Origin of the sequence: Streptomyces kanasensis (assembly GCF_043077165.1) — a bacterium.
GTDB lineage: Bacteria > Actinomycetota > Actinomycetes > Streptomycetales > Streptomycetaceae > Streptomyces > Streptomyces changanensis.
Window position 1 is genome coordinate 308,899 of sequence record NZ_JBIBSF010000009.1, and the last position, 102,658, is coordinate 411,556.

Consider the following 102,658-nt stretch of genomic DNA (forward strand, 5'->3'; position numbering starts at 1 on the left):
CAGCCGCGCGAGATTCCGGGCCGCGGCCTGCGCGAGCCGGAGCGACGCCGCCGCCGCGGCGTCCCCGGCGGCCGCGGGTGCGGGGGGTCGTCGCACGCGCCGCCCCCTCACCGGCCGCACTCCGCGCCGTGGGGCGGCGGACGGTCGGACGCCGGACCGCCGGGGTGCGGCGGTCCGGCGTCCGGGCCGCGCCCTGGCCGGAGCGCGGCGCGGCGCCGTCCGGGGCCGCTGCCGACGCCGTCCTCGGCCATCGTGACGACGGGTCCGGCGGGGCCGGCGGGGTTGCCCTGCCGGCGTGCTCGTTGCCTCATGGCGCCACGGGTACCCGGCCCGGCCCGGGACAGACCGCCGGGCCGCGTCAGCCGGTGTGGACCTCCAGGGCGGCGCGTACGGCCGACTCCAGGGCGCCCTCGATCCAGGCGGGCTTCACGGAGGTGTGGTCCCCGGCGAAGTGCAGGGGGCCCTCCGGCTCGGGGATGGCGGGGAGGAGCTCCGTGTGCTGGCCGGGCAGCAGGACGGACGCCTCGCCGTACGCGTACGGGTCGCGCAGCCAGCTCTGGGTGCGGCCGGCGCCGGTGTAGAACACCTCGACGCGCTGTCCGTAGACCTGCTGCAGTCCGCCGAGGGCGTGCGGGTAGCGGGCCTCGTCGGGCAGGGAGTCCCAGCGCAGGGCGTCGTCGGCCCAGCTGTACGAGGCCAGGACCACGCCGCCGTCACTGCCGGGAACGGGGTGGGAGGGATTGAACATGAACCGGTTGGCGTTGTCCGACACCGACCCGCCGCCGATCACCCCGGCCGCCTCGGGCTGGTCGCGGGCGGCGTGCCGGTTGGCGGCGTAGTGCACCCGCTGCGCCGGGGTGACGTACCCGCGGGGCACGGAGGGGTGGGCGCCGAGGAGGCTGCCGTCGGTGGCGGCGCCGCCCGTGCGGTACGCGTCGTACAGCCCGGGGTCGATGCGGTCGAGTTCGCGCTTCCAGTCGGTCTCGGTGAACTCCCACCAGCGGCGGCTGAACTCCAGCAGGACCTTGGTGGCGCAGTCGTAGTGGAGTTCGGCGACGGCGCGGCGCTTGGTGTACGACATCGGCGGCGCGACCTGCACGTGCCGCAGACCGGAGAAGGGGACCGTGACGACGGCCGCGTCGGCGGTGAACTGCCGTCGGGTCGGGGGCCCGTCGCGGCCCTCGGAGACCGTGTCCACCCACACGCGGGGGCCGCCGGGGCGGACGTGGTGGAGGTCGCCGGCGGGCCGGTCGGGGTGGAGGTACTCGATGCGCGTCACCCGGCGGTCGAAGCGCACGCTGTCGCGGACGAGCCGCAGCAGGGCGTCGGGCAGGACGGCGGTCCCGCCGGCCAGCTCCCAGAACGTGGTGTCGGGGCTGATGAGCGAGGAGCCGGTGAAGCTGTGGAGGAAGGAGAGCGGCAGCCGGGAGGTGAGGTTCTCCAGGGTCCCGATGAGGTCGACGGTGCGTTCGTCGAGGCCGGCGTGCTCGGTGAGGAAGCGGAACATGGACCAGTCGCCGAAGCGCTGGATGACCCGCGCCCATCCCTGCACCCGTTCCGGCAGCGGCTTGTCGACGCGCTTGCCGTCCGGGCCGACGGTGCTGAACTCGTCGCGCACCGGGTCGAGCACGCCGCGCAGGATGGCGCCCGCGGGCGTGTCCCAGTACGCCTGCGGCACGCCGAACGAGCGGTTGACGCGGCGGGGGGCGCGGGCGTAGTCGGCGCGGCGCACGCGGACGCCGTTGACGTGGATCCACGTGCGGTTGGCCGGGCGGCCGTCCCCGTCGACGTCCACGTAGTGGAACCGCCGCTTCGCCAGGTCCAGCCGGTCGATGAGGTCCATGACCAGCGGGTGGCTGCCGGGGATGCGCATGGCGCCCGCCTCGGCGTACTGACGGGGGTCGGCGAACGGCTGCTCCGCCCCCTCGTGACCGCCGGTGCGGAACGTCTTGATGCGCCCCCCGGCGCGGTTGCCGTTGGCCTCCAGGACCGTCACGTCGTGCCCGGCGCGCAGCAGCAGCCAGGCCGCGACGAGGCCGGCCGGACCGGCGCCGATGACGAGGACCTTCCGGCCCGTGCCGGAGCGGCTCCGGGGCAGGCCGTCGCGCAGGACGCGCTGGTAGTGGGGTACCAGGGGCCGGTCCTGTTCGTCCACGACGAGCAGTGCGCGGGCCACGGCCAGGCAGCGGTCGAAGTCCGCGCCGCGTGCGGCGGGGGGCCGGGCCGCGGGAGCGGGCGGCGCGGCCGGGCCGGCCGGGGCGAGCGCCGACGCGGGTCCGGCGGCGGTGGCGGCGAGGGGCGCCGCCGCGGCGACGGCCCCGGCCACCGTGGTGAACCGGCGCCGTGACAGGGAGGCGTCGGAGGAGCGCCCCTGGAGTTGATCTTCAGTCATGCGCCCTTCCTAGTGGTTCCGCGTGCCGGGACACGGAGCCATGCGTGGGCGTCGTCCTGATAGGGGAACGCCACGGCGCGAGGTTGACGCCCTGTCCGGGGGGGGGCGGGGGTCAGTCCGCGGCGAGCACGATGACCTCGTCGTGCGCGCTCCACCGCCGCACCGCCGTCTTGGCGGGGTTGACGCGCACCCCGTGGTCGTCGCCCGTCCGCCGGTCCGGGGCGCTGCGGTACCCGACGGCGCACTCGCCGCGCCGCCGGGCCGACTCGACGACCGTGGCGAAGGCGGTCTCGCACCCCGGGCGGACGTAGTGCCCGGCGGGCCGCAGGTGGAGGCCGTTGCCGTCCGGGGAGAACAACTCCTCGAACACACCGGCCAGGTGCCGGTTCTGCGAGATCTGCGACATCAACAGCCCGACCAGTTTCCCGCTCACGATGAAGTCGGAGCCGGCGCTGACGGGGGCGAGCACCCTGTTGCGGTCGTCGGTCAGCTCCGTCACCACGGGGATCTCCCGGCCCGACGCCTGCTCGATGGCGCGCAGGAGCAGCAGCGTGACGAGCGTGCGGTCGTCCGGTTCGTCGTGACCGGGCCGGGGGTCGGGGCCGAGCACGATGACGCTGTCGTAGGAGGCGGCGTCGACGCCGTGCAGCGTCTCGGGCCTCGTCGGGTCCCCCCGGCGGAGGACGACCGCGAGGGACGGGGCGGCCTCGGCCGCGGCCGACCGGACGGCCGCGCCGGTCGACTTCCCGCCGTCCGCGACGACGTCCAGGACGGAACCGGGCGGGGTGTAGCGGGCGAGCTGGGTGACGATGCGGGTGGCGCGGCGGTTCCACCCCAGGAGCAGGATCCGCTCGGGGCGGGCGGTGGCCGGGGGCCGGTCGACGATGGCCGCCGGGTCGACGGCCGCGGACGCGTCGGACAGGAGGGTGGTGTCGTCGTCCTCGGCGATGACGACGAGCCGGTCGCCGGGGCCGAGCACCGTGTCGGGCGGCGGGTTGAGCGCGAGGGCCCCGCCGTCCCGGACGAGGCCGACGACACAGGACGAGGCGTGCGCGAGCAGCGTCTCCCCGAACGAACGGCCGAGCAGGGCGGGTTCGGCGACCGTGTAGAACTCGACCCCCTCGAAGTCGAGCAGCTCCTGGTGCACCAGGGACAGGCCCGGCTGGCGCGCGGCCCGCGCGACGAGCCGGGCGGTGATGTCGTCGATCTCCAGCACCGCCGCGTCCGGCCCCGCCGCCAGTGTCGCGGCCAGCCGGTAGCGGTCGTCGCGGACCGCGGCGACGATGCGCACCCTGCTGTCGTCGCCCACCGCCGCGCGCAGCGCGAGCAGCGTCTTGACGACCTCCCCGTCCTCGGACGGCCTGTCACGCGGCAGCACGATCACGGAGTCTGCGGTCGCCGGGCCCACGCGGATCAGGTCGTCGGGGTCGGTGAGGCGACCGCTGCGGCAGATCAGCCGGGTCCGCCCGGTCGGGCCGACCTTGGCGTCGAGGGCCTCCTGCATCTCCGTCTTGCCGCGGTCGGCGAGGACCGCCACGGCGGCACGCCGCTGGTTGGCGTTGGCCCTGACCAGTTCGGAGACGACGGTGAACACCTGCTCCGACCAGCCCAGGACGACCGCGTGCCGCCGCTCCAGCACCGGGGAGCGCCCCCTGCGCAGGGCCAGCAGCCGCTCGCTGATCCCGGTCGTGATCAGGCTGACCAGGGTCGAGACGTACACCAGGGTGACGAGGGCCAGCAGCACCGACAGCGCGATGCGCGGCGCGGGTCCGACCTCGCCGCCCAGCCGGAGAGTCTGGCCGGTGCTCCGCCACACCTCCGCGAGCTTCCCCGACAGCGAGGCGGGTGCCCGGCCGTCCGTCCACACCAGCACGGCGCTCACCGGGAGGACCACGCTCAGGCAGGCGACGACGAGCCAGCCGACCAGGACGTGCGTCCCTCCGGCGAGCGTGTTGTCGAACCAGTAGACGGTGCGCTGCGCCCACGGCCACCGTCCCCCCCGTCCCGCCGGCGCTCCTCCGCCCTCCTCCACCGCGGCGCCGCGCGCACCGCCCTCGTGCCGGTGGCCCGCCACCGGTTCCGACCGACCACCGGATCCGTCACTCGTCTTCTGCACACCAGCAGCGTGGTGCCCGGCCCCGCCCGGTGATCGCCGGAAGACCGGGATTCATCCCTTCGAGACCGTGATCCCGCACCGCGCGGGCCCGGGAGGGCACCGCGGAGAACGGACGCATACGGCGGCGCGCGGCGGGCACGCGGAGTACTACCCGAAGGTCGGGCAAGCAACGTTAGGAGTCGTCGTGTCGTTCCTCTGGGCCATCATCGCGGGACTGATCATCGGTCTTCTGGCCAAGCTCGTCCTCCCCGGCCGTCAGCCCATCCCCCTGTGGATGACGGTGCTGCTCGGCATCGCCGGCGCCGTCGTGGGCAACGCGCTCGCCTCCGCCGTCGGCGTGCGCGACACCGGCGGCATCGACTGGATCCGTCACATCTTCCAGATCGGTGTGGCCGCCGTCCTCATCGGTGTCATCAGCCCGATGTGGGCGCGACGACACGCCTGACCCGGTACCGGGACACCCCGCGCGGGCACCCCGCGCCGGGACACGTGAGAAGCCCCGCGGCCTTCGGGCCGCCGGGGCTTCTCACGTGTCGACGCCCCTTCAGGAAGGGCCCGCGGCGCGACCGGTGGCGTCGGCGGGAACGGACAGGGCCAGCACGGCGACGACGTCCCCCGCCCCGTCGGGAAACGCCTCCGGCAGGGCGACCGTGTCCTCCACCAGGGAGGCGGCCCGCAGCGAACCGGTGCGCCTCTCCCCGGTGACGAGGGGGTTGCCCGCCACGACCGGGTCGAACAGGGTGTCGGGGATCACCAGGCACTCGTCACGCAGGACGGCCGAACCGCACAGGCCGGGGTCGCGGCCGACCTGCCTGACGCCGTCCAGGCCGTGGGCGGCCTGGCACCGGATGCGGTCGGTGTCGACGATCGTCACGGTCGCCACGGGCACGTCGAAGAGGCGGGCGGCGAGAGCGGCCACCCGGTCGAAGGCGCCGTCGGGCGGGGCGTCGGGGACGTGGTGGCGGCGTACGGCAGCGATGCGGCGCGCCTCCACCTCGGTGTCCGGGACCACCTGCGCGCGGGCCCCCGGGCCGGGTCCGGCCGTGGACGTCGGTCGGGCGGTCATCGCTGCTGCCTCCACGTCACGACGGGAGGGAGTGGACTTCGACTGCTCGTTCGGGCGGGGGTTCGGACGGCCTTACGGCACCGGTCGGCGCCGGCGGGTCCAGGCGACCTCACCGGCGGGCCGGTGGCGGCGCCTGGACCCGCCGGCCCGGACGGGGCGCGCCCGTCGCCCCGGTGGCGGACCCGCCGTCTCAGGAGACCGGGGAGGGACGCCCCGCCTGCCCCACCACGGTCCTCACTTCAGCCCCATGTGCAGGCGCAGGACGAGTCCCCGCGCGGCTGCCCGGATCTCGACCAGGTCGCACAGCTGGTGCATCATCCACACGCCGCGCCCGCCGGTCGCGGCGAGGGGGTCGGGCCGGCGGCGGCCCGTGAGCGGGTCGCCGAGCCGGCCCCGGTCGCTGATCTCCGCGACGAGTCCGCCGTCCGCGCGCCACATCCGCAGGGTCCCGCGGCCGCCGCCGTGCCGCACGGAGTTGCTGATCGCCTCGGCGACGGCGAGGAGCCAGTCCGTGCGGCGGTCCTGCGGCAGTCCTTCGGCCGCTGCCCAGCGGTCGGCCTCGTCCCGGGTCCGCGCCAGCTCCCACTCGCCGAAGGTGACGACGACCGCGTCCACCGGTTCCGGCAGCGGGACGTCGCAGTCGCGGCAGACCTCGTGCGGGTCGGTGTAGCGGTGGCTGGCGCGGTAGGCGCCGGGCTCGCCGACGACCGGGTGGGTGCGGTACGCGTGGGTCAGGACCTCGGCCGGCAGGGCCGTGTCGTAGGGGCAGAGGATGGCGGCCCGGCGGCCTTCGAACGCGAGGTTGATCAGCGCCTCGTGCCGGGTCGCCTCCCATGCCTCCGCGGGGGTGCGCCCGACCCAGATGGGCTCCCCCACGATCGACACGGGCGTGGTGTCCTCGTGGCGGTCGGCGAAGTCCTGCAGCATCGACAGGATCCGCCCCGGGTTGCGCCCGGCGTCGGTCATGTCCACCCATGTGACGCGGTGGTGGTCGGCGCCGACGGCGTCCCGCAGCAGTGCCAGTTGCCGGCCGGGGACGGCCACCAGGGCGGTGTGCCCGTCGTCGAGGGCGTCCCGGACGAAGGCCCCGACGCCGGCGCGGTACTCGTCGTCCGTGGAGTAGAAGAGCGCCGGGTGGTGGAAGCCGGCGATCCGGTCGGTCCCGTCTGCTGTTCGCGTGTGCGTCATCGGCCCACGACCTCCACGGCGGAGCCGAGTTCGGGGAAGAGTTCCAGGAGCCGCCGCAGGTGCGGCGGTGCCTGCCGGACGCGCAGGGGCACGCCGTCCGGCCGACCGGTGGCCGCGCCCGCCAGGGTGGCCAGCGAGGCGGCGTCGAGGTGGCGCAGGGCCGACAGGTCGAGCTCCACCCGGTGTGCCGGCGCGCTCCTGACGGCGGCGGCCGCGGCGGCGACGACGTCACGCGTGTCGTGGCCGGCGGAGCCCGACATCACCAGGCCGGGGCGGTCGGCGAGCGGGGCCACCCGCAGCGCGGGCCTGGCCGAGGGGTCGCCGCGGTGCGTCAGGTGGGCGCCCGCCAGCACGTCCACGTACGCGTCGGGGAGCAGGCGCTGGTCGTAGAAACACCAGGCGGTGACCGGCAGCCGGTCCACGACCTCGTGGTGGACGCGCAGCTCGTACTCGAGCAGCCGGTCGGCGCCGGCGACGCCGCGCGTGCCCCAGGACATCTCGCCGATCGCGCGCAGTCCCCGGTGCCCCCGTGCCGAGGCGGCCTCGAACGCGTCGTGCCAGAGCCCGACCATCGCATCCGGGTCGAAGCCGGTGTCGGCGAGGTACGTCCGCGCGGCGGTCGCCACGGACAACTGTCCACGGGTCACGGCGGCCGCGGCGTCGATGCCGGCGTCGGCGAGGGTGCGCAGCACCCGTTCGGGGTCCGTGGCATCGGCGAAGTACTCGATCCGCTCGTCCCGCTCCAGCCCGTCGCGGACGAACGCGCACAGGTGGTGCGCCCACGCCCGGTCGTCGGAGTAGACGACGCTGGAGTGGCGTCCCACGGCCGGCCCCCGCACGGGGGGTACGGCCACCTCAGGCACCATCGCCACGCTGCCCGCTCCTCGTCCCGTCCGGCCGTCCGGCCTGCCGGCTTGCCTGTCCATGGAAACACACCAGGCCGCGGCGCTCGCCGGCCTGCGCGACCAGCCTACTGCCACCCGGTCGGCGGTACCGCCGATCTCGGTGCCGTGCACGGCGACCCGGGCGTGGTCGGCCCCGAGCCGCCCGGCGAGGCGCCCCCTACGCCGGTCGGACGGTCGTGAGCTCGGTGAGTCCCGAGACGGCCAGTACCGGGGCGAGCAGCGGGCCGGTGACCAGTTCGAGCCGGTCGGCGCGGGAGAACGACACGTGGAGACCGGCGCTGTCCAGGTAGCCGACCTCCGTGAGGTCGAGGACGACCGGGGCGTGCGCGGTGTCCAGTGCCACCGCGAGGGGGTCGGCGTTGCTCGTGTCGACCTCGCCGACGGCCGTGAGCAGGGCGGTGCCGTAGGGCCGCCGGCCCGGGGCCGGAGTGAGCGGAGTGGTCATCACGCGATCCTCGTGTGCATCCGGACGGTGGTTCCGGAGGCGCCGGGGACGACGGTCACCTGCCGCATCATGGCCTTCATCAACGTCGGGCCGCGGCCGCGGTGGGCGCTGGCCTCGGGTCGGGGGGTCTTCCACTCGCCGCTGTCGGAGACGGTCAGCCACAGGTCGTCGACGCGGGCCGCGGCGCGCAGCACGACGGGCCCGCCCGGGTCGTGGCGGTGACCGTGCTCGATGGCGTCGGCGCATGCCTCGCCCGCCGCGACGAGGACGTCCTGCGCGGCCCGCCGGGGCAGCCCGCACCGTTCGAGCCAGGTGCGCGGGGCCGCGCGGACCTGCGCGAGCCGCGAGGACTCGGCGGGGAAGGTCATCGCCGGCGGGGCTCGACGGGGTCCCGCCGCCCGCCACCACGGGTCCGGTGATCGACCTGTCCGGGCTCACCTACTGAGACTCGACCGGCATCACGGTGCTCGTCGCCACCCACCACCGTGCCGGGGCCGTCGGCCGCCCCCCTCCCCCGCCCCCGTGCCTCGTGTCCCGGTCAGGCGCGCAGTGCCGGCACCGCGGCGTCGGTGGTGGGCACAGGACACGGGACCACCGTCGGGCCCCCGCCCTGAGGACGGGGGCCCTTGCCCGCGCCACGGGGTGGCGGGGTGCGGCACTGCAGGGCGGGCTCCGCACGGGGTCGCAGGGGTGGTGGGTGCGGAGGCGGGGACCGTGGCACGGTGAGCGGTGCCGGCCGTGGGGCCGGGGGTGTCAGGCGGTGTGGAGCCGCAGCCCGTAGCGCCCGAGGATCTCGTTGACCGGCTGGAACCAGGTCTCGCCGCCGCCGCGGCAGTCGCCCCAGCCTCCGGAGGTCACGCCCTGCGCCTGGTCGCCGCTGAGGAAGGAGCCGCCCGAGTCACCGCCTTCGGCGCACACGCTGGTCTTCGTCATCTGGTGGACGGCGCCCTGGCTGTAGTTGACGGTCTCGTTCTTCGCCAGGACGGTCCCGCAGTGCCAGCGCGTGGTGGAGCCGGACCGGCAGACGGAGGCCCCGACGGGCGCCACGGCCGAGCCGCGCACCAACTGGTCAGGGACCGTGCCCCAGCCGAGGACGACCGGGACCGTCCACCAGCCGCTGTGGACGCTCACGTACGCGTAGTCGTCCCCGGGGAACGACGAGCCCTGGAACGTGCCCATCGCCGATCCGTCCCACCCGCGCACGGCCGCCCCGGCGCGCCCGCAGTGGCCCGCGGTGACGAAGCCGCCGTGCACGGAGAAGCCGATGGAGCAGCGGACGTTGCCGGTGTAGTACGGGTCACCGCCGACGGTCCCGGCGGCGTACGGGGTGGGGGTTCCGGCGCGTTCGGCGACCGTGACCGGGCCGGCCGCGCGGGCCCGTGCGAGGAAGTCCCGCACGGCGGGTTCGTCGCGCGCGGCGCTCACCACGGTGACGACGACGCGGTTGAGGCGGGGGTCGACGTGCCAGCCGGCGATCCCGGCGGGTGCGGGCAGGGCGTCGACGCGCGCCTTGGCGCGGTCGAGGTGCGCGGCGCTGTGGCGCACGAGCCGGGTGTCGGCGCCCGTGGCCGCCACGGCGGAGACCTTGGCGCGGTTGGTCAGGGCGACGGTGAGACGGCCCCGGGCGGGGTCGAACCAGGAGCCCGCGTACTCCTGTCCGGCGGCCTCGCGGGCCGCCGGCTCCACGGCCGACGCGGTGCGTTCGGCGACGAGGCGCGCCTCGGCCTGGCCTCTCGTCAGACCGAGGTCGCGCTGCATGGCCTCGACCATCCCGGGGGACGCGGGCGCCCGCGACGGTGACGGCGTCGGGGCCGGTGCGGCGGACGCGGCGGACGGCGCGGTGCCGTGGAGGGCGCCGGCGAGGAGCAGCGCGGACAGGGCGGCCCGCAGGACGGTGAGGCGGGGGGCCCGGGTTCGGGGGGCCCGGGCGCGCGGGGCGGGGGGCGGCGGTACGACGCACGGCGGAGACCTTTCGTCGGTCCGGCCGGGCCGGTGCCGGTCAGGGCACCGCGACAGGGGGAAGACCCCGGTGCGGTGACCCTCCACGGGTGGCCCGGATGGTGGCCGAGAGCCGTTTGAGAGCGCTCTCAACCAGCCCAGCGTAGCGATCGGTGATTGTCAGGTCCATACCAAAGTCAGCCCCGCGGCGAGGCCTGCCCGCGCGCGCCGGCGCCGGGACGTGGACGCACACGGCCGCCGGGGACGGCACCCGCGGCGCCCCGGCCGCCGCCGCGCGCCCCGGCGACTGCCACCCCGCGCGGTCGGGCGCGGGCCGGGTCGCGTGCGGTCATGACCAAGCGTGCGTGGACTCCCGATGGCGGCCCGGAAGGGGTCGACGCACGGCCGGAGCGCCTCGGGCCGGGTCGGTGCGGCGGCCGGAGCGCGACCCGGAACCGCCTCGGCTTGCTTCAGGGCATGACGTGAAGCCCGAGCGAAGGGCGCGTCAAGGCTCCGCCCCGGTAGGTTGCGGAGAGGGACACGAGGCGAGGGGGCAGGGTGAAGGTGCGCGGCGGTCGTACGGTGCGTGACCTGCGGCGGGAGAACCGCAGCACGGTATTGCAACGGTTGTACTTCGACGGGCCGCTGAGCCGCTTCTCGCTCGGTCCGGCGACCGGTCTGAGCTCCGGCTCGGTCAGCAACGTCGTGTCCGAGCTGGTCGCCGAGGGCCTGGTGGAGGAGGCCGGGAGCGTCGACTCGGCCGGCGGCCGCCCCCGCACGCTCCTGCGGATCAGCGCGGACAGCGGCTACATGATCGGCGTCGACATCGGTGAGACGCGCGTCCGGATCGAGCTCTTCGACCTGACCCTCACCGAACTCGCCCGGGTCGAGAGGCCCCTGGCGGACGCCGGCCCCCGCCGCGTCGACCGGTACGACGTGGGCGTCGTCGTCGACCACCTGCGCGAGGGCATCCCGGAGGTGCTGGACCGGGCCGGCATCGCGGCGGAGCGGCTGCTCGGCGTCGGGGTCGGCGTGCCCGGGATCGTCGCCAGGACCGCCGAGGACGGTGCCGTCGTGCACGGGCAGACCATCGGCTGGGACGCGGTCCCCCTGGAGCGGTTGCTGCGCGAGTCGCGGCTCCTGCCCGACACGGTGCCGTACTCCATCGACAACGGCGCCAAGACGCTCGGCCAGGCGGAGATGTGGTTCGGCGCCGGGCGGGGCGCGCAGACCGCGGCGGTGGTGCTCTTCGGCTCCGGCGTGGGTGCCTGCGTCGTCACCGACGACATGCGCCCCGGCCGGGCCGTGGAGTGGGGGCACCTGACCGTGCGGGTGCGCGGCCGCCGCTGCCGCTGCGGCGCCCAGGGCTGCCTGGAGGCGTACGCGGGGGCGGAGGCGCTGCTGGAGCGCTGGGCGGAGGCGGGCGGCCGCCCGCCCGCCGGGGCCGACGAGGAGACCGCGCTCAGCGCGATGACCGACGCCGCCTACCCGGCCGCCTCCCCCGACGGCACGGTCCCGGCGGCCGACGCCACGGCGCTGGCCGTCCTGGAGGAGACCGCCGAGTACCTGGGGGCGGGTTTCTCCGACCTGATCAACCTCTTCCAGCCGGAGCGCATCCTCGTCGGCGGCTGGGCGGGACTCCGGCTCGGCCGGCGCTTCCTCGACGAGGTACGGGCCCACGCCGCCGCGTACTCGCTCGCCTACCCGGCCGCCCGCGTCCGGATCGACCTCGGGACCCTCGGCCCGGACGCCGTCACCGTCGGCGCCGCGATCCTGCCGCTCGCCGACTTCTTCGCCCGCGGCGGCCGGCGGGAGGACGCGGAGACGGAAAGGCCCGACCCGGCCTGGCGCACGAGCCTGCGCGGCCGCGCGGCGCGGTGAGAGGCCCGACAGCGAGCATGAGGCGGCGACGGGCCCGTGCGCATCCGCGACTGTGCCGCCGGGCTGCCGGCGCCGGGCCGGCGGCCCCGACCACCGGGACCCGGCCGTGCTCCCCGACGACTCGGGCCCGGGCGTGCCCCACGTCGGGGAGGGCCGGCCCGCCCTTCCCGTCCGGGTGCGCGTGCGGGACCCCCAGCGCCCCGCAGGGCTCGTCAGGTCGTGGCCGGAAGCGGGGCGTGACAGCGCCGGGGGCGGTCTGACCCCGCCCTCCCCCACCCCCCACCCGTCCGCGCTGACGCGAAAGGCACCTGCCTCGCGGCGCCCGCCGAAGAGGGGCCCCCGCCGGACCCGGTCCGGCGGGGACCGGCCCACGCGCCGCGGACGAGCGGAGTGCTCGCGCCCGCCCGCCGGACGGCCGGGACCGGGACGGTCCATGGCGGTGCGGCGGGGCGGCAAGCCCGCCGGCCGGGCGACGAACCCGGGGCCCGGGCGGCCTCGGTGCCGGAGAGGACCTCGTCTACTCGAAGAACTTCAGGCCCCACCCGGTGTCGGTCCCGGCGCCGGGGACGCCGGACCGGCTGTAGGTGGTGTCACCCCACCAGCAGAACGTGCCGGTGTACCAGTAACGGTTGTCCCACGTGTACGGCTGCCCCTTGGGCACCGCGTGGTACATCAACGGGAACGTCGGACCGGCGGGAGGGCTCGTGGCGATGTCGCCGTCGAGGAGCACGAAGGTGTGGTGACCGGGCCCGTTGACGTGCAGGGTCGGGTCCCAACCGCGCATCATCGACGCACGGTTGGAGCCGAAGAGGCAGCCGTTCGACTTGTACCAGTCCCACACGTGCGTCGGGTCGCCCCCGGCCCGCAGTCGCAGGTCGGCCAGGCAGTACTGGTCGCTCCAGCTGCCGTTGGCGGAGTAGACGATGTGCAGCTGCCCGTTCGGGTCCTTGATCGGTTCGGGCCCCTCGTTGACGAACGGGTGGCCGACGATCCGCTCCCAGCTCTCGCGCGGCTGCGAGATCACGTACCGGGGGCCGGTGGTCGTGCTGGGGCTGCTCATCCGGGCGATGTAGAGGTTCTGTTCGCCGTCGGTGTCACCGGCCCAGCCCGACCAGACGAACCAGCGCCGCCCCTCGAAGGTGAACATCGTGCCGTCGATGGCCCACTTGTCGTCCGGCAGGGCCATCCGCGTCGCGGCGCCGTAACCGCTGTCCGGGCCGGCGGAGCTGATGACGTACATCCGGTGGGCCGCCTTCCGGCCGGCCGTGAAGTAGATGTGGTACCGGCCGCCGTCCCGCACGATCTGCGGGGCCCAGACCTCGCCGAGGTCGTGGGTGTCCGTCCAGACCTGCCGGGCGGGTGCGGAGGCGAGGGCGGCCGGCGACGACGCCTGCCGCACGACGATGCCCGTACCGACGGACTGCACCGCGACATAGGTGCCGCCGACCCGGAGCACGCTCGGGTCGGCGGCACGGAGGCTGGTCTGGCCCGCGCGGGCGGAGTCGGTGGACGACAGGGACATCGCGGTGGCGAGGAGGCCGGCCAGCACGAGGGCGGCGGCGCCGGACAGGCGGCGAGGAAGCTTCATGGTCCCTTCCCTGATCGGTCCTCCGCCACGGCGCCGGGCGACGTGGGCACCACCGACGGGAGGGCGGCGTACGGTCGGGGCGGCGGCGCGGAGGCTGCGGCGGGACCCGGACGGCACGCACCGCGGCTCCCACCGGCGACCGCATCGGCGGAACGCACCCGACAGCCTGCTGACGCCCGCCGGAGCCTGTCAACGCACCACGCGCACCGGCCACATGACGCCAGGAGCCGGTCGGAAACCGCCGACGGGCGCACCGGAACGAGCAGCCATGGACAGTACGTGACCAGGGCGGAGTCACCGGTGATCACGGCGCACCGCTCGGCTGGAGACGGCGCGGCGGAGCGCGGCGGCAGGTCACCGGGCACACGTCCACGGCGGTCCCGATGCGCCGGGGCCGCCGTGGTCACGCGTACGCCAGTCGCGGACCCGGCCGGCCCCTCCTCGCGGTGGGAGCCGAGGAGCGGCCGGACCTGCCGGCCGCCGCGGGGGACGCGCCGGGGGACGCGCCTCTCAGCGCCTCCCGATGAGGCGGCGACGCGGTGGAGCGCCGGGCCGCCGGGCCACCGGGCCTCGTGCGGCCGGCGCCTGCCGCGGGGGCTGGATCAGCGGGTGGCCGTCCACTTCTGGTGGGCCGCGCCGGTGCAGGTCCAGATCTGGAGGCGGGTGCCGTTGGCGGATGCGCCGCCGGTGGCGTCGAGGCACTTGTCCGCGCGGGGGTTGACGACGTCCCGGGCGGCGGGGAGGGCCCACTGCTGGGCGGCGGTGCCGTTGCACTCCCACAGTTGCACGGGGGTCCCGTCCGCCGTGCCGCCCGACGCCACGTCGAGGCACTTGCCGAGCGCGCGGACCGTCCCGTCGGAACCGACGGTCCAGCGCTGCGCGGCGGTGCCGTTGCAGTCGTGGAGCTGTACGGGGGTGCCGTTGGCGGTGTCGGCCCCCGCCACGTCCACGCACTTGCCGCCGATGCCCGTGATGGGGCCGCCGGCCGGCTGGGCGCCGCCGCCGGTGACGCGGACGTAGTCGACCAGGAGCTGCTGGGGGAAGACGGTGCTGCCGTCGGGGTCCCCGGGCCAGTAGCCGCCGACCGCGAGGTTGAGGATGAGGAAGAAGGGCTTGTCGAAGACCCACTGCCGGCCGCCGAGGTCGGCCGGGGTGCGCCGCTGGTAGACCGTGCCGTCGACGGACCAGGTGACGGCGCCCGGGCTCCAGTCGACGGCGAAGGTGTGGAAGGCGTCGGCGAACGCCTGGCCGCCGGGCAGGGTGTACCCGGCACCGATGCCCCCGGAGCCGGAGTAGCCGGGGCCGTGGAGGGTGCCGTGGACGGTGGACGGCTCGAAGCCGACGTTCTCCATGACGTCGATCTCGCCGGAGGCGGGCCAGCCGACCTGGCCGATGTCGTTGCCGAGCATCCAGAAGGCGGGCCACATGCCCTGCCCGCGCGGGACCTTCATCCGGGCCTCGACCCGGCCGTACGTGGTGGTGAACCGTCCGGCCGTGTTGAGCCGCGCCGAGGTGTACTCGCACCGCCCGTACCAGCACTGGTGGTTGCCGGGGTTCTCGCGGCGGGCGGTGATGACCAGGTTGCCCCGGCCGTCCAGGGCGGCGTTGCGGTTGCCCGCGGTGTAGTACTGCCGCTCGTGGTTGTCGACGTTGTCACCCGTCTCGATCTGCCACTTGGCGCCGTCGACGGCGGAGCCCGCGGCTCCGTCGAAGTCGTCGGAGAAGGTGACGGCGGCGGGGGCCGGGGCGGACGCGGTACGGGGGACGGGGGCCGCCGCGGGTGGGGACGCCAGGGCCGGTCCGGTGGCCAGGGTGGCGAGGGCGAGGACCGGGACGAGCGGGAGCAGCAGGCGCCGGAGTGAGCGCGGGGAGTCCATGACTCTCCCTTCGTGGGGCACGTCGGGACGGGGGGAGGGACTGCCTGGGCGTAATGACATGCGCATGACATTGGACGGCGCGGACGGAGCCGGCCGGCCGCTTCGCCGACAGGTGGGGGCGCCGGGAACGGGGCCGGGGGGCCGCTTAGTTCACTACGTGATTCAAGGAGTGACATATCACCGTGTCAAGGGCGCGGCAGGAAGCGGGACCGGGACACGGCGCGTTTCCGGCACCGCCACCGCGGCGCTCTCCCCGGTCGGGGCCCCCGCCGTTCGCGCTCCTCCCCCGGGTGCGGTCGGGGTCAGCGGCCCCGGCGGACGCGGGCCGCCGCACGGGCCTCCGCGGCCTTGCGGGCCTCGGCGGTCTTGCGGGACTCCTTCGCGGGGCGGCCGGTACGGGTGCCGAGGCCGCGGAAGGGGGCGTTGCCGGCGGCCGGCTTCGCCGCGGTCGGCGGGCGCTTCGCGCCGGTGATGGCGGTCAACTGCTGCTCGCCGGAGCGCACCTGGGTGACCGTCGGCCGGATCCGGGCGTCGGACATCAGCCGGTTCACGTCGCGCCGCTCGCCGGGCGTGACCAGGGTGACCACGCTCCCCGACTCCCCCGCGCGCGCCGTGCGGCCGCCGCGGTGCAGGTAGTCCTTGGCGTCGGCCGGCGGGTCGACGTTGACGACGAGGTCGAGCGCGTCGACGTGGATGCCCCGCGCCGCGACGTCGGTGGCCACGAGGACCGTGACCGCGCCCTCCTTGAACTGGGCGAGGGTGTGCGTGCGCTGCGGCTGCGACTTGCCGCTGTGCAGGGCGGCGGCCCGTACCCCGGCGGCGCGCAGGTGGCGGGTGAACCGGTCCACGCCGGCCTTGGTGTCCAGGAACAACAGCACCCGGCCGTCCCGCGCGGCGATCTCCGTCGCGACCGCGTACTTGTCGGCGGGGTGGACGTTGAGGACGTGGTGCTCCATCGTGCCCACCGGGCCGGGCGCCCCGTCGACGGACACGCGCACCGGATCGTGGAGGTACTGCCGCACCAGCTGGTCGACGTCCCCGTCGAGCGTGGCCGAGAACAGCAGCCGCTGCCCACCGGGGCGGACCCGGTCCAGGACGTCCGTCACCTGCGGCAGGAACCCGAGGTCGCACATGCGGTCCGCCTCGTCGAGCACGGTCGTGCGCACCTGGTCGAGGTGGCAGTCGCGCCGCGACACGAGGTCGGCCAGCCGTCCCGGGGTCGCGACGACGACGTCGGTCCCGGCCCGCAGCTGCGCCTGCTGCCGGTTGATCGACAGACCGCCCACGACGGTCGCCATGCGCACGCCCAGCACCCGCGCGTACGGCTCCAGCGCCTCGCCCACCTGCTGGGCGAGTTCGCGGGTCGGTACGAGGACCAGGCCGAGCGGTCGCTTCGCGTCCGCGCGCAGGCCCGCCGTCCGGACGAGCAGCGGCAGCCCGAAGGCGAGCGTCTTGCCGCTGCCGGTCCGGGCGCGACCGAGGACGTCCCGGCCGGCCAGCGCGTCGGGGAGGGTCGCCGCCTGGACGGGGAAGGGCTCCGACACCCCGAGGCCGGTCATCGCCCGGAGCAGTTCGGGCGGCAGCCCGAACCCGTCGAAGGACGCGGCGGGCGCCGGGGGCGGAGTCGGGTCCACGGCCTCCGGGACGGGGGCCTCGCCACGCGGCGCGGTCGCCCGCCGCGGCTCGTCCGCGCGGGAGGGGTCGGGAGTCGGGGGCTTCGCGTTCATGGGGGACCTTCCTCGGTGGGGCGCCCGGAACGCGCCGGGGCCCGTACCCCTCGGTACGGGCCCCGGCGGTGCGAAGCGTGGCCCCATTTTACCAGCGGGCCCCGGGCGGCCGGGCGGGCTCACGGCCGACGTACCGGCCCGCAGCGGGGCCGGGTCCGCAACACGGCCCGGCGCAGCGGCGCCCGGGACACCGGGAGCCGGGACACCAGCGGGGCGCGGGAACCAGCGGGGCGCGGTTGTCGGCGGGACCCGGTTGTCGGCGCGATGAGGACGAGGGGCAAAGACAAAGGCAAGGAGGTCACCGACTCCTTGCCACTCTCAACGTATAGCGCACCGGGGGCCTTGCGGCAAGGCCCCCGTCGTCCCGCAGAATGACGGACCTCAGCCGGAACCAGCCGAAATGACCGAGCCGCGAGGTATGCGGCTTCCCGTCGGCAAGGGGGGCCGGCCGCATCGGCGGCCGGGCGACATGGCGTCTCGTCTCATGGGGGTCCTGATGATCGATGTGATCGTGGTCGGCGGCGGGCCGACCGGGTTGATGCTCGCCTGTGAACTGCGGCTCGCCGGGATGCGCGTGGTGGTGCTGGAGCGGCTGACCGAGCCGACCACGCAGTCCCGGGGACGCGGTCTGCACGCGCGCAGCGTCGAGCTGATGGACCAGCGCGGCCTGCTGGAGCGCTTCCTCGCGGTCAGTGAGAAGTTCCGGGTCGGCGGCCTCTTCGGCGGCATCCTCACACCGTGGCCGGACCGGTTGGACACGGCCCACCCGTACGGCCTCGCCACCCCGCAGGCGGTCACCGAGCGGCTGCTCGGCGAGCGGGCCCGCGAGCTCGGCGCCGAGCTCCGCCGCGGTCACGACGTGGTCGGGCTGGCGCAGGACGGGGACGGGGTGACCGTGGTCCTGGCGGACGGCACCCGTCTGCGCGCGCGCTACCTCGTCGGGTGCGACGGCGGCCGCAGCACGGTGCGCAGGCTGCTGGGCGTCGGGTTCCCCGGTGAGCCCGCCACGGTGGAGACGCTGCTGGGCGACATGGAACTCGCCGAGGACCCGGCGAGGGTCGCGGCGGTCGTCGAGGACGTCCGCAGGACGCAGCTGCGGTTCGGGGCCGTTCCCGACGTGGACGGCCAGGCGGGGGTGTACCGCGTCGTGGTGCCCGCCGAGGGGGTGGCGGAGGACCGTACGGCCGCGCCGACCCTGGAGGAGTTCCGGCAACGGCTGCGGGCCGTCGCCGGGACGGACTTCGGCGCGCACTCGCCGCGCTGGCTGTCCCGGTTCGGCGACGCCACCCGGCAGGCAGAGCGCTACCGGGTCGGCCGGGTGCTGCTGGCGGGCGACGCGGCGCACATCCACCCGCCGACCGGCGGGCAGGGGCTGAACCTCGGCATCCAGGACGCGTTCAACCTCGGCTGGAAGCTGGCCGCCGAGGTGAGCGGCCGGGCCCCGGAGGGCCTGCTGGACAGCTACCACGCCGAACGGCACCCGGTGGGCGCGGGCGTGCTCGCCAACACCCGCGCCCAGATGACGCTGCTGGGGGACGGTCCCGGCGCGACCGCCCTGCGGGAGCTGTTCGCGCGGCTGATGGACGTCGAGGAGGTGAACCGGTACGTGACCGGGATGATCACCGCGGTCGACGTGCGCTACGACCTCGGCGGGGGCCACGAGCTCCTCGGCCGGCGGCTGCGGGACGTGCGGCTGGCGCGGGGCCGCCTGTACGAGCTGATGCACGACGGCCGCGGACTCCTGCTGGACCGGACCGGCGGGCGGCTCTCGGTGGAGGGTTGGGAGGACCGGGTCCACCACGTCGTCGACGCCGGCGGGGAACCGGACGTGCCGGCGGTGCTGCTGCGGCCGGACGGCCACGTGGCGTGGGTCGGCGACGACCCGCGGGACCTGCTCGACGGGCTGTCCCGGTGGTTCGGCGCCGCGGGCGACCCGGACGGGCCCTCCCGCCCCCGCGCCCACCGGGACGACGGCGAGGGCCGCCAGTCCTGAGGGCGGTCAGCCGAGGCTGCGGGACCGCTGCCCGCCGGTCCTGAGGGCGGTCAGCCGAGGCTGCGGGACCGCTGCCCGCCGGCACGGCGGACCTCGTCTCCGGCGTGCGGGATCCGGTCGCGTACGCCTCCTCCGTCATGACGCCGCACCCCGGTGACACGCCGCATCCCAGTGGCGCGATCGCGACGGGGACGCCGGCCGGCGTGGGGCCGCTCGGACACGGGGACCGCGTGGTGGTGGGGATCGAACGGGTCGGCCGGCTCGAAGTCGGCGTCGACGCCTTCCGCGCCACCCCCCACGCGCGGCGCCCTGGGCGTCGGCGGGGCTGACGGCACGGGCCGCGCGACGGGCCGCGGGGCGCGGCCGAGCGGCGGTGCCGTGACGCCCCCCGGAGTACGGCGAGGGACGCGCTCGGGCACGGCGACCGGCCGTCCGGGGGCCGCTCCGGGCAGGGCGACCACCGGGGTCGGCTCCGTCGGAGGCCGCTCCGTCGGGGCCGTCGGGGCCGTCGGGGCCGCTCCGGCCGCGGCGTGGGGCGCGCCGAGGGGCGGGGGTCAGCGGCCGAGGCTGGACCGGCGCACCACGAGCTCCGGCTGGAGGACGATCCGGCGGTGCCGGTGGTCCTCCGGCGCGGCCCCGCTCTCCTCCAGCAGCAGCTCCGTCGCCAGGCGGCCCATCTCCGCGGCGGGCTGCCGGACGGAGGTGAGCGGGATCAGGGACGCCTCGGCGAACTCGATGTCGTCGTACCCGACGACCGCGAGCTCCTCGGGGACCCGGACCCCCGCCGCGTGGACCGTCTGGAGGAGGCCGAGCGCCAGGAGGTCGTTGGCGCAGAAGACGGCGGTGGGCCGGGGCGCGAGTCCGAGGAGCCGCGCGCCCGCGTCCCGGCCGGCGCCGACGTCGAGACGGTCGACGTCCAGCTCGACGAGGTCGTCCGCGGTGCCGCCCGCCTCCTCCAGGGCGCGGAGGAGGCCCGTGCGCCGGTCCCGCACCTGCTGCAGTCGGTCGGGGCCGCGGACGTACGCGACCCGCCGGTGCCCGGCGTCGAGGAGGTGCCGCCCGGCGAGGAGGCCGCCCGCCACGTCGTCCACCGCCACGGAGCACGCCTCGGCCTCGTCGACCACGCGGTCCACCAGGACGAACGGGATGCCCTGCCGGCCGAGCAGGCGCCAGGGGGTTCCGGCCGGGTCGGTGGTGGCGAGCAGGGCGCCCCTGACCCGTTGTTCCGCGAAGAGGGACACGTAGGACTCCTCGGCGGAGACGTCCTCCGCGCTGTTGCACACCATGACCCCGAGGTCCGCCCGTCGCGCCACGTCCTCGGCTCCGCGCGCCAGCGCCGCGAAGAACGGGTTGGCGGTGTCCATGACGAGCAGGCCCAGCATGCGGCTCCGGCCGGCCCGGAGCTGGCGGGCCGACTCGCTGCGCACGTACCCGAGGCTCCGGATCGCGGCGTGCACGCGTGCCCTGACCTCGTCGGACACGCGGTCCGGCCGGTTGATCACGTTCGACACCGTGCCCACGGAGACCCCGGCCTCCCGTGCCACGTCCTTGATGCCCGCCGCCATGTCCGTCCCGTCCGCTCCGGTGTCCGCGGCCGTCATCCTAAGCGGCCGCCCGCCACCGGCCTGCCTGAATCCTTTCAGCAGACGGCCGGTGCGACCTCTTGACGCTCGACGAGACCCGACCCTACGGTCAGTGAAACGATTCATACAGCCGTGGTCGCGGCGCGCCCCGAGGTGGCTCATGACTGATGTGCGGGAGGCCGTGAAGGCCGCCCTGAAGGCCCAGACCGTCGAGACGCCCTCCTGGGCCTACGGCGACTCCGGCACCCGGTTCAAGGTGTTCACCCAGCCCGGCGTCCCCCGGACGCCCCGGGAGAAGCTGGACGACGCGGCGAAGGTGCAGGAGTTCACCGGCGTCGCGCCCACGGTGGCCCTGCACATCCCGTGGGACCGGGTGGAGGACTACGCGGCCCTCGCCGCGTACGCCCGGGAGCGCGGCCTGCGCCTCGGCACCGTCAACTCCAACACGTTCCAGGACGACGACTACCGGCTCGGCAGCGTCTGCCACCCCGACGCGAAGGTCCGCCGCAAGGCTGTGGACCACCTCCTGGCCTGCGTCGACGTCATGGACGAGACGGGCTCCCGGGACCTGAAGCTGTGGTTCGCGGACGGCACCAACTACCCCGGCCAGGACGACGTCCGCGCGCGCCAGGACCGGCTCGCCGACGCGCTGCGGGAGGTGTACGACCGGCTGGGCGGGGAGCAGCGGATGCTCCTGGAGTACAAGTTCTTCGAGCCCGCCTTCTACGCCACGGACGTCCCCGACTGGGGCACCGCCTACGCCCACTGCCTGAAACTGGGCCCGCGGGCCCGGGTCGTGGTGGACACCGGGCACCACGCGCCCGGTACGAACATCGAGTTCATCGTCGCCGCGCTGCTGCGCGAGGGGAGGCTCGGCGGCTTCGACTTCAACTCGCGCTTCTACGCCGACGACGACCTGATGGCGGGCGCGGCGGATCCCTTCCAGCTGTTCCGGATCATGTACGAGGTGGTCCGGGGCGGGGGTCTGGAGCCGGCGGCCGGCGTGGCCTTCATGCTCGACCAGTGCCACAACGTGGAGGCGAAGATCCCCGCGGTCATCCGCTCCGTGATGAACGTCCAGGAGGCCACCGCGAAGGCGCTGCTGGTGGACCGCGGGGCACTCGCCGCCGCCCAGCGGGACGGCGACGTCCTGGGGGCCAACGCCGTGCTGATGGACGCCTACGCCACGGACGTGCGCCCGCTGCTCGCCGAGGCCCGCGAGGAGTGCGGCCTCGACCCCGACCCCCTCGCCGCCTACGCCCGCTCGGGCTGGGCCCGCAGGATCGCCGAGGAGCGGGTCGGCGGCACACCGGCGGGCTGGGGCGCCTGACCGCGCTCCACGCCGTCCCCCGGACCCTCCGCGCGCGGCCCCCTCCCGCACGGCGGCGTCCCGCCCCGACTCCCTCCCGTCCCGGAGCCGCCCCGCCCACGGCCCCGCGCCACCCACGGCCGCGCCCCGCCCACGGCCGCGCCCCGCCTCCACCCCGCTCGCGACGGCTCGCCTCCCTCCCTCTCTCCCCCTCCCCCGCGTTCGCCACGTCTCGAAGGACGATGCATGTCTTCCGCCCTCCCCCCGCCTCCCGCGCCGGACGCCCTCCTGGCCCGTTCGCACCGCCTGGGCGCGGATCCGCGCAACACCAACCACGCCGGCGGCAACACCTCGGCGAAGGGCACCGGCACGGACCCCGTGACCGGTACGGACGTCGACCTGCTGTGGGTGAAGGGATCGGGCGGTGACCTCGCCACGCTCACCGCGTCCGGCCTCGCGGTGCTGCGGCTCGACCGACTGCGGTCGCTGCGGGACACCTACCCGGGGGCCGAGCGGGAGGACGAGATGGTCGCCGCCTTCGACCACTGCCTCCACGGCAGGGGCGGCGCCGCCCCGTCGATCGACACCGCGATGCACGGCCTGGTCGAGGCGGCGCACGTCGACCACCTGCACCCCGATTCCGGCATCGCCCTGGCCTGCGCGGCCGACGGGGAGGAGCTGACCGCCGCGTGCTTCGGCGACCGCGTCGTGTGGGTGCCGTGGCGCCGGCCCGGCTTCCAGCTCGGCCTGGACATCGCCGCGGTCAAGGAGGCCCACCCGCAGGCCGTCGGATGCGTGCTCGGCGGGCACGGCATCACGGCCTGGGGTGACACCTCGGAGGAGTGCGAGGCGAACTCCCTGTACATCATCCGCACCGCCGAGGCCTTCCTCGCCGAGCGCGGCCGCCCCGAGCCGTTCGGCCCGGTCCTCCAGGGGTACGGGGCGCTCCCGCCGGCCGAGCGGCGGGCGCGGGCCGCCGCGCTCGCCCCGTACGTCCGGGCGCTCGCCTCCCACGACCGGCCCCAGGTCGGCCACTTCACCGACACGGACGTCGTGCTGGACTTCCTCTCCCGGGCCGGGCACCCGCGCCTGGCGGCGCTCGGCACCTCCTGCCCCGACCACTTCCTGCGGACCAAGGTGCGGCCCCTGGTCCTGGACCTCCCCGCCACGGCGCCCCTGGAGGCCGCGGTCGGCCGGCTGGCGGAACTGCACGCCGCGTACCGCGACGAGTACACGGCCTACTACACCCGGCACGCCGCCCCCGGCTCCCCCGCGATGCGCGGCGCCGACCCGGCGATCGTCCTCGTCCCCGGCGTCGGCATGTTCTCCTTCGGCCGGGACAAGCAGACGGCGCGGGTGGCGGGCGAGTTCTACGTGAACGCGATCAACGTGATGCGCGGCGCCGAGGCGGTGTCGACGTACGCGCCGATCGAGGAGGCGGAGAAGTTCCGCATCGAGTACTGGGAGTTGGAGGAGGCCAAGCTCCGGCGCATGCCGGAGCCCAAGCCCCTCGCGACGCGGGTCGCCCTGGTGACGGGCGCCGGCAGCGGCATCGGCAGGGCCGTCGCCCACCGGCTGGCCGCCGAGGGCGCGTGCGTGGTCGTCGCCGACGTCGACGCCCGCAGCGCCGCGGCCGTCGCCGAGGAGCTCGGCGGCCCCGACACCGCCGTGCCGGTCACGGTCGACGTCACCGACGAGGAGGCGGTCGGCGCGGCGTTCGAGAGCGCGGTGCTCGCCTTCGGCGGCGTGGACCTCGTCGTCAACAACGCCGGCATCTCGATCTCCAAGCCGCTCCTGGAGACGACGGCGCGGGACTGGGACGTCCAGCACGCCGTCATGGCCCGGGGCTCCTTCCTCGTCTCGCGGGAGGCCGCGCGGATCATGACCGCGCAGGGCCTGGGGGGCGACATCGTCTACGTCGTCTCCAAGAACGCCGTCGTCGCCGGCCCGGACAACATCGCCTACTCCGCCACCAAGGCCGACCAGGCGCACCAGGTCCGGCTGCTCGCCGCCGAGCTGGGCGAGCACGGCATCCGCGTCAACGGCGTCAACCCCGACGGGGTCGTGCGCGGATCCGGCATCTTCGCCGGCGGCTGGGGCGCCCGGCGCGCCGCGACGTACGGCATCGCGGAGGAGGATCTCGGCGCGTTCTACGCCCGGCGCACCCTCCTGAAGCGCGAGGTGCTGCCCGAGCACGTGGCGAACGCGGTGTTCGCCCTGACCGGCGGCGACCTGACCCACACCACCGGGCTGCACGTGCCCGTCGACGCCGGCGTCGCCGCCGCGTTCCTGCGGTGAGCGGGGCTGCGACGGCGTTCGCGGCGGTCGACCTCGGAGCGAGCAGCGGACGCGTCATGGTCGGCAGCGTCACACCCGACGACCTGGGCCTCACCGAGGTTGCGCGGTTCGTCAACCGGCCGGCCCGGCTGCCCGAGGGGCTGCGGTGGGACGTCCTCGCCCTGTACGCGGGCGTCCTGGACGGGCTGCGCGCCGCCGGTCCGGTCAAGTCCGTCGGCATCGACGGCTGGGCCGTCGACTACGGCCTGCTCGACGCCGACGGGCACCTCCTCGGCCCCCCGGCGCACTACCGGGACGCCCGTACCGAGGGCGTGGCGGCGCGGGCCCGGCGGACGGTCCCGGCGGAGCGGCTGTACGCCCGGACCGGCGTCCAGGACGCCCCGTTCAACACCCTGCACCAGCTGCTGGCCGCCCGGGACGGCGCCCAGTTCGCCGCCGCGCGGCGTCTGCTGCTGGTGCCCGACCTGATCACGTACTGGCTGACGGGCGAGGCGGGCACAGAGGTGACCAACGCGTCGACGACCCAGCTGCTCGACCCGCGCACGGGCCGCTGGGCGGCCGACGTGGCGGAGGCGTTCGACATCGACCTCGGTCTGTTCGCGCCGCTCCGGCACCCCGGCGATCCGGCCGGGACGCTCCTGCCGCACGTGCGGGAGCACCTCGGCCGGGCGGACCCCGTACCGGTCACGACCGTGGCGTCGCACGACACCGCATCCGCCGTGGTCGCCGTACCGGCCCGCGACGGCGAACGCTTCGCCTACATCTGCACGGGCACCTGGTCGCTGGTCGGGCTGGAACTCGACGCGCCGGTCCTGACGGCGGCGAGCAGGGCCGCGAACTTCACCAACGAACTCGGGCTCGACGGCACCGTCCGCTACCTGCGCAACATCACGGGCCTGTGGCTGCTCCAGGAGTGCATGCGCGCCTGGGACGAGGACGACGTCGGCGCCCTGCTGCGGGAGGCGGCCGCGGTGCCGGGCCTGCGGTCGGTGGTGGACGCGTCGGACCCCGCGTTCCTCCCGCCGGGCCGGATGCCGGAGCGGATCGCCGACGCGTGCCGGTCCACGGGCCAGCCGGTCCCCTCGACGCGCGGGGAGACGACCCGCTGCCTCCTCGACTCGCTCGCGCTGGCCCACCGCCGGGCGGTCGAGGAGGCGCAGCGGCTCGCCGACCACCCGGTCGACGTGGTGTACGTGGTCGGCGGCGCCGCCCGCAACGCCCTGCTGTGCCGGCTCACGGCCGACGCGTGCGGACTGCCCGTCGTCGCGGGCCCGGCCGAAGCGGCCGCGCTCGGCAACGTCCTCGTCCAGGCGCGCGCGCACGGCCTCGTCGGCGACCGGGTCGCGATGCGCGGGCTCGTCGCCCGCACGCAGCCGCTGCGCCGGTACGAGCCCTCGGGCGAGGGGGCCGCGTGGGACGCGGCGGCCCGACGGGTCGCCGGGCGGACCCGGCCGTGATACCTCCGGGTGGGTACGAGTCCTGACAGCGTGCCCACCCCGGAGCCCCACCGATCGAGACCGAAGGAGCCGCGATGCGTGTCGCCCTCTTCCTCACCTGTGTCAACGACGCGCTCCATCCGGGCACGGGCCGTGCCGTGGTGGGGCTCCTGTCCCGGCTGGGCGTCGACGTCGACTTCCCCGCGGCGCAGACGTGTTGCGGGCAGCCGCAGTACAACACCGGGTACCGGCGCCAGGCGGAGCCGCTCGCCCGCCGGTTCGCCGAGGTGTTCGGCGGCCACGACGCGGTGGTCACCCCGTCGGGCTCCTGCGCGGCGATGGTGCGCGAGCTGTACCCGCGCATGGGCGAGCGGGCACGGGCGGAGGGCCGCGGGGACGGGCTCGCCCTCGCCGTCGCGCCCGTCGTCCCGAAGACGTACGAACTGACGGAGTTCCTCGTGGACGTCCTGGGCGTCACGGACGTGGGCGCGTACTACCCGCACACCGTGACCTACCATCCGACGTGCCACGGGTTGCGCGGTCTCGGCCTGGCGGACCGGCCGTACCGGCTGCTGCGGGCCGTGCGGGGGCTGCGGCTCGTGGAACTGCCCGGTGCCGAGGAGTGCTGCGGCTTCGGCGGCACGTTCGCCGTGAAGAACGCCGACGTCTCCGCGGCGATGGGCGCGGACAAGGTGCGCCACGCCGCCTCCACCGGTGCGGACGCCCTGTGCGCGGCCGACAACTCCTGCCTGCTGCACCTCGGCGGCATGATCCGCCGCATGGGGGCCGGGGTCCGGCCGGTGCACATCGCCGAGATCCTCGCGAGCACCGCACAGGAGGCCCGCGCATGAGCGGTACGCACCTCGGCATGCCGTCGTTCCCGCAGGCGGCCCGGCAGGCGGTGCGCGACGGGACCCTGCGCGCGAACCTGCGGCACGCCACCCGCACCATCCGCGACAAGCGCGCCGCCGCCGTCGCCGAACTCGACGACTGGGCCGAACTCCGCGAGGCCGGCAGGCAGATCAAGGACCGCACCCTGCGCCACCTCGACCACTACCTGGTGCGGCTGGAGCGGGCCGTCACCGCGGCGGGCGGGACGGTGCACTGGGCGGCCGACGCCGCCGCGGCGAACCGCATCGTCACCGACCTGGTGAGGGCGACCGGCGAGACCGAGGTCGTCAAGGTCAAGTCGATGGTCACGCAGGAGATCGGCCTCAACGAAGCCCTCGCCGCGGCGGGCATCCGCTCCTACGAGACCGACCTCGCCGAACTCATCGTGCAGCTCGGCGAGGACCGCCCGTCCCACATCCTCGTCCCCGCCATCCACCGCAACCGCACCGAGATCCGCGACATCTTCACCCGGCACATGGCCGACTGGGGCCGTCCCGCGCCCGACGACCTCACCGACGCCCCCGCCGACCTCGCCGAAGCGGCCCGCCTCCACCTGCGCGAGAAGTTCCTCCGTGCCAAGGTCGCCGTCTCGGGCGCCAACTTCATGGTCGCCGAGACCGGCACCCTCGTCGTCGTCGAGTCCGAGGGCAACGGCCGCATGTGCCTGACCCTCCCCGAGACCCTCATCTCCGTCGTGGGCATCGAGAAGACCGTCCCCACCTGGCAGGACCTGGAGGTCTTCCTCCAGCTCCTCCCCCGCTCCTCCACCGCCGAGCGCATGAACCCCTACACCAGCACCTGGACCGGCACCACCGACGGCGACGGCCCCCGCGCCTTCCACCTCGTCCTCCTCGACAACGGCCGCACCGACGCCCTCGCCGACACCGTCGGCCGCCAGGCCCTGCGCTGCATCCGCTGCTCCGCCTGCCTCAACGTTTGCCCCGTCTACGAACGCGCCGGCGGCCACGCCTACGGCTCGACCTACCCGGGCCCCATCGGCGCGATCCTCACTCCGCAACTCCGCGGCACGACCACGCCGCTCGACGCCTCCCTCCCCTACGCCTCCACCCTCTGCGGCGCCTGCTACGACGTCTGCCCCGTCGCCATCGACATCCCCGAAGTCCTCGTGCACCTGCGTGAACGGGTCGTCGAGGGCGGCGAGGCGACACGGCGCGGCGTACGGGTCACCCTGCGGCCGGCGAAGGGCCACGCGGCGGAACGGGCCGCGATGCGCGCCGCGCGCTGGGTGTTCGACCACCCGGCGGCCCTGCGTGCCGGGCAGCGCCTGGCCGCCCGCACCCGCCGGTGGCACCCCCGGCGGCTGCCGGGCCCCGGGCGGGCGTGGACGGACAGCCGCGCGCTGCCGGACGTGCCGGCGGAGTCGTTCCGGGACTGGTGGCAGCGGACGCGGGGAGGCGCGCGATGAGCGGCGACAGGGAACGGGTCCTGGCCCGGGTGCGCCGCGCCCTGGCCGACGTGCCGCGCGGCGAGCGGCCGCAGGACGTGCCGGTGGAGCGCGCGTACGCGCGGGTGCACGGCGAGCTGAGCGACGGGGAGAGGGTCGACCTGCTGGCCCACAACCTCGCCGAGTACCGGGCGGTCGTGCACCGCGTCGCGCGGGAGGGCCTGCCGGAGCTGCTGGCGCGGCTCCTCGCGGCCCGGGGCGCGGCGTCGGTGCTGGTGCCGCCGGCGCTGCCGACCTCCTGGCTGGCGGCGGTGGACGCGACCCGGGTGCACGACCGGGAGGAGTCGACGGCGCGGGAGACGGACGCCGTGGACAGCGTGGTCACCGGGTGCGCGCTGGCCGTCGCGGAGACGGGCACGATCGTCCTCGACGGCGGGCCCGACCAGGGCAGGCGGCGCATCACGCTCGTCCCCGACCACCACGTCTGCGTGGTCCGCGTCCCCGACCAGGTCGTCTCCTCCGTGTCGCAGGCCCTCGCCCGCCTCGATCCGACGCGTCCGCTGACCTGGATCTCCGGGCCGTCGGCCACCAGCGACATCGAGCTCGACCGCGTCGAGGGCGTCCACGGCCCGCGCCGTCTCGACGTCGTCCTGGTCACGGGGGACCGGGACGGCTGACCGGTCCGGCGGCCGGACCCCACGGGCCGGTCGGCCCCGGCGGGCCCGCGGGGCCTCGCCGTGGTGGGCAGCGGGGCCGGTCCCGTCGGCTGCGGCAGCCGGGCCGGCCTCGCCGAGTCGTCCGTCGGGCCGGCCCCGCCGGCCGGTGCGTGGGCGTCGCCCCCCCGTACCGGTCGCGACCGGCCTTGCCCGCGGGCGCCGCGGTCAGTCGTGCGGCACGACCGCGACGGGGGCCGGACTGTGGTGGAGGACGGCGTGGGTGACGGCCCCGATGTGGCCGCCGACCCGCGTGCGCCGGTTCTTGCGGCCCACCACGACCAGCCGGGCGTCCCGCGCGGCCTCCGCGAGGTCCTGCGCCGGCCGGCCCCGGCGGCACGCGCGGACGACGGGCACGCCGGGGTACTTGTCCGTCCACGGCGCCAGCGCCTCGTCGAGCGCCCGGCGCGCGTCCCGGTCGACCTCCGTCAGCAGCATCGGCAGGGCCCCCGTCACGTCGGGCCCGTAGAGCGTCGGCACGGCCCAGCTGTGCAGCACCCGCACCCCGCAGCCGTACCGGTCGGCCGCGGCGAAGCCGAAGGCGAGCACCTCGTCGCCCGGACGGGACGCGTCCAGGCCGATGACGACGTCCCCGGCCGGGCCGGGCACGGGCGCCGCACCGCCCTCGCCCGCCGCCGGGCGGTCGTGCGGGCGGACCAGGACGACGGGGCGCCGGGTGCGGGCGAGCACGGCCAGCGAGACGGACCCGGCGAGGAAGCCCGAAAGGGCGCCCAGCCCCCGGGAGCCCAGCACCAGCAGCTCGGCCTCGTCGCCGGCGGCGCACAGCGCCTCGACCGGGTCGCCGGAGGTCCACTCCGTCTCGACGTCGAGACCGGCGTGGCGCCGGCGCAGCCGCCTCTCGGCCGCACCGAGCGTGCGCTCGCCCCAGCCGCGGGCCGTCGCCGGGTCGACCAGGCGGGTGCGCGGGTCGTCGTCGTCGCCCCACGCCTGGAGCAGGCGCAGCGGCACCGCCCGGCACAGTGCCTCCGCGGCGGCCCAGTCCACGGCGGCGAGGCTTTCCCGGGACCCGTCGAGGCCGACGGTGACGGTGTGGGACATGGCGGGGCTCCTCGGGAGGACGGGACGGGGACGGGACTGCACGTCCCACAGTGCTCGGTCCGGGCCGCCGGCACAGGGGGCCACAGGTCCCTGCCGGGGGACGGTGGTCCCCACCCGCACGGGGCCGGGGAGGCCCCCGCGTGGTGGCCCGACCGGCCGTCCGCCGAGGGCCGGTCGGCCCTCGGCGGACGGCCCCGCCCGGGGGGATGCTGGAGGCACCGAGAGCCCGGCCGGAGCGGCCGCGCCCGTCGAACCGTATGGAGGCACCCCCATGACCCGCGCCATCGCCGTAGGAGTGGACGGATCCGAGGAGAGCCTGGCCGCGGCCGACTGGGCGGCGCACGAGGCCGCGCTGCGCGGGGTGCCGCTGCGCGTCGTCCACGCCTGGCTCTGGCAGCCGCTGGACGTGCCCCTGGTGCAGGACAGGGAGACGCAGGCCGAGTCGGCCGAGGCAGTGCTGCGGGCGGCGCGGACGCGGGTCACCGGCCTGTACCCGGACCTCGCCGTCTCCGCCGAGGTCGTGCACGACACGGCCGTCGCCGCGCTGCTGCGGGAGGCCGCGGCGGCCGATGTGCTGGCGCTCGGTTCCCGGGGGTACGGGGCGCTCGTCGGCTTCCTCCTCGGCTCGTACGGGCAGCAGGTGATCGCCGCCGCCGAGCGGCCCGTGGTGTCCGTGCGGGCCGGGGACCGGGACGCGCAGGCGCTCCGGTCGACGGGGGGCGAGGTCGTCGTGGGCCAGCAGGGCACGGCGGAGGACAGCGCCGCGGTCCTCGGCTTCGCCTTCGAGGCCGCGGCCGCGCGCGGCGCGACCGTACGGGCGGTCCGGGCCTGGAGCCTGCCGTCGATCTACGCCTACAGCCCCGGCTCCACGCGCCTCGCGGACGAGGCCGGCGGGCTGGAGCCGTTCGAGGAGAAGGCGCTGGCGGAGGCGCTCGCCCCGTGGCGGGAGCGGTACCCGGACGTCCCGGTCACCGAGCACGTCGAGCTCGGCAGCGCCGGGCAGGTGCTCCTGTCGGCCCTGTCGGACGCGCAGTTGCTCGTCGTCGGCCGCAGGGCGCGCCGCGGCCCCGTCGGGACCCGCATCGGGTCGGTCGCCCACGCCGCGCTGCACCACGCCCCCTGCCCCGTCGCGGTCGTACCGCACGACTGACGGGCCCGGGCCCGCCGGGCGAGGGTTCGAGGCCCTGCCCGACGGGCCCGTCCGCGACCGTCGTACTCCCGGGTCGCCGTACTCCGCGGCCGCCGTACCGGTCGGGGTCGCCGTCCCGCCGAGCGCTCAGCGGTGCGGGAGGCCCCCGCGTCCCGTCGCCTGGCCGCCCTGGCCGCCTCGGCCGCCCCGGTCGTCGGGGGCGGCCAGGGCCTGGGTGGCGATGACGGCGGCCTGCACGCGGCGTTCGACGCCCAGCTTGGCGAGCAGCCGGGAGATGTTGTTCTTGACCGTCTTCTCCGCCAGGTAGAGCCGCTTGCCGATCTCACGGTTGGTCAGCCCCTCCCCCACCAGGGCGAGGATCTCCCGCTCACGATCCGTCAGGCCCGACAGCCCCTGCGGCTCCTCCTGCTGCCGGGGGGCGCCGCCCCGCAGCCGGGCCATCACCCGCGCCGTGGCGCCGGGGTCCAGCATCGACTGCCCCGAGGCGACCGTGCGCACGGCGGTGACCAGGTCGGTGCCGGTGATCTGCTTCAGCACGTACCCCGACGCACCCGCCATGATCGCGTCGAGCAACGCCTCCTCGTCGTCGAACGACGTCAACATCAGGCACGCCAGGTCGGGCATGCGGGAACGCAGCTCCCGGCAGACGCTCACCCCGTCCCCGTCCGGCAGACGCACGTCCAGGACCGCCACCTGCGGACGCAGCGCCGGCACCCGCGCGAGCGCCTGCTCGGCCGTGCCGGCCTCCCCCACCACGGTCAGGTCGGGCTCCGCGTCCAGCAGATCGTGCACACCCCGGCGCACCACCTCGTGGTCGTCCAGGAGGAAGACCCTGACCGGATCCTTCTCCCTCGGGCCGTCGCCGCTCTCCGTCATCGCACTCTCCGTGTTCGCCGTGTCCTCCGCCGCGGGCGGATCCCCCCGCATCCTCCCCCGCACGCCGGAGCCGGGACCAGGGCCGTACGTCCCGGTTCGACCGTACGCCGCCCTCCGCCGGCCCCGCGCGGCGGGGAGGGACCTTCGGCCCCCGCGGCAGGGACCCGACGGGCCTGTCGCGCCCGGCGGGCCGCCTGGTGGACTGCGTACACCGGCGCGGCCGGGGCGAACAGGCTCCCGGGCGCGGCCCGTACGGAGAGAGGGTGCCGCCATGACGACTCCGATCAGCCTGACCACGACGCCGACGGGCCCCAGCACGGTGGCCGTGGCCCTGGCCGGGGAACTGGACCTGTACACCGCCGCGTGCATCGAGCCGACGCTGGCCCGGCTCACGGGGGACGGGGAGCGCGAACTGCTCCTCGACCTCGCGGGCGTCACCTTCTGCGACAGCTCCGGCGCCGCGCTCCTGCTCCGCACGCACCGGCGCTGCACGGCGGCGGGTGTGCGCCTGCGCCTCTGCCGCGTCCAGCGGCTTCCCGCGCGGGTCCTGCGCGCCCTGGGCGTGGACCGCGCGATGTCCTGCTCCTTCGCCTGACGGCACCGGCGGGCAGGTGCCGGCGGGCAGGTGCCGGCGGGACGAACGGGAGGTCGGGCGCGAGCCGTCGGGACCAACGGGAATCCGGCCACCGCGCACGGGACCGTTCGGCCCTGGTGCGCCGCCGGGGGCGCGCAGGACGCTGGCGTGGGGCACCCGGGTGCCCGAGACGAGCACGGAGCTGAAGGTGGGCATCATGAACGACCAGGCCACGCACCCGACGGTGGACGTACGCCACGAGGCGGTCGCGCCCCGGCGCGTGGCCCGGCTGGACCGCGCCGAGGCCCTGCGGCTGCTCGGCACCGTCACCCTCGGGCGCATCGTCTTCACGCAGCACGCCCTGCCGGCCGTCCGCCCGGTCAACCACCTCATGGACGGCGAGGACGTCATCGTGCGGCTGCACGACGGTGCGACGCTCGCCTCCCTGGTGGCGCCCCCGGATGCCCCCGGCATCGTGGTGGCCTACGAGGCGGACGTCATCGACCCCGACACGCACGTCGGCTGGAGCGTGGTGGTCACCGGGTACGCCCACCGGGTCACCGACGACGCCGACCTCGCGCGCTTCGCCGCCCGTCTGCGCCCGTGGGCACACCACCCCGCCATGAACGCCGCGCTGCGCATCCGGCCGGACCTGGTGACGGGCCTGCGGCTCACCCCGTAGCGGACCCGGTGCGGCCGGCGGTGATCGGCGCTCGCCACACGAGTCGGCTGCCGCCGTCGTCGGGGCGCTCGATCGTCAGCGTGCCGCCCACGCCGCGGGCCCGCTCGTCGAGGTTGCCCAGGCCGCTGCGCCGGCCGTCGGCGGGGATCCCCCGGCCGTCGTCCGCCACGGTGAGGACCACCTCGTCGGCGGTGGCCCGCACCGCGATCTCCACGCGGGTGCCGTGCGCGTGGCGGGCGGCGTTGCTCAACAGCTCGGTCAGGGCCGCCACGACGTGATCGGCCACCAGGGGCGACACGTCCGTGTCCAACAGCCCCTCCATGCTCAGCCGGGGCGGGAACCCCAGCGTCGTCGCCGCGTCCCCCACCGCCCGGGCCACCCGCGCGCGCAGACTCGGCCCCGCGTCCTCCTCACGGGCCCGCAGACCGAAGATCGTCGAGCGGATGATCTTGATGGTCTCGTCCAGGTCCCCCACCGCCCGCGAGACCCGCTCCGCCGCACCCTCGTGCTGCACCAGCCGCGCCGCGCTCTGCAGCGTCATCCCCGTCGCGAACAACCGCTGGATGGCCAGGTCGTGCAGATCGCGGGCGATGCGGTCCCGGTCCTCCAACAACGCCAACTGCTCGGCGTCACTGCGCCGTTCGGCCAGTTCCAAGGCGAGCGCCGCCTGCCCCGCGAAGGCGAGCAACGGCTCCCTCTCCCCTTCGCTGAAGACGGGCTCTCCCTGCTGCCGGGCCAGCAGCAACACACCCCGCATGCCCTTGGCGCCCGACCTCAGGGGAACGGCGACCGCCGGCCCCAGGCCGTCGAAGCGGCGCGGCCCCGCCGCGTACCGGTCGTCCGCCGCGAGACCAGTCGTGGCCACGGGCGCGCCGGCCCGGTAGGCGGCACCGGACAAGGTGCCCTCCACCGGGACCACCAGGCCGCGCCGCGTCTCGCCGCCCGCGCCGATGGCCAGCTCGACCACCAGGTCGTCCGTCCCCGTCACGGGCACGGACACGTCCGCGAGCGCCGCCCCCGTGATCTCCTGGGCCCTGCGGGCGATCAGCTCCAGCACCGCCAGGCGCGGGCTGCCGGAGAGCAGACTGTGGGTGATCTCCGCGTTCGCCTCCAGCCACCGCTGCTGGCGCTGCGACGCCTCGTACAGCCGCGCGTTGTCGATCGCCACACCCGCGGCCACCGACAGCGTGGAGATCACCGACTCGTCCTCGGCGTCGAACTCCACACCGCCGTGCTTGTCCGTCAGGTAGAGGTTGCCGAACACCTCGTCCCGCACCCGGATCGGCACGCCCAGGAAGGTCCGCATCGGCGGGTGGTGAGCGGGGAAGCCGTACGACGCGTGGTGGGCGCCGAGGTCCCCCAGACGCAACGGCTCCGGGTTGCGGATCAGCTCGCCCAGGATGCCGTGCCCCGCCGGCAGGGGACCGATCCTGGCGATGTCCGCGTCCGTCAACCCGACCGTGAGGAACTGCGAGAGCCTCCGCCCGTCCGGCCCGATCACCCCCAACGCGCCGTACTGCGCGTCGACCAGCAGCGCGGCGGCCTCCACGATGCGCCGCAGCACCTGCGAGAGGTCCAGCTCCCGGCCCACCGAGACGACGGCCTCCAGCAGGCTGTGCACCCGGTCCCGAGTGCCCCGGGCCGCGTTGATGCGCGCCTGGAGCTCCTCCAGCAACTCGTCGAGCCGCATCTGGGGCATCCGCGACAGCGGCTCCTCCACGCTCACGGTCACCCTCCTGACCTCGGCCTTCCGCTCCACACCGTCAGCCTATCGGCCGCACGCGCGGTGCGACGGTGCCCCGTGCGCGACCCCCCGCGCCCCCGGCAGCCGGGGCGGAGGGCCGTGGCGAGCCCGGGGGTGCGGGGGGGGCGGACGCGGGACGCGAGGGACGCAGGGGACGCAGGGATGCCGGGGATGCCGGGGGTGCGGGGGGTGCGGGGAACGCAGGAGGCGCAGGGCCGTCGGGCCCGCGGCCGGGAGGGCTCAGCCGGCCCACGTCCAGTCGGCGACCTCGGGCATGTCCGTGCCGTGTTCCCGGATCCAGGCGTGGTGGCGGCCGCGCGCGTCGACCATGGCCTGCCGGACCCCGGCGGCGCGTACGCCGAGGCCGGGGACGCGGTCGATGACGTCCATCACGAGCCGGTACCGGTCGAGGTCGTTGCGGACGACCATGTCGAAGGGGGTCGTGGTGGTGCCCACCTCCTTGTACCCGCGCACGTGCAGGTGCGGGTGGCCGGTGCGGCGGTAGGCCAGGCGGTGCACCAGCCAGGGGTAGCCGTGGTAGGCGAAGATCACCGGCTTGTCCGGGGTGAACAGGGCGTCGTACTCGGCGTCGGACATCCCGTGCGGGTGCTCCTCCCGCGGCATGAGCCGGGTCATGTCGACCACGTTCACCACCCGGACCACGAGCCCGGGCAGGTGGCGCCGCAGCAGGGTGACCGCCGCCAGGACCTCCTCGGTGGGTACGTCGCCGGCGCAGGCGAGGACCACGTCGGGCTCGCGCGTGCCGTCCTCGCTGCCCGCCCAGGCCCACACCCCGGCGCCGCGGGCGCAGTGGGCGCGGGCGTCGTCCAGGGAGAGGAGGTCCAGGCAGGGCTGCTTGCCGGCGACGATCACGTTGACGTGGTCGCGGCTGCGCAGCGCGTGGTCGGCGACGGACAGCAGGGTGTTGGCGTCCGGCGGCAGGTAGACGCGGACGACCTCGGGGCTCTTGTTGAGGACGTGGTCGACGAAGCCGGGGTCCTGGTGGGAGAAGCCGTTGTGGTCCTGGCGCCAGACGTGGGAGGTCAGGAGGTAGTTGAGGGAGGCGACCGGGGCGCGCCAGTGCAGGGCGCGGGAGGTCCTGAGCCACTTGATGTGCTGGTTGACCATGGAGTCGACGATGTGGACGAACGCCTCGTAGCAGGAGAACAGCCCGTGGCGGCCGGTGAGCAGGTACCCCTCCAGCCAGCCCTGGCAGGTGTGTTCGGAGAGGATCTCCATGACGCGGCCGTGCCGGTCGAGGTGCTCGTCGGTGTCGAGGACGGACTCCTGCCACGCCTTGCCGCTCGCCCCGTACACCGCCTGGAGGCGGTTGGAGGCGGTCTCGTCGGGTCCGACGAGCCGGAAGTCGCGGCGGTCGGCGGTGGCCGCCATCACGGCCTCCAACAGGTCCCCGAGGACCCGGGTCGGCTCGTGCCGCGTCCGGCCCGGCCGGTCCACCGCCACGGCGAAGCGGTCGAGGGGCGGGACGGGCAGGTCACGGACGAGCAGGCCGCCGTTGGCGTGGCGCGTCGCGCCCAGCCGCCGTTCGCCGTCCGGGACGCAGTCGAGCACCCGCGGCCGGGGCCGGCCGTCCTCGTCGAAGAGTTCCTCGGGGCGGTAGGAGCGCAGCCACGCCTCCAGCTGCTCGCGGTGCGCCGGATCGTCGCGGACGCCGGGCAGGGGCACCTGGTGCGCGCGCCAGGTGCCTTCGACGGGCAGGCCGTCCACCTCGACGGGGCCCGTCCAGCCCTTGGGGGTGCGCAGGACGATCACGGGCCACCGGGGGCGCCCGCCCCCTCCGCCGTCGCGGGCCTCCCGCTGGACCCGCCGGATGCGGTCGACCGCCGTGTCCATCGCGGCCGCCATGGCCCGGTGCACCTGGTGCGGGTCGTCGCCGGCGACGTACAGGGGGTCGTGTCCGTACCCGCGCAGCAACTCGTCGAGCTCCGCCTCCGGGAGCCGGGCGAGCACGGTCGGGTTGGCGATCTTGTAGCCGTTGAGGTGGAGGACGGGCAGGACGGCTCCGTCCCGGACCGGGTCGAGGAACTTGTTGGAGTGCCAGGAGGCGGCGAGCGGCCCGGTCTCCGCCTCGCCGTCGCCGATGACGCACGCGACGAGGAGGTCGGGGTTGTCGAGCGCGGCACCGTACGCGTGGGAGAGCGCGTAGCCGAGTTCGCCGCCCTCGTGGATGGAGCCGGGGGTCTCCGGCGCGACGTGGCTCGGCACCCCGCCGGGGAAGGAGAACTGGCGGAACAGCCGCGCCATGCCGGCCTCGTCCCGGCTCACGTCGGGGTACGTCTCGGTGTAACTGCCTTCGAGCCAGGAGTTGGCGAGCACCGCCGGACCGCCGTGTCCGGGGCCCCAGACGCACAGGGCGTCGAGACCGCGAAGCCGGATCACCCGGTTGAGGTGGGTGTACACGAGGTTGAGACCCGGGGACGTGCCCCAGTGGCCCAGCAGCCGCGGCTTGATGTGCGCCGGTTCCAGCGGCTTCCTCAGCAGCGGGTTGTCCATGAGGTAGATCTGCCCGACCGACAGGTAGTTGGCCGCCCTCCAGTGGGCGTCGACCGCGGCGAGTTCCTCGTCGGTCAGCGGGGCGCCGTCCGGACGCTCGTCCTTGCGCATGCTTCCTCCGTCTCGTGAGGGGGCGGCCGGCGAACCGGCCCTGCGGGGGCGTCCCGTTCCGGGGGCGCGTGTCGTGGCGCCGTCGTAGAGCGCGTCCCCGCACGGCGCGGACGCGCCGGGCCGCGGTCCTCCGCGCGGCCCGGCCCCGGGGGCCCATGGTCGTCCGTGTACCGCGCGCAGGCACCGTGACACGGGCCGCGCGGCGGTGAGAAGGGCCGGATGGGCCATCCGTGGCCCCCCCGGCGGACCGGGGGACCACCGCGGACGGACGACCCGCGGACGGCGGGTCCACCGCGGGGCCCGGCTCACCCGGCCCACCCCGCACGCCCCCGCGCCGGGGACCTTCGGCCCCCGGCGGGGACCCGCTCGGCCCCTGCCCGTGGCCGCGCCGGGTGGCGACGCTGGGAGCGTGACCCGGAAGGGCGTCCCTCCGGGCGGGCCGGGGTCCCCGTGCGGGTCCGGTCGCCCGGACCGCCGTCCCCGACCTGACCGCGCTCCTCGGAGGTGGCTCCGATGCCGACCCGTACACCCGACACGACGTCCGTGGCCTCCTGGGTCACCGACGCCACCCTGGCGCCGTCCATGCACAACGTCCAGCCCTGGCAGTTCCGGTACGGCGAGCGCGACGGGACGCTGTCGCTGCGCAGTGACCCCGCACGGACGCTGCCCCACACCGACCCGACGACGCGCGGGCTGCACGTCGGCTGCGGCGCGGCGCTGTTCAACCTGCGGGTCGCGGCGGCGCACGCCGGCTGGGAGGCGCGGGTCCGGCTGGTACCGGAGACCACCGACCCGGAGGTCCTGGCCCGGGTGACCTTCGTCCGGTCCGGTGGCGACGCCGGCCTCGCCGAGCTGTACCCGGCGATCGAGCGGCGCCACACGAGCAGGGAGCCGTTCCGCGACGAGGCCGTCCCCGCGGCCGTACTCGACGCGTTGCGCGCGGCCGCCCGGGCCGAGGGGGCGACCCTGGACGTGCCGGGTGACTGGCAGGTCCGGGCGGTTCTCGACCTGGTGGGGGACGCCGAGCGCGCGGAGGCCCTCTCCCCCGGCGTGCGGGAGGAGATCGCCCACTGGACCGGCTCCGCGGACGGCCGGGGAACGGAGGGGGTCCCGCTCGACGCCCTGGGCCCCCGGCGCCACGACGGACGGGCGCCCGTCCGTGACTTCGCCGCCGGCCGCCGGGTCGAGGGCCGCGGGTCCGCGGTCTTCGAGCGGTCGCCCTGCCTGGCGGTCCTCGCCACCCGGGAGGACGGGAGGGAGGACTGGCTGCGTGCCGGTCAGGCGCTGGAGCGGGTCCTGCTGCGGGCGACGCGGGAGGGGCTCTCCACGTCCCTCAACTCGCAGGCCGTCGAGTGGCCGGAGCTGCGCTGGGTCCTGCGCGATCCGGTGTCGGGGACGGGCTTCCCGCAGATGCTGATCCGCCTCGGCTACGGGCCGCAGGCCCCGGCGAGCCCGCGACGGCCCCTGTCGGACGTCCTGGACGTCGACTGAGAGCCGGACCGTGCGCGCCGGCGGGCCCCTGCCGACCGCCCGGCCGGCACGGACCCTCGACGGGTACGGCCCTGACCGGTACGGAACGACCAAGGTGGGGACCTCCCGACCACCGGTACGGACCCGGCTCCGTCACCGGGAGGCGGCGGTCCGCGGACCGCGGGTCACCGGCGGCCGGCGGGTCCCGGCGGTACCAGGACGTCGTCGCCGGTGCGCCCGGCGAGGTAGTCGTCGATGTTGCGGGCGGTGGTGTCGACGATCTGCCCGACGGCGTCCCGGGTGAAGTACGCCTGGTGGGAGGTGATCAGCACGTTCCGGAAGGTCATCAGGCGGGCGAGGACGTCGTCCGTCATCACCTCCAGCGACTTGTCGAGGAAGAAGACCCCCGCCTCCTCCTCGTAGACGTCCAGCCCGACGCCGTCGAGGCGGCCGTCGCGCAGGGTCTCCACCAGGGCGCGGGCGTCGATGAGGCCGCCGCGGCCCGTGTTGACCAGGATGGCGTCCCGCTTCATGAGCGCGAGGGCGGCGGCGTCCACCAGGTGGTGGGTCTGCGGGACGAGCGGTACGTGCAGGCTGACCAGGTCGGACTCCGCGAAGAGGCGGTCCCGCTCCACGTACTCCATGCCCAGCTCCCGGCACACGGGGTTCTCCGTCACGTCCCAGCCGAGCAGCCGCATGCCGAAGCCGTGGGCGATCCGTGCGAACGCCGTGCCGATCTTGCCGGTGCCGAGGACGCCGACGGTCCGGCCGTGGAGGTCCCGGCCCATCAGACCGGTCAGGCGGAAGTCGAACTCCCGGGTCCGCCCGGTCGCCCGGACCAGCCGGCGGTCGACCGCGAGGGCCAGCGCCCAGGCGAACTCGGCCACCGAGTACGGCGAGTAGGACGACACCCGGGCCACGCCGACGCCGATCCTGCGGGCCGCGTCGACGTCGATGTTGTTGTATCCGGTGGAGCGCTGGACGACCATCCGCGTGCCCCCCTCGTGGAGGACGCCGAGGACCTTCGCGTCCAGGACGTCGTTCACGCTGCTGCACACGACCTCGTACCCGGCGGCCGTCGACGCGGTGTCCCCGTCGAGGAAGAAGTCGAGGCACCGCACCCGGTGCCGGTCGGCGAGCGCCGCCTCCAGCAGTGGACGCTCGTCGGGGACCACCCCGTACGCGACGACCTCGACCATGCCCCTGCTCCTCTCCCGCGCGCGCCCGGACCCAGCTCCGCCGACGGCCCTGCCCGTGCCGGTGGGCGCCGCGCGGGGCCACCGGCGGCCGGGACCCGGCGGGCGGGCCACAGCCGGGACGACCGCCCACTGTCCTTCCTACGGCACGCGGGGCACCGGCCGCCACCGGTCGCGCGGAGTGCCCGCTCCCTTCCGTGCCGGTCCCCGGGCGGTCGCCCCGGCCGGATGCGGGCCCCGGGCGCACGGCAGCGGCACGGGGCGCGCGGCAAGACTGCCGGGGTTCGGCAGTGTCCTGCCCCCCACCCGGGTGGGACGATCGCCGGACGGCACACGGAGTCGGGGGGGGAGGCGGACACCGCCTGGATCGTCCGGGGGGTACGGCACGCCTCCCCGGCGCATGCGGCGGCGTGCCGCGTGTTCGGCCGGTCGTCCCGGCCTTCCCCGATCGTCCCGGCCTTCTCATGAGCCGGCCACGACGGCGACGCCGAAGCCCGGAGGCGCTGAGCCCCGCGCGTGCAGGAGCGGCAGGAGCAGGGCCCCGTGGGACGTTCGCCGGACGAACCGCGGCCGGTGCGCGCGGGCCCGGCAGCCGTCCGGCGGCCGCGCGCGTGCGTACTCGGCGCCGAAACAGGTACACGTCCCGCTGGGCGTGCCGCTCGACCACCCGCCCGCCGGACCGACCGGACCGGTGGACGGACCGGACTCGCGGACGGCGGGTCCTGGGGCGGCGGCGCCGCGCCCGACGGCCGTGATCGGCACGGACGGACACGACGAGCGAGTGGAGAGGGAGGCGGACGACCCATGCGCGCCTTGACCGTACGGCCCGGCCGGAAGGACTCGTTGGAGGTGCGGCAGGTCCCCGACCCCTCCCCCGCGGACGGGGAGGTCCTCGTCCGCGGCCTGGCGATGGGCGTCTGCGGCACGGACCACGAGATCGCGGACGGCCAGTACGGATGGGCGCCGCCGGGGCGCGATCGGCTCGTCCTCGGACACGAGTCACTGGGCCGCGTGGAGCGGGCCGCCCCCGGCAGCGGCCTCGCGGCCGGCGACCTGGTCGCCGGGGTGGTGCGCCGACCGGATCCGGTACCGTGCGGCGCCTGCGCGCACGGCGAGTTCGACATGTGCCGCAACGGCCGCTACACGGAGCGCGGCATCAAGGAGATCGACGGCTACGGCTCCGAGCTGTGGTGCGTGGAGAGCGACTACGCGGTACGGCTCGAACCGCACCTGGAGCCCGTCGGCGTGCTCATGGAACCCACCTCCGTCGTGGCCAAGGCGTGGGAGCAGGTGGAGCGCGTCGGTCGGCGCTCCTGGTTCGAGCCGCGGCGGGCCCTGGTCACCGGCGCCGGCCCGATCGGCCTGCTGGCCGCCCTGCTCGGTACGCAGCGCGGACTGGAGGTGCACGTCCTGGACCGCGTGACCGACGGGCCGAAGCCCGCGCTCGTGCGGGACCTGGGTGCCGTGTACCACACCGAGGACGCCACGCGGGTGATCGAGAAGGTCTGCCCGGACGTCATCATCGAAGCCACCGGAGCCGGCGGCCTGGTCCTCGCCGCGCTGACCGGGACCGCCTCGTACGGGGTGGTGTGCCTGACCGGCGTGTCGCCCGCCGGCCGCCGCATCACCGTGGACGCCGGCTCGATCAACAGGGACATCGTGCTGGAGAACGACGCCGTGGTCGGGTCCGTCAACGCGAACCTGCGGCACTACCGGCAGGCCGCCGACGAGCTGGCCAAAGCCGATCCGACCTGGCTGGAACGCCTGATCACCAGGCGGGTGCCGCTCGAAAGCGCCCCCGACGCGTTCCGGCGGCAGCCGGACGACGTCAAGGTCGTGATCGATCTGTAGGGGACGGCCCCGGATCCTCCGACGGGGAGGACCGCTCGAGCGGGGCGCCGGCCGGCGCGGGTTCTTCGGCTTCCGGATCGAACCGGCCCGCGTCCCGGTCACGGCGGCACCGGCGTACCCCGTCCTCGTCGCCGCGGTACGCGCCCCGGGCAAGCGGACGCGGCACTGAGTACGGGAACTCATGTGCCCCGTGACGCCTGCTGACAGGATCCGCGACATGACGAGCGCTGGAAGGGCACTGACGGTCCTGCACCTCTTCCTGGTGTGGGGGACGATGGCGGTCGTGGTGCCGATGCTCGGCCTGGGCGTGCTGGGGGCGGCCTGGGGCGGTGGGCCCGGTGCGGCGGTACCGGTCCTCGCGCTGGGCGTGCCGGCGGCGGTCGGCCTGCTGGCCGCGGCGGGCGCACCGGCGCGGACCGTGGTGCCGCTGTGCGGCTCCGTGCCCCGGCGGCTCGGGTGGGCGGTACTGGTCTTCGTCCTCGGCACCCTCGGCGTCCTGGCGGGACTGGCCGCCTACGACGAGGGCGTCGACCTGGGGAGCGCCGGTACCCGGTTCGCGCTGACGGGGGTGCCGTACGCCGTGGCCGCGGCGCTCTTCGTGCCGGACCGGTGGCTGCGGCTGGGCGCGGTGGCGGCGTTGGCGGTCGCAGTGGCCTACGGAGGCTTCGTCGGTCCGGCGCAGTCGGAGCGGCACCGGCACGAGGCCGACGTCGCGCGGTTGCGGGAGAACCCGGAGCTGATGCACCTGGGCACCGCACCGCCCGGCATGCAGGTCTCCCGCGTCGAGGCCGGCTCCGCGTACTTCGCCGTCGAGTACCGCGCCGTCCGGCAGGACGTGTTCGCGTACGTGTCCCTGGCGGTGCGCCCGGCGCACACGCCGGTGCTCCGCTGCCCCGAGCTCCCGGCGCCGGGCGTGACCTGCGCGGTGGACGCGCACGGCGGGATGCGCACGGTCCGTGACCTCCCGGGCGGCACTCGCGAGGTCGCCCTCGCGCGCCGCCACCGGAACGCGGAGGCCGAGGTCACCAGTCAGACCCTCGACGAAGCCGGGCTGCGCCGTTTCCTGGACTCCCTGCACCCACTATCGGACGGGGAGCTGGAGGAGCTGCTGCGGGAGAAGAAGATCGACCACCGGTTCTGAGTCGTCGTACGCCCCGGGTTCCCCCTCTCCTCCCCGTCCTCTTCGCCGTGGCGGTCTTCGCCGGGGCCCTTTGCCGTCCCTCCGGTCGGCCCTCCGGTCGTCCGTCGTCACGACCCGGCCTCCTGTGGATTCGTGATGCTGCGTTAGCCTGAGGTGATGGTGTGGGACGAGGGTGCTCCGCTGGTCGTGGTGATGGGTGTGTCGGGCTCCGGCAAGACGACGGTCGGGCAGTCCCTGGCGCGGTCCTTGGAGGTGCCGTTCGCGGAAGCGGACGACTTCCACCCGCCGGAGAACGTGGCCAAGATGCGGGCCGGGGTCGCCCTGGACGACGCCGACCGGGGGCCGTGGCTCGACACCATCGCGCAGTGGCTGCACGATCAGCGCGAACACGGCGGGGTCATCACCTGCTCGGCGCTCAAGCGGCGCTACCGCGACCGTCTCGTGTCGGCGGCGCCGTCGGTGTTCTTCGTCCACCTGCACGGCTCGGCGGAGCTCATCGCCGAACGCATGGCGGCGCGCCGGGGCCACTTCATGCCGGTGTCGCTGCTCCGTTCGCAGTTGGACACCCTGGAACCGCTGGCCGCCGGCGAGCGGGGGGCGCGTGTCCCCATCAGCGGTACCGCCGAAGAGACCTCGCGCAAGGCCCTCGCCGCCGTACGCGGGGCGTAGCCGGCGTCGGGCGCCGGGGCGGCCCGCGCGGCCCTCCGCCGAGGGGCGTGGTCACCAACGAGGCGGTGTGCGGCGGCGCTCCGGGCCCGGCCTTGGCCTCGCCGACGACGAGCGAGCAGCAGCGGGCCGAGGCCGCTCGTCACCGGGGTGAGCCGGTCCGGCGGCTCCTGGCCAGATGCTCAGGCGTCGCCCCCTGCGCGAAGCCGCCCGTCACGTCCTCCGCCCCCTCGGCGCTCCACGACGCTGCCCCCTTGCCCGTCCCACCGGCACCGAGGACCGCACCCGCCACCCCCACGACCCCGCGACACCGTGGCGCCACGCCACGGTGTCGCCGGTCGGAGCCGTACCCCCGGCGCCGGTGCCGGTGGTGCGCTCGGGGAGGTCCGCCGGTCGGAGCACGACCCTCCGTTTGCGCCGGGCCGGGCGGTGATACCCGTCATGGGCCGGCCGGCGATCCGCCGCATCGGCCGCGGCGGCGACCACGGGACCCGTACGCGGCACCCGGGAGGAGACCCATGACGCAGCTGATCACCTTCGGTCACAGCACGGCCGCCCGACCGGTGCTGACGGAGCTGCTGCGTCGGGCCGGCGTCACGGCCGTGGTGGACGTCAGGACGGCCCCGGGCAGCCGCCGGGACCCGGACGTGTCGCGGCAGCGGCTCGCCGAGTGGCTGCCCGAGGAGGGCATCGCGTACCGGTGGGAGCCGGACCTGGGGGGATTCCGCAGGGCGTCGCCGGACTCGCCCGACACGGTCTGGCGCAACGCCTCCTTCCGCGGCTACGCCGGGCACACCCGCACGCCGGAGTTCGTCGCCGCCGTGGACCGGGTGCTGCGGCAGGCGGAGCGGGACCGCACGGCGGTGATGTGCAGCGAGGCGGTGTGGTGGCGGTGCCACCGGCGCCTCATCGCCGACTTCGCCGTCCTGGCACGCGGCGCCCCCGTCGGCCACCTCATGCACGACGGCCGGCTGAGCCCGCACTCCCCCACGCCCGGGGTGCGCCTGCGCACGGACGGCCTCCTCGTCTACGACGCCGAGGACGGCCCGCGCGACGACCACGGCGGTGCGTGACGGGAGCGGACCGTCACGGTCGCGGTGATCGCACGCCCGCGGTCCCGGTGGCCGGGGACCGTCAGTCCCGCGCGGGAGCGGGGACGACGGCCACGGGGCACTCGGCCGTGTGCAGCACCTCGGCGCTGACCGAGCCGAGCAGGAGGCGGCGCAAGCCCGTGAGGCCGCGCGAGCCGACGACGAGCAGCGTCGCGTCGCGCGCCCACTCGACCAGGACGTCCGCGGGCCTGCCCGGCACCATGTGGGCGTCCGCGTCCACCCGCGGGTACCGGCTCCCGAGCCGGGAGACCTCCCGGTGGAGGACGTGGCTCGCCGCGTCGTGCCCGGCACCGGTCTCCGGCAGCGGTTCGACCGGACCGGGCGGCAGCAGGCCGAAGACCGGCGGCACCACGCCGACCGGAGCGGGCGGCGGGAAGCGCGCGTCCTCCGCGTACACGAGGTCCACATGGGCCCTGCGGCGGTCGGCCGCCGCGTAGCCGAGGTCCAGCGCCTCGTCGCAGACGTCGTCGACGTCCACCCCGATCACCACGCGGCCGTGTGGCTGGTGGGCGGTCCGTCCCGGCCGGATGACGACCACGGGGCAATGCGCGTGCGTGGCGACCTGCCAGCTGACCGACCCCAGGGGCAGGCGCGGGAAGCCGCCGCTGCCCCGGTGGCCCAGCACGATGAGTGCGGCTTGCGCGGAGAGGTCGACGAGCATGCCGGCCGGGTGCCCGATGGGCAGCGCGCAGGTGACCGTGACGTCGGGGTACTGCAGGCGGACGAGTTCCTCGACGCCCTCCACGACCGCGGCGCCGCGCGCCGTGGACTCCGGCGAGCGGACGCGGTCGTCGGCCGGGGCCAGGAGCGGCAGGGCGTGGACGATCCGCAGTTCCGCGTGGCGCAGGGCGGCCTCGTGGGCCGCGAACCGTACGACCGCGTGCGGGAGGGGGCCGTCCGCCACCCCCACCATGATCGGCTTGGTGTGCTCTCGTGGTGTGCTCATGCGGCCGCCCTTCCTCCGGGAGCCGTGCGCCGGCCGCCGCCGCCCCGGCGCGGGGAGGTGGTTCAGTCGGCGTCCGGGGCGTCCGGGGCCGGCGTCACGGCGACGGGGCACTCGGCCGTGTGCAGGACCTCCGCGCTGACGGACCCGAGGATCAGCCTGCGCAGGCCGGTGCGGCCGTGGGATCCGACGACGAGCAGGGACGCGTCACGTGAGGCCTCGGCGAGCAGCGTGGCCGGGCGCGTGTGCTCGATGCGCAGGTCGGCCCGCACGGCGGGGTGGCGGTCGCGCCGTCGGTCGATCTCCTTCGTGAGGAAGTCCCGCGCCCCCTGGTCCAGGGTCGCGAAGTCCGGGGGCACCATGCCGATCGGGCCGGTGGGGACCATTCCGGGGCTGAAGGCGCCGTGGACCAGCTCCAGGCGGGCTCCGCGCAGGTCGGCCTCGACGTACGCGAGGTCCAGGGCCTCCAGGGAGGCGTCCCCCGTGTCCACGCCGACCACGACGCGCCCCTCCCGGGGCTCCGCGGTCACGCCGGGACGCACCACGATCACCGGGCACTGCGCGTGGGTGGCGACCTGCCAGCTGACCGAGCCCAGCGGGAGCCGCGGGAAGCCGCCGCTGCCGCGATGGCCGACCACGATCATCTCCGCGTCGTGGGACCGCTCGACCAGTACGGCCGCCGCGTGCCCGAAGGGCAGCTCACCCCCGACGGCCACCTCGGGGAACTCGGACCGCGCGAGGTCCTCGTACGGGCGCAGGAGACGTGCTCCCTCGCTCGCCGCCGTGCCCCCGTCGTGCTCGGCGGGCTCGCCGCGCATGCCGGTCAACGGCAACGGGATCGCGTGGGCGACCTGGAGGGGGCAGCCCCGGAGCGCCGCTTCCCGCGCGGCGAAGAGGACGAGGTCCTCCTGGCCCGCCCCCTCGTCCACACCGACGATGATCGGCTTGCTCCGGCTCGGTACGGCGCTGCTCATGACCACACTCCCGGCAGGTCGCTCCAGTGGACGGTGCGGGTACGGGCCCGCACGGGTACCCCGGTGGCGCGGGTCGAGACATGGCGCCGGGGGGGTCGGCGGACGGTGGCGGCGGCCGCGGTCCACCGGCCCCGGGCGGACGGCCCCGTGCCGAGCGGCGGCGCCGGGCGGGCCCGGGCGCGGGGGGCCGGCGACCGGACGGCCGGTGGTAAGGACGCATCGCACGAGGCGGCCGGTCACGGACGCGACGGGCGCCGGACGCACCGCCTCCGCCGCGCCGGCCGTACGAGGGCTTCGTCGTCCTGTCCCGCCGCTGGGAAGTCGAGCGCACGACCGGCTGATGCATGAACGCCCGCCGCGACGCCCGCGACTACGAACGTCTTCCCCAGCACTCCGAAGCACACCTGAAGTGCGCACTGACCACCATGATGACCGGGCGCGCCTGACCCGCAGAAGCCCCGCACCGGCTGGACGAGAGAGCGCACCGGAAGCGGGGGCCGTGCCGTCGACCCGACCCACCTCCGTCAGAGCCGGACGGCCGGTCTGCTGTGTCAGTCCAAGGTCTGCGTCAGTTCGCTCCGGCTCGGGGTGTGAACGATGCGGCCGTACCCCCCGTTGACGATCGGCATGTAGGGCGGCACATGGCCGCACTCGATGTCGGCGATGATCGGCACGTCGAGAGAACCAAGTGCGTCGAGGACGGCCTCGTGCTGAGTGAGGGAACGGCTGTCGGGTGCGGTGGTCCGGCCGACGAGAACCGCGTTCGCCCGATCGAAGAACCCAGCGAGCCTCATGCCATGGAGGTTCCGGCAGATGGTGAAGGCATCGTCGTCGGCTGCCTCCACATACACGAGGAGCCCACCCGGTGACTCCTTGCGAGCGAAGGCCGAGACGTCGAGGTAGGCCGTCCCCGCGAGATTGCACAGAGTTTCGATGCAGCCGCCGATCAGCCTTCCCTCGGCCTCCACGTCACCGCTCCCGTCGAGGCGGGTCCAGGCGCCCACGGAGTCGAGCGTGTAGTCGCGTATGTCGGGGAAGGCGGCGATGTCGTCGAAGCCGGTGGCCCGATGGCGACCGGGCGGGGTCTGGGTGAACTGGTGCCCGAGGGGCGCCGCGACGATGTCGAGCCACGATCGCAGTCCTTCGGGCACTCGGTAGGGCGTGTCCATGAGGTTGTTGCCATGGACTGTCGCCGTCCCGGTGAGCAGAGTCATCGGCGTGATCAGGGTCGACATGTCGGAGAATCCGACGAGCCAGGTGGGCTCTGCCTCCCGCAGCCTGTCCCAGTCGAGCAGCGGTAGCAGGTCGATCGCGGTCTCTCCGCCCCACGGCGGCACGATGGCCTTGATGGTGGAGTCGGTCAGCATCGACATCAGTTCACTCGCGCGGTCAGCTGCCGAAGCACTGACGTGCCCGGAACCGTCCATGCACCGGCCGATGACGACTTCGTATCCGCGGCCTCGGACGTCACGAACGGCGACGTTGAGGCGCTCACGCATTTCCTTCGCGACCCCGCTCGACGGAGAGGTGACACCGACACGGTCACCGGGACGAAGGGGGGACGGATAGCGAACAGCCATGCGCTGGATCTTGGCACGGCGCCATACCCGGAGGACACCGATTTCCCTGTGCTCCAAACGGCCCGCATGCCGGGTCATCAGGTCAGGAACACCTGGTCAGAGGCGACCGGCGGCGTCGCGGTCGGGTCAGGGGCGAAGACCTGGGCCTGGCCACAATGCGCGGGACGCGCGGAGTGCGGTCGGGGCCTCGGCGAGCGCGACATCGGCGGCGGCGAGGGCGTGGTTGCGGATGACGATCGGGGCGGAGACGCCGCTGGAGTCGCCGTACGCAAGGCCGCGGAGGTCCAGGACGAGGCGCCGGCCCGGCTGGAGGGTGAGCGTGGTGACGCGTGCCCGCGGTTCGCCGGCGGTGGCGTGGTCGAGATCGCCGACGACCTTCAGGACGGGGCCGGTCGGGGCGTTCGGGTGGCGATCTTCAGGGTGCTCGTCCGGCGGTCCTCGTCCCGGGGGCGGCGTGGCCCGGCACGCCGAGGGCGAGCAGGGCGGTGTCGTCGTCGAGGCCGTCACCGAAACCGTCCAGGAGGCCGGTCAGTGCCTCGATGACGGCGCGCGGCGGCTCGCCGGCATGGCCCGCGACGAAGGCGCGCAGGGCCTCCTCCCCGTACAGGGAGGCGCGATCCTCACCGGTACGGGCCTCGGTGAGGCCGTCGGTGTAGAGCAGCAGGGTGTCACCGGGGGCGAGGGTGGTGGTGGCGGTGGTGAAGGGGGCGTCGGGGAGGATGCCGACGAGGAGGCCCCCGGGGGTGGGCAGGAAGTCGGCCGTGCCGTCGGCGCGCAGGACGAGGGCCGAGGGGTGGCCGCCCGAGGCGAGACGGACGTGGACCCGCCCGGTGGCGGGGTCGGGTTCGAGGACGCCGAAGACGGCCGTGCAGTAGCGCGGGTCGGTCCCGGTGTACCGCTCGAGGAGCACCTGGTTGAGGGTGGACAGGGCGGAGACGGGGTCGGGGTCGTGCAGGGCGGCGGCGCGCAGGGTGTAGCGGGCCAGAGAGGTGACCGAAGCGGCTTCGGGTCCCTTGCCGCACACGTCACCGAGGAAGAACGCGGAGCGCGTGCCGTCGGCGGGGAAGAGGTCGTAGAAGTCGCCCCCGAGCTGGTCCGGGGAGGCCGTGCGGTAGTGGGCCGCCGTCTCCACGCCGGGCACCCGCGCCAGGGTGGCGGGCAGCAGCGACTGCTGGAGCACGGCGAGGACGTCCTGCAGCCGGGCCCGGTCGGCCTCCGCCTGCTTGCGTGCTCCGTCGGCCGCTTGCCGGGCGCGCAGGAGTTCCTCTTCGTAGGCGCGGCGGTCCCGGGCGTCGAAGACGGTGGTGCGGATCAGCAGCGGGTCGCCGGTACCGCCGTGCTTGACGACGGAGGAGACCAGGACCGGCATCCGGCCGCCGCCGGCCTGCTTGACCTCCAGGGCGATGCCGTTGATCTCGCCCCGCATCCGCAGCAGCGGCGCGTAGTGCGTCTCGTGGTACAGCCTGCCGCCCACGGTCAGCAGGTCGGTGAAGCGCATCCGGCCCACCACCGCCTCCCGCTCCAGGCCGAGCCAGCCCAGCAGCCGGCTGTTGATCTTCGCGATGGTGCCGTCCATCAAGGTGGACAGGTACCCGCACGGAGCGCCGTCGTACAGTTCCTCGGCGCTGTCCTCCAGCAGCGCGGCGAACGTCGCGTTCGCCGTCCTGCGGCCCTGCGGGTCGGGCTGCTGCCCGGCGTCGCACGTCATGGCAGGCGCGCCGGGAAGTCGGTGATCGCGCCGGCGCGCTCCGCAGCCACGCCGGAGGCCCGCACGTCGCTCACCGCGCCGGCGGAGTGCCCCGCGCACACCGCGTCGCGCGGGTCGAGCGCCTCGCACCCCACGACCCGGGTGCACCCGTCCGAGGAGGCGTGAGCCTCCGCAGGGAGACCGGAAGGGTCAGAGCGGCCGGAGCCCACGTGGTCGCACCCCACGCGGTGGTCCTCCGCCGGGGCGGGCACCGTCAGGCACCGAAAGGTCGGATCACCACCCCACCCGTGGGCCGGCACCACCACCGGCCCCCGCGGGGCACCGGTGACCGTGACGCGGTTCCGACGAACGATGTCCATACCTCTACTCTCTCAGCCCCCCACCCACCACTCCGGCACGGAACCCGAAGGCCCGCGCCCCCGCCCCGCGCGCCGCACCGGCCGGGGGGTGGAGACGAGGTGCGGGTGACGCGGGGCCGCTGGGCACGGCTTCGACGTATCGGTGACGACGGCGCCACCGCCCTCGTTCCCCGCACCGCGCCGGGCGTCCTGACGGCTTGTCGTGTTCCGAAGGCGGGTGACGCCGGGCGTCAGGCGTCCTCGTCGGGAGGGTGGGCCTCGGCCGTGTCGGGGCGGTGGTCGGGGAGGGCCGAGCGTGCGGTGGCCTCCCGGTGCAGCCGCAGGAACTCCAGGTGCCGTTCGTACTGGTCGAGGACGTTGCCGATGAGCTGCTCCTTGCTGTAGCCCATCACGTCGTAGCCCTGGCTGCCGTCGGCGAGGTGCACTTCGAACCGCACGTACATGTCGTGTTCGGTGACCACACGGTGGGCGAACGCCGGGGTGGGCACCTCGACCGGCCACACCCGGTAGACGAAGACCTCGTTCCCGCCCATCGGAACCCGTAGCTCCACGTGCGGGAGGCCGCTCGCCTCGTCGGTCCCCTCGACGATCGACGCCTCCGTCCCCTGTCGGCCCAGCTCCGCGGCGACGTCCGCGAAGGCCGGGTGGCACACCTCGTCGACGAACCTGACCGCCGCCCGGTGGGTGGGGAAGCTCATCGCCCTGGCCAGGCGCCGCCGCCAGTTCCCTTCCGCGCCCCGGCCGCCGTGCACCATGCGGCCGGACAGTGAGGACGGGAGGGTGCTGGTCAGCGCGTCCTCCCGCATGCGCTCGACGCGCAGCGCCTTGTACAGGCCCCAGATGATCAGGAACATCACGAACGAGAACGGCAGGCCCATGATGATCGTCGCGTCGGTCAGCGCCGTCACGCCCCCGACGAGGAGCATCGCCAGGGTGAGCAGGCCGGTCGCCCCCGCCCAGAAGATGCGCAGCACGGCAGGCGCGTCGGTGAGCGGGGTGCGCAGGTGTGAGCTGAGGTTGCTCATGACCAGCGCGCCGGAGTCCGCGGAGGTGACGTACAGCAGCAGTCCGACGAAGGTGGCCAGTCCGGCGCTGAACGTGGCACCGGGGAACTGCGCGAGCAGTTCGTAGAAGCCCTGTTCGGGGGTGTTGGCGGCGGTCTCGCCGAATGCGGCGTTGCCGGCCCGCACCAGGCCGAGCGCGCTGTTGCCGAAGACCGACAGGAAGGTGAGCGTGAACAGGAACGGGATGACCAGCGTCGCCGCGACGAACTGCCGGATGGTGCGGCCGCGCGAGATCCTCGCCAGGAACAGCCCGACGAACGGCGCCCAGGCGATCCACCAGGCCCAGAAGAACAGCGTCCAGGCGTTGAGCCAGTCGGTCGGCTGGTCGTAGGCGAAGGTGTTCAGCGTCATCGACGGGAAGCGGCTGACGTAGTCGCCGATGTTGAGGATGAGGCTGTTGAGGATCCGCAGCGGGCTGTCGACGAACATCATGTACAGCATCAGCAGGACGGCGAGGACGACGTTGAGCTCGGACATGCGCCTGATGCCCCGGTCCACGCCCGCCACGGCGGACACCGTGGCCATGACCACGGCGACGGCGATCAGACCGATCTGCGCGGCCGTCCCCTGGGGGATGTCGAAGAGGAACGTCAGCCCGTAGTTCAGCTGCACGACGCCGATGCCCAGCGACACGGAGATGCCGAAGACCGTCCCGATGATGGCCGCCAGGTCCACCGCGTCACCGATCCGGCCGTGGATGCGCTTGCCGATGATCGGGTACAGCGCGGACCGGATCGCCAGCGGAAGCCGGTAGCGGAACGCGAAGTACCCGAGCGCCATGCCCATCAGCGCGTACATCGCCCACCCGGTGACGCCGTAGTGGAACAGGGTCCACACCACCGCCTGGCGGGCCGCCTCGACGGTCTCCGGGTCGCCCTCGGGCGGGGCGAGGTAGTGGCTGACCGGCCCGGCGACGGAGAAGAACATCAGGTCGATGCCGATGCCCGCCGCGAACAGCATGGTCGCCCACGCGAACAACCCGTAGTCCGGGGTGGAGTGCTGCGGGCCCAGCTTGATCGCCCCGTACCGGGACGACGCGACGAACACGACGAACACCAGGTACAGGGTGGCGGCGAGGAAGTAGTACCAGCCGAACACCGAGGAGATCCAGTCCACCACGACGCCGATGGTGCTCTCGGCGCCCGACGGCGTGATGATCGCCCAGATGGAGATGGCGAGGATGAGCGCGGACGACCCGAAGAAGACGACGGGCTTGAGCCTGCTGTCCCGTCCCGGGCCGGTGACCGCCGCTGCCGGGTCCTGCGGCTCCGGTGCGCCGCCGCTTCCTCCCTCGATCGACACGGTGTCAGCTCTCCTGGGTGCTGTGCCGGTGGTAGTCGGCCGTGGCCGGGGGCAGGGGGGTGTTGCCCAGGATGAGGTCGGCCGCCTTCTCGGCGAGCATCATCACCGGCGCGTAGATGTTCCCGTTCGTGAGGTACGGCATCGCGGAGGCGTCGACGACGCGCAGCCCCTCGACACCGTGCACCCGCATGGAGGTGGGGTCCAGCACCGACATGTCGTCGACGCCCATACGGGCGGTGCAGGAGGGGTGGTAGGCGGTCTCGGCGTCACGGGCGACCCACTCCAGGATCTCCTCGTCCGTCCGGACCCCGGGGCCGGGTGACAACTCGCCTCCGTCGTACAGGGCGAACGCCGGCTGGGACAGGATGTCCCGGGCCACGTGGATCGCCTCCACCCATTCCTTGCGGTCGTTCGGGGTCGACAGGTAATTGAACCTCAGCGCCGGATACACCCTCGGGTCCCGGGACTTGATTTTCACCGACCCGCGCACGTCCGAATACATGGGCCCGATGTGGACCTGGTAGCCGTGTTCGGCGTTCACCGGCGTGCCGTCGTAGCGCACCGCGATGGGCAGGAAGTGGAACATCAGATTGGGATAGCGCACGACGTCGTTCCCGCGGACGAAGCCGCCCGCCTCGAAATGGTTGGTCGCCGCGGGTCCGGTGCGGAACAACAGCCATTGCAGGCCGATCGCGGGACGCCGGGACCATTTGAGCGACGGATTGTACGAGATCGGCAGCTTGCAGGCGTGCTGGACATAGACCTCGAGGTGGTCCTGGAGGTTCTCGCCGACGCCGCGCAGCTCGTGCACCATGTCGATGCCCAGGGGGCGCAGCTCGTCGGGGTTGCCGATCCCGGACAGTTGCAGCAGCTGCGGCGTGTTGACGGCGCCGCCGCAGAGGACCACCTCGCCGCCGAAGACCCGCCGGCGGTCCCGGCCCCACCGGCGGTACTCCACACCCACCGCCCGCCTGCCCCGGAACAGCACGCGGTCCACCTGCGAGAAGCACTGCACCGTCAGGTTCGGCCGCTTCTTCACCGGGTGGACGTAGGCGCGCGCCGCCGACCAGCGCCGGCCCCGCCGGATGTTGCGGTCGAAGCGGGCGAAGCCCTCCTGGCGGTAGCCGTTGACATCGGACGTCAGCGGGTAGCCGGCCTGCTGCGCCGCCTCGAGGAACGCGGCGAACAGCGGGTTCCTCGCCGGGCCGCGCTCCAGCCACAGCGGGCCGCCCTGGCCGCGCCACTCGTCGGCCCCGGCCACGCAGTGTTCCATGCGCTTGAAGTACGGCAGGCAGTGCGCGTAGTCCCAGGTCTCCATGCCCGGGTCGGCCGCCCAGCGTTCCAGGTCCATGGGATTTCCGCGCTGGAAGATCATCCCGTTGATGGAACTCGATCCGCCGAGCAGCTTCCCCCGGCCCTGGGTGACGCGCCGGCCGTCCATGAAGGGCTCGGGCTCCGATTCGTAGCACCAGTCGTAGAAGCGATTTCCGATGACCATCGTCAGCGCCGCGGGCATGTGCGTGAAGATGTCCCAGATCCAATCGGGGCGGCCGGCCTCCAGGACGAGGACCTTGTTCTCCCGGTCCGCGCTGAGCCGATTGGCCAGCGCGCATCCGGCCGAGCCTCCACCGACGATGATGTAGTCGTACTCCGTCCGGCCCATGCCGCTCCTCGGCTTCATTGCAGCACCCTGCGTCACGCGCTTAACTTAAGCGGCGGGGAATTCCGGCGCACAACGGTGCAGCTGCATTCGGCTCAACCGGGGAAGGACTGCCACGTCCAGTCTGTACATCGGCGGAAAGTGGACGGCCGCGTCGAGCGGCGCCACCCGCGAGATTCTCAATCCCTACGACCAGTCCGTGGTCACCACCGTGGCCGAGGGCGACCGGACGGACGCCCTGGCCGCCGTCGTCGCGGCGCGGGCCGCGTTCGACCACGGCGACTGGCCGTCCTGGACCCCGCGGCAGCGCTCCGAGCTGCTGTACCGAACGGCCGAGTTCCTCCAGCGCGACCGGGCGGAGATCGCGCGCCTCGAAACGCTGGACACCGGGAAGACACTCGTCGAGAGCGGCATCGACGTCGATGACGTGACGGCGGTGTTCCGCTACTACGCGGGCCAGGCCGAGGTGGACTCCGGACGGGTGGTGGACGCGGGCGACCCGAGGATCCGCAGCCGCGTCGTCCACGAGCCGGTGGGCGTGTGCGCCCTGATCACCCCCTGGAACTACCCCCTGCTCCAGGCGTCGTGGAAAGTCGCCCCGGCGTTGGCCGCCGGGAACACCATGGTGATCAAACCCAGCGAGGTCACCCCGCTCACCACCGTCAGGATGGTGGAGCTGATCGAGGAGGCGGGTGCGCCCGCCGGCGTGGTCAACCTCGTGCTCGGTGCGGGCGCGACGGCCGGTGCCGCGCTCGTGGAGAGCCCCGACGTGGACCTGGTGTCCTTCACCGGCGGTCTGTCCACGGGGCAGATGATCATGCGGACGGCCGCCGACACCGTGAAGAACGTCGCCCTGGAACTCGGCGGCAAGAACCCCAACATCGTGTTCGCCGACGCCGATGTCGAGACCGCGATCGACCACGCCCTCACCGCCGTGTTCTTCCACGCCGGGCAGGTGTGCTCGGCGGGTACCCGGCTCATCGTCGAGGACTCCCTGCACGACGACTTCGTCGCCGAGCTGGTCCGTCGCACCGAGCGGATCCGCCTCGGCAACGGGCTGGACGAGCACACCGAGAGCGGCCCGCTCGTCTCCGCCGAACACCGGGACAAGGTCGAGTCCTACGTGCGGCTGGGCATCGAGGAGGGCGCGCGACTCGTCGCGGGCGGCAAGCGCCCCGACGAACCGGAGCTGAGCGACGGCTTCTTCTACCGGCCGACGGTGTTCGACGACTGCACGCAGGACATGCGCATCGTGCAGGAGGAGACCTTCGGCCCCATTCTGACCGTGGAGCGGTTCACCGACGAGGACCGGGCGGTCGAACTGGGCAACCACACCGACTACGGGCTCGCCGGGGCCGTGTGGACCAGGGACGCCGGCCGGGCCGAACGGGTCGCGCGACGGCTGCGGCACGGCACGGTGTGGATCAACGACTTCGGTCCGTACCTGCCGCAGGCGGAGTGGGGCGGGTTCAAGCGCTCCGGCATCGGCAGGGAGCTCGGGCAGGAGGGCCTCGCCGAGTACCGCCAGGCCAAGCACATCTACGAGAACACCGCTCCCGTGCCCCAGCGCTGGTTCGCCCGCTGAGACCCCGGGGATCCCCGCATCCCCGGATCCCGGAGCACCGGGTGCCGGAGCCCCCGCCCGGGCGGACCAGCCGTCCGCCCGGGCTCACCGTGCCACGGTCCCCGCGTCTGGTTGCCGCCCAGGGTGGACACCGATGAGCACACGTGGAAGAAGTCCGGCTCCCGGTCGAGCGTGAGCTCCGACAGCACGGCGGCTCCGCGCACCTTGGGGTGCGGGACGGCCTCGAAGCGTTCGGCCGCCAGCTCCGCCGCCGGTGCGCGGCGTGCAGGACGCCCCGCACCGGGTGCCCGCGCCGCCCGCGTCGGCGATCGCCCGCCGCACCGCCTCGCGGTCGGCCACGTCCGCGGCGACAGGAGGTCTTCCCGCGTGCACGGGGGCGCGCGGAGAGGGGGCGTGCCGCCGGGGTCCGGCCTTTCGCAGCCGCGGTCGCGTCGGTCACCTTGTCGGGCATCGGCCGCACTGTCCCTTCGGATGGCCAGGTGCTCCCTGGCGCGGTCGTCTGCAGAGCCGGGCCCCTGCCCAACGTGCGGTCGCGGACCGGGATGCGGTCTCTCACCCGTGCGTGTCTCGCCCCCCATCCGTACGGGGTTCACCGGCGAGAGGCCCGGTAGGGCGGGTGGCGGAACCGGCGCAGTCGCCGACGGGTGGCAGCACTGGCGCAGCCGTCGGCTGGGCGCCGTGCCGGACGGCGAGCCGGTGGCGTGGGAGCACCCGGGCGCGCGGGGAGGGTCGGCGTGCGAACGGGACGGGTCAGGGATCGGGCCACGGATGCCGAGGCGGTGTGGGGGACGCGGGCTCGCCGGGCTTGCCCGGAAGGGGGAGGGAGCGCCGACTCGTCCCCCGATGCTGCGACTCCGACGGTGCCCCCATGGTGGTCCCGCGCACACGGACAGCCAAGACTGTGGCGTCCCACCACATACGACGCTGACCTGGGCGTTCCTACGGTGTGGCGACACGCGTACGTATCCGTCGACCACCAGGAAGTGGTGCCGATGTCCTCCCCCACCGCCGCCCCACCGACCCCCGCCCACCTCAAGCGCGTCGTCGCCGCGAGCCTCGTCGGGACGACCATCGAGTGGTACGACTTCTTCCTCTACGGGTCGGCCGCCGCGCTCGTCTTCAACCGGCTGTTCTTCCCCGGGTCGGACCCCCTCGTCGGGACGCTCCTGTCGTTCCTGACCTACGCCGTCGGGTTCGCGGCCCGGCCGCTCGGGGCGCTGGTGTTCGGGCACTACGGGGACCGGCTCGGGCGGAAGCGGCTGCTCGTGCTGAGTCTGCTGTTGATGGGCGGGGCGACCTTCGCCATCGGGCTGCTGCCGACGCACGCGACGATCGGCAGCGCCGCGCCCGTCCTGCTCACGGTGTTGCGGCTGGTGCAGGGGTTCGCCCTGGGCGGTGAGTGGGGCGGGGCCGTCCTGCTGGTGTCCGAGCACGGGGACGCCGAGCGACGCGGCTTCTGGGCCTCCTGGCCGCAGACCGGGGCGCCGGCCGGCCAGCTGCTCGCGACCGGTGTGCTCGCCGCGCTGACGGCGCTGCTGTCGGACGCCGCGTTCACGTCGTGGGGGTGGCGCGTGCCGTTCCTGTTGTCCGGGGTGCTCGTCCTGGTCGGGCTGTGGATCCGCTTGTCCGTGGACGAGTCGCCGGTGTTCAAGGCGGCGCTGGAGCGGGCCGAGGCGCGCCGGGCCGAGGCCGCCCGGACGGGTGCGCGGGCGGTGGCGGAGCGGACGCCGCTGGTCGACGTGGTGCGGTACCACTGGCGCGAGGTGCTGGTCGCCATGGGCGCGCGCATGGCGGAGAACATCAGCTACTACGTGATCACCGCCTTCATCCTCGTGTACGCCACGACGCACGCGGGGCTCAGCCGGCAGTCGGCGCTCAACGCCGTCCTCCTCGCCTCCGCCGTCCACTTCGTGGTGATCCCCCTGTGGGGCGCGCTCTCGGACCGGGTGGGGCGGCGGCCCGTCTACCTGGTCGGGGCGGTCGGCATGGGGGCGTGGATGTTCCCGTTCTTCGCGCTCATCGACCGCGGTGGGTTCGGTTCCCTGCTCCTCGCCGTCACCGTCGGGCTGGTCCTGCACGGGGCCATGTACGCACCCCAGGCGGCGTTCTTCGCGGAGATGTTCGCCACACGGATGCGGTACTCGGGCGCCTCGATCGGCGCGCAGTTCGCGTCCGTCGCGGCGGGCGCGCCGGCACCGCTCATCGCGACCGCGCTCCTCGCCGAGTACGGCGGCTCGACACCGATCTCCCTGTACGTCATCGCCTCGGCGCTGCTCACCGTGGTCGCCGTCGTCTGCGCCCGCGAGACCCGCAGCCGCGACCTCGGTGAGCAGGACGCCGTGCCCGGGGAGGGGCAGGGGGAGACGAAGTCGAAGGAAGCGGAGGGAGTCGAGGGAGTCGAGGCGGAGGGCCGGGGGCGTCCGGTGGGCGGGCGTTGAGGCGGTGAGGGGCCGGCGCGCGGGGACGCCCCGGCCCCTCACCGGGTGAGCGCGGGGGCCATCAGGTGCAGGCGCAGGGCGAGCCGGACCTCGAAGGACCGGTCGGGGGACTGCCAGTCGTCGCCCAGGAGCCGCGCCACCCGCTCCAGGCGCTGCGCCACGGTGTTCACGTGGACGTGCAGGCGGTCCTTGGTGCGGGCGGGACTCATGCCGCTCGCGAAGTACGCGTCCAACGTGCCGACCAGGTCGGTGCCCCGGCGCCGGTCGTAGGCGATGACCTGCCCGATCGTACGGTCGACGAAGCCGTCGATGTCGCGGGTGTCCGCCAGGAGCAGCCCGAGGAAGCCGAGCTCCTCCACGGCGGCGCCCTCGCCCGTGCGGCCGAGCAACGCCAGCGCGTCCAGACAGCGGCGGGCCTCCGCGTAGGCCGGGGCGATGGCTGCCGGGCGGGTGGCGGGCGCCTCCACCGCGCACGACGCGCCGACCGTGACCCGCTCGCGCAGGGTGCGGCCCAGGTCGACGGCGGTACGGCGGGCGGCAGCCGCCGCGGTGTCCCCCGGGCGCAGCGGCAGCAACAGGACCGTACCGCCGTCCCGGGCGGAGGCCAGGCCCCGGCGGGTGGCGGCGAGGTGGGAGGCCGCGGACCACAACCGCTGCCGGTCGGCACGGGCGTGCTCCTCCGCTGCCGGGCGGTCCACCCGCGCGGCGAGGACCACGTGCGGTACGTCGAAGTCGGCGCTCAGCCGGGCCGCCCGCTCCTCCAGGAGTCCCAGGTCGCGGTCGGGTGTGTCGATCAGGTCGTCCAGCAGTTCGCCCCGTACCCGCTGTTCCGCCTCGCCGGCGGAGCGGCGGGCGAGGAGCAGCAGGGACGTGACCATGGCGGCGCGCTCCAGGGTTCGCCGGTCGACGGGGTCGAGTCGGGCGTTTCCCCGGAGGACCAGCGCGCCGAACACCTCGCCGCCCGCCGACACCGCGGCGGTGAAGTCCGCTCCGCGCAGCACCGCACGGCCGTCGGCGGATGCCCGGTGCCGCGGCGCCTCGGTGAACTCGACCGTGCCGCCGAGGACCTCCGACACCGCGTCCACCACGTCCTGGACGCCACCGCCGCGCAACACCAGCTCCGTCAGCCGGTCGTGGACCTCCGACGCCCGCTCGATGACGCCGCTGCGGTCCCGGATGATGCCGTTGGCGCGCTCCAGCTCGGTGAGGGCGGCGCGGGTCTCCGACAGGAGGTTCGCCGTGTCGATGGCGACCGCGGCGTGGGCGGCGAACGAGCCGAGCAGGGCGACCTGCTCGCGTTCGAAGACCCGCGCGCGGCGGTCCGCCGCGAACAGGACGCCGATCACCTGGCTGCCCAGCGTCAGCGGCACCCCGAGGATGGCGACCAGGCCCTCGTCGCGCACGCCCGCGTCGATGGTCCGCGTGTGCCGGAACCGGTCGTCGTCGAAGTAGTCGTCCGTCACGTACGGGCGGGCCGTCTGCGCGACCAGCCCGCCGAGGCCCTCGCCCATCGCGAGGCGGAGCTGCTGGAAGCGCGCCGACACCGAGCCGTCGGTGACGCGCATGTACGTGTCGCCCGCGACCGGGTCGTTGAGGCTCAGGTAGGCGACCTCGGTACCGAGGAGGGAGCGGGCGCGCTGCACGATGGCGCGGAGCACCGCGTCGAGGTCCCGCAGGCCCGCCAGGTCGTGGGCCGTCTCGAACAGCGCGGACAGCTCCGCCTCGCGGCGGCGGCGCCCCTCCAACTCCGCGCGCACGCGCAGCGCGAGCTGCTTGGCGCGCTCCAGTTCGGCGAGCGCGGCGGCGTCCGCGCCGCCCGCCCGGGCCAGGAGCACCGGGCGGTCGTACGCCTCCGCGGCCGCGCCCCGCGCCAGCAGCTCCAGGTAGGCGTCCGGCTCGGGGCGGGGGCGGGGTGCGGGGTGTGCGGGGCGGGGTGCGGCGGGTCGGGGGTGAGGGAGGGTGCGGGGGTGGGCGTGAGGCTCGGCGTCGGGGTCTGGGGCGGCATCGGAACCGGGGCGGGCGTCGGGGCCTGGGCGGGCCGACGGGCGGGGGTCGGGTAGCGGGTGCTGGTCCTCGGACATGGTCACAGGGATACCTGCCGTGTGTCGGGGTGCACCAGACCTGTGGACGACGGTCCGGCCCGGGCACCGGTCGCCGAGTCGTGCGGGGTCAGTGGGCCGTCCAGCCGCCGTCGAGGGTCAGGGACGTGCCGGTGACGAAGGCCGCCGCCGGCGTGCAGAGGTAGGCCACGGCCTCGGCCACCTCCTCCGGCTCCGCCAGCCGCTTGAGGGGCGTGTCCCTGAGCAGCACCTCGGACAGGACGCGCTCGGGCGGGATGCCGTGGGCCGCCGCCTGATCGGCGATCTGCCGCTCCACGAGGGCCGTGCGCACGTACCCGGGGCTGACGCAGTTGGACGTGACGCCGTGGGGCGCGCCCTCCAGCGCGGCTGTCTTGGACAACCCCTCCAGACCATGTTTGGCCGCCACATAGGCGGACTTGAAGGCAGAGGCGCGCACCCCATGGACGGAGGAGATGTTGACGATGCGGCCCCATCCCTGGCCGTACATGTGCGGCAAGGCGCCCCTGATCAGCCGGAACGGGGCCTCCAGCAGGACGGTGAGCACCGTGTGGAAGACCTCGGGCGGGAAGTCCTGGAGGGGCCGGACGTGTTGCAGCCCGGCGTTGTTGACGAGGACGTCGACGCCGGCGGCCGCCGCCTCGGCCGCGTCCAGGTCCGTCAGGTCGAGCACCTGCGCCCGGACCGTACCGGGCAGGTCACGCGCCTGGGCCTGAAGCGCGTGCAGGCCGTCCGCGTCCCGGTCGACGGCCCGTACCCGGGCACCGGCGGCCGCGAGCCGCAGTGCGCAGGCGCGGCCGATGCCGGCGGCGGCGCCCGTGACCAGCGCGGTGCGGCCCGCCAGGTCGAGCCCGACCGGGCGGGGCGGAGTCGGGGCCGTGGACGGGGCCGGGCCCGGCGAAGGGGGTGGAGTCGAGGCCGCGGGCGGGACCGGGGGTGGGGCCGGGGCCGGGGGCGGGACCGAGGGTGGGGCCGGGGCCGGGGCCGGGGGTGGCGCGGTGGGTGCAGTCGGGGTCGTGGTCGGGGGTGGCGCGGTGGGCGGGGGTGGCGTCGTCATGGTTCGCACCGTACGGAGCCGGTGTTCGTTCGCTGATGTGGACGGCGCCCATACTTCAGTCAGCAGGGGTGGTGGCGAACCATGTGGGGGCGTCGGTGCGCGCCTGCTTGATCCGGAACAGCTGGCTCTCGTGCAGCCGGGGCAGCGCGTCCACGCCGAACCAACCGACCTCCAGCGCCTCGTCGTCGTGGACCCGGGCCTCCCCGCCCGTGGCGCGGCACCGGAAGACGATGTCCATGTACTGGCACTGGTCGCCGTTCGGGTACGTGACGGGCTCCGGCTGCGCGGCCACCATGACGACGCGCTCCGCGACGCACTCGACGCCGGTCTCCTCGTACACCTCGCGGACCGCGGTGACGGCCGGCTGCTCCCCCGGCTCGGCGATGCCGCCGATCAACGCCCACTTGCCGTCGTCGACGCGTCGCATCAGCAACACCCGGTCCTCGTCGTCCAGGACCACGGCGGTGACGCCGGGCAGCAGCAGGAGCTGGTGCCCGGCGGACGCCCTGAGAGCCTTGATGAAATCGGGGGTCCCCATACGACGACCCTACTGGTTCGGTGCGGTCCTCCCGCGGCGCGCGGCCCGGCCACGGACCGCCGCCCAGCCGAGACCTCCCAGGGCGACCGCGGCGAGAGCCGCCTCCGGCAGGACGCCCAGACGGGTCGCCGGAGTGAGCGAGGAACGCAGCGGCACCTCGGCCACCAGGGCGTCCGGCGTGAACAGCCGTGACTGCCGGACGATCCCGCCGTCCGGCAGGATGATCGCACTGACGCCGCTGGTGACGGGGACGACCACGGTGCGGCTGTGCTCGACCGCACGCACGCGGTCCATCGCGAGCTGCTGGTAGGTCATCTCGGTGCGCCCGAAGGTCGCGTTGTTGCTGGGTACGGAGATCAACCGCGCGCCGTGCGTGACGGTGTCCCGGACCGCCCAGTCGAAGGCCGCCTCGTAGCAGGTGGCGAGGCCGACGCGGGTGCCGGCGAGGTCGAAGACGCCGACTTCGGTGCCGGGGCCGAAGTCGCGGCTGACCCGGTCCACGTCCTCGTTGAAGAGGCGGACCACGGAACGCATCGGGATGTACTCGCCGAACGGCTGCACGTGCCGCTTGTCGTACGTGGCGACGGGGCCCCGCCCCGGCTCCCACTGCACGAGCGTGTTGCGCAGCGTGCCCGTCTCCGGGGTGAGGACGGCGCCGACGACCGTCGGCACCCCGATCGCCCGGACGGCGCGGTCGATGGCCTCGCGGGCGTCCGGGTTGCGGTACGGGTCGAGGTCGGAGGAGTTCTCCGGCCACAGGACGAAGTCGGGCCGCGCGGCCTTGCCGGCGGCGACGTCGGCGGCGAGCTGTTCGGTGCGGCGCGCGTGGTTGTCGAGGACCGCACGGCGCTGGGCGTTGAAGTCGAGGCCCAGGCGGGGCACGTTGCCCTGGATGGCGGCGACCGTGGCGGTGCCGTCCTCGGCCGCCGTGGAGACCAGCGGCCGGGCGGCGGCCGCACCGGTCAGGGGGACCAGCACGGAGAGCGCGGCAACGGCGAGCGCAGCGCGCGGGAGCCGACCGGAGGCGCGGCGCAGACGGGCCGCGCGGACCGCCTCGAACAGGCCGAAGCCGCACAGGGCGACGGCGAAGCCCAGGACCGGTGTGCCGCCGACCGCGGCGAGCGGCAGGAACACCCCGTCCGCCTGCCCGAACGCGATCTTTCCCCAGGGGAAGCCGCCGAACGGCACCCGCGCGCGCAACCCCTCCCCGGCCACCCACACGGCGGCGGCCCAGACCGGCCAGGCGGGCAGCCGCGTGACGGCGGCGACACCGAGACCGGTGGCGGCGACGAAGAGCGACTCGATGGTGACGAGCGCCAGCCACGGCACGGGCCCCACCTCCTCGCCGGTCCACACCAGCAGCGGCAGCAGGAAGCCGAGCCCCGCCAGGAACCCGAAGCCGAACCCGGCCCGCAGGCGGCGCCCGCGCAGGATCCACCCGAGCAGGGCGAAGGCGAGGGGCGCGAGCCACCACAGGGGGCGTGGCGGGAAGCTCAGGAAGAGCACGACCCCGGACAGCAGCGCCGCTCCCGGCCGCACGAGCCGCCGCGGCCACCGCCCCCGGCGGGTCTCCCCCTGCTCGGGGGGACCGGGTACGGCGAGGGGGGTCATGGTGGCGCTCACCTGCCGGAGTCTACGGCGCGTCGTCGGCCGCCGGGGAGGGGGACCGCTGGGTCCGGACCGTCGGGCGACGGGCGGGGCGGAGCGTGGGTCCGGGGCCGTCGGGGCGGGGGTCGGTGGGGCGGGGGTCGGTGGGGCGGGGCGGCGGGTCCGGGGCGGCCGGGCCGTGGGTCGGTGGGGCGGGGGTCGGTGGGGCGGGGCGGCGGGTTCTGGGCCGTCGGGCGGCGGGCCAGCGGGGCGGTGGGTGGGGCGACGTCGCGGTGGGTCACCTCCTCGGGGTCGGCGGCCCCGGGTACCGCCGAACTGGACCCGCTGTCGCCCCCACCCCCCTGCGGGGGCGACCCGCCACGGCCCCGCCACTCGCCGTGGGGCCGTCACCCGGCCTCCGTGGCCGCCGTTCGGGAGCCGGGCCCGGAGAGCCGTCACCCGGGGCCGGTGCGGGGGCCGCGGTCCGGGGCGACTCGGGGGTGCTGCGGGGGGTTCGGTCTGCGGCGCAGGTGCAGGCGGTGGCGGATGACCCGGACCGCGGTCTCGGCGTCGTCGACGGTCACGGTGAAACTGCGGCCGTCCCCGAGGGTGAGGACCAGGCCCTCGCCACGGCGTACGACGACGGCCGTGCCCTGCTCCGGGCGCCACCGGTAGCCCCAGCCGCCCCAGTGCCGGGGGGTGACGCGGGGGTGGAACTCGGCACCGACCACGTGGTCGAGCGGGATGCGGCGGCGCGGCAGCCCCATGTGACCGCAGCGCACCTCCAGGGCGTGCCGGTCCACGGTGAGTTCGACGTGGACGAAGGCGAGGGTCCCGAAGAGGACGAGGAGCCCGACGGTGACGCAGCCGACGACAGCCATCAGTACGGCGGTGACGCCCGCGGTCCACGCGGCGCCGGCCGCGAGCACGACGCCGAGGGCGAGACAGGCGGCTCCGCCCGCGGCGAGCAGCCACTGCACGCGGTTCGTCGCCCGTCCCTTCCAGGTCTCCGGCACGGCCGGCGCGAAGTCCGGCGAGGGGTGCTCGGCGCGGGGCGGGGTCGTCTCCGGGTCCCGGGGCTCCCTCATGGTGCGGAGCCTACCGAGCCGGGTCCGGCGTGGCGCTCGGTCCGGGGCGTCCGGGTGAGGTGGCCGTCAGGCCGCCGCCGTGGGTGCCAGCAGCAGGTGGCCCTCCGGGTAGGCGAGGGCCTCCGGGGGCAGTGCGGAGGGGCGGCCGCTGAGGAGCACCGTGAGCGCGGGGCCGGTGTACCCGGCCGGGGTGGCGTCCGGCCGCGGGTCGGCGCCCACGCGGCGCAGGGCCTGCGCGGCGACGGCGTGCGCGGAGCCGTACAGGGCGACGTCCCGGCCGGTGACGGGGCGCAGTGCCGCGCGGATGCGCTCCTCGACCAGCTCGTAGTGGGTGCAGCCGAGGACGACGGTGGTGACGCCGGCCGGCGTGAGGGCGGCCGCCGCGGCGACCGCCGCGTCGATGCGCCGCTCGTCGGCGTATTGCACGGCGTCCGCGAGGCCCGGGCAGGGCACCTCGGTGACGTCCACACCGGACGCGAACTCCGCGATCAGCCGCCGCTGGTAGGCGCTGCCGGTGGTGGCCGGGGTGGCCCAGATGGCGACGGGCCCGCCGCCCGCGGCGGCCGGCTTGATCGCCGGTACGGTGCCGATGACGGGGATGCCCGGCTCCAGCTCGGCGCGCAGGGCGGGCAGGGCGTGGACGGAGGCGGTGTTGCAGGCGACCACGAGGGCGTCGGGGGCGTGGGCGGCGGCGGCTCGGGCCACGGCCAGCGCGCGCGTGGTGACGTCCTCGGGCGTACGGGGCCCCCAGGGGAGCCCGTCCGGGTCGGAGGAGAGCACGAGCTCGGCGTCCGGCCGCAGCCGGCGCACCACGGCGGCCGCCGCCAGCAGGCCGATCCCGGAGTCCATGAGCGCGATCTTCACCCGGTCACCCTAGCCGACCGCCCTCACACGCGCCCCGATGTGGGGCAGACTGCCGCGAATGAGCGTGATTGCGTGGATCGCCCTTGTTTCGTGCGCCGCGTGGGCGTGGCTGCTCCTCGGGCAGGGCCTGTTCTGGCGTACCGACCAGCGGCTCCCCCGCGGCTCCGCCGAGCCGGTCGCCTGGCCGTCGGTGGCCGTCGTCGTCCCGGCCCGGGACGAGGCGGAGGTGCTGCCGGTGAGCCTGACCTCACTGCTGCGCCAGGACTACCCGGGCCGGGCGGAGATCGTCCTCGTCGACGACGGCAGCGCGGACGGGACGGGGGAGCTGGCGCGGGCCCTGGCGGAGCGGTGCGCGTGGCGGCACGGGGGTGGGCTGCCGCTGACGGTGGTCAGCCCGGGGCCGCCGGAGCGCGGTTGGACGGGCAAGCTGTGGGCGGTGCGGCACGGCATCGCGGTGGCGCGCGGGCACGGGGAGGGCGGTCCGGACTTCCTGCTGCTGACGGACGCCGACATCGCGCACGCGCCGGACAGTCTGCGCCGCCTGGTGGCGGCCGCCACCTCGCACCGTCTCGACCTGGTGTCGCAGATGGCGCGGCTGCGGGTGGCGGGCGGGTGGGAACGGCTCGTCGTCCCGGCCTTCGTCTACTTCTTCTGCCAGCTGTACCCGTTCCGGTGGGTCAACAGCGCCCGCGCCTCGGCTGCGGCGGGTGGCTGCGTGCTGCTGCGGACGGCGGCGGCCGAACGGGCCGGGGTGCCCGGGACGATCCGGGGCGCGGTGATCGACGACGTCGCCCTGGCGCGGGCGGTGCGCCGGTCGGGAGGGCGGATCTGGCTGGGGCTGGCCGACCACGTCGACAGCGTGCGGCCCTACCCGCGGCTCGCGGACCTGTGGCGGATGGTGGCGCGCAGCGCGTACGCGCAGTTGCGGCACAGCGTGGCCGTACTGGCCGGCACCGTCGCGGGCTTGGCCCTGGTGTACCTGGCGCCCCCGCTGTGTCTGGCGGCGGGGGTCGTGGGCGGCGACGCGGTGGCGGCGTGGGCGGGTGGCGCCGCGTGGGCCGTGATGGCGGGGACGTACGTGCCGATGCTGCGCTACTACCGGCAGCCGCTGCGGGGGGCCGTGCTGCTGCCGGTGACGGCCTTCCTCTACCTGCTGATGACGGTGGACTCGGCGCTGCGGCACCACCGGGGGCGGGGCGCTGCCTGGAAGGGGCGTACGTACGGCGCGCCGCAGGCCGCTTCGGAGCGGTAGCGGCTCACTTGCGGCCCGGTGTCCAGTTCATGCCCCAGCCGTAGGCGTGGTCGATGGTCCGCTGGGGGCTGACGCCGCGCTCCGGGACCAGGTAGCGGGCCTCGCGCTGGACGACCAGGTCGTCCCCGTGGCGGGTGATCAGGGCGAGGGCGCAGACCGTGGAGGGGACGGTGCACTCGTCGAGGAAGAACTCGACGGGCGCGCCGTGCTGCGGTGTCAGGGTGACCGTCGCGTGGAGGTCGGCGAAGCTGCGCGCGCCCTCGTAGATGGTGACGAAGACGAGGATCCGGCGGAACGCGTCCCTGTGGTCGAGGTTGACGGTGAGGTTCTCGCCGGTCGCCACCGCGCCGGTGCGGTCGTCGCCGTCGAGGTGGATGTACGGGGGCCGGCGCAGGTCGCCGAAGGTGTTGCCGAGGGCCTGGACGACGCCCTTGCTGCCGTCCGACAGCTCGAACAGGGCGCACAGGTCGAGGTCGAGGTCGGAGTGGTGGGCGACGGCGCGGCCGCGCTTGGCGCCCCACCCGCGGAACTGCTTGCGCACCTCCCAGTTGAGGTTCACGCGCAGCGCGCCGGAGGTGCCGCCCTGCTTGGCGAGGGAGACGGTGGGGGCCTCCTTGGTCAGGGTGACCTTGGAGAGGGACACCGGGGCGGGCGCCGGGGGCGGTGTGGGCGCGGGCGGCGGGGGCGGTGTGGGCGCGGGCGTCACGGGCCGGGCGGGCGGGGTGGGGGCGGCGGGCGCCGCACCGGCGGGGCGGGGCGGGGACACGGCGGGCCGGGGGTCGTCCACGGTGATGCCGAAGTCCCGCGCGAGCCCTTCGAGTCCGGTGCCGTACCCCTGGCCGACGGCGCGGAACTTCCACGCGCCCTGCCGCCGGTACAGCTCGCCCATGATGTAGGCGGTCTCCACAGTGGCGTCCCGGCTCTCGTACCGTGCGACCTCCGTGCCGTCCGCGGCGTCGAGGACCCGCACGCACAGGCCGGGCACCTGGCGGAAGGTGCCGCCGTCGGCGGACGCGGTGAGGACGACGCGCTCCACGCCGGGCTCCACGCGCGGGAGGTCGACGGTGAGGGCGTCGGTCACGGACGCGCCCGCGGTGCGCTTGCCGTCGTGGCGCACGGCACCGGAGGGGTGCGCCGGCTGGTTGTAGAAGACGAAGTCCGCGTCGGAGCGCACCTTGCCCGACGCGAGCAGGAGCGCCGAGGCGTCGACGTCCGGGACCCCCGGTCCCGCCTCCCAGCCCAGCTCGACCCGGAGCGGCCGGGCCGGCACCGGAACGTTGGCTCCCTTAAGCATGGACATGCCCGCCCCCATCGTGTGTCGAGCCCCTCGTGGCGTGTGTACGGGCCACGTTAGGCGCACCGGCGGCGCCCCGTTGGGCAGACTCGTCGGTAACCCCTCGCCAGCTCGGGCTTTACACGATCATTACGCCGCCCCGCGACCGATTTTCCCGGGTTCGTCGCATTGGTGTTCCGCAGCCGCACAAGACGCGTCAAACAACCCGCTTATCGGCCTTCCACCCGGCACACCGGGGGCTTAACTTAGGGCCATGACCTCCCCCCGTGCCTCGTACGGCGGTGCGTACTACCACGCGCCGTCGTTCCCGGACACCCCGATCTACGACTCCCTCGTCGCAGAGCGGGGCACGCCTCAGATCGCCCCGATCCGAGTGCCCGCCGCGTACGACACCGGCAGCGCGTACCTGCCGGCGCTGCCCGCGGCCCTCCCCGCCCTCCCGGCCGCCCCCTCCCCCCAGCCCGCCGCCACCTACGGCGGTTACGGCTACGGCTACCCCCAGCAGGCCGCCGCACCGCACCACGCACCGGTGCACCAGGCGCCCGCCCCTTACGTCCCCCAGCAGGCCGCCGCACCGCGCGGCTACGGCTACCCGGGCCCGCAGGGACCCCAGCCGATGCGCCCGGTCGCCCCCGCGGCCACGGGGTACGAGGCGATGCGCCCCGCCGCGGCCCGCCCGGCGCCCGCGCCGGCCCCGTACGACGACCCGTACCGGACGTACCAGGGCGGCGGTTACTGACGGAAGGGGGCGGGGCGGGGACCGGCCGGAGGCGGGCCGGGAGCCGCTGGCAGGATGAGGCCATGCCGAGTCACGAGGTCACGCCCCGACCCGCCCTGAGTTCCCTGCACGTCCACCCCGTCAAGGCCCTCGGTCGCTCCTCCCCCGCGCAGGCGGTCGTGGAGCCCTGGGGCCTCGCCGGTGACCGCCGCTGGATGGTGGCCGGCGCGGACGGCAAGGCCGTGACGCAGCGTCAGTACGCCCGGCTGGCCCTCGCGTCCGCCGAGGCCCTGCCCGACGGCGGGGTCCGGCTCACCGGGCCCGGCCGTGCGCCGCTCACGGTGCGGGTGCCCGACCCGGCGGTCGGCACGGTCGTCGTGGACGTCTTCGGCACCGCGGTCGACGCCGTGCCCGCCGGCCCCGCCGCCGACGCCTGGTTCGGCGCGTACCTCGACGCCGAGGTGCGGCTCGTGCACATGGACGACCCGGCCCGGCGCCGCCCCGTCGACCCGGAGTACGCGCTGCCCGGCGAGACCGTCAGCTTCGCCGACGGCTACCCGCTCCTGGTCACCACCACGGCGTCCCTCGACGCGCTCAACACCCTCGTCGCCGCGGGCGAGCACCCCGAGGAGGGGCCGCTGCCCATGGAGCGGTTCCGGCCGAACGCCGTCGTCGACGGCACCGAGGCGTGGGAGGAGGACCGGTGGGCGCGCATCGCCATCGGGGACGTCACCTTCCGCGTCGCCAAGCCGTGCGGCCGCTGCGTCGTGACCACCACCGACCAGCGCACCGGCGTGCGCGGCCGGGAACCGCTGCGCACCCTCACCCGGCACCGGAGGTTCGGCAAGAAGCTGCTCTTCGGGCAGAACCTCGTCCCCGAGACGACCGGCACCCTGCGCGTCGGCGACCCGGTGCGGATCCTCGCCACGCGGGACGCGCCGACGGCCTGACGCCCGTGGCACCACGCCGGAGGCCCCGTGCCGGGGCCGGCCGGCTCCCGGGGCGAGCGGGCAACTCGCCGCGCCCGTGCGCGCTACGGTGGTGCGACGGGCCGGGCGGCGGACGGCCACGAGCGCACGAGGTGGGGGCAGAGCAGCACCATGGCACAGGGCACGGTCCAGGTGACGCACAGCGGTACGTCGCGGTGGCGGCGCCGCACCGGCGAGTACACCTCCCTCGCGGCGGCCCTGGAGGCCGCGGCCGACGGCGACGTCCTGACCGTCGCCCCGGGCACCTACCGGGAGAACCTCGTCCTGCGGCGCGCGGTGACGCTGCGGGGCGCGGACGGGGCGGTCGGCCCGGTGCGCATCGCCCCGGCCGACGGCGTACCGCTGACCGTGCGCGCCTCCGCGACCGTACGGGACCTGCACCTGGAGGGCCAGGACGCCGCGGCGCCCGCGCTGCTCGTCGAGGACGGCACCCCGGAACTGCTCGACCTGCGGATCGTGACCCGCTCGGCGGTGGGCGTGGAGGTGCGGGGCGCGGCCCGGCCCACCGTGCGGCGCTGCACCGTCGACAACCCCGCGGGCGTCGGCATCGGCGTCCTGGACGGCGCCGGCGGGGTGTTCGAGGAGTGCGAGGTCGTCTCGGCGGGGCAGACGGGACTGTCCGTGACCGGCGGCGCCCACCCCCGCGTCGAGCGGTGCCGCATCCACCACGCGTCGGGGGCGGGCATCTCCGTGACCGGGGAGGACAGCGGGCTGGAGGCCGTCGGCTGCGAGGTGTACGAGATCCGGGGCAGCGGCGTGCGGATCGGCGGGCGCGCCGTCGCCCATCTGACGGACTCCAGCGTGCACCGCACGTCGGCGGACGGGGTGACGCTGGACACCGACGCGGTGCTGACGCTGTCGGACTGCGACATCCACGACGTGCCGGAGAACGCGATCGACCTGCGGTCCCGGTCCGTGCTGACGCTGACCCGGTCGAAGGTGCGGCGGTTCGGGCGCAACGGCCTGTCGGTGTGGGACCCGGGCACGCGCGTCGACGCCAACCAGTGCGAGATCCACGACAGCACCGGCGACTACCCCGCGGTGTGGGTGAGCGACGGGGCGACGGCCGTGCTGGACGCCTGCCGCGTCCACGGCGTGCCGGACGCGCTGTTCGTCCTGGACCGCGGCTCGCGGGTCGACGTGGTGGACAGCGACCTGTCGCAGGTGCGCAACACCGCCGTCTCGGTCAGCGACGGGGCGACCGCCCAGCTCGACGACTGCCGGGTGCGGGACGCCGCGACGGGCGCCTGGTTCCGCGACCACGGCAGCGGCGGCACGCTCTCCGGCTGCACCTTCGACGGGGTGCGGACCGGTGTCATCGTGAGCAAGGGCGCCGACCCGGCGGTGGAGCGGTGCACGGTCACCTCCCCGTCCGAGGCCGGTTTCTACGTGTCGGCGGAGGGCCGCGGCACGTTCCTCGGCTGCCGCGTCACGGGCAGCGGCGGTTTCGGCTTCCACGTGACGGACGGGTGCCGGACGACGCTGCGCCGGTGCCGCACGGAGCGGTGCGCGCGCGGCGGTTACGAGTTCGGCGGGGACGGGCCCCTGGTGGAGGAGTGCGCGAGCGACGAGAGCGGCGTGGCCGGCCGCGCGGGCGTCGCCGCGCCCGTCGCCGCCGGAGCGGTCGGTGCGCCGGCGGGGGGCACGCCGGCGGTGGGTGCGCTCGCCGCGGGCGGGGTGCTCGGTACGGTGCCCGCGCAGGTCCCCGCGGCGGGGGCCGCGCCGGTGGCGGCCGCGGTGCCCGCGCCGGCCCGCGCCCCCGACGACGTGCTGGGCGAACTGGACGCGCTGGTGGGGCTGGAGAGCGTCAAGCGGGAGGTCCGCACGCTCACCAACATGATCGAGGTGGGGCGCAGGCGGCAGGAGGCGGGGTTGAAGGCGGCGTCCGTCCGCCGCCACCTGGCGTTCACCGGCAACCCCGGCACCGGCAAGACGACGGTGGCGCGGCTGTACGGGGAGATCCTCGCGTCCCTCGGCGTGCTGGACCGGGGCCACCTGGTGGAGGTGTCCCGGGTGGACCTGGTCGGGGAGCACATCGGCTCGACGGCGATCCGCACGCAGGAGGCGTTCGACCGGGCGCGCGGCGGGGTGCTCTTCGTCGACGAGGCGTACGCGCTGTCGCCGGAGGACTCGGGCCGGGACTTCGGCCGGGAGGCGATCGACACGCTCGTGAAGCTGATGGAGGACCACCGGGACGCGGTGGTGGTGATCGTGGCCGGGTACACGGCGGAGATGGAGCGGTTCCTCACCGTCAACCCCGGTGTCGCGTCCCGCTTCTCGCGGACCATCAGCTTCCCCGACTACACGGCGGAGGAGCTGCTGCGCATCGTGGAGCAGCAGGCGGAGGAGCACGAGTACCGGCTCGCGCCGGGTACGGCCGAGGGGCTCGTGAAGTACTTCGACGCGCTGCCGAAGGGTCCGGCGTTCGGCAACGGCCGCACCGCGCGCCAGACGTTCGAGTCGATGGTGGAGCGCCACGCGGGCCGGGTCGCCGTGCTCGCCAGCGCGAGCACGGACGACCTGAGCCTGCTCTACCCGGAGGACCTGCCGGAGCTGCCCTAGGCGGTGTCGTGTCGCTCGGGTCGGATCAGAGGCGGTGTCGTGTCGCTCGGGTCGGATCGGGGAGCGGTGCCGGGCGCGTGCGGCCGTACGGCGGAGGGGGGGGAGCCGCAGCGGAGCCACGGCGACCGGCGACAACGCCGCGAGGACGCGTGCCGGGCGCCGCGAGCGTGACCCGATCGGCCCGGCGCCCCTCAGGCGGGGTCGCCGTCGGCGTCGTCCGGGCCGTCGGTGCGCTGCTGGGGCACCGGCAGCGGCAGGGCGGGCGGGAGGCGGTCGAGGAGGACCGTGCGCTCCCGGGCGAACGTCGGGTCGGCCGGGTAGTCGGAGTGGCCGAGGATCGGCTCCGGCAACGGGTGGTCGTGGGTGCGGCCGTAGACGACGGGGTCGCGCAGGGGCGGGTGGTCGACCTCCGGCTTGCCGCCCTCGGCGGGCAGCCGGACCGGGCCCCCGATGGGGTCGGTACGGCGCCACAGGTTGCGCCAGCAGTGCACCTCGCGGTGGAGGTCGGCGAGCGGGACGCGCCCGAAGTAGGCGGGGAACCAGCGTCCGTAGAGCCGCTCCAGTGGGGAGCCGTGGGTGAGGAGGGCGACCCGGCGGCGGGTGCCGGCGGGTAACTGCCAGACCGCGGCGGCGGCGAGGACGCTGCCCTGCGAGTGGCCGGAGATGACGAGGCGCCCGCCCGTGCGGCCCGTCCACGACGACATCCGCCACGCCAGGTCCGGCACGGCGCGCTCGGCGTAGCAGGGCGGGGCGAACGGGTGGGCCGCGCGCGGCCAGAAGGTGCCGACGTCCCACAGGATGCCGATGGTGCGCCTGGCGGAGGCGTCGCGGTAGGCGCGGCGGCCCCAGGTGACGAACAGTATGAAGCCGAGGCCGACCAGCCAGGAGCCGAGCGCCTGGGCGCCCTCGGCGACGCCGTCGACGAACGCGGGCGCCCCGGAGAACGCCTCCCCCGGCACCTCGCCGGTGGCCCAGGCGCCCACGAGGGCCCCCGCGCCGAGCAGCAGCGTGGCGCCGGAGACCAGCCCGACGAGGGCCGGTGCCGCGTCGGTGAGCCCGGCGGCGGCGCGGACGCCGGCGATGCGGCGGGTACGGACGCGGTCGGGCTTCTCCCCCGCGTACTCGGCCTCGACGACGGGCGCGAGGCGCCGCGCGGTGTGCGCGGTCCGGGCGACGAGGAAGACGGTCGGGACCAGCAGCAGGACGAGCAGGACCGGGATGACCGCGGCCTGCCAGCTGAGCAGGACGGGCGGCCCGGCGAGGGGACCGCGGCCGGTACCCGGGGTGCCCGGGCCGTCCAGCCAGTCGGCGACGCGCTGGGCGACGCCTCCCGCCATGACCCCCCCGAGCGCGCACGCCAGCATGGCGACGGCCGGACCGGCGAGGCCGTGCAGGGCCGTGCGCGGGTCGGGGGCGCGGCGGTGCAGGCGGACGGCGACGGCGGCGAGGAGCAGGATGAGGGTGCCCTGCCCGAGGGTGATCACGCCGAACGCGGCGTCGCCGGGGAGGGAGCCCGCCGATCGCCACTCGGGCCGGGACCAGGACGCGTACAGGGCGGCGAGGGCGAGGAGCGCCGCGGCGGAGCCGGGCAGCCAGGCCACGAGCGCCCGGTCGATCCGGTTGTCGAGGCGCCGTTCGCTGCGGCCGCGCCGGCACACGACGGCCACGACGACGAGCCCGCACAGGGCGAGGGCCCCCTCGATGCCCCAGCCGAGGGCGGCGCCGGCGGTGTCGCCGCCGCGGTCGTGGCGTGCGGCGGCGCCGGCGACGGCCGCTGCGACGGTGAGCAGCCCCGCGGCGGTGTGCGCTGCCCGCAGCCGGGCGACCAGGCGCCGGCCGTACCAGAAGCCGGGGCGGCCGAGGGCGGGGCGGCCGTCGTGCTCGTCCTCCCCGCGCGGCGGGCGCTGCGCCTCGTAGGCGGACCAGGTGCGGTGCGAGAGGTACCACAGCAGGGCGACGAGGGCGGTGGGGACGAGGGCGGCGAGCGCGAGCCGGCGGCCCGGCTGGGACCACCAGCCGCCCTCCGCCGCGGAGAGGAAGCCGAGCCAGGACCGGCTCTCCACGCAGGAGGCCGTGCCCGCGCACTGCCACGCCGTCAGGTCGAGGGCGACCTCGCAGGCGGCAGCCGTCAGCAGCACGGTGAGGGACAGGGCGACGAGCCGGACGAGGACGCCGTACAGGCGGGCCGGGCCGCGGCCGGTGCCGGAGGAGGGCGGACGCATCCAGTGGGCGAGGTTGACCACCATGAAGGGCAGGAGCAACAGCCACAGGGCGCGGGTGCCGTTGCCGGAGGTGAGGTTGGACCAGCAGTACGCCTCGGGGACCGGGCCGTCGCGGAAGCGGTCCGGGTCGGTCTCGGCGCTCACGTCGTCGGCCCGGCGGTGCATGGCGGCGGTGCCGTCGCCGGTGACGCGGACGGTGCGCGGGTCGCCCAGCATGTCGCATGGCGTGGGGCCGCCGACGCCGTGGACGAGCAGTTCGAGCGCGGCGCCGGGCTGCGTCCGCTCCGCCGCCGCGGGCGGAGCCGGTTCCGGGGTGGGTGGGGACACTTCGGTGCTCGCTTCCTGCGGCAGGGGTGTGCGGCGGGGGTGCGCGGCGGGGCGGGGCACCAGCGTGGCCCGTCGGGGCGGCGCGCCGCACGCTTCTCACGTAATCTCCCCGCGGTCCGCCGGTGCGAAGCGCGTGGCAGGATGAGCTGCCCGGCGGGCCGCGCGGACGGCGGACCGGGCGGCGCACGGCCCACACCCCCCACGAGCCGCTGCCGACGACCCGTTCCCCACGACCCACGACCGACGACCCACGACCGATTTCCCACGACCCCGGAAGGACCGGCCACTGCGGTGAGCGACAACCAGAACCTCCTGGCGGAGCAGCGGCGCGCCCTGATCCTCGACGAGGTCAGGCGGCGCGGCGGGGCCCGGGTCAACGAGCTCACCCGCAGGCTCAACGTCTCCGACATGACGGTGCGCCGCGATCTGGACGCGCTGGCGCGGCAGGGCGTCATCGAGAAGGTGCACGGCGGCGCGGTGCCGGTGACGGAGGCGCGCACGCACGAGCCGGGCTTCGAGGCGAAGTCGGCGCTGGAGCCGGGCGCGAAGGAGGACATCGCGCGCGCGGCGGCCGCCATGGTGGCGCCGGGCAGTGCCATCGCGCTGTCCGGCGGGACGACGACGTACGCGGTGGCCCGGCGGCTGCTGGAGGTGCCGGGGCTGACGGTCGTCACGAACTCGGTGCGGGTGGCGGACGTGTTCCACGCGGCGGCGGGCGCCGTGCCGGGCGGCGGCCCGCGGCCGGGGGCGCCGACGGTGGTGCTGACGGGTGGGGTGCGGACGCCGTCGGACGCGCTGGTGGGGCCGGTGGCGGACCAGGCGATCGGGTCGCTCCACTTCGACGTGCTGTTCCTCGGGGTGCACGGGGTGTCGGTCGAGGCCGGGCTCTCCACGCCGAACCTCGCGGAGGCGGAGACGAACCGGCGGCTGGTCCGGTCGGCCCGCCGGGTCGTGGTGGTCGCCGATCACACCAAGTGGGGGACGGTGGCGCTGAGTTCCTTCGCGCGCCTGGAGGACGTGGACACGCTCGTCACGGACGCGGGGGTGCCGCCGCGGGTCCGCGAGGAGATGGCGGAGCACCTGCCCGGTCTCGTCGTCGCGGGCCGGGGGGCGGATGCCGGCGAGTCGGCGCGGGAGGACGGGGCGTGAGCGTCTTCCGGCTCCGGCGGCGCACGGGGCTGTCGGCCGCCGAGGCGTGGCGCCGGGTCACCGACTGGCCGGCGCACGGCGCGGACGTGCCGCTGACGCGCGTGGTCGTGCTGACGCCGGGCCCGCCGGGCGTCGGTACCCGGTTCAGCGCCCGTACGGGGGTGGGGAGGCTCGGCTTCGACGACCCGATGCGGGTGGTGCGCTGGGAGCCGCCGGGCGCGGACCGCCCGCGGGGGGTGTGCCGGCTGGAGAAGTACGGGCGGGTGGTGCGCGGCTGGGCCGAGATCACCGTCACCGCGGACGGGCCGGGGGCCCGGGTGGAGTGGGTCGAGGAGCTGCGGGTGTTCGGCGTGCCGCGTGGGTGCGACCCGCTGCTGTCGTGGGCGGGCCGCCGGGTGTTCGGCCGGGAGCTGGACCGGCTCCTGGCCCCGTCGGCCCGCCGCCCGGCCTGACCCGGCCCGCCCGGCCCGACCGCGCCCGCCGCCCGGCCCGACCCGGCCGCCCCGGTGGGCGTGCGCGCCCGGAAGGACGGACGGGCCCGGCGGGGCGGGACTGGACGGACGGGTCCGGTGGGGCGGGCGGCGCGCCGGTGGCGGGGCGGACGGCGCCGGCCGGGGCGGGGTCAGCCGCGCCAGACCCCGGTGGCGAAGAACTCGTCGAGCGTCGCGGTGTACGGGGCGATGTCGAGACCCTGCTCCGCCAGCCACCCGTCGGAGTAGTACTTGTCCAGATAGCGCTCACCCGGGTCGCAGATCAGCGTGACGACGCTGCCCGTCCGCCCCTGCGCCACCATCTCCGAGACGATCTTCAGGGCGGACCACAGTCCGGTCCCGGTGGATCCGCCCGCCTTCCGGCCGATGGCCTGCTCCAACGCGCGCACGGCGGCGACGCTGGCCGCGTCGGGCACCTTCATCATGCGGTCGATGGCGCCCGGCACGAAGCTGGGTTCCATCCGGGGGCGGCCGATGCCCTCGATGCGGGAGCCGCAGTCACTGGCGGCCTGCGGGTCGTCGCGCGTCCAGCCCTCGAAGAAGCAGGAGTTCTCCGGGTCGGGGACGCAGACACGGGTGTCGTACTGCATGTAGTGCACGTACCGGGCGATGGTCGCCGAGGTGCCGCCGGTGCCGGCCGTGGCGACGATCCAGGCGGGTTCCGGGTACCGCTCCAGGCGCAGCTGCTGGTAGACGGACTCGGCGATGTTGTTGTTGCCCCGCCAGTCGGTGGCGCGCTCCGCGTACGTGAACTGGTCCATGTAGTGGCCGCCCGTGTCGGCGGCGAGCGCGGCGGCCACCTCGTACATGCGGCGCGGGTCGTCGGTGAAGTGGCAGGTGCCGCCGTGGAATTCGATGAGGCGGATCTTCTCGGCGCTGGTGGTGCGCGGCATGACGGCGATGAACGGCACGCCGACGAGCTTCGCGAAGTACGCCTCGGAGACGGCCGTCGAGCCGCTGGACGCCTCGATGACCGGCTTGCCGGGGCGGATCCAGCCGTTGCACAGGCCGTACAGGAACAGGGAGCGCGCGAGCCGGTGCTTGAGGCTGCCGGTGGGGTGCGTCGACTCGTCCTTCAGGTACAGGTCGATGCCCCACCGCTCGGGCAGCGGGAAGTGCAGGAGGTGCGTGTCGGCGGACCGGTTGGCGTCCGCCTGCACCTTGCGCACGGCGTCTTTCAGCCAGGCCCGATAGGCCGGATCCGTGCGGTCCACGTCGATGGTCGCGGCGGGCACGGAGCCCGGCGCGACCGCGCCGGTGCTCGATCCGGCCGGCTCGGGCTGCTCAACGGTCGTCACGCGTGCCACTCCTCGTCATTCCGCGTCTTCCGCCCCGTGGATCCCCGGGGCCAGGGATCGAACATACCTCCCCGACCTGGGCAAACGATGACTTTGACGACCCATAGGCGGACCTTGCACGGCGGGCTCGGCAGGTGCACTGGTGCGGACGCGGGTCGTTGTGCAGACTGTCCGTCCTGGAACTGGTGCGAAGGGGGCGGCGAAGCCTTGACTGAACCCGAATTCAGCGCCACGGGGGTGCGGATCGAGCGGTGGCCGCGCGCACTGACGCGCGCCGGGGAGGTCCGCATCGAGGACGGCCGGCTGGCGCTGCTGACGAGCAACGGCCGGGAGATCGACAGTGCGCCGGTCGACGCGGTGCGGGCGGGCAAGCCGTGGTTCGCGTCGCCGGGCTCGGCCGTGGCGACCCTGAACGGCGCCCGGTACCGGTTGACGATGGGGCAGCGCGAGGGCCGGCCGGACGCCGGAACGGCACTGTCCGGCCGTTTCCTGGAGGTCGTGCGCAGGGCCGGGGGCCGGCGGGACTGACGGGGCGTCGGTCGCCGCGAGTTGCGGAGCGGTCACGTCTGGTCCACGCTGGATTGACATCACTCATCACTCAGGGTGAACCGGCGGTGACGCTGCGATCCAGCCCGTCGGACAACGAGCCAGCCATCTACTGGATCCGATCCTCGTCTTCTTCCGGACCTACTTCGGGGAGTCGCAGCCGTGATCAGCCAGGCAAGCAGCAGGCAGTGCACGGTAGAGCTCCAAGCCCTGCCGTCGCGGATCGGTCAGGTCCGCAGAATCGTGTCGGCGCAACTGCGCTACTGGAATCTCGATTGTCTGATCGAGAAGGCGGCGCTCGGTGTCACCGAGCTCCTCACCAACGTGCACCAGCACGCCAAACCGGACAAGGTGTGCACGGTCGAGATCGAGTTCCTGCTCGGCCGGCTGACCGTCTCCGTCCACGACCACGACCCCCGGCTGCCCGCCGTGGCCCCGCCCCCGGGCGGGCCGGACCCGCTCGCGACGTCGGGGCGGGGCCTCGCGTTGATCGAGGCGGTGAGCGAGAGTTGGGGGGCCCGACCGCAGGGCGACGCGGGGAAGGTCGTGTGGTTCACGCTGCCGGCCCCCTCGGCCACCCCGGTGGGCATCCCCGCCGTCCCGGCCTACGGCACGGTCGGCGGCGGACCCTTCAGGGAGCCCGTGGCGTTCGGCGACGGCGCCGAGGTGGTGGTGGACGCCGCGCGCGCCCACACCGCCGTCCGGTCGGCCGTGGCGGGCTGACGGCGCGGGAGCCTCGCGGGGCCGCGCGGAGGATCACCTTTCCGTACCTGTGGGCGGGTGCCGGAGCGCGCGGCGGCGCGGCCGGCACCGGTGACGGACCGCGGCACGGCGTGCGGTCGCGGGCGGGCGGCCGCGGCACCGGCGCCCCGCGGCCGGCATCCGGTGAGCGGCGGGCGGCGGGAACACCGGCCGGCGGGGTCTCAGCCGACGGGGACCAGGGTCAGGTACGCCATGCCCAGGAGGTCGCGGTACCCGTTCAGCCAGGTGGAGCGCTGCCGGTCGACGCGCGCGCGGGTCTCCCCCGCGGCGGGGTGGTCGGGGTGCGCGGCCAGCCAGAGTTCGACGTCGGAGCGGTAGGCGGATTCGAAGTCCTCCCACTCCTGCCCCGTCGCCGTCTCGATCCTCACGGGACGGAATCCCGCCTCGACGGCCTCGTCGACGAGGGCGCCGAGCAGGAGGTGGTCACCCTCGTGGGCACCGGGCCACATGCGCGCGAGCTCCTCCGGGGCGGGCACCCGCTGCCAGAACCCCTCACCGATGAGCACCCGACCGCCGGGGGTGACCAGGCGCCGCAGTTCGGCCAGGGCGGCGGCGACGTCGTGCGGCCCTTCGGGGTCGCACAGCGCCTGGCTGGAGCCCAGGCACAGGACCACGTCCGCCGGGCCGCGCCGGGTGCCGAGGGCGGACTCCGCGACGAACGCGACGCGCTCGCCGAGGCCCCGCTCACCGGCGATGCGCCGGCCGCGGGCGAGGTCGTCCTCCTGGACGTCCAGGCCGACACCGGTCGCCCGGGGAGCGGCGTCGAGGACCCGCAGCAGGAACTCGCCCCAGCCGCAGCCGATGTCGAGCACGGTCGAGGGGCGTGTCGCGGCCAGCTCGCCCACGAGCCGCTCGGCGCGCTCCTCGGAGAGCGGCCCGTGGAAGGTGAGGTGGGTGAGGCGGGGTGGAAGATCGGGTGCGGTCATGGTTCGGCACCCTACGTCCGCCACGGCCGCCGGGAACCCGGTTTTCCACCCGGCCCGCCGTGACCGGGCGGCGTCGGTCGGCCACGCCCGGCGCTCCGCGTCCGGCCGGCGGGACGTCCGGCCGGCACCGCCCCCGGTCGGTCCGCGTCCGCCCGGCACCGCGCCCGGTCGGTCCGCGCCTGGCCGGTCCGCGTCCGGTGGCATCACGTCCGTTCGGCACCGGTCCGGACCGGTCCCGTCCGTCGTCCTGACCGGCCCGTGCCGTGTTCGGTCGGGGGCCCGGAGGGCTCGGCGCCGCCCCGTCACGCCATCGTGCGGCCGAGGGCGGTCGTCGGATCGTCCAGGACCGGCTGCCACGCCAGTTCGGCGGCGCCGGCGAGGCTGTTGTGGTCCAGGGTGCAACCGAGGATCGGGACGCCTCCGCTACGGCCCCACAGGCTCCGGTCGGCGACGACGGCACGCAGGCGCTCGGGCGCGGTCGCGAGGAGTTCGCGGTGGAGGCCGCCCAGGATGATCCGGTCGGGGTTGAGGATGTTCACCAGCCCCGCGAGGCCCAGCCCCAGCCGGTCGACGAGCTCCTCGGTGGCGGCGCGTACGCCCGGGTCGTCCGGCTCCTCGCGGAGCAGGTCGCGGGACTGCTGGAGCAGGGACACCTCCGGGCCGGGCACGCGGCCCGCGGCGGTGAGGAAGGCCAGTGGGTCGGTCTCGATGTCCAGGCAGCCGCGGCTGCCGCAGTGGCAGGGGCGCCCGCCCGGGTTGACGGTGAGGTGCCCGACCTCCAGGGCCAGGCCGGAGCTGCCGGTGTGGAGGCGCCCGTCGAGGACGAGTGCGCCGCCGACCCCGCGGTGGCCGGTGGCGACGCACAGCAGGTGCTGCGCGCCCCGGCCCGCGCCGTGCCGGTGCTCGGCGAGGGCGGCGAGGTTGACGTCGTTGCCGGTGAAGGCCGGGCCGTCGATGCCGGCGGCGCGTACCAGCTCGGCGAAGACGTCGCGGACGGGCGCGCCGGCAGGCCAGGCGACGTGGATCGGGTTGAGGGCGGTGCCCTCCGGCTCGGCGACGGCGGACGGCACGGCGAGGCCGGCGCCGACGCAGCGGCGGCCGCTGTCGCGCAGGAGCCCGGCGCCGGCCTCGACCACGGCGGCGAGGACCTGGGCGGGATCCTCGGCGACCTCGACGCACCCCGGGGCCGTGGCGACGATGCGGCCGCCGAGGCCGACCAACGCGGCGCGGAACCCGTCGGCGTGGATCTGGCCGGCCAGGGCGACGGGCCCGTCCTCGTCGACGGTGAGGCGGTGCGAGGGGCGGCCCTGCGAACCGGCCGCGGCCCCCGGGCGGGAGTCGACGCGGATCAGCCCGAGCGCCTCCAGCTCGGCGGCGACGGCGCCGGCGGTGGCGCGCGTGACGCCGAGCTCAGCGGTGAGGACGGCACGCGTGGGGGCCCGGCCCGTGTGCACCAGTTCCAGGGCCGGGCCGAGCGCGCTGCGGCCCCGGTCCAGCCGTGTACGGGTCGTCGTCGCCTTGCCGTTCATGGGGGCGAGTCTCCCATGATCCCGGCTCCCGGCCGGCCGGGTGCGCGGTTTCGGCCCCTCGTCGACGCGCACGGCGGGCGGGCGGTCGCGGGGACGGCGCGCGGCCGGCACCCAGGGCGCGCGCAAAGGGTTTGTGGGTCCGCCCACCAGGCCCCTATCCTGAGTTTGTGCCGCAACTAAACAAACTAGCGACCGCCTCCCCCGGAGCCCTCGGCTCAGACCCCGCCCATGCCTCCCTGTCCCGACTGCGCACCGCACTCACCCTCTTCTTCGCCCTCGACGGCTTCCTCTTCGCCGGCTGGGTCGTGCGCATCCCCGCGATCAAGCAGCAGACCGGTTCCTCCGCGAGCGACCTGGGGCTGGCCCTCCTCGGCGTCTCCGCCGGCGCGGTCGTCACCATGACGCTCACCGGACGGCTCTGCCGGCGCTTCGGCAGCCACCCCGTGACCGTCGCCTCGGCCGTCCTGCTCTCGCTGAGCATCGCGCTGCCGGCGCTCACCCACTCCGCGCTCGCCCTCGGGCTCGTCCTGCTGGTCTTCGGCACCGGCTACGGCGCCGTCAACGTCGCGATGAACAGCGCGGCCGTGAACCTGGTCGCGGCGCTGCGGCGGCCGGTGATGCCGTCCTTCCACGCCGCCTTCAGCCTGGGCGGCATGCTCGGCGCCGGCCTGGGCGGCCTGGTCGCGGGCGGCCTCTCCCCCGCCACCCACCTGTTCGCGCTCACGGTCACCGGCCTGCTCCTGACCGCGGCCGCCGGACCCGTCCTGCTGCGCCACCCCTCCCCCGCGCCGCCCGAGTCCCTGTCCGGGCCGGCCGGTACCGGCGGCGCGGCGGACGGCCGGCTCCCGGAACGCCGTTCGCGCCGCCTGGTCACCGTCTTCGGCGTGATCGCTCTGTGCACGGCGTACGGCGAGGGCGCCCTCGCCGACTGGGGCGCCCTGCACCTGTCGCAGGACCTGCACGCCCACCCGGGCGTCGCGGCCGCCGGGTACTCCCTGTTCGCCCTGGCGATGACGGCCGGGCGGCTCTCCGGTACGGCCCTGCTGGAACGGCTCGGCCAGACCAGGACGCTCGTCGCGGGTGGCGCGACGGCCTCGGCCGGCATGCTGCTGGGCGCGCTGGCACCGGACGTGTGGGCGGCGCTCCTGGGGTTCGCGATCACCGGACTCGGCCTGGCGAACATCTTCCCGGTGGCGGTGGCCAGGGCCGGCGCCCTCGCGGGCCCGGCCGGGGTGGCGGCCGCGTCGACCCTCGGGTACGGCGGCATGCTGCTGGGGCCGCCCGTGATCGGCTTCCTGGCGGAGTGGTGCTCGCTGCCGGTCGCGCTGACGACCGTGGCGGTGCTCGCCGCGGGCGCGGCCGTGATCGGGTACCGGGTACGCGACGCCGTGGTGCCGGGCCACCCCCGGTGACCGTACCCGCGCGAGACGGGCGGTCTGCGGGGCTCGGCCTGGCAGAATTCCGCCATGGACACTGCCGAGCACATCAAGTACCTCGTGCGTGAGGGCCAGTTGCTGGCCGACGCCGCCGCGGCGGCGGGTTGGGACGCGGAGGTGCCCACCTGCCCGGGCTGGCGGGTGCGGGACCTCGTGCGGCACACGGGCATGGTGCACCGCTGGGCGACCGCGTTCGTCGCCGAGGGCCTCACCGAGTACCGGCCCGGCGGCGGCGAGCCCGACCTCGACGGCGACGCGCTGCTCGACTGGTACCGGGAGGGCCACGAGCGGCTGGTCGCCGCGCTGGTCGAGGCCCCGGACGCCCTCGCGTGCTGGACGTTCCTGCCCGCGCCCTCCGCGCCCGCGTTCTGGGCGCGCCGCCAGGCGCACGAGACGACCGTGCACCGGGTCGACGCCGAGTCCGCCCTCGGCCTGGTCGCCGGCCGCTCCCCGGTCGGCCCCGCCCTGGCCGCCGACGGTGTCGACGAGCTCCTGTGCGGCTTCCACGGACGGGAGCGCAGCCGGGTCCGCACGGACCGGCCGGGGACCCTGCGCGTGCGCGCCACGGACACCGGCGACGTGTGGACCGTCCACCTGTCCGCCGACGCGCCGCGCACCACGCGTGACGCGGAGGGGCCCGCGGAGTGCGAACTGAGCGGCCCGGCGGAGGCCCTGTACCTGACGCTGTGGAACCGCATCCCGGCCGGCTCGCCCGCCGTCGCGCTCTCCGGGGACGACCGCCTGGCACGGGTGTGGCGCGAGACGTCGGCGGTGACGTGGTGACCCCCGTGCCGCCGGCGACGCGGCTACGACGTGGGACACGCAGGTGGCGCCGGTGACGTGGGAGACGCGGGTGCCGCAGGCACCGACGGGCGTCCAGCGGCCGGGACGGAGGCGATTCGGGTGACGCCGGATCAGGTGCGGCGGGACGCGGCGACGGTGGAGATCGGGTACGCAGTGGTCACCGGGGCCCTGCTGGCGGCGGCGGTGTTCTGCCTGGTCGCCTCGCCGGTGCTGCTGCTCGAACCGTCACGCGCGGTGCGGCACGGCCTGCTGGTCGCCGCCTCGTCGGCGGCGGGACTGGCGTTCGCGGCGCGGGCGGTCCGGGTGCTGTGGCGCTTCGGCCACCCGTACCCGCGGCGGGGACGCCCGGACGACGGGCCGCACGGGCCGGCGTACCCGGCGGAGGGCACGGCTCCGCGGCGTGGCGGAGGCGACGGCCGGCCCGGGCGATAGGGTCGTCGGCATGGCGCTGCGACTCTTCGAGGTGAACGTCAAAGCCCGGGACGACTCCGCGCTGGGCCGGTTCTGGGGGCAGGCGCTCGGCTGGCGCGTCTCCAGTGGGGGGCCCGGTGCGACCAGCGTCGCGCCCGTGGGTTGCGCCTGGCCGGACCCGGCCGCCGTCCGCGTCGACGTCATCGCCGTCCCCGACCCCGAAACGGTGCGGGGCCGCGCGCACATGGAGCTCGCCACCGCCTCCGCGGCCCACCACGCGGAGGTGGTCGCGCGCCTGAGGGGACTCGGCGCGACGCCCGCCGACGCGGACCGGGGCGACGCCCAGCGGACCGTGCTGGCCGATCCGGAGGGCAACGTTTTCTGCGTCCGGGGGCCCCGGGAGACCCACAAGGACACCGGGCCGATCGCCGCCGTGGTCGTCGACTGCGCGGACCCCCGGGCCATGGCCCGCTTCTGGGGCGGGGCGATGGACTGGGTCGTGCACGAGGTGACCGACGACCATGCGCTGCTGCGCTCCGCCGAGGGTGTCGGCCCGTGCCTCGAGTTCCTCCGCACGCCCCATCTGCGGCACCTGCGGCACCGCGCCCACCTCGACCTGGCGCCCCACCCCTTCGACGGTGACGCCCAGGCGGCCGAGGTGGCCCGGCTCAAGGCCCTCGGGGCGACGTCCGCCGACGCGGGCCGGGGCGGCTTCCCGTGGCAGGTCCTGGCCGACCCGGAGGGCAACGAGTTCTGCGTCCTCGGCCCGGCCTGACGCGTGGCCCGGCCTGCTCCGTCACCCCCCGGCGCACCTTGGTGCGGGCGGCGGCTTCCCCCGGCCCGCGGCGCCGGCGGACGTGCCCGGCGGACGTGCCCGGCGGCGGGCTCCTACCGGTCGGCCGGGTCCGGTGTGCCCGTCGTGGTGTCCGGGCGTTCCGGGCCCGAGGGAGGGTGGCGGCGGTCCAGCGCGTCCAGGGCGCGGCGCGCCAGGGCGTTGGTGCGCACCACCCCCGCCAGCGTCGTCGCGCCGCGCGTGATGTCGGTGAACGCCCGCCACGCGGGCCGCAGCCCGGTCACCGCCGTGTGCATCAGTCCGGGGCGGCGCTCGAAGGCGGCGAGCATCCGGCGCCCGACCGCCATCTCGACGCCGAGCCCCGCTTTGATGGCGAACGCGTAGTTCAGGGCCTGTCTGCGCGCGTCGACCGCGTCGTGCGCCTCGGCGATGCGGGCCGCCCACTCGCCCGCGAGCCGTCCCGAGCGCAGCGCGAAGGAGATGCCCTCGCGGGTCCACGGCTCCAGCAGGCCGGCCGCGTCGCCGCAGACGATGACCCGGCCGCGCGAGAGCGGGGAGTCGTCGCTGCGGCAGCGGGTCAGATGGCCCGACGAGACGGCCGGATCGAAGCCGGCGAGGCCGAGCCGGGCGACGAAGTCGTCCAGGTACCGCTTGGTGGCGGCGCCGTCGCCGCGCGCCGAGATCACGCCGACGGTCAGGGTGTCGCCCTTCGGGAAGACCCAGCCGTAACTGCCGGGCATCGGCCCCCAGTCGATCAGGACCCGCCCCGCCCAGTCCTCCGCCACGGAGGACGGCACGGGGATCTCCGCCTCCAGGCCCAGGTCCACCTGGTCGAGCTTGACCCCGACGTGCGCCCCTATGCGGCTGGCGCTGCCGTCGGCCCCGACCACGGCCCGCGTGAGGACCGTCCCGCCGTCGGCCAGGACGACGGCGACGGTACGCCGGTCCGGTACCGCGGCGCCGTGCTGCTCCACCCGCGCCACCGCGACGCCGGTGCGCACCTCGGCGCCGGCCGCCCGCGCGTGCTCCACCAGCCGCGCGTCGAACTCGGACCGGTCGACGAGGCCGAACAGCATCCGCTTCGAGCGGCGGGTACGGGCGAAGCGGCCGTCCAGCGAGAAGGTGACGGCGTGCACGCGGTCCCGCAGGGGCAGTTCGAAGCCGGGCGGCAGGGCGTCGCGCGACGGGCCGATGATGCCGCCGCCGCACGTCTTGTAACGGGGCAGTTCCGCCTTCTCCAGGAGCAGCACGCGACGGCCCGCGACTGCCGCGGCATAGGCCGCGGACGCTCCGGCCGGCCCTGCGCCGACCACGACGACATCCCACACGTTCTCGCTGCTCACGATGTGCTTACGCTCCCGGTCCCGACCCGTGATCCAAGCTCTCGTCCGCATCCTACGGGGCATCGCCCCGACCCTCCTGTGCGAGGATCGGACGCGCGTTCGCCGCACACACCGCCGCGACGCCCGACGTACCGCTGTCGCACCCACAGGAGCGTGCCATGACCGCCCAGCCGATCGCCCAGCCGATCGTCGAGCCGATCGCCGCCACCGTCGCCTCGCTGATGCCCCGCGCCAAGGCGGAGCTCTCCGAGCTGGTGGCGTTCCAGTCCGTGGCGGATCCCGCGCAGTTCCCCCCGAGCGAGTGCGAGGCAGCCGCCGCCTGGGTGGCGGACGCGCTGCGCGCCGAGGGCTTCACCGACGTCGCCCTCCTGGACACCCCGGACGGCAGCCAGTCCGTGTACGGGTACCTGCCCGGTCCCGCCGGCGCGCCGACCGTGCTGCTGTACGCGCACTACGACGTGCAGCCGCCGCTGGACCCGGCCGGCTGGGACACGCCGCCCTTCGAGCTGACCGAGCGCGACGGCCGCTGGTACGGGCGGGGCGCGGCGGACTGCAAGGGCGGGTTCATCATGCACCTGCTCGCGCTGCGCGCCCTGAAGGCGAACGGCGGCGTGCCCGTCGGCGTCAAGGTCGTCGTCGAGGGCTCGGAGGAGCAGGGCACGGGCGGTCTGGAGCGGTACGCCGAGGCCCACCCCGAGCTGCTGGCCGCCGACGCGATCGTGATCGGCGACACCGGCAACTTCCGCGTCGGCATGCCCACGGTCACCGCGTCCCTGCGCGGGATGACCATGCTGCGGATCCGGGTGGACACCCTCGGGGGCAACCTGCACTCGGGCCAGTTCGGCGGCGCCGCGCCGGACGCCCTGGCCGCGCTGATCCGCGTCCTGGACTCGCTGCGGGCCGAGGACGGCTCGACGACCGTCGACGGGCTCGCCGCCGACGCCGAGTGGCAGGGGCTGGAGTACGCGGAGGAGGACTTCCGGCGGGACGCGAAGGTACTGGAGGGCGTGGAGCTGATCGGTTCCGGCAGCATCGCCGACCGGCTCTGGGCGCGCCCGGCGGTCACGGTGATCGGCATCGACTGCCCGCCGGTCGTCGGGGCCACCCCGTCCGTCCAGGCCACCGCCCGCGCCCAGATCAGCCTGCGGGTGCCGCCCGGTCAGGACGCCACCGAGGCGACGAAGCTGCTCACGGCGCACCTGCGGGCGCACACCCCGTGGGGGGCGCGGGTGAGCGTGGAGCAGATCGGTCAGGGCCAGCCGTTCCAGGCGGACGTCGCGAGCCCGGCGTACACGTCGATGGCCGACGCCCTGGCGGCGGCCTACCCGGGCGAGGAGATGCAGGCGGCGGGCATGGGCGGCTCGATCCCGCTGTGCAACACGCTGGGCGGGCTGTACCCGGAGGCGGAGATCCTGCTGATCGGCTTGAGCGAGCCGGAGGCGCAGATCCACGCGGTGAACGAGAGCGTGTCGCCGGAGGAACTGGAGCGGATGTCCGTGGCGGAGGCGCTGTTCCTCGTCAACTACGCCGCCTCGAAGCGGGGTTGAGTTCCGGCGGAACTCACGGAGTGCGTGGCGGGGCGGTCCGGGCGGGCCGCCCCCGTGGCGTCGGAGCCATGACCCGGCACCGAATCCGCCCCTTCGCCCGTCGCCCGCGCGCCCTCGCCCCGCCCACCGTGACCGGCGCTCCTGCCGGTCCCGCCGGCCCTTCCGCACCCGGGACCCCTGACTCCCCCGCAGGTCCGCGCCGCCCCGGCCGGAGGAAGCTCGACCCGGCGCGGCGGCCCGCCCCCGGACGGCCCGCCGCACGGAGCCGTACCGGCCCCCGTACGGCTCGGCGGCGCCCGGTGTACGGGGTCGGCGCCGGTGCGGAACCGCCCGCCCGGCGTGGTGCGGGACGGTCCGGCGGCACGGTTCCCGGCCCGGCGTACGTCGGCGTGACGTCGGGACCGGCGGGCGGATCTCCTGCGGTGCGCCGGCCGCGGGGTCCGGCCGGGGGCGGCCGACGGGCACGGACCGGGCGGGCCAGGCCGCCGGGGGTACGGCCGGGGGTCAGCCGACGGGGACGCCGGCCTCCAGGTTGAGGACCGTGCCCTGTTCGCGGGCGCGCAGGGCCCAGCGCAGGCGTTCGTAGCGGACCGGGGGCAGCATGTCGGCGGCCTCCTTCTCACTGGCGAAGCGCCAGCCGCGCAGTTCCGCGCCGGGCAGCAGGACGCGGTCGGTCTGGGCGCCGCTGAGCCGACCGCCGTCGAAGAGGAGCCTGAGCCCGCCGTAGCCGGGTGGCCGGGGCGGCTCCCAGTCGACGACGAGGAGCCTCGGGACGGCGGCGAGCTCCAGGCCGGTCTCCTCGGCGACCTCCCGCATCGCCGCGCGCGCCGGCGCCTCCCCCCGTTCGACGACGCCGCCGGGGAACTCCCACCCCGGCTTGTACGTGGGGTCCACGAGCAGGACGCGGTCGGCGTCGTCGAAGAGCAGCACCCCCGCCGCGAGCGTCTCACCCGTCGGCTCCGGCGTCTGCACGATGCCGCACGCCCCCGCCGCACCGGTGCGGACGGCGTCCGCGATGACCTTCGCCGTGGCCTCGGGGGTCAGCGCACCGTCGTCGACGGCGTACGCGTCGGCCCCCAGCCACCCGTCGAGCGCGGCACTGAACGCCGCGACGTGCTCGTGGCACCACTTGCGGACCCGTCGGTCCGCGTCCGGATCGTCGGGACGGTCGGCGCGCCCCTCGATCCGCCCGCGCAGGATCGTTTCGTCTTGGGTCAGCACGACGTGGTGGACGGGGATCCGGCGGGCCGCCAGGCCGCCGAAGATCTCGTCGCGGTACTCCTGCCGCAGCACGGTCATCGGTACGACGAGGACGCCGCCGACCTCGGCGTACAGCGCCGCCGCGGCGTCCACGACCAGGCGGCGCCAGATGGCCAGGTCCTGGTGGTCCCCGACGGTGGCGAGCCGGTCGGGCGGGAGCAGCAGCGGCAGCGCCCCGCCGATCAGCTCCGGGTCGTACAAGGTGCTGTTCGGTATCAGGTCGACCAGTGCGCGCGCGGCACTGGTCTTGCCGGCGCCGAACGCACCGTTGATCCAGACGATCACGGTTCCCCCTCTTCCGTTGGCCCCCAGTGGCTTGCCCGCAACACCCTGCCACGGAAACCCGCGGCCGCCGGGCGCGTGGCCGTAACGGTCCGGGGGCCGCGGGCCTTCCCGGCGGGGACGTACACCGGCGCGTCCCGCGAACGCCGCCGAGTTGGCCGGATCCGGTGGTGTCCCGACCGGATCGCGCGGGGCCGGGCGGCGGTCCTGTCAGCGGGCGGCCAACACGATCCAGACGGGGCCGGGCGCGAAGGCGAGCGGGTCGCCGGCGGGCGTCGTGAAGGTCGTGCCGCCGGTGGCGGACGGGCGGCTCCAGCGGGCGTCGTACCCCTTGCCGTCGCGCAGGACCAGCGCGGAGCCGGAGCCGACGGTCTCGGTGTAGGGGGTGACGTTCCCGCCGCGGTCCCGGAACGTCGAGGGGCGGATGCCGACGTACTGGACGACGACGGTCTTCGCCCCGACGCGCCCGTCGTCCGTCGTCCGGGCGGGGGCACCGTCCATGGAGACCAGCCAGCGCTTCTCGGCGGCGGACCAGTCGAAGGCGTACCGGGCGGCGGGGAAGCGGACGGCGTGCCGGTCCACGGGGCGCCCGCCGGCCGGTGCGGGGCCGAAGCGGAAGCCGATGTCCCGCGCGGTACCGGCCGACGGGGCGGCGGCGAGGGCCCGTTCGGCGTCGACGTAGAGGTTGTGCGGCGCCGGGCGGTCCGGGGCGCGCGTGTACGCGGCGGGGGCCCGCTCGGGAGGCAGCGGGTACAACGGCGCCTCCCGGAGAAACCCCTTCAGGGCGCTGCGGACCCCGGAGTACGCGAGCGCCGGGCGCCCGAACTGGCGCAGCAGCTCCACGTCCGACTCGCGCGCGCTGCGCACCGGCCCGATCCTGGGCGGCTGTTGCGACGCGTACACCGCGAGGAGCCGGGTGAGTCCGGCCTCCACCTGCTCGACGTAGACGAGGTCGGCGGCGCCGAGCCCGGTGTGGGGGCGGGCGGCGCCCACGTTGTCGATCTTCACGGCGAGGACGGGCCCGGTCCGTCCGGGAAGACCGGTGAACGGCGACACGGCGGGGGCGGACGGCACCGACGAGGTCGGCGCGGGTGGGGTCGTCGTGGGCGCCGGGTCGTTCCGGTCGGCGGTGCCGCAGCCGGCGAGCACCAGGGCGAGGGCGACCGCGACGGCCGCCACCGCGGCGATGGCGACGCCGAACGGTCCTCGCGCGCGCGACGTGTCCAACGGTCCGACTCCCTGCCTCCCTCCAGTGCAGCACAGAGAGGAAGACGGGGCGACAGCGACGGCAGGGGTGTCCGGGACGGTGGGGACCGGCAGGGCGGGCGGGATGGCTGGGGCGGGCGCGTCCTGCCGTTGCCGGACGACCGGGGCGGGGGACGCGGTACCGTCGCGACGGTACGGCGGGCCCGGCGGTCGCGCGGCGGATGCGGCGGTCGCTGTGGGTGCGGCGGTTTCGCGACGGATGCGGCGGTCACGGCGGCCCGGGCGGGCGCGGGGTCGTCCGGCGGATGAGGGGGCGAGGGGTATGGACGGATCGAACGGCGTGAGCGGCGCCGACGGGGTCGACGGGGCGTGGGAGGACGGTGGGCCCGGTGTGCTGCGGCTCCCCTCCGGGCGGCTGGTGCGCGGGCGGGCGCTGCGGCGGCCGCTGCCCGACGGGCCGGCGCCCCGGTACGGCGTGTACCTCCTCGGCGAGCGGCCGCCGGAGACGCCGTGGGAGACCCGGTGGCTGCGGTGGCCCGACTTCCGCTTGCCCGCCGACCGGGCGGAGGCGCGTGACGTGCTCGCCGAGGCGTGGGCGCGCGCGGAGACCGAGCGCGTGGAGGTGGCCTGCGGCGGGGGCCGCGGGAGGACCGGTACGGCACTGGCCTGCCTGGCCGTCCTGGACGGCGTCCCGCCGGAGCGGGCCGTGGAGTTCGTACGGCGGTGGTACCACCCGCGCGCGGTGGAGACCCCGTGGCAGAAGCGGTACGTGCGGCGCTTCCCCGGCGCGTGAGCGGGCGGCCCGCGGAGCCGCGCCACCGGGCGCTGTGCCCCTGGCCGGCGCGGCCCCGGGCCCGCACCGCTCGCGGCACGCAGCACGGCCCGCGCGACCCGGGCGCACGGCGCCTCGCCGCCCGGGCCGGCACCGTTCGGCGCCGGGCGCGGTCCGCCCGGCGCCGCTCGGCACCGGCGTGCCGGCCGGACCCGCGCCGCTCAGCGCGGGGTCGTGACCCGTGGCCGGGTGCCGAACGCGGCCGCCGCCGCGCCCAGCAGCCCCGCGTCCGTGCCGGTCGAGGCGGGAACGACCGCGAGGTCCCGGACGAACGACAGCGTCGCGTACTCCCGCAGCGCCCGCCGCAGCGGCGCGAACAGCACGTCTCCCGCGCCCGCCACTCCCCCGCCGACCACCGCGATGCGCACCTCCGCCAGCGCCGCCGTCGCCGCGATCCCCGCCGCCAGGGCCCGCCCGGCCCGCTCGTAGGAGGCCCGGGCCACCGGGTCGCCCGCGCGTGCGGCGGCGGCGACACCGGTCGCCGTGGCGTCGCCGTCCGGCCCGGGGCGCCAGCCGAGCGCGAGGGCGCGGCGCGCGATGTTCGGTCCGCTGGCGATGCGCTCGACGCAGCCGCGTCCCCCGCACGGGCAGGGGTCCCCGTCCAGGTCGACGCTGATGTGGCCGATGTGACCGGCGTTGCCGGTCGGGCCGGGGTGCAGGCGTCCGCCGAGGACGAGGCCACCACCCACGCCGGTCGAGACGACGAGGCACAGGGCGTCGTCGTGACCACGGGCGGCGCCCTGCCAGTGCTCGGCGGCCGTCATGGCGACGCCGTCGCCGACCAGCTCGACCGGGAGGCCGCCGCCGGCCGCACGGACCCGCTCGACCAGCGGGTACCCGCGCCAGCCGGGCACGTTGACCGGACTGACGGTGCCCGCCGACGCGTCCACCGGGCCGGCGCTGCCGATGCCGACGGCGCGGGCCCTCGCCCACAGCGGCGAGCCGGCCAGTTCGGCCAGGACCTCGGCGACGGCCGCCATCACGGTCTCGCCGTCCTCGTGGGCGGGGGTGGGGCGGCGCGCCCGGACGAGGATCCGGCCTCCGCCGTCGACCAGGGCTCCCGCGATCTTCGTACCGCCGATGTCCAGGGCGGCGACGAGGTCGCCCGGCGGGTCGGCGGGGGGCCCGGCCGGGGATCCGTTCGGAGACGCGGCCGGGGATCGGTGCGGGGGCTCGGCCGCGGACTCCGCCGGAGATCCGGACGAGTGTCCCGTCGGGGCATGGTGCCGCGGTTCCACGTGCATGGCTGTCGCTCTCCCCCGTGACGTCCCGGACCGGCGGCCCGTCTGCCGCCCTGTCAGTCTCACGGGGAATGACAACGTTGTCCAGGGCCTATGCTCGACGCCACACCCTCGCACACCGGACCCCGACCCGACGACCGACCGGCACCGAACCGCCCCGACCCCGACCCGCCACCGACCGGAGAGGAACCGCGCACCGTGGCCGAGACCACCCGCCGCCCCGACCACCGCTACGGCAACCGGCCCACCATGAAGGACGTCGCCTCCCGGGCGGGCGTCGGGCTCAAGACGGTGTCACGGGTGGTGAACGGCGAGCCGGGCGTCACCGCCGACACCGAGCGCCGCGTACAGGAGGCCATCGAGGCGCTCGGGTTCCGCCGCAACGACAGCGCGCGGGTGCTGCGCAAGGGTCGCACGGCCTCGGTCGGCCTGGTGCTGGAGGACCTCGCCGACCCCTTCTACGGGCCGCTGAGCCGGGCCGTGGAGGAGGTTGCCCGGGCCCACGGCGCCCTGCTCATCAACGGGTCGAGCGCCGAGAACCCGGACCGGGAGCGGGAGCTGGCGCTGGCGCTGTGCGCGCGCCGCGTGGACGGCCTCATCGTGATCCCGGCCGGCGACGACCACCGCTACCTGGAGCCGGAGATGAGGGCGGGCGTCGCCACCGTCTTCGTGGACCGGCCGGCGGGGCGGATCGAGGCCGACGCGGTGCTCACGGACAGTTTCGGCGGCGCCCGCGGAGGTGTGGCGCACCTCGTCGCCCACGGCCACCGGCGCATCGGGTTCATCGGCGACCAGCCGCGGATCCACACCGCCGTGGAGCGGTTGCGCGGTTACCGCGCGGCGATGGAGGACGCGGGGCTGCCGGTCGACGACGCGTGGGTGTCGCTCGGCTCCACCGATCCCGCGCGCGTCCGCGAGGCGGTCGCCGCGATGGTGGACGGCCCCCAGCCGGTCACGGCCCTCTTCGCGGGCAACAACCGCGTGACGGTGACCGCCGTGCGGGAGCTGTCCGGACGTACCCGGCCGGTCGCCCTGGTGGGCTTCGACGACATCGAGCTGGCCGACCTGCTGGGGATCACGGTCGTCGCCCAGGACGCCGCCGCGCTGGGCCGCACGGCGGCGGAACGGCTGTTCCGCCGCCTCGAAGGGCTGCCCGAGGCGCCCGCGCGGGTCGAGCTGCCGACGACACTGATCGCGCGCGGCTCGGGTGAGGTCCCGCCCGCCTGAGCCCGCCGCGCCCGACCGCGGTCCGCCGCACCCGACGGGAGGAGTCCGTCGAACCGGGCCGGGCGCCCGCCGGGCCGGCGGACACCGGGTGGGCGGACACCTGATGGGTGGACACCGGGCAGGCACGCAGGACGGGTGGGCGCCGGGCGGGCGGGTGGTCAGCAGTGCGGCAGGCCGGGCAGCGGGGCGTCGTTGTCGCCGCCCCGGATGTACACGTCGCTGACCCAGACACCGGTGTTGCCGCTGTCGTCGTCGGTCTTCGCCCACCAGACGTTGGTCCACTCGCCGTGCGTCTCCCGGCGGCCCAGGTCGGACTGGCAGTAGAAGTAGTTGGTGCCGGCGTTGAGGACGCCGGCCTGGCTGCCGTCGCCCCGGTGGGAGGTGGCGGTGCGCCACACCGTGCAGTTGTACTTGCCGCCGCCGATGGGGTGGCAGGCCGGCGCCTGGGCGCCGCCCCCGCCGGTGGTGCCGGAGCCACCTCCCGCGGCGGACCCGCCGGTCGTGCCGCCGGCCGATCCGCCCGTGGACCCGCCCGCGGTGGTCCCGCCGGTCGCCCCGCCGTCGGCGCCGCCCGTTGTGGACCCGCCGCCGGGGCCGGGTGCGGCCGCCGCCGCTGACGGGGAGGGCGACCCGCCCCGCGACGGGGTCAGGCGCGGGTCGGTGCGCGGCGCGGTGCTCGTGGAGGGGGACGCGTCGGCGGCCGGGGCCAGCGGCATGCCGTCGTCGTCGACCGAGGGGACCGGCTCGGCGGTGACCTGCCCGCCGGTGAGGGCCTGGCCGCCCTGGGGCGCCTCCTCGCGGCCCGTCAGGACGTACGTCACGCCGCCGCCCGCCAGGACGACGGCGGCCACCGCCGCCGCGACCACGGCGCGCGACCGTCCGGAGCGGGAGCGGGAACGCGCCGCGCGCGTGGCCGCGCGGCCGCCGTCGGAGGCGCCGGCGCCGCTCGTCCCGTCCGCGCCGGACGGGGCCGGGGCGTGTCCGGGGAGGGGGACGGGCCCGCCGAACCCACCGGCGTGGGCCGCCCCGAAGCCGGGGCGGTCCGCCCCGGGTACCGCTCCCGCGCCGGGCGCCGGCTGGGCGCCTGCCGCACCCGGCCCGGCCGTCGGGTGACCGGCTCCCGGGTGACCGGACGCAGGGGCCCCGAAGCCGCCACCGGGGCCGGTCCCGGCAGCGTTCTCGGCGTTGTCCTGTGCCACGGGACGCCCCTGCGCCCCGTGCGCCCCGTGCGCCCCGGGTGGACCCTGTGACGCGGCGTGGCCCGGCCACCCGTGAGGGCCCTGCTCGCCCTGCGGTGCCTGCGGTGCCTGCGGCGGCGGGCCGAAGCCCCGCGGGGGCAGCGCCGTGTGTTCCGTCGGTACGTACGCACCGGGCCCGTCCGCACCGTCCGCCACCCCGGCGAGGAGGCGGGCGGCCGTGGCGGCGTCCGGGCGGTGGGCCGGGTCCTTCGCCATCAGCTGCCGCAGCACCGGAGCGAGGGGGCCGGCGCCGTGCGGCTCCGGCAGCGGTTCGGCGACGATGGCGGTGAGCGTCGACCACGTCGAGGTGCGGCGGAAGGGCGAGGCGCCCTCCACCGCCGCGTAGAGGGTCGCCCCGAGCGCCCAGACGTCGGAGGCCGGGCCGGGCTCCTGGCCCTGGGCGCGCTCGGGCGCCAGGTAGTCGAGGGAGCCGACCAGCTCGCCGCTGCGCGTGAGGTGCGTGGCGGCACCGTCGTCGGGGTCCTCCATGGCGGCGATGCCGAAGTCGGTGAGGACGACCCGGCCCGTGCGGTCCAGCAGGACGTTGCCGGGCTTGACGTCGCGGTGCAGGACGCCGACCCGGTGGGCGGCGGCGAGGGCCTGCGAGACCTCCGCGCCGAAGCGGGCGGCCTCCCGGGGGTCCAAGGTGCCGCGCTCGGCGAGCACGTCGGCGAGCGAGGGCCCGTCGACCAGTTCCATGACGATGACCGGGCGGCCCTCGTGGTCGGCGATGTCGTGGACGGCGATGACCCCGGGGTGGCGGACGCGCGCGGCGGCGCGGGCCTCGCGCTGCATGCGCACGCGCAGTTCGGCCAGTTCGGGGCCGGACGAGTCCGTGTACGTGCGGAGCTCCTTGACGGCCACCTCGCGGCCCAGCACCTCGTCGACGGCGCGCCAGACGACGCCCATGCCGCCCCGCCCGAGCTGCCGCACCGGCCTGTACCGGCCGGCGATCAGTTGGTGTTCCCCCGAAGACAACCGCTGCCCCGTTCCTCGTCGCGTGCTGGACGCGTACAGGCTACGGGGCGGGGGTGACGGCCCCGGCGCGGGACCGTCACCGTCGGGTCACTGCGGGGCGGTCGCCGTGAGGTCGCCGCGCCGCGGGGCGGCGAAGCGGTCCAGGTCCGCGCGGGAGAGCCCGGTGAGGCGGGCGACCTCGGCGGCGTCGAGGGCGCCGCAGTCGACGCCGCGCAGCAGGTACGAGCTGAGCGCCTTGGCGGTGGCGGGTTCGTCCATGACGTCGCCGCCCGCCTGGCCGGCGTAGGCGGCGAGGCGCGCGGCGGCCTGCTCGTACCCCTCGCGGTAGAAGGCGAAGACGGCGGCGTACCGGGTGGGCAGGTGGCCGGGGTGCATGTCCCAGCCCTGGTAGTAGGCGCGGGCCAGCGCGCGGCGGGTGAGGCCGTAGTGCAGCCGCCAGGCGTTGTGGACGTTCTCGGTGCTGCCCACGGGCAGGACGTTGGTGGAGCCGTCGGAGACGCGGACGCCGGTGCCGGCGGCGGCGACCTGCATGACCGCCTTGGCGTGGTCGGCGGCGGGGTGGTCGCTGGCCTGGTGGGCGGCGGAGACGCCGAGGCAGGCGCTGTAGTCGAAGGTGCCGTAGTGCAGGCCGGTGGCGCGACCGCCGGCGGCGTCGATCATGCGGGCGACGGTGGCGGTGCCGTCGGCGCCGAGGATCGCCTGGCTGGTCTCGATCTGGATCTCGAAGCCGATGCGGCCGGGCCGCAGGCCGCGGGCCTTCTCGAACTCCTCCAGCAACCGCACCATCGCCGCCACCTGCTCGGGGTACGTCACCTTCGGGAGGGTGAGGACGAGACCGTCGGGCAGGCCGCCGGCGTCCATGAGGCCGGTGAGGAAGACGTCGAGGGTGCGGATGCCCCGGTCGCGTACGGCCGCCTCCATGCACTTCATGCGGATGCCCATGTAGGGCGCGGCCGTGCCGTTCTCGTACGCCTCGGCGACCAGCCGGGCGGCGCGGGCGGCGTCGCGGTCCTCGTCGGCGTCGGTGTGGCCGCCGTAGCCGTCCTCGAAGTCGATGCGGAGGTCCTCGACGGGCTCGCGCTCCAGCTTGGCGCGTACGCGGTCGTGGACGGGCCCGGCCAGCTCGTCGGGCAGGCCGAGGACGGCGGCGAGCGAGGCGGCGTCGGGGGCGTGCTCGTCGAGCGCGGCGAGCGCCCGGTCGCCCCAGGAGCGGAGGGTGTCGGCGGTGTGGGCCTCGCCGGGGACGTAGACGGTGTGGACCGGCTGGCGGGTGCCGGGGTCGCCGGGGTAGCGGCGGGCGAGCTCCGCGTCCACCGAGGCGAGGGAGGCACTCACGCCCTCGCTGACCGCGCTGGCGAGACTTGTCGCCACCTGCTCCTGCTGACCCATGACCCGTGACCCTCCACCGTGAGCGATTGCGGAGCGATTTCCGCTTCCCGGAATCAACAATCCGTATGGTGAAGTTATCCGGGGCGGCTGAGCTGCGTCAATGGTCTCCCGGAACGGCGCGGGGCCGCGCGGTGGACACCGCGCGGCCCCGGGCCGTGAAGACGTGGCAGCTCAGCCCTTGCGGGCCTTGATCTCCTCGGTCAGCTGCGGGACGACCTCGAAGAGGTCGCCGACCACGCCGTAGTCGACCAGGTCGAAGATCGGGGCCTCGGGGTCCTTGTTGATGGCCACGATGGTCTTCGAGGTCTGCATGCCGGCGCGGTGCTGGATGGCGCCGGAGATGCCGGTGGCGACGTACAGCTGCGGCGAGACCGACTTGCCGGTCTGGCCGACCTGGCTGGTGTGCGGGTACCAGCCGGCGTCGACGGCGGCGCGGGAGGCGCCGACGGCCGCGCCGAGGGAGTCGGCCAGGCCCTCGATGAGGGCGAAGTTCTCGGCGCCGTTCACGCCGCGGCCGCCGGAGACCACGATCGCGGCCTCGGTCAGCTCGGGGCGGCCGGTCGACTCGCGCGGGGTGCGGGAGACGACCTTGGTGCCGGTGGCCTTCTCGGAGAAGGAGACCGAGAGGGCCTCCACGGCGCCCGCGGCGGGGGCGGCCTCGACGGGGGCCGAGTTCGGCTTGACCGTGATGACCGGGGTGCCCTTGCTGACGCGGGACTTGGTGGTGAACGCGGCCGCGAACACGGACTGCGTCGCGACCGGGCCCTCGTCACCGGCCTCCAGGTCGATGGCGTCGGTGATCAGGCCGGAGCCGATGCGGACCGCGAGGCGCGCCGCGACCTCCTTGCCCTCGGCGGAGGACGGGACGAGCACGGCGGCCGGGGAGCCCGCGGCGGACACCGACTCGTACGCGGCCTGGAGGGCGTCCACCTTCGGGACGACGAGGTAGTCGGCGAACTCGGCGGCGTCGGCCGTGAGGACGCGGGTCGCGCCGTGCTCGGCGAGCGTGGCGGCGGTGGCCTCGGCGCCGGCGCCGAGGGCGACGGCGACGGGCTCGCCGATGCGGCGCGCGAGCGTCAGCAGCTCCAGGGTGGGCTTGCGGACGGAGCCGTCCACGTGGTCGACGTAGACGAGAACTTCAGCCATGGGATTGCTCTCCTGCGAATGCGAAGTCTGAGGGGGCGGTCAGTTGGCTCTGCGCGAGCCCTAGATGAACTTCTGGCCCGCGAGGAACTCGGCCAGCTGCTTGCCGCCCTCGCCCTCGTCCTTGACGATCGTGCCGGCCGTGCGGGCCGGGCGCTCCGTCGCGGAGTCGACCTTCGTCCAGGCGCCTTCGAGGCCGACCTCGTCGGCGTCGATGTCCAGGTCGCCCAGGTCCAGGGACTCCACCGGCTTCTTCTTGGCGGCCATGATGCCCTTGAAGGACGGGTAGCGCGCCTCGCCCGACTGGTCGGTCACGGACACGACGGCCGGGAGGGACGCCTCCAGCTGCTCGGTCGCGGCGTCGCCGTCGCGGCGGCCCTTGACCGTTCCGCCCGCGCCACCCTCGACGGAGACCTCGGAGAGCAGGGTGACCTGCGGGACGCCCAGGCGCTCGGCGAGCAGGGCCGGCAGGACGCCCATGGTGCCGTCGGTGGAGGCCATGCCGCAGACGACCAGGTCGTAGCCGGTCTTCTCGATGGCCTTCGCGAGCACCAGCGAGGTGCCCATGACGTCGGTGCCGTGCAGGTCGTCGTCCTCGACGTGGACGGCCTTGTCGGCGCCCATCGACAGCGCCTTGCGCAGGGCGTCCTTGGCGTCCTCGGGGCCGACGGTGAGGACGGTGACCTCCGCGTCGTCGGCCTCGTCGGCGATCTGCAGGGCCTGCTCGACCGCGTACTCGTCCAGTTCCGAGAGCAGGCCGTCGACGTCGTCGCGGTCGACGGTCAGGTCATCGGCGAAGTGCCGGTCGCCGGTGGCGTCGGGCACGTACTTCACACAGACAACGATCCTCAAGCTCACGCCGGCTCTCCTACTGCATCGTCATTACTGGGCTGCCTTGTTGCACGCAGCATAGGCGCCTGATGGGGCGGTTTCCGCTCGGGGCGGCCGCCCCGCAAGGAAATATTACTCGTCAGTACACCGGGAGCCTTCCCCCTGAGCAAGCGCTTTGCACTGTGACCTTGCCAACGCTGAGTAACCGGGATTTCTCAGTCCCGCAGAGCGTTGAAGCGCCCGTGGTGGTACAGCAGCGGACGGCCCGCGCGGGCCGCCGGGTCGCCCGTGACGACCTCCGCGACGACGATGCGGTGGTCCCCCGCCGGGACGCGGCCCACGATCCGGCACACCAGCCACGCCAGGACGCCGTCCAGCACCGGGACGCCCTCGGGTCCGGTCCGCCAGCGGGTCGGCGCCGCGAAGCGGTCGGCGCCGCTGCGCGCGAACGTGGCGGCCAGCTCGTGCTGCTGCTCACCGAGCAGGTGCACGCCGACGTGGGTGGCCGCGCGGACGGCGGGCCAGCTCGACGATCCGGTGCCGATGCCGAACGACAGCAGCGGCGGATCGGCGGAGACGGAGGTCAGGGAGCTGGCGGTGAATCCGACGGGGCCGCCGCCGTGCGCCGCGCCGCCCGGGGCCGTGACCACCGCGACGCCCGCGGCGTGCCGACGGAAGGCCGAGCGCAGCAGCTCCGGACCGGCGGCGCCGTCAGGCGCGGCGGCGCGGGCGGAGGGCGCGGTGCGTGCGGGGGTGACGGCGGGAGCGGGGGTGGCGGTCATGGAGTTGTCCTTCTGCGGGGGGCGTGCGTGCCGGGCGGTGGTCTGTCGTCGCTCAGACACCGGGACAGAGCGCGCTCGCGTTGCGGGCCAGGTCGAGGTGGACGCGGCCGTGGAGAAGGAGTTCGTACGCCACGGCGCCACCCTGTCGAGCGGCGGCCGCCGCCGTCAAGGCCGCGCGAGGCAATGGGACGCGCATCACGGCCGGTCAGCGGGGTCGGCGGGACCGGCGTGGGAGTCCGCCGGGGCGGCGTCGGGGACGGCGGGACCGGTGGCGGGGTCGGCGCGGGCGCCGGCCTGGGCGGCGGGACCGGTGACGCGGGTGGTCGGCCCGGCGGGGGCGGCACCGGCACCGGCCTGGGCGGCGTCGGGGGCGGCGCTGGTGCCGGCGGAGGCATCGGAGGAGCCGGCCGGGGTATCGGAAGGACGGATCGGGGCCCCGGCGGGTTCGGCCGGCGTGTCGGTGGGTACGTCGAGGGCGCGGCCGAGGGCCGCGATCACGTCGGCCCGCCGCGGCTGCCCGGCGCCCCGGCGCACGACGCGGCCGGCGGCGTCCAGGACCAGCACGGTGGGGGTGGCGGTGATGAGGAGCTCGCGGACGAGGTCGAGGTTCCGCTCGGCGTCCACCTCGACGTGGGCGACTCCCGGGACCATGCCGGCGACGTCGGCGAGGACCCGCCGGGTCGCCCGGCAGGGCTGGCAGAAGGCGGTCGAGAACTGTACGAGCGTCGCCCGCTCCCCCAGCGGGGCGCCCAACTCCCCGGCGTCCAGGGCCCGCCCGTCGGGCGTCCGCCCGCCGTGGTCCCGCGCGTCGTCCCCTACCGCCACCGTGCCCGCCTCCGTCGTACCGTTCCGCCCCCGTACGGCTCCGTACAGCACCCGCGCGGCCGGGCGGATTCCCGCTGTCGGCCCGCGCGGCGGGGACGTGACGAGTATCTCGCCGGGTTTACGGTCCTTGACGCCCGTCCGGGCTGGCCTGCGCGCTGCTCATGGGGCAGCATCGGCCCCGGGCCGAAAACCTACGGCTGCGTAACTTCCGCCGGGAGAACCCTCCCCGGACGTAGATGAAGAGAAGGGTGTTCTCCAGATGGCAGAACTCGTCTATCGGCCGGTCATCGGCGCCGCGCTCACGATGTTCAAGGCGCTCGACCTCAAGATCGACGTGCAGGGTTCGGAGAACATCCCCCGCTCCGGCGGCGCGGTGCTGGTGAGCAACCACATCAGCTACCTCGACTTCATCTTCACCGGCCTCGCCGCGCTCCCCCAGAAGCGCCTGGTCCGGTTCATGGCCAAGGACTCGGTGTTCCGCCACAAGATCTCCGGGCCGCTGATGCGGGGCATGAAGCACATCCCGGTCGACCGCGAGCAGGGCGAGGCGGCCTACCGGCACGCGCTCGACTCGCTGCGCTCCGGCGAGATCGTGGGCGTGTTCCCGGAGGCGACCATCTCCCAGTCGTTCACGCTGAAGGGCTTCAAGTCGGGTGCGGTGCGGTTGGCGCAGGAGGCCGGCGTGCCGTTGATCCCCATGGCGCTGTGGGGGACGCAGCGGATGTGGACCAAGGGACGCCCGCGCAACTTCAAGCGCAGCCACATCCCGGTGACCATCCGCGTGGGCGCACCGCTGGAGGCGGCGCCCGACCAGTACGCCGGCGCCCTCACGCGGCGGCTGCGCGAGCGGGTGCAGGAGCTGCTGGAGGCGGCGCAGCGCGCCTACCCCGTGCGGCCCCGGGACGCGGAGGACACCTGGTGGATCCCGGCACACCTCGGCGGCACGGCGCCCTCCCCTGCGGAACTGCGCTAGGACGGCGGAGAGCGGCCGGCCGGGACGTCCTTTCGACGTCCGGGCCGGCCGCTCTCGTCGTGCCGGGTGGGAACGGCCGCAGGGCCTGTCCTCCGGTTCTCGCCGGGTTCGCGGCGTCCGGCACCGCGCCTCGCCGGGGTGTCGTCGGTCGCCAACGCTCCGCGGTGGCTCCCTCCTCCGCCCTGCGATCCACAGCACCGGACGCCGCTCCCTGATCCGGCCTGATCCACAAGGCCCTAGGTTCTGTCTCTTTGGTCAGCGTCGGGTCCAGATGAGGATGCCTGCGAGGTGGAGTGCGGCCTGGTAGGCAATGGCGAGTTTGTCTGTCCG

The 102,658-nt window shown here is 75.5% G+C and carries 82 protein-coding genes and 1 pseudogene (1 of these 83 cut by a window edge); 36 read left to right on the forward strand and 47 right to left on the reverse strand.

Annotation, left to right across the window (positions count from 1 at the left end; genetic code table 11):
- From ACF053_RS23080 to ACF053_RS23090, 3 genes are all read right to left on the reverse strand, one after another.
- Positions 1-96: the beginning of a phosphodiesterase gene (locus tag ACF053_RS23080; RefSeq protein ID WP_391955666.1), read on the reverse strand. Its footprint begins 642 nt before the window's first position; 96 of the gene's 738 nt are visible here — the first part of the coding sequence; it begins with the start codon at positions 94-96; the stop codon falls past the left edge of the window.
- A 262-nt stretch (positions 97-358) separates the two neighbouring features.
- Entirely contained in the window at positions 359-2,392 is a 2,034-nt protein-coding gene (locus ACF053_RS23085; protein ID WP_391955667.1) for a flavin monoamine oxidase family protein, read from the reverse strand.
- A 112-nt stretch (positions 2,393-2,504) separates the two neighbouring features.
- Positions 2,505-4,424 carry a CASTOR/POLLUX-related putative ion channel gene (locus ACF053_RS23090; RefSeq protein ID WP_391955750.1) on the reverse strand — a complete coding sequence of 640 codons (1,920 nt, stop codon included), beginning with the start codon at positions 4,422-4,424 and terminating at the stop codon, positions 2,505-2,507.
- 268 nt (positions 4,425-4,692) lie between these two features.
- Between ACF053_RS23090 and ACF053_RS23095 the strand changes: the two genes are divergently transcribed.
- On the forward strand, positions 4,693-4,953 hold the full coding sequence (locus ACF053_RS23095) for a GlsB/YeaQ/YmgE family stress response membrane protein (protein ID WP_058940320.1): 261 nt from the start codon (positions 4,693-4,695) through the stop codon (positions 4,951-4,953).
- Between the two features lie 99 nt (positions 4,954-5,052).
- Here the strand turns inward: ACF053_RS23095 and ACF053_RS23100 are convergent, their stop codons facing one another.
- The 6 genes from ACF053_RS23100 to ACF053_RS23125 all read right to left on the reverse strand — a co-directional run bounded on the left by ACF053_RS23100 (position 5,053) and on the right by ACF053_RS23125 (position 9,870).
- Positions 5,053-5,574, reverse strand: a complete 522-nt coding sequence (locus ACF053_RS23100) for a hypothetical protein (protein WP_391955668.1) — start codon at positions 5,572-5,574, stop codon at positions 5,053-5,055.
- 234 nt (positions 5,575-5,808) lie between these two features.
- Positions 5,809-6,762, reverse strand: a complete 954-nt coding sequence (locus ACF053_RS23105; protein ID WP_391955669.1) for an anti-sigma factor RsbA family regulatory protein — start codon at positions 6,760-6,762, stop codon at positions 5,809-5,811.
- On the reverse strand, positions 6,759-7,628 hold the full coding sequence (locus ACF053_RS23110) for an MEDS domain-containing protein (protein WP_391955751.1): 870 nt from the start codon (positions 7,626-7,628) through the stop codon (positions 6,759-6,761). Before ACF053_RS23110 ends, ACF053_RS23105 begins: the two co-directional genes overlap by 4 nt.
- Positions 7,629-7,824: 196 nt before the next feature.
- Positions 7,825-8,112 carry an STAS domain-containing protein gene (locus ACF053_RS23115; RefSeq protein WP_391955670.1) on the reverse strand — a complete coding sequence of 96 codons (288 nt, stop codon included), beginning with the start codon at positions 8,110-8,112 and terminating at the stop codon, positions 7,825-7,827.
- Positions 8,112-8,480: an ATP-binding protein gene (locus ACF053_RS23120; protein ID WP_391955671.1), complete on the reverse strand. Its 369-nt coding sequence runs from the start codon at positions 8,478-8,480 to the stop codon at positions 8,112-8,114. The genes ACF053_RS23115 and ACF053_RS23120 overlap by 1 nt, the downstream gene beginning before the upstream one ends.
- Before the next feature lie 385 nt (positions 8,481-8,865).
- Entirely contained in the window at positions 8,866-9,870 is a 1,005-nt protein-coding gene (locus tag ACF053_RS23125) for a S1 family peptidase (RefSeq protein ID WP_391955672.1), read from the reverse strand.
- Positions 9,871-10,608: 738 nt separating this feature from the next.
- Here ACF053_RS23125 and ACF053_RS23130 point away from each other — a divergent pair.
- The gene (locus ACF053_RS23130; protein ID WP_391955673.1) at positions 10,609-11,931 is read left to right on the forward strand and encodes an ROK family protein; all 1,323 of its coding nucleotides are present in this window, start codon (positions 10,609-10,611) and stop codon (positions 11,929-11,931) included.
- Between the two features lie 517 nt (positions 11,932-12,448).
- On the opposite strand, the gene ACF053_RS23135 is transcribed toward ACF053_RS23130, so the two are convergent.
- The 3 genes from ACF053_RS23135 to ACF053_RS23145 form a co-directional block, all read right to left on the reverse strand.
- Complete coding sequence (locus ACF053_RS23135; RefSeq protein WP_391955674.1) at positions 12,449-13,519, reverse strand: glycoside hydrolase family 43 protein; 1,071 nt, start codon at positions 13,517-13,519, stop codon at positions 12,449-12,451.
- 602 nt (positions 13,520-14,121) lie between these two features.
- Positions 14,122-15,396, reverse strand: a complete 1,275-nt coding sequence (locus tag ACF053_RS23140; RefSeq protein ID WP_391955675.1) for a ricin-type beta-trefoil lectin domain protein — start codon at positions 15,394-15,396, stop codon at positions 14,122-14,124.
- 302 nt (positions 15,397-15,698) lie between these two features.
- Positions 15,699-17,123 carry a DEAD/DEAH box helicase gene (locus ACF053_RS23145; protein ID WP_391955676.1) on the reverse strand — a complete coding sequence of 475 codons (1,425 nt, stop codon included), beginning with the start codon at positions 17,121-17,123 and terminating at the stop codon, positions 15,699-15,701.
- A gap of 496 nt (positions 17,124-17,619) precedes the next feature.
- On the opposite strand from ACF053_RS23145, the gene rox reads away from it, so the two are divergent.
- Together rox and ACF053_RS23155 are read left to right on the forward strand one after the other, a co-directional pair.
- Positions 17,620-19,116, forward strand: coding sequence for a rifampin monooxygenase (gene rox / locus ACF053_RS23150; protein ID WP_391955677.1), 1,497 nt, complete (start codon positions 17,620-17,622; stop codon positions 19,114-19,116).
- Positions 19,117-19,187: 71 nt separating this feature from the next.
- Positions 19,188-19,445, forward strand: coding sequence for a fumarylacetoacetate hydrolase family protein (locus tag ACF053_RS23155; RefSeq protein WP_391955752.1), 258 nt, complete (start codon positions 19,188-19,190; stop codon positions 19,443-19,445).
- A gap of 225 nt (positions 19,446-19,670) precedes the next feature.
- Here ACF053_RS23155 and ACF053_RS23160 read toward each other — a convergent pair whose 3' ends face one another.
- Positions 19,671-20,717: a LacI family DNA-binding transcriptional regulator gene (locus tag ACF053_RS23160; protein ID WP_391955678.1), complete on the reverse strand. Its 1,047-nt coding sequence runs from the start codon at positions 20,715-20,717 to the stop codon at positions 19,671-19,673.
- A gap of 142 nt (positions 20,718-20,859) precedes the next feature.
- Between ACF053_RS23160 and rhaI the strand changes: the two genes are divergently transcribed.
- The 6 genes from rhaI to ACF053_RS23190 all read left to right on the forward strand — a co-directional run bounded on the left by rhaI (position 20,860) and on the right by ACF053_RS23190 (position 28,715).
- Positions 20,860-22,029, forward strand: a complete 1,170-nt coding sequence (rhaI, locus tag ACF053_RS23165) for an L-rhamnose isomerase (protein ID WP_391955679.1) — start codon at positions 20,860-20,862, stop codon at positions 22,027-22,029.
- 225 nt (positions 22,030-22,254) lie between these two features.
- Entirely contained in the window at positions 22,255-24,306 is a 2,052-nt protein-coding gene (locus ACF053_RS23170; RefSeq protein ID WP_391955680.1) for a bifunctional aldolase/short-chain dehydrogenase, read from the forward strand.
- A gap of 56 nt (positions 24,307-24,362) precedes the next feature.
- A complete protein-coding gene (locus ACF053_RS23175) occupies positions 24,363-25,763 on the forward strand; it encodes a rhamnulokinase (protein WP_391955753.1) in 1,401 nt (466 codons plus the stop codon).
- A 74-nt stretch (positions 25,764-25,837) separates the two neighbouring features.
- Entirely contained in the window at positions 25,838-26,593 is a 756-nt protein-coding gene (locus tag ACF053_RS23180; protein WP_391955681.1) for a (Fe-S)-binding protein, read from the forward strand.
- Positions 26,590-28,059, forward strand: a complete 1,470-nt coding sequence (locus tag ACF053_RS23185; protein WP_391955682.1) for a lactate utilization protein B — start codon at positions 26,590-26,592, stop codon at positions 28,057-28,059. The genes ACF053_RS23180 and ACF053_RS23185 overlap by 4 nt, the downstream gene beginning before the upstream one ends.
- Positions 28,056-28,715 carry a LutC/YkgG family protein gene (locus ACF053_RS23190; RefSeq protein ID WP_391955683.1) on the forward strand — a complete coding sequence of 220 codons (660 nt, stop codon included), beginning with the start codon at positions 28,056-28,058 and terminating at the stop codon, positions 28,713-28,715. The genes ACF053_RS23185 and ACF053_RS23190 overlap by 4 nt, the downstream gene beginning before the upstream one ends.
- Positions 28,716-28,919: 204 nt before the next feature.
- On the opposite strand, the gene ACF053_RS23195 is transcribed toward ACF053_RS23190, so the two are convergent.
- The gene (locus ACF053_RS23195; RefSeq protein WP_391955684.1) at positions 28,920-29,810 is read right to left on the reverse strand and encodes a universal stress protein; all 891 of its coding nucleotides are present in this window, start codon (positions 29,808-29,810) and stop codon (positions 28,920-28,922) included.
- Between the two features lie 271 nt (positions 29,811-30,081).
- Between ACF053_RS23195 and ACF053_RS23200 the strand changes: the two genes are divergently transcribed.
- Complete coding sequence (locus tag ACF053_RS23200) at positions 30,082-30,960, forward strand: universal stress protein (RefSeq protein ID WP_391955685.1); 879 nt, start codon at positions 30,082-30,084, stop codon at positions 30,958-30,960.
- A 126-nt stretch (positions 30,961-31,086) separates the two neighbouring features.
- Here the strand turns inward: ACF053_RS23200 and ACF053_RS23205 are convergent, their stop codons facing one another.
- Entirely contained in the window at positions 31,087-31,836 is a 750-nt protein-coding gene (locus ACF053_RS23205; protein ID WP_391955686.1) for a response regulator, read from the reverse strand.
- A 271-nt stretch (positions 31,837-32,107) separates the two neighbouring features.
- On the opposite strand from ACF053_RS23205, the gene ACF053_RS23210 reads away from it, so the two are divergent.
- Both ACF053_RS23210 and ACF053_RS23215 read left to right on the forward strand, forming a co-directional pair.
- Entirely contained in the window at positions 32,108-32,431 is a 324-nt protein-coding gene (locus ACF053_RS23210) for an STAS domain-containing protein (protein WP_391955687.1), read from the forward strand.
- Positions 32,432-32,627: 196 nt separating this feature from the next.
- Complete coding sequence (locus tag ACF053_RS23215) at positions 32,628-33,092, forward strand: pyridoxamine 5'-phosphate oxidase family protein (RefSeq protein ID WP_391955754.1); 465 nt, start codon at positions 32,628-32,630, stop codon at positions 33,090-33,092.
- On the opposite strand, the gene ACF053_RS23220 is transcribed toward ACF053_RS23215, so the two are convergent.
- Together ACF053_RS23220 and ACF053_RS23225 are read right to left on the reverse strand one after the other, a co-directional pair.
- Complete coding sequence (locus ACF053_RS23220; RefSeq protein WP_391955755.1) at positions 33,082-34,791, reverse strand: sensor histidine kinase; 1,710 nt, start codon at positions 34,789-34,791, stop codon at positions 33,082-33,084. The genes ACF053_RS23215 and ACF053_RS23220 overlap by 11 nt on opposite strands.
- A gap of 285 nt (positions 34,792-35,076) precedes the next feature.
- Positions 35,077-37,461, reverse strand: coding sequence for a phosphoketolase family protein (locus tag ACF053_RS23225; protein ID WP_391955688.1), 2,385 nt, complete (start codon positions 37,459-37,461; stop codon positions 35,077-35,079).
- 513 nt (positions 37,462-37,974) lie between these two features.
- Between ACF053_RS23225 and ACF053_RS23230 the strand changes: the two genes are divergently transcribed.
- Positions 37,975-38,952 (forward strand): Acg family FMN-binding oxidoreductase, encoded by a 978-nt coding sequence (locus tag ACF053_RS23230; RefSeq protein ID WP_391955689.1) that lies wholly within the window; start codon positions 37,975-37,977, stop codon positions 38,950-38,952.
- A 164-nt stretch (positions 38,953-39,116) separates the two neighbouring features.
- Here ACF053_RS23230 and ACF053_RS23235 read toward each other — a convergent pair whose 3' ends face one another.
- Positions 39,117-40,130, reverse strand: coding sequence for a 2-hydroxyacid dehydrogenase (locus ACF053_RS23235; protein ID WP_391955690.1), 1,014 nt, complete (start codon positions 40,128-40,130; stop codon positions 39,117-39,119).
- A gap of 801 nt (positions 40,131-40,931) precedes the next feature.
- On the opposite strand from ACF053_RS23235, the gene ACF053_RS23240 reads away from it, so the two are divergent.
- The 4 genes from ACF053_RS23240 to ACF053_RS23255 all read left to right on the forward strand — a co-directional run bounded on the left by ACF053_RS23240 (position 40,932) and on the right by ACF053_RS23255 (position 44,858).
- Positions 40,932-41,978: a glucose 1-dehydrogenase gene (locus ACF053_RS23240; RefSeq protein ID WP_391955691.1), complete on the forward strand. Its 1,047-nt coding sequence runs from the start codon at positions 40,932-40,934 to the stop codon at positions 41,976-41,978.
- A gap of 217 nt (positions 41,979-42,195) precedes the next feature.
- Positions 42,196-43,119 carry a hypothetical protein gene (locus ACF053_RS23245; RefSeq protein WP_391955692.1) on the forward strand — a complete coding sequence of 308 codons (924 nt, stop codon included), beginning with the start codon at positions 42,196-42,198 and terminating at the stop codon, positions 43,117-43,119.
- A gap of 156 nt (positions 43,120-43,275) precedes the next feature.
- Positions 43,276-43,788, forward strand: coding sequence for a gluconokinase (locus ACF053_RS23250; RefSeq protein WP_391955693.1), 513 nt, complete (start codon positions 43,276-43,278; stop codon positions 43,786-43,788).
- 515 nt (positions 43,789-44,303) lie between these two features.
- Complete coding sequence (locus tag ACF053_RS23255; protein WP_391955694.1) at positions 44,304-44,858, forward strand: DUF488 domain-containing protein; 555 nt, start codon at positions 44,304-44,306, stop codon at positions 44,856-44,858.
- Positions 44,859-44,919: 61 nt separating this feature from the next.
- On the opposite strand, the gene ACF053_RS23260 is transcribed toward ACF053_RS23255, so the two are convergent.
- The 7 genes from ACF053_RS23260 to betA all read right to left on the reverse strand — a co-directional run bounded on the left by ACF053_RS23260 (position 44,920) and on the right by betA (position 54,490).
- A complete protein-coding gene (locus ACF053_RS23260; RefSeq protein WP_391955695.1) occupies positions 44,920-45,843 on the reverse strand; it encodes a universal stress protein in 924 nt (307 codons plus the stop codon).
- Between the two features lie 62 nt (positions 45,844-45,905).
- Entirely contained in the window at positions 45,906-46,814 is a 909-nt protein-coding gene (locus ACF053_RS23265; RefSeq protein WP_391955696.1) for a universal stress protein, read from the reverse strand.
- Between the two features lie 551 nt (positions 46,815-47,365).
- The gene (locus ACF053_RS23270; protein ID WP_391955697.1) at positions 47,366-48,394 is read right to left on the reverse strand and encodes a S66 family peptidase; all 1,029 of its coding nucleotides are present in this window, start codon (positions 48,392-48,394) and stop codon (positions 47,366-47,368) included.
- A gap of 126 nt (positions 48,395-48,520) precedes the next feature.
- A complete protein-coding gene (locus tag ACF053_RS23275; RefSeq protein ID WP_391955698.1) occupies positions 48,521-48,901 on the reverse strand; it encodes an STAS domain-containing protein in 381 nt (126 codons plus the stop codon).
- Positions 48,810-50,102, reverse strand: coding sequence for a PP2C family protein-serine/threonine phosphatase (locus ACF053_RS23280; protein ID WP_391955699.1), 1,293 nt, complete (start codon positions 50,100-50,102; stop codon positions 48,810-48,812). Before ACF053_RS23280 ends, ACF053_RS23275 begins: the two co-directional genes overlap by 92 nt.
- A gap of 589 nt (positions 50,103-50,691) precedes the next feature.
- Entirely contained in the window at positions 50,692-52,827 is a 2,136-nt protein-coding gene (betT, locus tag ACF053_RS23285; RefSeq protein WP_391955700.1) for a choline BCCT transporter BetT, read from the reverse strand.
- A 4-nt stretch (positions 52,828-52,831) separates the two neighbouring features.
- Positions 52,832-54,490, reverse strand: a complete 1,659-nt coding sequence (gene betA / locus ACF053_RS23290) for a choline dehydrogenase (RefSeq protein ID WP_391955756.1) — start codon at positions 54,488-54,490, stop codon at positions 52,832-52,834.
- Between the two features lie 85 nt (positions 54,491-54,575).
- Here betA and ACF053_RS23295 point away from each other — a divergent pair, with 85 nt between their 5' ends.
- Positions 54,576-56,072 carry an aldehyde dehydrogenase family protein gene (locus ACF053_RS23295; protein ID WP_391955757.1) on the forward strand — a complete coding sequence of 499 codons (1,497 nt, stop codon included), beginning with the start codon at positions 54,576-54,578 and terminating at the stop codon, positions 56,070-56,072.
- Here ACF053_RS23295 and ACF053_RS23300 read toward each other — a convergent pair.
- Positions 56,027-56,650, reverse strand: a complete 624-nt coding sequence (locus ACF053_RS23300; protein ID WP_391955701.1) for a KR domain-containing protein — start codon at positions 56,648-56,650, stop codon at positions 56,027-56,029. The genes ACF053_RS23295 and ACF053_RS23300 overlap by 46 nt on opposite strands.
- Positions 56,651-57,064: 414 nt before the next feature.
- Between ACF053_RS23300 and ACF053_RS23305 the strand changes: the two genes are divergently transcribed.
- Positions 57,065-58,510, forward strand: coding sequence for an MFS transporter (locus tag ACF053_RS23305; protein WP_391955702.1), 1,446 nt, complete (start codon positions 57,065-57,067; stop codon positions 58,508-58,510).
- Between the two features lie 38 nt (positions 58,511-58,548).
- Here the strand turns inward: ACF053_RS23305 and ACF053_RS23310 are convergent, their stop codons facing one another.
- The 6 genes from ACF053_RS23310 to ACF053_RS23335 form a co-directional block, all read right to left on the reverse strand.
- Positions 58,549-60,591 carry a helix-turn-helix domain-containing protein gene (locus tag ACF053_RS23310; RefSeq protein WP_391955703.1) on the reverse strand — a complete coding sequence of 681 codons (2,043 nt, stop codon included), beginning with the start codon at positions 60,589-60,591 and terminating at the stop codon, positions 58,549-58,551.
- An 88-nt stretch (positions 60,592-60,679) separates the two neighbouring features.
- Positions 60,680-61,645 (reverse strand): 3-hydroxybutyrate dehydrogenase, encoded by a 966-nt coding sequence (locus ACF053_RS23315; RefSeq protein ID WP_391955704.1) that lies wholly within the window; start codon positions 61,643-61,645, stop codon positions 60,680-60,682.
- Positions 61,646-61,700: 55 nt separating this feature from the next.
- Positions 61,701-62,183 (reverse strand): NUDIX hydrolase, encoded by a 483-nt coding sequence (locus ACF053_RS23320; RefSeq protein ID WP_391955705.1) that lies wholly within the window; start codon positions 62,181-62,183, stop codon positions 61,701-61,703.
- Positions 62,184-62,192: 9 nt separating this feature from the next.
- Positions 62,193-63,806 carry an apolipoprotein N-acyltransferase gene (gene lnt / locus ACF053_RS23325; RefSeq protein ID WP_391955706.1) on the reverse strand — a complete coding sequence of 538 codons (1,614 nt, stop codon included), beginning with the start codon at positions 63,804-63,806 and terminating at the stop codon, positions 62,193-62,195.
- Positions 63,807-64,225: 419 nt separating this feature from the next.
- Complete coding sequence (locus tag ACF053_RS23330) at positions 64,226-64,858, reverse strand: hypothetical protein (RefSeq protein ID WP_391955707.1); 633 nt, start codon at positions 64,856-64,858, stop codon at positions 64,226-64,228.
- A 66-nt stretch (positions 64,859-64,924) separates the two neighbouring features.
- Positions 64,925-65,722 (reverse strand): glutamate racemase, encoded by a 798-nt coding sequence (locus tag ACF053_RS23335; RefSeq protein WP_391955708.1) that lies wholly within the window; start codon positions 65,720-65,722, stop codon positions 64,925-64,927.
- A 58-nt stretch (positions 65,723-65,780) separates the two neighbouring features.
- Here ACF053_RS23335 and ACF053_RS23340 point away from each other — a divergent pair, with 58 nt between their 5' ends.
- Positions 65,781-66,974, forward strand: coding sequence for a glycosyltransferase (locus tag ACF053_RS23340; RefSeq protein ID WP_391955709.1), 1,194 nt, complete (start codon positions 65,781-65,783; stop codon positions 66,972-66,974).
- 4 nt (positions 66,975-66,978) lie between these two features.
- Here the strand turns inward: ACF053_RS23340 and ACF053_RS23345 are convergent, their stop codons facing one another.
- A complete protein-coding gene (locus ACF053_RS23345) occupies positions 66,979-68,274 on the reverse strand; it encodes a TerD family protein (protein ID WP_391955710.1) in 1,296 nt (431 codons plus the stop codon).
- A gap of 247 nt (positions 68,275-68,521) precedes the next feature.
- Between ACF053_RS23345 and ACF053_RS23350 the strand changes: the two genes are divergently transcribed.
- From ACF053_RS23350 to ACF053_RS23360, 3 genes are all read left to right on the forward strand, one after another.
- Complete coding sequence (locus ACF053_RS23350; protein ID WP_391955711.1) at positions 68,522-69,007, forward strand: DUF6643 family protein; 486 nt, start codon at positions 68,522-68,524, stop codon at positions 69,005-69,007.
- Between the two features lie 62 nt (positions 69,008-69,069).
- The gene (locus tag ACF053_RS23355) at positions 69,070-69,936 is read left to right on the forward strand and encodes an MOSC domain-containing protein (protein ID WP_391955712.1); all 867 of its coding nucleotides are present in this window, start codon (positions 69,070-69,072) and stop codon (positions 69,934-69,936) included.
- A gap of 150 nt (positions 69,937-70,086) precedes the next feature.
- Positions 70,087-72,537: a right-handed parallel beta-helix repeat-containing protein gene (locus tag ACF053_RS23360; RefSeq protein ID WP_391955713.1), complete on the forward strand. Its 2,451-nt coding sequence runs from the start codon at positions 70,087-70,089 to the stop codon at positions 72,535-72,537.
- Positions 72,538-72,728: 191 nt separating this feature from the next.
- Here the strand turns inward: ACF053_RS23360 and ACF053_RS23365 are convergent, their stop codons facing one another.
- Positions 72,729-75,086 carry a hypothetical protein gene (locus tag ACF053_RS23365; protein ID WP_391955714.1) on the reverse strand — a complete coding sequence of 786 codons (2,358 nt, stop codon included), beginning with the start codon at positions 75,084-75,086 and terminating at the stop codon, positions 72,729-72,731.
- 291 nt (positions 75,087-75,377) lie between these two features.
- On the opposite strand from ACF053_RS23365, the gene ACF053_RS23370 reads away from it, so the two are divergent.
- Positions 75,378-76,235 (forward strand): DeoR/GlpR family DNA-binding transcription regulator, encoded by an 858-nt coding sequence (locus ACF053_RS23370; RefSeq protein WP_391955715.1) that lies wholly within the window; start codon positions 75,378-75,380, stop codon positions 76,233-76,235.
- The gene (locus ACF053_RS23375) at positions 76,232-76,687 is read left to right on the forward strand and encodes an SRPBCC family protein (RefSeq protein ID WP_391955716.1); all 456 of its coding nucleotides are present in this window, start codon (positions 76,232-76,234) and stop codon (positions 76,685-76,687) included. The genes ACF053_RS23370 and ACF053_RS23375 overlap by 4 nt, the downstream gene beginning before the upstream one ends.
- A 170-nt stretch (positions 76,688-76,857) precedes the next feature.
- Here ACF053_RS23375 and ACF053_RS23380 read toward each other — a convergent pair whose 3' ends face one another.
- Positions 76,858-77,961, reverse strand: a complete 1,104-nt coding sequence (locus ACF053_RS23380; protein WP_391955758.1) for a PLP-dependent cysteine synthase family protein — start codon at positions 77,959-77,961, stop codon at positions 76,858-76,860.
- A gap of 270 nt (positions 77,962-78,231) precedes the next feature.
- Between ACF053_RS23380 and ACF053_RS23385 the strand changes: the two genes are divergently transcribed.
- Positions 78,232-78,552: a hypothetical protein gene (locus ACF053_RS23385; RefSeq protein ID WP_058940360.1), complete on the forward strand. Its 321-nt coding sequence runs from the start codon at positions 78,232-78,234 to the stop codon at positions 78,550-78,552.
- Positions 78,553-78,735: 183 nt separating this feature from the next.
- Positions 78,736-79,293, forward strand: coding sequence for an ATP-binding protein (locus ACF053_RS23390; RefSeq protein ID WP_391955759.1), 558 nt, complete (start codon positions 78,736-78,738; stop codon positions 79,291-79,293).
- Positions 79,294-79,493: 200 nt separating this feature from the next.
- On the opposite strand, the gene ACF053_RS23395 is transcribed toward ACF053_RS23390, so the two are convergent.
- Positions 79,494-80,258: a class I SAM-dependent methyltransferase gene (locus ACF053_RS23395; protein ID WP_391955717.1), complete on the reverse strand. Its 765-nt coding sequence runs from the start codon at positions 80,256-80,258 to the stop codon at positions 79,494-79,496.
- A gap of 302 nt (positions 80,259-80,560) precedes the next feature.
- Positions 80,561-81,787, reverse strand: coding sequence for an ROK family protein (locus ACF053_RS23400; protein ID WP_391955718.1), 1,227 nt, complete (start codon positions 81,785-81,787; stop codon positions 80,561-80,563).
- A gap of 167 nt (positions 81,788-81,954) precedes the next feature.
- Between ACF053_RS23400 and ACF053_RS23405 the strand changes: the two genes are divergently transcribed.
- The 4 genes from ACF053_RS23405 (at position 81,955) to ACF053_RS23420 (ending at position 85,213) form a co-directional block, all read left to right on the forward strand.
- Entirely contained in the window at positions 81,955-83,199 is a 1,245-nt protein-coding gene (locus ACF053_RS23405) for an MFS transporter (protein WP_391955719.1), read from the forward strand.
- Between the two features lie 54 nt (positions 83,200-83,253).
- Positions 83,254-84,006: a maleylpyruvate isomerase family mycothiol-dependent enzyme gene (locus tag ACF053_RS23410; protein ID WP_391955720.1), complete on the forward strand. Its 753-nt coding sequence runs from the start codon at positions 83,254-83,256 to the stop codon at positions 84,004-84,006.
- Positions 84,007-84,126: 120 nt separating this feature from the next.
- Positions 84,127-84,459: a DUF6332 family protein gene (locus ACF053_RS23415; protein ID WP_391955721.1), complete on the forward strand. Its 333-nt coding sequence runs from the start codon at positions 84,127-84,129 to the stop codon at positions 84,457-84,459.
- Positions 84,460-84,469: 10 nt separating this feature from the next.
- Complete coding sequence (locus tag ACF053_RS23420; RefSeq protein ID WP_391955722.1) at positions 84,470-85,213, forward strand: VOC family protein; 744 nt, start codon at positions 84,470-84,472, stop codon at positions 85,211-85,213.
- A 113-nt stretch (positions 85,214-85,326) separates the two neighbouring features.
- On the opposite strand, the gene ACF053_RS23425 is transcribed toward ACF053_RS23420, so the two are convergent.
- Positions 85,327-86,625 carry a geranylgeranyl reductase family protein gene (locus ACF053_RS23425; RefSeq protein WP_391955723.1) on the reverse strand — a complete coding sequence of 433 codons (1,299 nt, stop codon included), beginning with the start codon at positions 86,623-86,625 and terminating at the stop codon, positions 85,327-85,329.
- A 107-nt stretch (positions 86,626-86,732) separates the two neighbouring features.
- Here ACF053_RS23425 and ACF053_RS23430 point away from each other — a divergent pair, with 107 nt between their 5' ends.
- Positions 86,733-88,121, forward strand: a complete 1,389-nt coding sequence (locus ACF053_RS23430) for a dipeptidase (RefSeq protein WP_391955724.1) — start codon at positions 86,733-86,735, stop codon at positions 88,119-88,121.
- A gap of 504 nt (positions 88,122-88,625) precedes the next feature.
- On the opposite strand, the gene ACF053_RS23435 is transcribed toward ACF053_RS23430, so the two are convergent.
- Together ACF053_RS23435 and ACF053_RS23440 are read right to left on the reverse strand one after the other, a co-directional pair.
- Positions 88,626-89,666 (reverse strand): NUDIX domain-containing protein, encoded by a 1,041-nt coding sequence (locus ACF053_RS23435; protein ID WP_391955725.1) that lies wholly within the window; start codon positions 89,664-89,666, stop codon positions 88,626-88,628.
- 207 nt (positions 89,667-89,873) lie between these two features.
- On the reverse strand, positions 89,874-90,890 hold the full coding sequence (locus ACF053_RS23440) for a DUF3048 domain-containing protein (RefSeq protein ID WP_391955726.1): 1,017 nt from the start codon (positions 90,888-90,890) through the stop codon (positions 89,874-89,876).
- A gap of 301 nt (positions 90,891-91,191) precedes the next feature.
- Here ACF053_RS23440 and ACF053_RS23445 point away from each other — a divergent pair, with 301 nt between their 5' ends.
- Positions 91,192-91,662 (forward strand): protein-tyrosine phosphatase family protein, encoded by a 471-nt coding sequence (locus ACF053_RS23445; protein WP_391955727.1) that lies wholly within the window; start codon positions 91,192-91,194, stop codon positions 91,660-91,662.
- A gap of 200 nt (positions 91,663-91,862) precedes the next feature.
- Here the strand turns inward: ACF053_RS23445 and ACF053_RS23450 are convergent, their stop codons facing one another.
- Positions 91,863-92,945, reverse strand: a complete 1,083-nt coding sequence (locus tag ACF053_RS23450) for an ROK family protein (protein WP_391955728.1) — start codon at positions 92,943-92,945, stop codon at positions 91,863-91,865.
- A gap of 195 nt (positions 92,946-93,140) precedes the next feature.
- On the opposite strand from ACF053_RS23450, the gene ACF053_RS23455 reads away from it, so the two are divergent.
- Positions 93,141-94,169: a LacI family DNA-binding transcriptional regulator gene (locus ACF053_RS23455; protein ID WP_391955729.1), complete on the forward strand. Its 1,029-nt coding sequence runs from the start codon at positions 93,141-93,143 to the stop codon at positions 94,167-94,169.
- A gap of 158 nt (positions 94,170-94,327) precedes the next feature.
- Here the strand turns inward: ACF053_RS23455 and ACF053_RS23460 are convergent, their stop codons facing one another.
- The 6 genes and pseudogenes from ACF053_RS23460 to ACF053_RS23485 all read right to left on the reverse strand — a co-directional run.
- Positions 94,328-96,385: a serine/threonine-protein kinase gene (locus ACF053_RS23460; protein WP_391955730.1), complete on the reverse strand. Its 2,058-nt coding sequence runs from the start codon at positions 96,383-96,385 to the stop codon at positions 94,328-94,330.
- An 87-nt stretch (positions 96,386-96,472) separates the two neighbouring features.
- Positions 96,473-97,774: a DUF6986 family protein gene (locus ACF053_RS23465; RefSeq protein ID WP_391955731.1), complete on the reverse strand. Its 1,302-nt coding sequence runs from the start codon at positions 97,772-97,774 to the stop codon at positions 96,473-96,475.
- 171 nt (positions 97,775-97,945) lie between these two features.
- Positions 97,946-98,920 (reverse strand): electron transfer flavoprotein subunit alpha/FixB family protein, encoded by a 975-nt coding sequence (locus ACF053_RS23470; RefSeq protein ID WP_391955732.1) that lies wholly within the window; start codon positions 98,918-98,920, stop codon positions 97,946-97,948.
- Between the two features lie 60 nt (positions 98,921-98,980).
- Positions 98,981-99,775, reverse strand: a complete 795-nt coding sequence (locus ACF053_RS23475; protein WP_058940376.1) for an electron transfer flavoprotein subunit beta/FixA family protein — start codon at positions 99,773-99,775, stop codon at positions 98,981-98,983.
- A gap of 188 nt (positions 99,776-99,963) precedes the next feature.
- Positions 99,964-100,530 (reverse strand): flavin reductase family protein, encoded by a 567-nt coding sequence (locus ACF053_RS23480; protein WP_391955733.1) that lies wholly within the window; start codon positions 100,528-100,530, stop codon positions 99,964-99,966.
- A 471-nt stretch (positions 100,531-101,001) separates the two neighbouring features.
- Positions 101,002-101,355, reverse strand: a pseudogene (locus ACF053_RS23485) (TlpA family protein disulfide reductase); the annotation flags it as partial.
- A gap of 259 nt (positions 101,356-101,614) precedes the next feature.
- Here ACF053_RS23485 and ACF053_RS23490 point away from each other — a divergent pair.
- A complete protein-coding gene (locus ACF053_RS23490) occupies positions 101,615-102,328 on the forward strand; it encodes a lysophospholipid acyltransferase family protein (protein ID WP_391955734.1) in 714 nt (237 codons plus the stop codon).
- The last annotated feature ends 330 nt before the right edge of the window (positions 102,329-102,658 follow it).

Excerpts from the sequence above, each read along its gene's own strand:
- ACF053_RS23085 (WP_391955667.1), bottom strand. The coding sequence starts at position 2,392 with ATGACTGAAGATCAACTCCAGGGGCGCTCCTCCGACGCCTCCCTGTCA.
- ACF053_RS23100 (WP_391955668.1), bottom strand. The coding sequence starts at position 5,574 with ATGACCGCCCGACCGACGTCCACGGCCGGACCCGGCCCGGGGGCCCGC.
- ACF053_RS23105 (WP_391955669.1), bottom strand. The coding sequence starts at position 6,762 with ATGACGCACACGCGAACAGCAGACGGGACCGACCGGATCGCCGGCTTC.
- ACF053_RS23110 (WP_391955751.1), bottom strand. The coding sequence starts at position 7,628 with ATGGTGCCTGAGGTGGCCGTACCCCCCGTGCGGGGGCCGGCCGTGGGA.
- ACF053_RS23115 (WP_391955670.1), bottom strand. The coding sequence starts at position 8,112 with ATGACCACTCCGCTCACTCCGGCCCCGGGCCGGCGGCCCTACGGCACC.
- ACF053_RS23120 (WP_391955671.1), bottom strand. The coding sequence starts at position 8,480 with ATGACCTTCCCCGCCGAGTCCTCGCGGCTCGCGCAGGTCCGCGCGGCC.
- ACF053_RS23125 (WP_391955672.1), bottom strand. The coding sequence starts at position 9,870 with ATGCAGCGCGACCTCGGTCTGACGAGAGGCCAGGCCGAGGCGCGCCTC.
- ACF053_RS23135 (WP_391955674.1), bottom strand. The coding sequence starts at position 13,519 with ATGAAGCTTCCTCGCCGCCTGTCCGGCGCCGCCGCCCTCGTGCTGGCC.
- ACF053_RS23140 (WP_391955675.1), bottom strand. The coding sequence starts at position 15,396 with ATGGACTCCCCGCGCTCACTCCGGCGCCTGCTGCTCCCGCTCGTCCCG.
- ACF053_RS23145 (WP_391955676.1), bottom strand. The coding sequence starts at position 17,123 with ATGAACGCGAAGCCCCCGACTCCCGACCCCTCCCGCGCGGACGAGCCG.
- rox (WP_391955677.1), top strand. The coding sequence starts at position 17,620 with ATGATCGATGTGATCGTGGTCGGCGGCGGGCCGACCGGGTTGATGCTC.
- ACF053_RS23160 (WP_391955678.1), bottom strand. The coding sequence starts at position 20,717 with ATGACGGCCGCGGACACCGGAGCGGACGGGACGGACATGGCGGCGGGC.
- rhaI (WP_391955679.1), top strand. The coding sequence starts at position 20,860 with ATGACTGATGTGCGGGAGGCCGTGAAGGCCGCCCTGAAGGCCCAGACC.
- ACF053_RS23170 (WP_391955680.1), top strand. The coding sequence starts at position 22,255 with ATGTCTTCCGCCCTCCCCCCGCCTCCCGCGCCGGACGCCCTCCTGGCC.
- ACF053_RS23175 (WP_391955753.1), top strand. The coding sequence starts at position 24,363 with ATGGTCGGCAGCGTCACACCCGACGACCTGGGCCTCACCGAGGTTGCG.
- ACF053_RS23180 (WP_391955681.1), top strand. The coding sequence starts at position 25,838 with ATGCGTGTCGCCCTCTTCCTCACCTGTGTCAACGACGCGCTCCATCCG.
- ACF053_RS23185 (WP_391955682.1), top strand. The coding sequence starts at position 26,590 with ATGAGCGGTACGCACCTCGGCATGCCGTCGTTCCCGCAGGCGGCCCGG.
- ACF053_RS23190 (WP_391955683.1), top strand. The coding sequence starts at position 28,056 with ATGAGCGGCGACAGGGAACGGGTCCTGGCCCGGGTGCGCCGCGCCCTG.
- ACF053_RS23195 (WP_391955684.1), bottom strand. The coding sequence starts at position 29,810 with ATGTCCCACACCGTCACCGTCGGCCTCGACGGGTCCCGGGAAAGCCTC.
- ACF053_RS23200 (WP_391955685.1), top strand. The coding sequence starts at position 30,082 with ATGACCCGCGCCATCGCCGTAGGAGTGGACGGATCCGAGGAGAGCCTG.
- ACF053_RS23205 (WP_391955686.1), bottom strand. The coding sequence starts at position 31,836 with ATGACGGAGAGCGGCGACGGCCCGAGGGAGAAGGATCCGGTCAGGGTC.
- ACF053_RS23210 (WP_391955687.1), top strand. The coding sequence starts at position 32,108 with ATGACGACTCCGATCAGCCTGACCACGACGCCGACGGGCCCCAGCACG.
- ACF053_RS23215 (WP_391955754.1), top strand. The coding sequence starts at position 32,628 with ATGAACGACCAGGCCACGCACCCGACGGTGGACGTACGCCACGAGGCG.
- ACF053_RS23220 (WP_391955755.1), bottom strand. The coding sequence starts at position 34,791 with ATGCCCCAGATGCGGCTCGACGAGTTGCTGGAGGAGCTCCAGGCGCGC.
- ACF053_RS23225 (WP_391955688.1), bottom strand. The coding sequence starts at position 37,461 with ATGCGCAAGGACGAGCGTCCGGACGGCGCCCCGCTGACCGACGAGGAA.
- ACF053_RS23230 (WP_391955689.1), top strand. The coding sequence starts at position 37,975 with ATGCCGACCCGTACACCCGACACGACGTCCGTGGCCTCCTGGGTCACC.
- ACF053_RS23235 (WP_391955690.1), bottom strand. The coding sequence starts at position 40,130 with ATGGTCGAGGTCGTCGCGTACGGGGTGGTCCCCGACGAGCGTCCACTG.
- ACF053_RS23240 (WP_391955691.1), top strand. The coding sequence starts at position 40,932 with ATGCGCGCCTTGACCGTACGGCCCGGCCGGAAGGACTCGTTGGAGGTG.
- ACF053_RS23245 (WP_391955692.1), top strand. The coding sequence starts at position 42,196 with ATGACGAGCGCTGGAAGGGCACTGACGGTCCTGCACCTCTTCCTGGTG.
- ACF053_RS23250 (WP_391955693.1), top strand. The coding sequence starts at position 43,276 with ATGGTGTGGGACGAGGGTGCTCCGCTGGTCGTGGTGATGGGTGTGTCG.
- ACF053_RS23255 (WP_391955694.1), top strand. The coding sequence starts at position 44,304 with ATGACGCAGCTGATCACCTTCGGTCACAGCACGGCCGCCCGACCGGTG.
- ACF053_RS23260 (WP_391955695.1), bottom strand. The coding sequence starts at position 45,843 with ATGAGCACACCACGAGAGCACACCAAGCCGATCATGGTGGGGGTGGCG.
- ACF053_RS23265 (WP_391955696.1), bottom strand. The coding sequence starts at position 46,814 with ATGAGCAGCGCCGTACCGAGCCGGAGCAAGCCGATCATCGTCGGTGTG.
- ACF053_RS23270 (WP_391955697.1), bottom strand. The coding sequence starts at position 48,394 with ATGGCTGTTCGCTATCCGTCCCCCCTTCGTCCCGGTGACCGTGTCGGT.
- ACF053_RS23280 (WP_391955699.1), bottom strand. The coding sequence starts at position 50,102 with ATGACGTGCGACGCCGGGCAGCAGCCCGACCCGCAGGGCCGCAGGACG.
- betA (WP_391955756.1), bottom strand. The coding sequence starts at position 54,490 with ATGGGCCGGACGGAGTACGACTACATCATCGTCGGTGGAGGCTCGGCC.
- ACF053_RS23300 (WP_391955701.1), bottom strand. The coding sequence starts at position 56,650 with ATGGGGGGCGAGACACGCACGGGTGAGAGACCGCATCCCGGTCCGCGA.
- ACF053_RS23305 (WP_391955702.1), top strand. The coding sequence starts at position 57,065 with ATGTCCTCCCCCACCGCCGCCCCACCGACCCCCGCCCACCTCAAGCGC.
- ACF053_RS23310 (WP_391955703.1), bottom strand. The coding sequence starts at position 60,591 with ATGTCCGAGGACCAGCACCCGCTACCCGACCCCCGCCCGTCGGCCCGC.
- ACF053_RS23315 (WP_391955704.1), bottom strand. The coding sequence starts at position 61,645 with ATGACGACGCCACCCCCGCCCACCGCGCCACCCCCGACCACGACCCCG.
- ACF053_RS23320 (WP_391955705.1), bottom strand. The coding sequence starts at position 62,183 with ATGGGGACCCCCGATTTCATCAAGGCTCTCAGGGCGTCCGCCGGGCAC.
- ACF053_RS23330 (WP_391955707.1), bottom strand. The coding sequence starts at position 64,858 with ATGAGGGAGCCCCGGGACCCGGAGACGACCCCGCCCCGCGCCGAGCAC.
- ACF053_RS23340 (WP_391955709.1), top strand. The coding sequence starts at position 65,781 with ATGAGCGTGATTGCGTGGATCGCCCTTGTTTCGTGCGCCGCGTGGGCG.
- ACF053_RS23345 (WP_391955710.1), bottom strand. The coding sequence starts at position 68,274 with ATGTCCATGCTTAAGGGAGCCAACGTTCCGGTGCCGGCCCGGCCGCTC.
- ACF053_RS23350 (WP_391955711.1), top strand. The coding sequence starts at position 68,522 with ATGACCTCCCCCCGTGCCTCGTACGGCGGTGCGTACTACCACGCGCCG.
- ACF053_RS23355 (WP_391955712.1), top strand. The coding sequence starts at position 69,070 with ATGCCGAGTCACGAGGTCACGCCCCGACCCGCCCTGAGTTCCCTGCAC.
- ACF053_RS23360 (WP_391955713.1), top strand. The coding sequence starts at position 70,087 with ATGGCACAGGGCACGGTCCAGGTGACGCACAGCGGTACGTCGCGGTGG.
- ACF053_RS23395 (WP_391955717.1), bottom strand. The coding sequence starts at position 80,258 with ATGACCGCACCCGATCTTCCACCCCGCCTCACCCACCTCACCTTCCAC.
- ACF053_RS23400 (WP_391955718.1), bottom strand. The coding sequence starts at position 81,787 with ATGAACGGCAAGGCGACGACGACCCGTACACGGCTGGACCGGGGCCGC.
- ACF053_RS23410 (WP_391955720.1), top strand. The coding sequence starts at position 83,254 with ATGGACACTGCCGAGCACATCAAGTACCTCGTGCGTGAGGGCCAGTTG.
- ACF053_RS23420 (WP_391955722.1), top strand. The coding sequence starts at position 84,470 with ATGGCGCTGCGACTCTTCGAGGTGAACGTCAAAGCCCGGGACGACTCC.
- ACF053_RS23425 (WP_391955723.1), bottom strand. The coding sequence starts at position 86,625 with ATGCGGACGAGAGCTTGGATCACGGGTCGGGACCGGGAGCGTAAGCAC.
- ACF053_RS23430 (WP_391955724.1), top strand. The coding sequence starts at position 86,733 with ATGACCGCCCAGCCGATCGCCCAGCCGATCGTCGAGCCGATCGCCGCC.
- ACF053_RS23445 (WP_391955727.1), top strand. The coding sequence starts at position 91,192 with ATGGACGGATCGAACGGCGTGAGCGGCGCCGACGGGGTCGACGGGGCG.
- ACF053_RS23450 (WP_391955728.1), bottom strand. The coding sequence starts at position 92,945 with ATGCACGTGGAACCGCGGCACCATGCCCCGACGGGACACTCGTCCGGA.
- ACF053_RS23465 (WP_391955731.1), bottom strand. The coding sequence starts at position 97,774 with ATGGGTCAGCAGGAGCAGGTGGCGACAAGTCTCGCCAGCGCGGTCAGC.
- ACF053_RS23470 (WP_391955732.1), bottom strand. The coding sequence starts at position 98,920 with ATGGCTGAAGTTCTCGTCTACGTCGACCACGTGGACGGCTCCGTCCGC.
- ACF053_RS23480 (WP_391955733.1), bottom strand. The coding sequence starts at position 100,530 with ATGACCGCCACCCCCGCTCCCGCCGTCACCCCCGCACGCACCGCGCCC.
- ACF053_RS23490 (WP_391955734.1), top strand. The coding sequence starts at position 101,615 with ATGGCAGAACTCGTCTATCGGCCGGTCATCGGCGCCGCGCTCACGATG.